This window comes from Mesorhizobium sp. BH1-1-4 (genome assembly GCF_020165665.1).
Lineage (GTDB): Bacteria > Pseudomonadota > Alphaproteobacteria > Rhizobiales > Rhizobiaceae > Mesorhizobium.
On record NZ_JAIUIN010000022.1, the window covers coordinates 1 to 95,823 of the forward strand.

Annotated in this window: 74 protein-coding genes and 1 tRNA gene; 22 read left to right on the forward strand and 53 right to left on the reverse strand. The window is 60.7% G+C overall.

Annotation, left to right across the window (positions count from 1 at the left end):
• Positions 1-38: 38 nt before the first annotated feature.
• Positions 39-1,631 carry a peptide ABC transporter substrate-binding protein gene (locus LB569_RS26090; RefSeq protein ID WP_140709747.1) on the reverse strand — a complete coding sequence of 531 codons (1,593 nt, stop codon included), beginning with the start codon at positions 1,629-1,631 and terminating at the stop codon, positions 39-41.
• Positions 1,632-1,914: 283 nt separating this feature from the next.
• On the opposite strand from LB569_RS26090, the gene LB569_RS26095 reads away from it, so the two are divergent.
• The gene (locus tag LB569_RS26095; protein ID WP_224694637.1) at positions 1,915-2,361 is read left to right on the forward strand and encodes a TadE/TadG family type IV pilus assembly protein; all 447 of its coding nucleotides are present in this window, start codon (positions 1,915-1,917) and stop codon (positions 2,359-2,361) included.
• Positions 2,361-4,130, forward strand: a complete 1,770-nt coding sequence (locus LB569_RS26100; RefSeq protein ID WP_224694638.1) for a pilus assembly protein TadG-related protein — start codon at positions 2,361-2,363, stop codon at positions 4,128-4,130. The genes LB569_RS26095 and LB569_RS26100 overlap by 1 nt, the downstream gene beginning before the upstream one ends.
• A 15-nt stretch (positions 4,131-4,145) precedes the next feature.
• On the opposite strand, the gene LB569_RS26105 is transcribed toward LB569_RS26100, so the two are convergent.
• The 10 genes from LB569_RS26105 to LB569_RS26150 form a co-directional block, all read right to left on the reverse strand.
• A complete protein-coding gene (locus LB569_RS26105; RefSeq protein ID WP_224694639.1) occupies positions 4,146-5,777 on the reverse strand; it encodes an alpha-glucosidase family protein in 1,632 nt (543 codons plus the stop codon).
• Positions 5,777-7,774, reverse strand: coding sequence for a glycogen debranching protein GlgX (gene glgX / locus LB569_RS26110; RefSeq protein ID WP_224540861.1), 1,998 nt, complete (start codon positions 7,772-7,774; stop codon positions 5,777-5,779). The genes LB569_RS26105 and glgX overlap by 1 nt, the downstream gene beginning before the upstream one ends.
• 259 nt (positions 7,775-8,033) lie before the next feature.
• Positions 8,034-9,662: an alpha-D-glucose phosphate-specific phosphoglucomutase gene (locus LB569_RS26115; RefSeq protein ID WP_224694640.1), complete on the reverse strand. Its 1,629-nt coding sequence runs from the start codon at positions 9,660-9,662 to the stop codon at positions 8,034-8,036.
• A gap of 3 nt (positions 9,663-9,665) precedes the next feature.
• The gene (gene glgA / locus LB569_RS26120; protein ID WP_224694641.1) at positions 9,666-11,129 is read right to left on the reverse strand and encodes a glycogen synthase GlgA; all 1,464 of its coding nucleotides are present in this window, start codon (positions 11,127-11,129) and stop codon (positions 9,666-9,668) included.
• A 19-nt stretch (positions 11,130-11,148) separates the two neighbouring features.
• Positions 11,149-12,414 carry a glucose-1-phosphate adenylyltransferase gene (glgC, locus tag LB569_RS26125; RefSeq protein ID WP_140710797.1) on the reverse strand — a complete coding sequence of 422 codons (1,266 nt, stop codon included), beginning with the start codon at positions 12,412-12,414 and terminating at the stop codon, positions 11,149-11,151.
• A gap of 47 nt (positions 12,415-12,461) precedes the next feature.
• Positions 12,462-14,675: a 1,4-alpha-glucan branching protein GlgB gene (glgB, locus tag LB569_RS26130; protein ID WP_224694642.1), complete on the reverse strand. Its 2,214-nt coding sequence runs from the start codon at positions 14,673-14,675 to the stop codon at positions 12,462-12,464.
• Between the two features lie 174 nt (positions 14,676-14,849).
• Positions 14,850-17,312: a glycogen/starch/alpha-glucan phosphorylase gene (locus LB569_RS26135; RefSeq protein WP_224694643.1), complete on the reverse strand. Its 2,463-nt coding sequence runs from the start codon at positions 17,310-17,312 to the stop codon at positions 14,850-14,852.
• 133 nt (positions 17,313-17,445) lie between these two features.
• A complete protein-coding gene (locus LB569_RS26140) occupies positions 17,446-18,228 on the reverse strand; it encodes an ATP-binding cassette domain-containing protein (RefSeq protein WP_224540872.1) in 783 nt (260 codons plus the stop codon).
• Positions 18,229-18,230: 2 nt separating this feature from the next.
• Complete coding sequence (locus tag LB569_RS26145; protein WP_140710792.1) at positions 18,231-19,292, reverse strand: ABC transporter permease; 1,062 nt, start codon at positions 19,290-19,292, stop codon at positions 18,231-18,233.
• Positions 19,293-19,453: 161 nt separating this feature from the next.
• On the reverse strand, positions 19,454-20,431 hold the full coding sequence (locus LB569_RS26150; protein WP_224540954.1) for a sugar ABC transporter substrate-binding protein: 978 nt from the start codon (positions 20,429-20,431) through the stop codon (positions 19,454-19,456).
• 267 nt (positions 20,432-20,698) lie between these two features.
• Between LB569_RS26150 and LB569_RS26155 the strand changes: the two genes are divergently transcribed.
• The 4 genes from LB569_RS26155 to LB569_RS26170 all read left to right on the forward strand — a co-directional run bounded on the left by LB569_RS26155 (position 20,699) and on the right by LB569_RS26170 (position 24,664).
• On the forward strand, positions 20,699-21,925 hold the full coding sequence (locus tag LB569_RS26155; RefSeq protein WP_224694644.1) for an ROK family protein: 1,227 nt from the start codon (positions 20,699-20,701) through the stop codon (positions 21,923-21,925).
• The gene (locus tag LB569_RS26160) at positions 21,926-22,372 is read left to right on the forward strand and encodes an RbsD/FucU family protein (protein ID WP_140710786.1); all 447 of its coding nucleotides are present in this window, start codon (positions 21,926-21,928) and stop codon (positions 22,370-22,372) included.
• On the forward strand, positions 22,369-23,292 hold the full coding sequence (locus tag LB569_RS26165) for a carbohydrate kinase family protein (protein WP_224694645.1): 924 nt from the start codon (positions 22,369-22,371) through the stop codon (positions 23,290-23,292). The genes LB569_RS26160 and LB569_RS26165 overlap by 4 nt, the downstream gene beginning before the upstream one ends.
• A gap of 229 nt (positions 23,293-23,521) precedes the next feature.
• Positions 23,522-24,664, forward strand: coding sequence for a DegT/DnrJ/EryC1/StrS family aminotransferase (locus LB569_RS26170; protein ID WP_224694646.1), 1,143 nt, complete (start codon positions 23,522-23,524; stop codon positions 24,662-24,664).
• A 56-nt stretch (positions 24,665-24,720) separates the two neighbouring features.
• Here the strand turns inward: LB569_RS26170 and LB569_RS26175 are convergent, their stop codons facing one another.
• The 4 genes from LB569_RS26175 to cysD are packed head-to-tail and all read right to left on the reverse strand — an operon-like array spanning position 24,721 to position 29,699.
• Positions 24,721-25,983, reverse strand: coding sequence for an O-antigen ligase family protein (locus tag LB569_RS26175; RefSeq protein WP_224694647.1), 1,263 nt, complete (start codon positions 25,981-25,983; stop codon positions 24,721-24,723).
• Positions 25,984-26,042: 59 nt separating this feature from the next.
• On the reverse strand, positions 26,043-26,843 hold the full coding sequence (gene cysQ / locus LB569_RS26180) for a 3'(2'),5'-bisphosphate nucleotidase CysQ (RefSeq protein ID WP_224694694.1): 801 nt from the start codon (positions 26,841-26,843) through the stop codon (positions 26,043-26,045).
• Between the two features lie 10 nt (positions 26,844-26,853).
• Complete coding sequence (gene cysN / locus LB569_RS26185) at positions 26,854-28,791, reverse strand: sulfate adenylyltransferase subunit CysN (protein ID WP_224694648.1); 1,938 nt, start codon at positions 28,789-28,791, stop codon at positions 26,854-26,856.
• A gap of 2 nt (positions 28,792-28,793) precedes the next feature.
• Positions 28,794-29,699, reverse strand: coding sequence for a sulfate adenylyltransferase subunit CysD (gene cysD / locus LB569_RS26190; protein ID WP_224694649.1), 906 nt, complete (start codon positions 29,697-29,699; stop codon positions 28,794-28,796).
• 478 nt (positions 29,700-30,177) lie between these two features.
• On the opposite strand from cysD, the gene LB569_RS26195 reads away from it, so the two are divergent.
• Entirely contained in the window at positions 30,178-31,530 is a 1,353-nt protein-coding gene (locus tag LB569_RS26195) for an O-antigen ligase family protein (RefSeq protein WP_224694650.1), read from the forward strand.
• Between the two features lie 17 nt (positions 31,531-31,547).
• Positions 31,548-32,495, forward strand: a complete 948-nt coding sequence (locus LB569_RS26200) for an NAD-dependent epimerase/dehydratase family protein (RefSeq protein ID WP_224694651.1) — start codon at positions 31,548-31,550, stop codon at positions 32,493-32,495.
• Between the two features lie 40 nt (positions 32,496-32,535).
• On the opposite strand, the gene LB569_RS26205 is transcribed toward LB569_RS26200, so the two are convergent.
• The 3 genes from LB569_RS26205 to LB569_RS26215 form a co-directional block, all read right to left on the reverse strand.
• Positions 32,536-33,075 carry a sugar transferase gene (locus LB569_RS26205; RefSeq protein WP_224694652.1) on the reverse strand — a complete coding sequence of 180 codons (540 nt, stop codon included), beginning with the start codon at positions 33,073-33,075 and terminating at the stop codon, positions 32,536-32,538.
• Positions 33,076-33,192: 117 nt separating this feature from the next.
• The gene (locus LB569_RS26210) at positions 33,193-34,125 is read right to left on the reverse strand and encodes a glycosyltransferase family 2 protein (protein ID WP_224694653.1); all 933 of its coding nucleotides are present in this window, start codon (positions 34,123-34,125) and stop codon (positions 33,193-33,195) included.
• A 128-nt stretch (positions 34,126-34,253) separates the two neighbouring features.
• A complete protein-coding gene (locus tag LB569_RS26215; RefSeq protein WP_224694654.1) occupies positions 34,254-36,242 on the reverse strand; it encodes a UDP-N-acetylglucosamine 4,6-dehydratase in 1,989 nt (662 codons plus the stop codon).
• Between the two features lie 307 nt (positions 36,243-36,549).
• Here LB569_RS26215 and LB569_RS26220 point away from each other — a divergent pair, with 307 nt between their 5' ends.
• Together LB569_RS26220 and LB569_RS26225 are read left to right on the forward strand one after the other, a co-directional pair.
• On the forward strand, positions 36,550-37,437 hold the full coding sequence (locus tag LB569_RS26220; protein WP_224694655.1) for an ABC transporter permease: 888 nt from the start codon (positions 36,550-36,552) through the stop codon (positions 37,435-37,437).
• A 6-nt stretch (positions 37,438-37,443) separates the two neighbouring features.
• Positions 37,444-38,160 carry an ABC transporter ATP-binding protein gene (locus tag LB569_RS26225; protein WP_224694656.1) on the forward strand — a complete coding sequence of 239 codons (717 nt, stop codon included), beginning with the start codon at positions 37,444-37,446 and terminating at the stop codon, positions 38,158-38,160.
• Positions 38,161-38,189: 29 nt separating this feature from the next.
• On the opposite strand, the gene LB569_RS26230 is transcribed toward LB569_RS26225, so the two are convergent.
• The 30 genes from LB569_RS26230 to LB569_RS26375 all read right to left on the reverse strand — a co-directional run bounded on the left by LB569_RS26230 (position 38,190) and on the right by LB569_RS26375 (position 72,627).
• Positions 38,190-39,917, reverse strand: a complete 1,728-nt coding sequence (locus LB569_RS26230; protein ID WP_224694657.1) for a hypothetical protein — start codon at positions 39,915-39,917, stop codon at positions 38,190-38,192.
• Between the two features lie 362 nt (positions 39,918-40,279).
• Positions 40,280-42,091 carry a hypothetical protein gene (locus LB569_RS26235; RefSeq protein ID WP_224694658.1) on the reverse strand — a complete coding sequence of 604 codons (1,812 nt, stop codon included), beginning with the start codon at positions 42,089-42,091 and terminating at the stop codon, positions 40,280-40,282.
• A 79-nt stretch (positions 42,092-42,170) separates the two neighbouring features.
• Positions 42,171-42,869 carry a class I SAM-dependent methyltransferase gene (locus LB569_RS26240; RefSeq protein WP_224694659.1) on the reverse strand — a complete coding sequence of 233 codons (699 nt, stop codon included), beginning with the start codon at positions 42,867-42,869 and terminating at the stop codon, positions 42,171-42,173.
• A 30-nt stretch (positions 42,870-42,899) separates the two neighbouring features.
• Positions 42,900-43,316 carry a GtrA family protein gene (locus LB569_RS26245; protein WP_224694660.1) on the reverse strand — a complete coding sequence of 139 codons (417 nt, stop codon included), beginning with the start codon at positions 43,314-43,316 and terminating at the stop codon, positions 42,900-42,902.
• A gap of 14 nt (positions 43,317-43,330) precedes the next feature.
• Positions 43,331-44,263, reverse strand: coding sequence for a glycosyltransferase (locus LB569_RS26250; protein ID WP_224694661.1), 933 nt, complete (start codon positions 44,261-44,263; stop codon positions 43,331-43,333).
• A gap of 130 nt (positions 44,264-44,393) precedes the next feature.
• Entirely contained in the window at positions 44,394-48,086 is a 3,693-nt protein-coding gene (locus LB569_RS26255; RefSeq protein WP_224694662.1) for a glycosyltransferase, read from the reverse strand.
• Positions 48,083-48,985: a dTDP-4-dehydrorhamnose reductase gene (rfbD, locus tag LB569_RS26260; protein ID WP_224694663.1), complete on the reverse strand. Its 903-nt coding sequence runs from the start codon at positions 48,983-48,985 to the stop codon at positions 48,083-48,085. The genes LB569_RS26255 and rfbD overlap by 4 nt, the downstream gene beginning before the upstream one ends.
• Entirely contained in the window at positions 48,982-50,052 is a 1,071-nt protein-coding gene (gene rfbB, locus LB569_RS26265) for a dTDP-glucose 4,6-dehydratase (protein ID WP_224694695.1), read from the reverse strand. Before rfbB ends, rfbD begins: the two co-directional genes overlap by 4 nt.
• A 29-nt stretch (positions 50,053-50,081) precedes the next feature.
• Positions 50,082-50,636: a dTDP-4-dehydrorhamnose 3,5-epimerase gene (gene rfbC, locus LB569_RS26270; protein ID WP_224694664.1), complete on the reverse strand. Its 555-nt coding sequence runs from the start codon at positions 50,634-50,636 to the stop codon at positions 50,082-50,084.
• Positions 50,637-51,518 (reverse strand): glucose-1-phosphate thymidylyltransferase RfbA, encoded by an 882-nt coding sequence (gene rfbA, locus LB569_RS26275; RefSeq protein WP_224694665.1) that lies wholly within the window; start codon positions 51,516-51,518, stop codon positions 50,637-50,639.
• 150 nt (positions 51,519-51,668) lie between these two features.
• Positions 51,669-53,120 (reverse strand): O-antigen ligase family protein, encoded by a 1,452-nt coding sequence (locus LB569_RS26280; protein ID WP_224694666.1) that lies wholly within the window; start codon positions 53,118-53,120, stop codon positions 51,669-51,671.
• Positions 53,006-54,265 carry a hypothetical protein gene (locus LB569_RS26285; protein ID WP_224694667.1) on the reverse strand — a complete coding sequence of 420 codons (1,260 nt, stop codon included), beginning with the start codon at positions 54,263-54,265 and terminating at the stop codon, positions 53,006-53,008. Before LB569_RS26285 ends, LB569_RS26280 begins: the two co-directional genes overlap by 115 nt.
• Complete coding sequence (locus LB569_RS26290; RefSeq protein ID WP_224694668.1) at positions 54,153-56,525, reverse strand: GumC family protein; 2,373 nt, start codon at positions 56,523-56,525, stop codon at positions 54,153-54,155. The genes LB569_RS26285 and LB569_RS26290 overlap by 113 nt, the downstream gene beginning before the upstream one ends.
• 45 nt (positions 56,526-56,570) lie before the next feature.
• Complete coding sequence (locus LB569_RS26295; RefSeq protein WP_224694669.1) at positions 56,571-57,344, reverse strand: polysaccharide biosynthesis/export family protein; 774 nt, start codon at positions 57,342-57,344, stop codon at positions 56,571-56,573.
• A complete protein-coding gene (locus LB569_RS26300; RefSeq protein ID WP_224694670.1) occupies positions 57,344-58,153 on the reverse strand; it encodes a tyrosine-protein phosphatase in 810 nt (269 codons plus the stop codon). Before LB569_RS26300 ends, LB569_RS26295 begins: the two co-directional genes overlap by 1 nt.
• A gap of 124 nt (positions 58,154-58,277) precedes the next feature.
• Positions 58,278-58,775 (reverse strand): hypothetical protein, encoded by a 498-nt coding sequence (locus LB569_RS26305; RefSeq protein WP_224694671.1) that lies wholly within the window; start codon positions 58,773-58,775, stop codon positions 58,278-58,280.
• A gap of 146 nt (positions 58,776-58,921) precedes the next feature.
• Complete coding sequence (locus LB569_RS26310) at positions 58,922-59,410, reverse strand: hypothetical protein (protein ID WP_224694672.1); 489 nt, start codon at positions 59,408-59,410, stop codon at positions 58,922-58,924.
• A gap of 353 nt (positions 59,411-59,763) precedes the next feature.
• Positions 59,764-60,168 carry a type II toxin-antitoxin system VapC family toxin gene (locus LB569_RS26315; RefSeq protein ID WP_224694673.1) on the reverse strand — a complete coding sequence of 135 codons (405 nt, stop codon included), beginning with the start codon at positions 60,166-60,168 and terminating at the stop codon, positions 59,764-59,766.
• Positions 60,165-60,398, reverse strand: coding sequence for an AbrB/MazE/SpoVT family DNA-binding domain-containing protein (locus tag LB569_RS26320; protein WP_224694696.1), 234 nt, complete (start codon positions 60,396-60,398; stop codon positions 60,165-60,167). The genes LB569_RS26315 and LB569_RS26320 overlap by 4 nt, the downstream gene beginning before the upstream one ends.
• Before the next feature lie 92 nt (positions 60,399-60,490).
• The gene (locus tag LB569_RS26325; RefSeq protein WP_224694674.1) at positions 60,491-61,630 is read right to left on the reverse strand and encodes a glycosyltransferase family 4 protein; all 1,140 of its coding nucleotides are present in this window, start codon (positions 61,628-61,630) and stop codon (positions 60,491-60,493) included.
• Positions 61,631-61,653: 23 nt separating this feature from the next.
• Positions 61,654-62,733, reverse strand: coding sequence for a glycosyltransferase family 4 protein (locus LB569_RS31970; protein ID WP_224694675.1), 1,080 nt, complete (start codon positions 62,731-62,733; stop codon positions 61,654-61,656).
• Between the two features lie 55 nt (positions 62,734-62,788).
• Entirely contained in the window at positions 62,789-64,126 is a 1,338-nt protein-coding gene (locus tag LB569_RS26335) for a lipopolysaccharide biosynthesis protein (protein WP_318013142.1), read from the reverse strand.
• Positions 64,119-65,363 carry a hypothetical protein gene (locus LB569_RS26340; protein WP_224694676.1) on the reverse strand — a complete coding sequence of 415 codons (1,245 nt, stop codon included), beginning with the start codon at positions 65,361-65,363 and terminating at the stop codon, positions 64,119-64,121. The genes LB569_RS26335 and LB569_RS26340 overlap by 8 nt, the downstream gene beginning before the upstream one ends.
• Before the next feature lie 164 nt (positions 65,364-65,527).
• Positions 65,528-66,340, reverse strand: a complete 813-nt coding sequence (locus LB569_RS26345) for a class I SAM-dependent methyltransferase (protein WP_224694677.1) — start codon at positions 66,338-66,340, stop codon at positions 65,528-65,530.
• Positions 66,341-66,515: 175 nt separating this feature from the next.
• Complete coding sequence (locus LB569_RS26350) at positions 66,516-67,724, reverse strand: glycosyltransferase family 4 protein (RefSeq protein WP_224694678.1); 1,209 nt, start codon at positions 67,722-67,724, stop codon at positions 66,516-66,518.
• Positions 67,648-68,811, reverse strand: a complete 1,164-nt coding sequence (locus LB569_RS26355; RefSeq protein WP_224694679.1) for a glycosyltransferase — start codon at positions 68,809-68,811, stop codon at positions 67,648-67,650. Before LB569_RS26355 ends, LB569_RS26350 begins: the two co-directional genes overlap by 77 nt.
• 115 nt (positions 68,812-68,926) lie before the next feature.
• A complete protein-coding gene (locus tag LB569_RS26360; RefSeq protein ID WP_224694680.1) occupies positions 68,927-69,679 on the reverse strand; it encodes a class I SAM-dependent methyltransferase in 753 nt (250 codons plus the stop codon).
• A gap of 26 nt (positions 69,680-69,705) precedes the next feature.
• Entirely contained in the window at positions 69,706-70,731 is a 1,026-nt protein-coding gene (locus LB569_RS26365; protein WP_224694681.1) for an NAD-dependent epimerase, read from the reverse strand.
• On the reverse strand, positions 70,731-72,005 hold the full coding sequence (locus tag LB569_RS26370; protein WP_224694682.1) for a nucleotide sugar dehydrogenase: 1,275 nt from the start codon (positions 72,003-72,005) through the stop codon (positions 70,731-70,733). The genes LB569_RS26365 and LB569_RS26370 overlap by 1 nt, the downstream gene beginning before the upstream one ends.
• A 40-nt stretch (positions 72,006-72,045) precedes the next feature.
• Entirely contained in the window at positions 72,046-72,627 is a 582-nt protein-coding gene (locus LB569_RS26375; protein ID WP_224694698.1) for a sugar transferase, read from the reverse strand.
• 668 nt (positions 72,628-73,295) lie between these two features.
• Between LB569_RS26375 and LB569_RS26380 the strand changes: the two genes are divergently transcribed.
• Together LB569_RS26380 and LB569_RS26385 are read left to right on the forward strand one after the other, a co-directional pair.
• Positions 73,296-74,924 carry a fatty-acid--CoA ligase gene (locus tag LB569_RS26380; RefSeq protein ID WP_224694683.1) on the forward strand — a complete coding sequence of 543 codons (1,629 nt, stop codon included), beginning with the start codon at positions 73,296-73,298 and terminating at the stop codon, positions 74,922-74,924.
• Between the two features lie 78 nt (positions 74,925-75,002).
• Positions 75,003-75,788, forward strand: coding sequence for a DUF1499 domain-containing protein (locus LB569_RS26385; protein ID WP_224694684.1), 786 nt, complete (start codon positions 75,003-75,005; stop codon positions 75,786-75,788).
• 59 nt (positions 75,789-75,847) lie between these two features.
• Here LB569_RS26385 and LB569_RS26390 read toward each other — a convergent pair whose 3' ends face one another.
• On the reverse strand, positions 75,848-76,756 hold the full coding sequence (locus LB569_RS26390; protein WP_224694685.1) for an MBL fold metallo-hydrolase: 909 nt from the start codon (positions 76,754-76,756) through the stop codon (positions 75,848-75,850).
• 115 nt (positions 76,757-76,871) lie between these two features.
• On the opposite strand from LB569_RS26390, the gene LB569_RS26395 reads away from it, so the two are divergent.
• The 3 genes from LB569_RS26395 to LB569_RS26405 all read left to right on the forward strand — a co-directional run bounded on the left by LB569_RS26395 (position 76,872) and on the right by LB569_RS26405 (position 78,517).
• Entirely contained in the window at positions 76,872-77,462 is a 591-nt protein-coding gene (locus LB569_RS26395; RefSeq protein ID WP_224694686.1) for a biotin transporter BioY, read from the forward strand.
• Positions 77,463-77,630: 168 nt separating this feature from the next.
• Complete coding sequence (locus LB569_RS26400) at positions 77,631-77,984, forward strand: hypothetical protein (RefSeq protein ID WP_140710420.1); 354 nt, start codon at positions 77,631-77,633, stop codon at positions 77,982-77,984.
• Positions 77,985-78,127: 143 nt separating this feature from the next.
• Positions 78,128-78,517 carry a DUF427 domain-containing protein gene (locus LB569_RS26405; protein WP_224694687.1) on the forward strand — a complete coding sequence of 130 codons (390 nt, stop codon included), beginning with the start codon at positions 78,128-78,130 and terminating at the stop codon, positions 78,515-78,517.
• A 24-nt stretch (positions 78,518-78,541) separates the two neighbouring features.
• Here the strand turns inward: LB569_RS26405 and LB569_RS26410 are convergent, their stop codons facing one another.
• The 3 genes from LB569_RS26410 to ppdK form a co-directional block, all read right to left on the reverse strand.
• On the reverse strand, positions 78,542-79,297 hold the full coding sequence (locus tag LB569_RS26410; protein ID WP_224694688.1) for a polysaccharide deacetylase family protein: 756 nt from the start codon (positions 79,295-79,297) through the stop codon (positions 78,542-78,544).
• A 159-nt stretch (positions 79,298-79,456) separates the two neighbouring features.
• Positions 79,457-80,560 carry a glycosyltransferase family 9 protein gene (locus tag LB569_RS26415; RefSeq protein WP_224694689.1) on the reverse strand — a complete coding sequence of 368 codons (1,104 nt, stop codon included), beginning with the start codon at positions 80,558-80,560 and terminating at the stop codon, positions 79,457-79,459.
• A gap of 222 nt (positions 80,561-80,782) precedes the next feature.
• Positions 80,783-83,461 carry a pyruvate, phosphate dikinase gene (gene ppdK / locus LB569_RS26420; protein ID WP_224694690.1) on the reverse strand — a complete coding sequence of 893 codons (2,679 nt, stop codon included), beginning with the start codon at positions 83,459-83,461 and terminating at the stop codon, positions 80,783-80,785.
• A 225-nt stretch (positions 83,462-83,686) separates the two neighbouring features.
• Between ppdK and LB569_RS26425 the strand changes: the two genes are divergently transcribed.
• The 6 genes from LB569_RS26425 to LB569_RS26450 all read left to right on the forward strand — a co-directional run bounded on the left by LB569_RS26425 (position 83,687) and on the right by LB569_RS26450 (position 90,347).
• The gene (locus LB569_RS26425) at positions 83,687-84,031 is read left to right on the forward strand and encodes a VOC family protein (RefSeq protein WP_140710410.1); all 345 of its coding nucleotides are present in this window, start codon (positions 83,687-83,689) and stop codon (positions 84,029-84,031) included.
• Between the two features lie 117 nt (positions 84,032-84,148).
• A tRNA-Gln gene (locus LB569_RS26430) sits at positions 84,149-84,223 on the forward strand.
• Between the two features lie 539 nt (positions 84,224-84,762).
• Positions 84,763-86,211 carry a TolC family protein gene (locus tag LB569_RS26435; RefSeq protein WP_140710408.1) on the forward strand — a complete coding sequence of 483 codons (1,449 nt, stop codon included), beginning with the start codon at positions 84,763-84,765 and terminating at the stop codon, positions 86,209-86,211.
• 39 nt (positions 86,212-86,250) lie between these two features.
• Positions 86,251-88,383, forward strand: coding sequence for a type I secretion system permease/ATPase (locus tag LB569_RS26440; protein WP_224694691.1), 2,133 nt, complete (start codon positions 86,251-86,253; stop codon positions 88,381-88,383).
• A 49-nt stretch (positions 88,384-88,432) separates the two neighbouring features.
• Entirely contained in the window at positions 88,433-89,722 is a 1,290-nt protein-coding gene (locus tag LB569_RS26445) for an HlyD family type I secretion periplasmic adaptor subunit (RefSeq protein ID WP_140710404.1), read from the forward strand.
• Complete coding sequence (locus LB569_RS26450; RefSeq protein WP_140710402.1) at positions 89,712-90,347, forward strand: ribbon-helix-helix domain-containing protein; 636 nt, start codon at positions 89,712-89,714, stop codon at positions 90,345-90,347. The genes LB569_RS26445 and LB569_RS26450 overlap by 11 nt, the downstream gene beginning before the upstream one ends.
• Positions 90,348-90,380: 33 nt before the next feature.
• Here the strand turns inward: LB569_RS26450 and LB569_RS26455 are convergent, their stop codons facing one another.
• Positions 90,381-91,334 (reverse strand): transglutaminase-like cysteine peptidase, encoded by a 954-nt coding sequence (locus LB569_RS26455; RefSeq protein WP_224694692.1) that lies wholly within the window; start codon positions 91,332-91,334, stop codon positions 90,381-90,383.
• Positions 91,335-91,657: 323 nt separating this feature from the next.
• On the opposite strand from LB569_RS26455, the gene LB569_RS26460 reads away from it, so the two are divergent.
• The coding region (locus tag LB569_RS26460) for a beta strand repeat-containing protein (RefSeq protein ID WP_224694693.1) at positions 91,658-95,823 on the forward strand (4,166 nt) is incomplete at its 3' end.

Here is a 95,823-nt window from a genome sequence, read left to right on the forward strand (position 1 = left end):
CGGCCGCGCCGGGGGGGGCGCGGCGGCTTGGCCAGGGATCAGTCCTTGCTGACGAAGCGCGACGGATGCACGTCCATCACATTGTCGACGAAGCCATGCAGCTTCGAGGAAACGATGTCGTGATAGCTGTAGTAGAGAAGCGGAATCTGGCCTACGTCGTCGATGAGGATGCGCTCGGCCTCGGAGAGGTCCTTCATGCGCTCTTCAGGCTTGCCGCCGGCGGCAGCGGCCTTGTCCATTGCCGCTTCGTAGGCCGGGCTGTTGTAGTTCGAATAATTGTTGCCGCTGGCCTTGCGCGTGATGCCGAGGAAGGTTTCCGGATCCTTGTAGTCGGCGATCCAGGCGGCACGCGCCACGTCATAGTCGCCCTTCTGCTCGAGGAAGGAGTAGTGGGTCTTGGTGTCGGTGTTGAGCAGCGTGACGTCGACGCCGAGCGGCTTCAACTGTTCCTGGATGGCCACGGCGGTGTTCTTGTGGTTTTCCGAGGTGTTGTAGCGGATTTCCATCTTCAGCGGGTGCTCGGGCGTGTAGCCGAGCTTCTCGAGGATCTTCTTGGCCGCGTCCTCACGGTCGATTTGCGGCATGTCGGCGTATTTGGCCATTGCGGGCGTGTAGCCCTCGATGCCGGGAGGCACCATCGAATAGCCGGGCAGCATCGAATTCTGCCAGACCTTCTCGGCGATGAAGTCCCGGTCGATCGCCATCGAGATGGCGTTGCGCAGCTCGGGATTGTTCCACGGCGCCTTGTCCGTCTTGATCGCATAATAGTAGGTGCCGAGATAGGGACCGACATGGATCTGATCGCCGAACTTGGTCTTGAGGTCGGCCAGCTGTTCGGTCGGCAGATCGTCATAGCTGTCGAGTTCGCCGGCCTCGAAGCGCTTCATTGCCGACGAGCGGTCCTCGGTCGGGATGTAGTTGACGACGTCGAACTTGACGGTCGCGGCGTCCCAGAACTTCGGATTCTTGACCAGTTTCATGTGGTCGTTGGGAACCCATTCGGCCAGCGTATAGGCGCCGTTCGAAACCAGATTGCCGGGCTTGATCCAATCGGCGCCGAGCTTCTCGATCGAGGCCTTGCTGACCGGATAGGTCGCCTGGTGGGTCAGCATCTCCAGGAAGTAAGGCGTCGGCGCCTTCAGGGTCACTTCCAGGGTGTTGGCGTCGATCGCCTTGACTCCCATGTCCTCGGGCTTGCCCTTCTTGGTGTTGACGTCCTCCGCACCCTTCACCGGATACAGCATCGAGGCGTATTCGGCGCCGGTCGCCGGATCCTCCAGCCGGTGGAAGGCGTAGACGAAGTCGTCCGCCGTCACCGGGCTGCCATCCGACCACATGCCGTCCTTGCGCAGCTTGAAGGTATAGACCGTACCGTCATCCGATACCGTCCAGCTTTCAGCTGCACCCGGGATGAGGTTGGCCTTCTCGTCCTGCATGACCAGTCCCTGGAACAGGTCACGCAGCACGTTGGCTTCATAGACCGTCGAGGTCTTGTGCGGGTCGACCGACTCCGATTCAGCGGCGGTGCCCCTGTTATAGACCGTCTCGGCAAAGGCCGGCGTCAAGAATGTGCCGGCAGCCAAGGTCATGGTCGTGGCGAATACCGTCGCCCTCAACATGTTTTTCAGCATGAAGTTCTCCCTGTCGGCGCTGCCATCGGCGCGCCTTTGCGTGTTGACGCCCCGGAACCGATGTCTGGCTCCTTTGGGCGTGCCGTCGGTTCCCTCCGGCGGCTGGTGGCAGGAGACTAGACAGGAGGTAAGCTCTTTTCAACCGAGTACTGATTGACCCTAAGTCAATCCCTCTTGCCGAGATAGCAACCGCTAAATTAGGGACTCATTTTCAATCGACCACACCTTTTGGTTGTGCCTAGGGTTTTCGCTTTCTGCATGCGAACTTGGGCATGTTGGGGCCATGGTTCACAACCTCACTTCCAAGGCTCGTAGGCGCCAGTTCCGATCAGACAATTCGGGAACTTCAGCGATCGAATTCGCTCTCCTGTCGCCGATCTTCATGCTTCTTTTGCTCGGCATGGTTGCATATGGCATCTATTTTGGGGCCGCCAACTCGATCCAGCAAATTGCAGCCGACGCCGCCCGGACGGCTATTGCGGGGGTGAACCAGACCGAGCGACAGACGCTCGTGGCCAGCTATCTCACCAACAACGCCGGCGGCTATCCGTTCGTGGACGCCAGCAAACTGACCTATCAGGCCAACGACAGCGTGGCCGACGGAAGCCAGTTCGTGGTGTCGGTCTCATACGACGCCCGCAACTTGCCCATCTGGAATCTGTTCCCGGGCGTAGCCATGCCAGGGACGACCATCAGGCGTCAGTCAACGATCAGGGTCGGGGGTATCTGATGCGACAGCGGGCGGGCAGGGACATCGGCCGGCTTGCACGGACGATGATGGGAGACAGGAAGGCTAACTTCGCCGTCATGACCGCCTTGAGCGCTCCGGTTGCATTGGCCCTGGCCGCGGTGGCCATTGACGAAGGCTCCATCTACACCGAGCGCCGGGAAGCCCAGGCGATGGTGGACCTGGCCGCGATCACCGCCGCCTCGAACATCAACAACGTCAACACGGCCGTGGTCACCACCCTTACCGACAACGGCATGCCGGGCGTCGTCGTTCAAGCTTCGGGCCAGACCATTACCCCGGCCGTCGGCAAAACGGTGGTGACGGTCACGCAGGGCCGGTATGCATCATCGACCGCCAATGTCAGCCAGCGCTTCCAGGCGGGCGTGACGCCCTACAATGCCGTCCGGGTCACTTTGGCGAAGATCCCCAACCGCTATTTCGCCAGCTCGCTGATCCCCACGCCGGTCATCGGCACCCAAGCCATCGCCAGCAATACGCCGCAGGCGACATTCTCGGTCGGGTCAAGACTGCTCAGCGTCAATGGCGGCATTATCAACGCACTTTTGAGCGGACTTCTCGGCGGCAACATCTCCCTCAGCGTCATGGATTACAACGGGCTGGTCTCGGCGGATGTCAGCGTGCTTTCCTTCATCAGTGCGCTGGGCACGCAATTGAACATCACGGCCGGCACCTATTCGGACGTTTTGGCCTCGAAGGCGACCGTCGGCCAGATCGCCACTGCCATGGCCAATGTTCCCGGCCTCGGCAATACGGCAAAGGTCGCCCTGCAGACGATCGCCTCCAAGTCTACCAGCACCGTCAAGATCCCGCTCAGCAGTCTTGTCGACCTTGGATCCGTCGGCAGCCTGGGCCTCGGACAACAGCCGACCGGCCTTGGCGTCGATGCAAGCGCCATGGGAATGCTGACCGCGGCGGCCGTGCTCGCCAACGGCACCAACCAGGCCGCGGTCGATCTCGGCGCCACCGTCCCGGGATTGCTCTCCACCAAACTCGACATCGCCATCGGCGAACCGATGCAATCCTCGCCCTGGCTGGCGATCGACGGTATCGGCTCCGTGGTTCGGACCGCCCAGACGCGCATCAAACTCACGGCCTCCGTCGGTATCGGCACGCCCGGCCTCGGCGGCGGCATCAGTCTGCTGGCCGTCAATCTGCCGCTCAATGTGGAAGTCGCCTATGCCGAGGCCAAGCTGACCGACATAAGTTGCCCGACAGGGCCATCCAGCATCAACGTCTCCATCGCCGCGCACCCCGGCATTGCCCAGTTGAACCTGGCCAACAGCAACAACCCCTCCGGCTTCGCCGATTTTAGCCACCCCCAGACTTTCACTGATGCGAACATCGCCGATGTGAGCCTGAAGCTGTTGTTGATCAACATCCCGCTGATCCAGGTGACGGGTTCGGCCGCCACCGCGATCACCAACAACAGCCCGCAGACCCTGACATTCAACGCGACCGACATCGCCAACAAGACGATCAAGACCGTTTCGACGCGAAACATCTCGCAGTCGCTCACCACGTCGCTGATCAGCAACCTGTCGCTTTCGGTCAATGCGCTTGGTTTGGGCATCGATCTGACCGCCCTGCTCGGAGCTGTCAAACCGGCGGTGGTGGCTCTGCTCAACACTGTAACAGCGCCCGTTGACGACTTGCTCTACAATGTGTTGTCGGCACTTGGCGTCGGTGTCGGCCAGGCCGACGTGCGCGTCACCGGGGCGACCTGCGGGCGGGCGGTGCTCGTCCAGTAGAACCTGAGAGACCGGTCAGCCGACCTGACCGAGGAAACAGCCCAGCGTTGGCAGTGAGACCTCGCTGTCCCCGACAGCGGCGCCGGCTATGGTTGCGGCGACACTTCCGACATCCGCGGGTACTCGCCAAGTCACCGGTTCCCCCGCGAAATTGAAGACACACAGCAGCCTCTCCCCGCCATTTTCGCGGATGAAGGCGAGCACGTCGCCTTCAGCGTCGAGAAAGCGGATCGAACCGCTGATCAGCGCCGGATGCCGCCTGCGCAAGGCGAGCGCCGAGCGGTAGGCCGACAGCACGGATTGCTCCTCGCCGTTCTGCACATCGACTGCCCGGGCGCGATGGCTTGCCGGCACAGGCAGCCATGGTTTTGCGGTGGAAAAGCCCGCATTGTCGGCGCCGGCCTCCCAGACCATCGGCGTGCGGCAACCATCCCTGCCCTTCACGCCCGGCCAGAAACGGATGCCGACAGGATCGCGCAGATCCTCATAGGCAAGCTCCGCCTCCTCAAGGCCGAGCTCCTCGCCCTGGTAGAGGCAGATCGAACCCCGCAGGCAAGACAGCAACAGGATCGAGAATCTGGCCACGGCGTCGGGATCGCCATCCGGCCGCGTCCAGCGGCTGACATGGCGCACCACGTCATGGTTGGAAAACGCCCAGCAGACCCAGCCATCGACAACCGCGCTTTCGAAGGCCTCGACGCAGCCGCGCACATGCGCGGCCGAAAATTGCGAGCCGAGCAGGTCGAACGTGTAGCTCATCTGAAGCTTGTCGCCGCCGGAGGTGTAGGCGGCGAGCGTCTGCAGCGAGCGGCCTTCATCGCCGATCTCGCCGACAGCGGCGCGGTCGTCATATTCGTCGAGCAACGCACGAAAGCGCCGCAGGAAGGCCAGGTTCTCCGGCTGCGTCTTGTCGAACAGATGCTCTTGATAGAGGTAGGTGTTGGTTTCCGTGTTGGTGCCGGCGACGCTCGAGGCCAAGGGCGGATTGCCGCGCAGCCAACGATCGTGGACATAGTAGTTGACCGTATCCAGCCGAAAACCGTCGACACCGCGATCGAGCCAGAACCGCACCGTGTCCAGCAACGCGTCCTGGACCTCCAGATTGTGGAAGTTCAGGTCCGGTTGAGCGGCGAGGAAATTGTGCATGTAATATTGCCGGCGGGTCGCGTCCCACTCCCAGGATGGCCCCCCGAAGACCGACAGCCAATTGTTGGGCGCGCAGCCGTCAGGCCTGGCGTCGGCCCAGACGTACCAGTCGGCCTTGGCGTTGTCGCGGCTGGTGCGGCTTTCGATGAACCATTCATGCTTGTCGGATGAATGCGACAGCACCTGGTCGATGATGATTTTCAGGCCGAGCCGGTGCGCCTCGGCGATCAGCGCATCAAAATCCGCCAATGTGCCGAACATCGGGTCGACATCGCGATAATCCGACACGTCGTAGCCCATGTCGGCCATCGGCGACTTGAAGAAGGGCGACAGCCAGACAGCATCGACGCCGAGCGAGGCGATATGGGCGAGCCTTGACGTGATGCCGCCGAGATCGCCGCTGCCGTCGCCGGTCGTGTCCTGGAACGAGCGTGGATAGACCTGATAGATGACGCAGCCTCGCCACCACTCGGCCCCCTGCCTGGCATTGTCGTCAGCCATTATGAACCCTTCCCGGCGCCACCGTTTCCGGTCCGGCCGTCGATCATGAAATTGACGCTACGGCCCGGCAACGGACGCAGAAGGTCGATCGCCTGTGTCTCGATTGCCGGGCGCCACTGGAAGCCATCTCGCGCCGGCAAGGTGAAGACGCATTGGCGGCGGTCACCATTGATGATGATGGCAAGCCTGCCGTCCTCGCCGCCAAGCAGCATGACGAGGCGATGCCGGCCGGGGTCGTTCCAATCGGTCTCGCCGAGCGGAGCGCCCGTCTCGCTCAGCCACGAGACATCGGGGATGTCGGACGCGCTTGACGGTTGCCCGGTCAGGAAACGCGTATCCGACAGCATGGGCACCGCGCGCCGAAGCGCGGCAAGCGCCGACACATATTGCTCCAGTTCGAGGCTCCGCCTCGCCCAGTCGAGCCAGGTGATGGCGTTGTCCTGCGCATAGGCATTGTTGTTGCCTTGCTGCGTTCTGCCGAACTCGTCGCCTGCCGTCAGCATGATGGTGCCGCGCGAGGCGAACAGAGTGGCGAGCAGCGCGCGCTGGTCGTCGAAGCGCGCCTTGCTGATCGCTGCTTCGTTCGTGTCCCCCTCGACGCCATTGTTCCAGGACAGGTTTTCGTTGTGGCCGTCACGGTTCTGCTCGCCATTGGCCGCGTTGTGCTTGCGCTCATAGGCGACGATGTCGGCCAGCGTCATGCCGTCATGGGCGGCGATGAAGTTCACACTACGGCTTGCCGGCTCCCCTGCCCTGTCGAACACGTCGGACGAACCGGCAAGGCGCGTGGCGAGAGCACCGATCATGCCGGCATCGCCGCGCCAGAAGCGTCTGACATCGTCGCGGTAGCGGTCGTTCCATTCCAGGTATGGCGCCCGGAAATTGCCCAGTTGATAGCCGTTTGCCCCGATGTCCCAAGGCTCGGCGATCAGCACGCGGTCGGCAAGCACCGGATCATGGGTGACGGCCTGGAGCAGAGGTGCTTGCGGATCGAAGGCGCCATCGACGCGGCCCAGCACCGGCGCCAGGTCGAAGCGGAAACCGTCGACGCCGGCCTTGCGCACGAAATGACGCAGCGTGTCGAGCACCATTTCGCGCACCACCGGATGATCGCAGGCGATCGTGTTGCCGGTGCCGGTGTCATTGACCAGCCCGCCATCTTGCCGGTGCCTGTAGTAGGCCTGGTTGTCGAGGCCACGCAGCGAAAGCGTTGGTCCCAGCCGGTCGCTTTCGCCCGTATGGTTGAAGACGAGGTCGAGAATGGTGCCGATACCAGCCTGACGTAACGCCGCAACGGTGTCGCGCAATTCAGCCAGGCCGCCGGATGCGAGGCGCGGGTCGAGCGCCATGAAGGTAACGGGATTGTAGCCCCAGGCGTTCCTCAGGCCGAGCGGCGGCAGATGCCGCTCGTCGATCGAAGCCGTCACCGGCATCAGTTCGACGGCGGAAACACCGAGCTTTTGCAGATGCTCGATGATGGCCGGATGGGCAAGCGCGGCGATCGTACCGCGCATTTCTTGCGGCACATCCGGATGCAGCCTGGTGAAGGCGCGCACGTTCAGTTCGTAGATCAGGCCGCCCGGACGAAACAGTGGCGGCAGGGTCGTCGGAACCGTCGGCAAGGCTTTGGCCACGGTCTTGGGCATCAGCGACGCGGTATCGGCGCCCTCATTGCGCCGCGCGGCGAGCCGCCAGTGATAGGCGTAAGGCCGGTCGATTTCGACTGCATAGGGATCAACGAGCAGCTTGTCGGGGTCGAACCACAGCCCACGCTCGGGTGCATAGTCGCCGTCGGCACGCAGGCCGTAGCGCGTGCCCTCGGCCAGGCCGGCGACGAAGAGCGCGTGCACGCCGTCGCCTTCCGGCTTCAGCTCAAGGCGATCGCGTTCGCGGTTGCCCTGCTCGTCGAAGATCGAGACCCAGAGGCGGCGGGCCGACGAGGTCCATGCGGCAAAGCGGATGCCTTCGGGAGTGATGGTGGCGCCGAGGTGGGTCAAAGGTGTCGGCCTTGTCGGGTCTTGCAAACGTTGGAGATTAGCCGAGCCCTCCCCGACTTCGTCATCCCTGGGCGAAGCAGGTGCGAAGCTCCGTCGCGGAGACCCTGGGATCCATGCCGTGACCTTAAACCAAGGGCCAGGCCGAGCAGGGCGTCGCACCGTGACAACGCCTTGATGTCACGGCATGGATCCTCCGGTCTACGCCGCGTCGCTATGCTCCTTGCTCCGCCCGTGGATGACGAAGCCATGGCGGCCACCCTCAAGTAATCACGCTTGGTTTGTTGCGACCGGTATGGCTCTTGATGCCGGCGATGTCATCGGCCGCTGAAATCAGGTCGGCGAGCGCCACCTGCGTGTCGAGGTCGTGCCTCGCTTTGTCCGGTTCGTAGCGCTCGATATAGACGCGCAGGGTCGCGCCAGAAGTGCCGGTGCCGGAGAGGCGGAAAACGACGCGCGAGCCACCTTCGAACAGCACCCTTATGCCCTGGTGCTCGCTGGTCGAGCCGTCGACCGGATCGTGATAGGCAAAATCGTCGGCATTGGCGATCTTCAGGCCGCGCACGCTGGTGCCGGGCAGCGAGCCGAGCTTGGCCCTGAGTTCGTCGACCAGCGCATTGGCGCGGTCGCTCTCGACCTCCTCGTAGTCGTGCCGCGAATAATAATTGCGCCCATAAGTCGCCCAGTGTTCGGTGACGATCTGCTTGCAGCTTTCGCCGCGCGCCGCCAGGATGTTGAGCCACAGGAGCACCGCCCATAGTCCGTCCTTTTCGCGGACGTGGTTGGAACCGGTGCCAGCGCTTTCCTCGCCACAGATCGTCGCCATGCCGGCGTCGAGCAGATTGCCGAAGAACTTCCAGCCGGTCGGCGTCTCGTAGATGCCGATGCCGAGCGCGTGGGCGACGCGGTCGGCCGCGCCGCTGGTCGGCATCGAGCGGGCAATGCCCTTCAACCCGTCCTTGTAGCCCGGCGCCAGGCGGGCATTGGCGGCGAGCATGGCCACCGAATCCGACGGGGTGACGAAAATACCCTTGCCGATGATCAGATTGCGGTCGCCGTCGCCGTCGGAAGCAGCGCCGAAATCCGGTGCATCCGGTCCCATCATCTCGTCATAGAGGTGCTTGGCATGGACCAGGTTGGGATCGGGGTGATGGCCGCCGAAATCGGGCAGCGGTTTGAAATTGCGGCAAGTTCCGTTCAGGGCGCCGAGGCGGTTTTCCAGTATTTCCTTGGCATAGGGTCCGGTCACCGCATGCATGGCGTCGAAGCGCATGCGGAAACCCGACTTGAACAGTTTGCGCAGCGCGTCGAAATCGAACAGGCTTTCCATCAGTTCGGCATAATCGGTGACCGGATCGATGATCTCGACGGTCATGCCGCCGGCCTTGACGGTGCCGACCGTATCGATGTCGATCGGATCGATGTCGGCGATCTTGAAGCTCGAAATCACCTTGGTCTTCTCGAAGATCGCGTCGGTCAGCTTTTCCGGCGCCGGGCCGCCATTGCCGGCATTGTACTTGATGCCGAAATCCTCATGCGGCCCGCCGGGATTGTGGCTGGCCGACAGGATGATGCCGCCGAAGGTCTTGTATTTGCGGATGACGTGCGAGGCAGCCGGCGTCGACAGGATGCCGCCCTGCCCGACCATCACCTTGCCGAAACCGTTGGCAGCGGCCATGGCGATGGCCTTCTGGATGACCTCGCGGTTGTAGAAGCGGCCGTCGCCGCCGATCACCAGGGTCTTGCCGGCAAATCCGTCGAGCGCGTCGAAGATCGACTGGATGAAGTTCTCGGCATAGTGCTCCTGCTGGAACACTGGCACCTTCTTGCGCAGCCCCGACGTGCCGGGCTTCTGGTCGAGATAGGGCTTGGTGGGGACGGTGCGTATCATGCTTCAGGCAACCCTTTTCGAAAGCAGCAGGCGATAGAGTTCGACGTATTTTTCGGCGCTTCGATCCCACGACACATCGGTCTTTATCCCCTGGCGCTGGATGGTCTCGAAGGTTGCGGGACTGGCATGGGCGTCGGCCAGGCGGCGGATGGCGTGCAGCAGCGCGCCGCCATTGTTGGGAGTAAACTGGAAGCCGGTCGCCACGCCGGCGGCAATCGCTGCCTCATTGGCGTCGATGATGGTATCGGCGAGGCCACCGGTGCGGGCGACGACCGGCACGCAGCCATAGCGCAGGCCGTAAAGCTGCGTCAGCCCGCAGGGCTCGAAGCGCGAGGGGATGACGATGGCGTCGCAGCCGCCCTGCATGACGTGCGACAGCCCCTCATCATAGCCGACGACGACGCCGATGCGGCCACGGTGGCGCGCGGCCGCAGCCAGAAGCGCGCCTTCGAGGCCGGCGTCACCCGAGCCCAGTATGGCCAGCCTGGCGCCTGTCGCGACGATGCCGTCGACCACTGTCGCCAATATGTCCATGCCCTTCTGCCAGGTCAGCCGGCTGATGACACAGACGATCGGGCTGTCGTCACGGTCGAGGCCGAAACGGTCCTCGACGGCGGCCCTGTTGGGCGCGCGGCCCTTCAACGTTTCGGCCGTATAGGTCGATACAAGATGCTTGTCGGTCGCCGGATCCCAGATGGCGGTGTCGATGCCGTTGACGATGCCATGGAGATCGCTCGAGCGCATGTTGATGAGGCCGTCGAGGCCCATGCCGAATTCTGGCGAGCGGATCTCCTGCGCATAGGTCGGGCTCACCGTGGTGATCGCCCAGGCGGCCTGCAGGCCGGCCTTGAGGAAGCCGACACCGCCATAATATTCGACGCCGTCAAGCGCCATCGCCGCCGCCGGCAGGCCGAGCTCGCCGAAGATGCCGGCGCCGAACTGGCCCTGGAAGGCGAGATTGTGGACGGTCATCATCGACGGCGTGCCGACCGCCTTGCCATAGCGCATATAGGCCAGCGTCATCGCCGACTGCCAATCATGGGCGTGGACGACATCAGGCAGGTAGCCCGAAATGGCGCCGCCGGCGATATCGGCGCCGGCCTGGCTTAGGGCCGCGAAGCGCCGCCAATTGTCCGGCCAGTCCGCGCCCGAGGCATTGCCATAGGGCCCGCCGGGACGATCGAACAGATGCGGCGCGTCGAGCACGAACAGATCGAGCCCGGCGATCTGGACAGCATGCACCGAGGCCTTGCCACCTTGCAGCGAGGGGTACTGATAGACAGCCTTCTTTTTCTTGAAGGCGCCCATGTTCTTGAAGGCGCCCATGACGGTCGGAAAGCCAGGGATGAGCGTGCGCATGGTGACGCCCTTGGCGGCCAGCGCGATCGGCAGCGCCCCCGTCACGTCGGCGAGCCCACCGGTCTTGATCAGCGGGAAAATCTCTGGCGTGACCGACAGAACCTGCATCCGCTACACCCCCACTCCGCTACAATTTCAGCTTGTCGATCATGTCCTGGGTGACCAGACAGATGCCTTTTTCCGAAACGCGGAAGCGTTTGGCGTCGAGCGCGGGATCCTCTCCGACCACCAACCCTTCGGGTATCCTAACACCATGGTCGATAACGACGCGCTTCAACTTTGCGTTCCGGCCGACATGAACGTCGGGCAGCATGACGACTTCTTCCAGCGTCGAATAGGAATTGATGCGCGCGCCGGTGAAGATCAGGCTTTTCTTCAGCGAGGCGCCGGAGACGATGCAGTCGCCCGAGACGAGCGACGAGATGGCGGAACCGCGCCTGCCATCCTCGTCATGGACGAACTTCGCCGGCGGCTTCAATTCCGCATAAGTCCAGATCGGCCAGTCGCGATCGTAGAGATCGAGCTCCGGCGTCACATCGGTCAGGTCGATATTGGCCTCCCAATAGGCATCGACCGTTCCCACATCGCGCCAATAGGCCTCGTTCTCGGCGGTCGAGCGCACGCAGGACTTGGTGAAGCGGTGCGCGATCGCCTTACCGTGCGTGACGATATAGGGGATGATGTCCTTGCCGAAGTCGCGGCTGGAGCCCGGTTCGGCGGCGTCGCGGCGCAGCTGCTCCATCAGGAACTTGGTCTTGAAGACGTAGATTCCCATTGAGGCCAAGGCGAATTCCGGATTGCCCGGAATGCCGGGCGGATCGGCGGGTTTTTCGACGAAGGCGATGATGTTGTCCTTGGCATCGACATGCATGACGCCGAAGCCGACAGCCTCCATGCGCGGCACTTCGAGACAGCCGACCGTGACGTCGGCGCCGGCGTCGACATGCTGGCGCAGCATCAGCTCGTAATCCATCTTGTAGATGTGATCGCCGGCCAGGATCACCATGTATTCCGGGCCATAGGCCTCGATGATGTCGATGTTCTGGTAGACGGCGTCGGCCGTGCCTTCATACCATTGCGTTTCCGAGACGCGCTGGCTGGCCGGCAGGATGTCGAAACTCTCGTTTCGTTCGGGCCGCAGGAAGTTCCAGCCGCGCTGCAGGTGGCGGATCAGCGAATGCGCCTTGTACTGCGTGGCGACGCCGAGGCGGCGGATGCCGGAATTCAAGGCATTGGAGAGCGCGAAATCGATGATGCGCGTCTTGCCGCCGAAATAGACCGCCGGCTTGGCGCGCCGGTCGGTCAATTCCTTGAGGCGGCTGCCGCGCCCGCCGGCCAGCACATAGGCCATGGCGTCGCGGGCCAGCGGCTGGGTTCTTTTCAAGTCTGCCATGTATACCCTCCCAAGTTACTCAGTCTCGCCACATCCCGGCCGACGGCTCAATCGGCAACGAACTCGAGCATGATCGTCGACAGCGGCGGCAGAAGCATCGTTGCCGAGATGCTCTTGCCCTCCGCCCTTGCCTCGACCGTGCCGCCATTGCCCATGCCGGAGCCGCCATATTCGGAAGCGTCGGTGTTGATGATCTCGCGCCACTTGCCGGCCTTCGGCAGCGGCACGCGATAATTGTCGCGCGGCACCGGCGTGAAATTGGAGATGACGGCGACCGGATTGCCGCCGGGAGCGTTGCGCACCCAAGCGAACACCGAATTCTGGCTGTCGTCGACGATCAGCCAGGAGAACCCTTCCGGCTCGCAGTCGCGGCCATGCAGGGCCGGGCGCGAGCGGTAGAGATAGTTGAGATCACGCACCGTCTGCCAGACGCCGCGATGCGGCCGGAAATCGAGCAGGTTCCAATCAAGCGCGCGCGCCTCGCTCCATTCGCGGCGCTGCGCGAATTCCTGGCCCATGAACAAAAGCTTCTTGCCGGGATAACCCCACATGAAGCCGTAATAGGCACGCAAGGTCGCGAATTTCTGCCAATCGTCGCCGGCCATCTTGCCCAGCAGCGTGCCTTTGCCGTGCACGACCTCGTCATGCGAGAGCGGCAGCACGAAATTTTCCGAGAAGGCGTAGGTCAGGCCGAAGGTCAGCTCGTTGTGGTGGTGCTTGCGGAAAATCGGCTCCTTGGAAAAGTACTCCAGCGTGTCGTGCATGAAGCCCATGTTCCATTTGAAGCCGAAGCCCAGCCCGCCCTCATGGACCGGCGCCGAAACCTTCGGCCATGAGGTCGATTCCTCGGCGATGGTCATGACACCGGGATGGTGGCCGTAGACCTCCTTGTTCATCTTCTGCAGGAAGCCGACCGCTTCGAGGTTCTCGCGGCCACCTTTCTCGTTGGGGATCCATTCGCCCTGCTTGCGCGAATAATCGAGGTAGAGCATCGAGGCGACTGCGTCGACGCGAAGACCGTCGACATGGTATTTTTCGGCCCAGAACAGCGCGTTGTTGACGAGGAACGACACCACCTCGCGGCGGCCGAAATTGTAGATCGCGGTGTTCCAGTCGGGATGGAAGCCCTTGCGCGGATCGGCATGCTCATAGAGCGCGGTGCCGTCGAAATGGACCAGGCCGTGCTCGTCGACCGGAAAATGCGCCGGCACCCAGTCGAGGATGACGCCGATGCCGGCGCGGTGGGCGCCGTCGACGAAACGGGCAAATCCGTCCGGATCGCCGAAGCGGGCCGAAGGCGCGTAGAGGCCGGTGGTCTGGTATCCCCAGGACGGATCGTAGGGATGTTCGGAGATCGGCAGGAATTCGATGTGGGTGAAACCGGTCTCGACCACATAGGGGATCAGCCGCTCGGCCAGTTCATCCCATGACAGGAAGGTGCCGTCGTCACGAAGCTGCCAGGAACCGGCATGGACCTCGTAAATCGAGATGGCTTCGCGCCGGGGGTCGGCGTTGCGCCAGAAATTGCGATGCGCCTCATCGCCCCACTCGTGCGCCGGCGGCACGGCAACGACCGAGGCCGTGGCCGGGCGCAGTTCCGATTTGAACGCGAACGGATCGGCCTTCAGCGGCAATCTTACCCCATCGGGACCGATGATCTCGTATTTGTAGGGCCGGCCGGCGCCGATGTCGGGAATGAACAGCTCCCAGATGCCGGTATCGCGACGCTCGCGCATCGAATGCCGGCGGCCGTCCCAGTCGTTGAAATCGCCGACCACCGAGACGCGCCTGGCATTGGGAGCCCAGACGGCGAAATGCACGCCCGTGGCACCCTCATGCTCGATGACATGCGCGCCGAGCTTGTCGAACAGCCTGAGATGCGAACCCTCGGCGATGTAGTAATCGTCCATCGGCCCGAGCACCGGGCCGAATGAATAGGGATCGGTCAGCCACCAGTCGCCGCCTTCATTGCGCGCGTGGTAACGTAGCGGCTGGCGCTTCTTGATCGACAGCTTGCCCTCGAAAAACCCGGCATCGTCGCGCCGCGACAACGCACCGGCCTCAATGCCCGTCAGCGTATAGGCGGTGACGGATTCGGCGTGCGGAACGAAGCACCGGGCAAAGAGGCTCTTGCCAATCTCGTGGACACCAAGGATCGCGAACGAATCTCCGTGCGTACCGGCGACAATCGCCTCGACATCGCTGGCTGGCGCCAGTCCGTCCGGCCCGCTTGTCGCAGCGGTCGCGCGCGGCTTCCTCATCAGGCGGTCGCCCTCCCCGGGCACCTAGAGCCGGTTCCATCCCGACGGGATCGGGATGGGGCTCTATCTCCTTGTTTGAGCATAATCTTTTCCGAAAACCGAAGTCCAGTTTTCGGAATCATGCTTTCAGTCTTTTGTTTCAAGCCACATTGCTCGTGGTCTCATGCAATCATATCAGACGGGCACGTTCCAGATTTCTTTCGCGTATTGGCGGATCGTGCGATCGGAGGAGAACCAGCCGACGCGCGCGACGTTGCGGATGGCGCGCGCGTACCAGTCCGGGCTGTTGCGCCAGACCGCATCGACTTCGCGCTGGCAGGTGGCATAGGCGTCGAAATCCGCCGCGACCATGAACCAGTCGCTGTCGTAGAGGCCGTTGATCAGGTCGCGATAGCGATTGGGATCATCGGGCGAGAAGACGCCTGATGAAACGGCCGCGACCGCCTGCGCCAGTTCGGGGGATGCCTCGATGACGCCGCGCGGATTGTAGCCATTGTTGCGTCGATCGGCGACTTCTTCGGTGGTGAGGCCGAAGATGAAGATGTTGTCGTCGCCGACATGCTCCTTGATCTCGACATTGGCGCCGTCGAGCGTGCCGATGGTCAGCGCGCCGTTCAGCGCGAACTTCATGTTGCCGGTGCCGGAGGCTTCCATGCCGGCGGTCGAGATCTGCTCCGAGAGATCGGCGGCCGGCATCAGCACCTCGGCCAGGCTGACATTGTAGTTCGGTACGAACACGACCTTCAGCAGGCCGCGCACCGAAGGGTCACTGTTGATCACCCTGGCGACGTCGTTGGCCAGTTTGATGATCAGCTTGGCGTTGTGGTAGCTGGGCGCTGCCTTGCCGCCGAAGAATTTCACACGCGGCATCCAGTCGCGCTCGGGATGCGAACGGATCTGGTCATAGAGCGCGATCGCCTCGAGGATGTTGAGGAGCTGGCGCTTGTATTCATGGATACGCTTGACTTGGATGTCGAAGAGCGCCGAAGGATCGAGCTTGAGGCCGAGGCGGTCGGCGACCAGGTTGGCAAGCCTCACCTTGTTCTGGCGCTTCACGGCGGCGAATTTTTCGCGGAAGGCCGCGTCGTCGGCCAAGGGATCGAGCCCCTTGATCGCCTCGATGTTATCCATGAAGCGATCGCCGATCGCCTCGCGTGCAAGCCCGGTGAGGCCGGGATTGCACTGGATAAGCCAGCGCCGCGGCGTGATGCCGTTGGTCTTGTTGTTGATGCGGTCGGGGTAGAGCCGGTGCAGATCGGCGAAGACCGTCTCCTTCATCAACTCGGTATGCAGCGCCGACACGCCGTTGATCGAATGCGAACCGACAAAGGCCAGATTGCCCATGCGCACCCGGCGGTCGCCATTCTCCTGGATCAGCGAGATACGGCTGATCTGCTCGTCCGAGAACTGATCGGTGGCGCGGGCTTCGAGCAGCACCTGCGCGTTGATGGCGTAGACGATCTGCATATGACGCGGCAAAAGCCGCTCGAACAGCGGCACCGGCCAGCTTTCCAGTGCTTCGGGCAGCAACGTGTGGTTGGTGTAGCCGAAGGTGCGCTTGGTGATATCCCAGGCGAGATCGAAATCCATGCCGTGGACGTCCATCAGAAGCCGCATCAGTTCGGGCACGGCGATCGCCGGATGGGTGTCGTTGAGATGGATCGCCGCCTTGTCGGGCAGCGACTTGAGATCACCATATTGGCTCAGATGCCGCTGGACGATGTCCTGCAGCGAGGCGGTGGAGAAGAAATATTCTTGCCTGAGCCTGAGTTCCTGTCCGGCCATGTGGGAATCGGCTGGATAGAGCACCCGCGACAGCGCATCGGCCTTGTTGCTTTCGGCCAGCGCACCGATGTGGTCGCCGGCGTTGAACTTGTCGAGCCGGATCGGGTCGATCGGCATGCCGGACCACAGGCGCAGCGTGTTGACGCGCTTGGCGCGCCAGCCGGCCACGGGCGTGTCATAGGCGACCGCCAGAACATGCTCCCTCGGCTTCCAGACATGGCGTTCGAGGCGGCCATCCCTGGAGGTGATCGATTCGACCGAACCTCCGAAGCCGACCTCGAAGGAGCGCTCACGCCGCTCGAACTCCCAGGGATTGCCGTGGTCGAGCCAGGTCTCGGGCAGCTCGACCTGCCAGCCATCGTGGATTTCCTGCCGGAACATGCCGTTGGCGTAGCGGATGCCGTAGCCGTGGGCGGGGATGTCGACCGTCGCCATGCTTTCCATGAAGCAGGCGGCGAGCCGGCCGAGGCCGCCATTGCCGAGCGCGGCATCGGGCTCCAGCGCCGCCATCAGGTCGAGATCGACACCGAGCGAGGACAGCGCCTCACGCATGTTCTCCATCAGGCCGAGATTGGAAAAGGCATCGCGCATCAGACGCCCGATCAGGAATTCGAGCGAGAGGTAATAGACGCGCTTTTCCTGCTGGTCGTAGGCTTCCTTGGTCGCCTGCATCCAATGGTCGACCACGCGGTCGCGCACGACCTTGATCGAGGCGGTCAGCCAGTCGTATTGGGTCGCGACGGTGGTGTCCTTGCCGACCCTGTATTTGAGCGACATCAAGACTTCTTCGGCGAGCGTCTTGGGGTCGGGGTTGTCGAGAGTGGGGGCTTCGATCGTCATGGCGGATGTCATATCGCCTCTCGTTCGTTTGACCTGATCATACCGGCTTTCACCGTTTCGCCCAGCCCATCCTAGTGCATTGCAGCATGTTTTCAATCGATTTAGAGGAGACCCCTGTCTGCTTACCCTGCGGCACGTCGGCGTTTCAGGCCGCCAACGCGGCTTCCGGGGGCGCTTTTGCCCCTGTCATGAAGGCAACGGCATCGGACATCGTATATTGCTTGGGGTCGATGACGGCGAGGCGACGGCCGAGGCGATGGATGTGGATGCGGTCGGCCACCTCGAAGACATGCGGCATGTTGTGCGAGATGAGCACGATCGGCAGGCCGCGTTTCTTCACGTCGAGGATCAATTCGAGCACGCGGCGGCTCTCCTTGACGCCAAGTGCGGCCGTCGGCTCGTCCATGATCACCATTTTCGAGCCGAAAGCGGCCGCGCGCGCCACCGCCACGCCCTGGCGCTGGCCACCCGAGAGCGTCTCCACCGCCTGGCCGATGTTCTGGATGGTCATCAAGCCAAGTTCGGTGAGCTTGTCACGAGCCCGCTTTTCCATTGCCGGGCGGTCGAGCATGCGCAACCACTGGCCAAGGAAACCCGGTTTGCGGATCTCGCGGCCGAGGAACATGTTGTCGGCGATCGACAGTGCCGGTGACAGCGCCAGGTTCTGGTAGACGGTTTCGATGCCGGCTTCGCGGGCTTCCATCGGCGACTTGAAGGCAACGGTTTTGCCCTCAAGCCGGATTTCGCCTTCGTCGGGCACGACAGCGCCGGAAATCGCCTTGATGAGCGATGACTTGCCGGCGCCATTGTCGCCGATGACGGCAAGGATCTCGCCGGGGTAGAGGTCGAAGTCGGCATTATCGAGGGCGGTGACACGACCATAGCGCTTGACCAAGCCGCGCGCGGTGAGGATGGGTTCCTGGGTCATGACTATGCCGAAACCTTTCTGATCCATTGATCGACCGCCACGGCGCCGATGATCAACACACCGGTGAGCAGCACTTTCCATTGCGGATCGGCGCCCAGCATGTTGAGGCCCATGGAGACGACGCCGACGATCATGGCGCCAAACAGCGTGCCCAGGATCGAGCCTCGCCCGCCGAAGAGAGAAATACCGCCGATCACCGTGGCGGTAATCGCCTGCAGATTGTAGTCGGTGACGGCGGCCGACGGAGAGATCGAACCGTTGCGGCCGATGGAGACCCAGGCCGCGAAAGCGGCGATCAGCCCGGCGAGGGTGTAGACCGTCATCAGCACCTTCTTGGTCTGGATGCCGGACAGCTTGGCGGCCTCCTGGTCGTCGCCGACGGCGTAGACATGGCGGCCCCATGCCGTGTGATTGAGCACATACCAGAGGAGCAGAACCAGGGCGACCATGGCGATCACGCCAGCCGTCAGCACCGCGGTGCCGACCTTGAAGCTCAGGGCGAACAGATGCAGCAATGGCGCCTGGATGTCGACGTCCGTGTCGCGGATCGTCTCATTGGCCGAATAGATGAAGTTCGTAGCCATGACGATGTTCCAGGTGCCAAGCGTCACGATGAAGGGCGGCAGCTTCATGTAGGCGACCAGCACCCCGTTGAGCAGTCCGCAGGCGGCACCGGCCGCAAGACCGATAGCCACGGCGAGCACGCTCGGCAGGCCATAGCTGACGGCGCAATTGCCCATGATCACTGCTGAAATCACCATGATGACGCCGATCGACAGATCGATGCCGGCGGTCAGGATGACCAGCGTCTGCGCGGCCCCCAGAATACCGACAATGGCGATCTGCTGCAGGATCAGCGTCAGCGTGTAGGACGAGAAGAAACGTCCGCCGATGGTGACGCCGAAAATGATGATCGACAAAACCAGCACGATCAGCGGCACCGCCGCCGGCGTCGAATGCAGGAAGTGCTGGATGCGCCTGACTGCCGATTTGTGCTCGTCGAAAGCGGCAACGCTTGTGTCGCTGCTCGAGAGAACCTTCTCGAATTCCTGAGCTTGAGACATGTTTCCTCCCCGTAGGGTGTCAGCCAGTCGCCGACGCCCGTCCACGCCTTTCCGGTCTGTCGCCGGGATTGTTCGCGGTCACGCGACCCTATCGTCCACCCGAAGCGGTCGGGGATCAAGCCCCGACCGTCCAGGTTTCGTCGTTGCCGGTCAGACCAGCATCAGCCCCAGCACTTGGCGAGGCCTTCCTTGGTGTCGATGGACTTGACGCCCGTGGCCGGCTTGTCGGTGACGAGGTTGACGCCGGTGTCGAAGAAGTTCTTGCCCTCGGTCGGCTTCGGCTTGGTGCCGTCCTTGGCGAAAGCGGCGATCGCCTCGATGCCAAGCGCGGCCATCTGCAGCGGATATTGCTGCGAGGTGGCGCCGATGACGCCTTCGGCGACCGATTTCACGCCGGGGCAACCGCCGTCGACCGAGACGATCAGCACCTGCTTTTCAAGGCCGACGGCCTTGAGCGCCTGATAGGCGCCGACCGCGGCCGGCTCGTTGATGGTGTGGATGACGTTGATGGTGTTGTCCTTCTGCAGAAGGTTTTCCATCGCCTTGCGGCCGCCTTCTTCATTGCCGTTCGTCACGTCGTGGCCGACGATGCGCGGATCGGTCTCATCGCCGATCTTGTTGGGGTCCTTCACGTCGATGCCGTAGCCCATCATGAAGCCCTGGTCGCGCAACACGTCGACCGTCGGCTGCGAGGGGGTGAGGTCGAGGAAGCCGATCTTGGCGTCCTTGGCCTTGTCGCCCAGCGTGGCGGCGGCCCAGGCGCCGATCAGCTTGCCGGCCTCCAGATTGTCGGTGGCGAAGGTCGCGTCGGCGGCATCGATCGGATCGAGCGGCGTGTCGAGCGCAATCACCAGCAGGCCAGCGTCGCGCGCCTTCTTCACCGTCGGCACGATGCCCTTGGTGTCGGACGCGGTGATCAGAATGCCCTTCGCACCGTCGGCGATGCAGCTTTCGATCGCGGCTACCTGGCTCTCGCTGTCACCGTCGATCTTGCCAGCATAGGTCTTGAGATCGACGCCAAGTTCCTTGGCCTTGGCGGTCGCACCCTCCTTCATCTTGACGAAGAAAGGATTGGTGTCGGTCTTGGTGATCAGGCAGGCGCCGACGCCGGCGGCGGACGCGGACGAAGCGAACGCCATCAGACCCAGCGCGGCCGCCGCGAAAACGGTGGACTTCAACAGTTTTGTATTGGTCACGATTTCCTCCCAGTGGAACACTCTCGAATGCCGGCCAACCGGCACCCGCACGGCATCCAGGCGACTTCTCCCAGCGCGGATGCCCGATCAAAAAACACCAGACAAAGCCTCCTGTCAATAATTAAATCACTCTTATTTATTATTGACAGCCTTGCGCCCTTCACTCATTCTGGCCCAAAAGCATTGAGGGGAAACGACGGGAGGAACAGGGTGGAGACCGCCACTGCGAGGCAAGGTTCGCCCGAAGCGAATGAGAGCCTTATTCACCGCGGCACCAACCAGAGCGGCATGCGCGACCACAATGAGCGCCTGGTGCTTTCGCTGGTGCGCCAGCATGGCAGTCTGGCAAAGTCCGACATCGCCCGCATGACCGGACTTTCGGCGCAGACGGTGTCCGTCATCATGCGCGAGCTGGAGGAAGAAAGCCTGCTCGTGCGCCAGGCGCCGTTGCGCGGCAAGATCGGCCAGCCCTCGATCCCCATGGCGCTCAATCCCGAAGGCGCCTTCTTCATCGGCCTCAAGATCGGCCGCCGCAGCGCCGAACTCGTGCTGATCGACTTTCTCGGCAATGTGCGCTCGATGCTGCAGCACTCCTACCGCTACCCTGCCCCGCGCGAGACGGTCGACTTCGTCACGGCAGGCATGAAGACGATGCGCGGCGCGCTGACTCCGGCGCAGGACAAGCGCATTGCCGGACTTGGCATCGCCATGCCGTTCGAACTCTGGAACTGGGCCGACACCGCCGGCGCGCCGCGCGAGGTCATGGACGAATGGCGCCATCGCGACATCAGGGCCGATATCCAGGCGCAGTGCGATTTTCCGGTCTATCTGCAGAACGATGCCACCTCCGCCTGCGGCGCCGAACTGGTCTTCGGCCAGACGGGCGCGGCGCGTGACTTCGTCTATTTCTACATCGGCGCCTTTGCCGGCGGCGGCATCGTGCTCAATGGCCGGCTCTTCGGCGGCCCGACCGGCAATGCCGGCGCGCTCGGCTCCATGCCCGTGCCCGGGCCGGATGGAAAACCGACCCAGCTGATCGACGTGGCCTCGATCGCCATGCTGGAAAAAGCGCTCAATGCGCGTGGCGTCGAGGCTTCCTATCTGTGGACCTCACCCGAGGATTGGGGAGAGATCGGCGCCGAACTCGACGCGTGGATCGCCAGCGCCTCGCAGGCGCTCGCCTACGCCATCGTCGCGGCGTCCTCGGTCATCGATTTCGAGGCCGCGGTCATCGACGGCTGGATGCCGAAGGCCGTACGCCAAAGGCTGGTCGAGGCGGTCGTGACGGCAATCGACGCGATCGACGGCGAAGGCTTGAAACTTCCGGCCGTTCGCGAGGGGAGCGTGGGCATCCATGCGCGGGCACTCGGCGGCGCAAGCCTGCCGCTTTCCGAACGCTTCCTCATCGGTTCGACGACGATCGCCAGGAGCGCCTGAATGCTGATCGGCATCCCGGCGCTGCTTGGTCCGGAGCTTCTGGCGACTTTGCGGGCCATGGGCCATGGCGACGAGATTGCCCTGGTCGACGGGAACTACCCGGCGCAGGAGCAGGCAAGACGCCTCATCCGGACCGACGGCCATGCCCTCATTCCCGTACTCGACGCGATACTGACGCTGCTTCCGGTCGACGATGTCGTGCCGGAGGCGCTGTTTCGCGCCTCGGTGAAAGGCGATCCGTCGCTTGCCGACCCTGTCCATCGTGAAATGGAGGCGATCTGCGCCAAACGCGCGCCGGGACGCAAGGTGGTTGCACTGGCCGGCGCCGACTTCTATGCACGGGTCAAATCGGCGCATGCCATCGTCGCGACAAGCGAGCCGCGGCTTTACGCCAACATCATCATCCGCAAGGGCGTGATCTATCCGCCGGAGACCAGGAAGCCATGATCCTCTGCTGCGGCGAAGCCCTGATCGACATGCTGCCGCGCACCACCACGCAGGATGAGCCGGCCTTCGCTCCTTATGTCGGCGGCGCTGTCTTCAACAGCGCGATCGCGCTCGGCCGCCTCGGCGCGCCGGCCGGCTTCTTCTCGGGCCTGTCGTCGGACCTGTTCGGCGGCCAGTTCCGCGATGCGCTGGGGGCGAGCAAGGTCAGCTCGACCTACGCGCACACCTCGCCCCGGCCGACGACGCTGGCCTTCGTGCGGCTGAACAACGGCCAGGCCACCTACACCTTCTATGACGAGAACACGGCCGGTCGCATGCTGACCATCGAGGACCTGCCGCAACTGGGCGGCGAGATCGAGGCGATGCTGTTCGGCGCCATCAGCCTGATCTCGGAGCCGGCGGGATCGGCCTATGAGGAATTCATGCGGCGTGAGCACGAGGCTCGCGTGATGATGCTCGATCCCAACATCCGGCCGAACTTCATCCCCGACAAGGCCAAGCACCTCAGGCGCATCAGGGAGATGATGGCCATGGCCGACATCGTCAAATTGTCGGACGAAGACCTCAACTGGTTCGACGAGGCCGGATCGCACGAGGATGTCGTGCGCAATTGGCTCGACCGTGGCCCGAAACTGATCGTCGTCACGCATGGCAGCGAGGGTGCCGTTGGCTACAGCAAGCAGCACCGGGTCACCGTCATGCCGGAGACAGTGAAGGTGGTCGACACCGTCGGCGCCGGAGACACGTTCAACGCCGGCATCCTTGCCTCCCTGCATGAGCAAGGCCTGCTGACGAAGACGGCTATTTCCACCCTGTCCGAAGACGCTATCCGCAAAGCATTGGCGCTCGGCGCCAAGGCGGCGGCGGTGACGGTGTCACGAGCCGGCGCCAATCCCCCCTGGCGGCACGAGATCGGCTGATCGGCCCTCCGGCGCGATCACTTTATGTTTCCATGCGCTGGAAAACCGCGATAAAAGAGGCTTGTATTGTACCGCCAAGCCCGGTTTCCCGGCTTTTTGGGGCAATACGCCGGCAAAGCACGGTAACGGGCTGCGACACTTGCACTATGCGCCCGGTCCGCGGCCGGCTTTTTCAGCCGCGCCAAGTCTGATACCAGCGGGCCGGTTATTGGCAGGCATTGAGGCCGACATGCAGTTCATCGATCTTGGCGCGCAGCGCGAACGTATCCGCGACCGGCTGAAAGCCGCGATCGACCATGTCGTCGAGGACGGCCGCTACATCCTTGGCCCCCAGGTCGGCGAGTTCGAGAAAAAGCTCGCCGCCTATATCGGCGTCAAGCATGTGGTTGCCTGCGCCAACGGCACGGATGCGCTGCTTTTGCCGCTGTTTGCGGCCGGTATTGGCCCGGGCGACGCGGTGTTCGTGCCGAGCTTCACCTTCGCCGCCACGGCGGAGGTGGTGGCGCTGGCCAAGGCCGAACCAGTCTTCGTCGATGTCGATCCGAATACCTACAATGTGGATATCGCCAGCCTCGAGGCGGCGATCGCGATGATCAAGAAAGAAGGCCGGCTGAAGCCGAAGGCGATCATTCCCGTCGACCTGTTCGGCCTCGCCGCCGACTATGAGGCGATCATGGCGATTGCCAATCGCGAAGGCCTGTTGGTGATCGAGGATGCCGCGCAGTCGATGGGTGGGTCGCTCGAAGGCAGGATGTGCGGCGCGTTCGGCCATGTCGGCTCGACCAGCTTCTATCCGGCCAAGCCGCTCGGCTGCTATGGCGACGGCGGCGCGATGTTCACCAATGATGACGCTCTGGCCGACCAGTTGAGATCCTTTGCCTTCCACGGCAAGGGCGAAACGCAATACGACAACGTCCGTGTCGGCATCAACTCACGGCTCGACACGCTGCAGGCGGCAATCCTGATCGAGAAACTCGCCATCCTCGAGGAAGAGATGGTGGCGCGGCAAGTGGTAGCCCAGCGCTATGCTGAAGGCCTCGGCGACATCGTGACCGCGGCCCGCAACCTGGATGGCAGCCGCTCGGCCTGGGCGCAATACGCGATCGAGACGCCGAAACGCGACGGGCTCAAAGCGTATTTGAGCGAAAAGGGCATTCCGTCCGTCATCTACTACGTCAAGCCGCTGCATGAGCAGATCGCCTATCGCGACTACCCGCGCACGCCGACCGGTCTTGCCGTCTCGGAAGACCTGCCGAAGCGGATCCTGTGCCTGCCGATGCATCCCTATCTCAGCGAAGCCGACCAAGACCGGATCATCGAGACAATCCGCAACTACATCGGCTCCAACTCGGCGCAGGCCGCGGCCGAATAATCGCCGACAGCCGGGGTTTCCCGAACCGGCATAGGGCGGCGGCCGCGCGCGCGCCGTTATTCCGCGAGGGTCGCAGTGCGTCTCGTGGTCCGGTGACCGGTCCCCGGTCCGGTAACGGAGCGGCACTGCACCATGCAGATGCTCGCTGTGAATACCAAGGTGCCGAGCACCCATGACAACCAGATCCGATGGTCGACCGAGAGTTCGACGACGGCTATGATCAGGCAATTGCTGGCGATGAAATGGCAGGATCCGCTCAGAGGGCGGATCACTCTTATGATCGCTGCCAGCAGCACCCCATACACGATGATGCCCAGCGCTCCCAGTTCGTACCACAGATCGAATACGATGTTATGGGCGCTTGGGAGGTCCACCTGCGCATAATATGTGGGGTTCACGACAACCCCCACCGCGTTTCTCATCGTATTGGCGCCATGGCCGAGAAGCGGCTGGTCCGCAATGGAGGGCGAGATCATCTGCCAAAGATCAAGGCGCGCGGCGAACGTGCCTGGATAGAAAGCCAGCCATCCCGTTGTTTTGAGGTAGGCGAACAGCGGCGAGATGACGAAGGGGGCGATCAGGGCAAGAGACAAATAGACGGCGAAGAATCCGACCAGTGCGTGGTGGCGGTATTTGGCGGGCATGACAAACATGACCGCGACGACAACAATCGCCAGATTGACGCCGGTCGATTGGCCGTAGAGCAATGTCAGGACGGCAAAGAGAGCCGCAAGCCCTTTCCAGACCAGCCTCGGCTGCGCAAGAAATATGACGGCAAAAAAGGCTCCGTAGACCGTGATCTTGTGGAGGGTGAAAACATTTTCCACAAATCGGGGATCCGCGGTGAAGAACGCAAAATACAGTTCCCAGCCCATCACCGACACCAGGCCGATGAATACGCCGAACAGCGAGGCCCCCGCGAGCCGATCGCGTTGAGCGCTTGAAAGCGTGAGGATGCCATGAACCAGCAGTATGGCGGCGACCGCGTAGCCAAACACATCCTTCGCCGCCGAGAGAGAGCGGCTCGCGTCGACGGACCACAAGGCGCTCGACAGAACAAAGCCGGACAGGAGAGCGAGAGCGAAGACGAGGCCTATCGTTGCCCTGCCAAAGCGTACTCCCTTGGTCAAAAGGGTAAGAGCGCCCATCAGTCCCCCGACCAGCGCCAGGACCGTCGGAGACATTTCGACGAAGACGAAAAGGGCGGGAGCGAGGGCGTAGAGGCCCAGCAACATCCTGAGGATTATTTCATCACGATTGCTGGTCCAAACCGGAAAGCCGCCCAAAATGACGGCATGGCATTTCTGAAAAAAGGACATTCAATTACCGACTCAGGGAACGTCGATACAGGATAGGCCATAGACCAGAGGTTTTCACCTCAACTTTCGATACGCTCCCCGGTTGCAATCCTGCCGCTGGCAATGAAATGCGGGTTGGCGAAATCCGCGTCATCGGCCTGATTGCGTTTGCCATAGGCCAAGGGCTTGCCGTCCAGCGTGCGCGTCGTGCCCCCGGCGGCACGCAGCACCGCGTCACCCGCCGCGGTATCCCATTCCATGGTGCGACCGAAGCGTGGATAGAGATCGGCCTCGGCATTGGCGAGAAGGCAGAATTTCAGCGACGAACCGACCGAGACGATCTCGGCGGCACCGAGGTCGCGAATATAGGCTTCGGTTTCGGGCGTATTGTGTGAGCGGCTGGCAACCACGGCCAGCGGCGTCACGGCGTTTCTCGCCGAAATCGGCCGGCGAGAAACGATCCTGTACTCACCATCGATTTCAAGCGATTCCGCCCTGCCCGGCAAACCGGAAAAGAAGCGGCCGCGGCATGGCGCGAAGACGACGCCGATTTCCGGTACGCCATGACGGACAAGGGCGATGTTGACGGTGAAATCGGTGCGTCGGTTGACGAATTCCTTGGTACCGTCGAGTGGATCAACAAGGAAGAAGGCCTCGCCAAGTTCGCCCGGCATGACACCGGCGGCCGCTTCCTCCTCGGCCACGCAGGGAATGTCGGGGAACGCGGCACGCAGGCCCGCGAGAATGATCTTCTCGCTCTCGCGATCAGCCTCGGTCACTGGCGAGGAGTCCGATTTGCGGTGGACGGCGCAGCCGGCGTGGAACACGCGCATGACTTCGCGCCCGGCCGCTAGCGCCAGCCGCTCGAAGACTTCAAGCATCGAGACGTCGTCAGATGCCGCCGCCATTGTCATATTGGTCTTCGGCAATGTCACGCTCGTTCAGCCAGTGTTCCAGGGCATTTACCATCTCTTCGGCCGATCTGCCGAGCGTCTTCAGATGGATTTCCGGTTTCTCCGGCGCCTCGTAAGGCGAATCGACACCGGTGAAATTCTTGATCTCGCCATTCAGCGCGCGAGCATAGAGGCCCTTTGGATCACGCCTGGCGCATTCCTCGAAAGGCGTGTCGACAAACACCTCGATGAACTCGCCATCGGCCATCAATTCCCTGGCCATGCGCCGCTCGGCGCTGAACGGCGAAATGAAGGAGACGATGACCACCAGCCCGGCGTCTGCCATCAGCTTGGCCACTTCGGCGACGCGGCGAATGTTCTCGACGCGGTCGGCGTCCGTAAATCCAAGATCGCGATTGAGACCGTGACGAACATTGTCACCATCGAGAATATAGGTATGGCGGCCGGTGGCGAACAGCTTCTTCTCGAACAGGTTGGCGATCGTTGACTTGCCGGAACCCGAAAGCCCCGTGAACCAGAACACGGCGGGACGCTGGTTCTTCATGTCGGCGCGCAAACGCTTGCCGACATCGAGCGATTGCCAATGGATGTTTTCGGCGCGGCGCAGCGAATGTACGATCATGCCGGCGCCAACGGTGGCGTTGCTGATGCGATCGATCAGGATAAAGGCGCCAGTGGCACGGTTTTCGCCAAACGGATCGAAGGCGATCGGCGCCCGCGTCGAGATGTTGCAGATGCCGACTTCATTCATTTCAAGCGACTTGGCCGCCTCATGGGCAAAGTCGTTGACATTGATGCGGTATTTCAAGTCGGTGACGGTGGCGCTGGTCTGATCGGTCTCGGTGCGCAGGATATAGGAGCGGCCCGGCAGAAGCGCATGCTCGTCGAACCAGACGACGTTGGCGGCGAACTGGTCCGCGACCTGAGGTCGGGCGGCCGGCGAAACCAGCATGTTGCCCCTGGAAACCTCGACCTCGTCGTCAAGGACCAGCGTTACAGCCTGGCCGGCCACCGCCTGTTTGAGGTCGCCGCCATAGGCGACGATGCGTTTGACGTGCGAGGACTTGCCCGATTTGGCGACGACGACCTCGTCACCTTGCGCGATCGTTCCGGACGCGATGGTGCCGGCAAAACCGCGAAAATCGAGATTGGGGCGATTGACGTACTGAACCGGAAAGCGGAACGGCAGTTCGGCTGTGGCCTGGTCTACCGAGACGGTTTCGAGATGCTCGATCAGCGTCGGGCCGGAATACCATTGCGTGTTTTCGGAGCGGCCGCTGACGTTGTCGCCGTAGCGGGCCGACATCGGGATCGGCGCGACGGTCTGGAAACCGAGGTCGCGTGAAAACTGCCGGTAGTCCTCGACGATCCTGTCGAAGACCGCCTGGTCAAAATCAACAAGATCGATCTTGTTGACCGCCAGCACGATGTGACGGATGCCGAGCAGCGACGCGATGATCGAGTGGCGCCTTGTCTGGCGCAGCACGCCCTGCCTGGCATCGATCAGCACGATCGCCAGATCGGCGGTCGATGCGCCTGTCGCCATGTTGCGGGTATATTGCTCGTGGCCGGGCGTGTCGGCGACGATGAACTTGCGCTTCGGCGTGGCGAAGAAGCGGTAGGCGACGTCGATGGTGATGCCTTGCTCGCGCTCGGCCTCCAGGCCGTCGACCAGCAGCGCGAAGTCGATGTCGTCGCCCGTTGTGCCGTGCTTGCGCGAATCGCGCTCGAGCGCGGCGAGCTGGTCCTCGAAAATCTGCTTGGTGTCGGATAAAAGGCGACCGATCAACGTCGACTTGCCGTCATCCACCGAACCGCAAGTCAGGAAGCGCAGCAGCGACTTCTTCTCCTGCGCGGCCAGATAATCGCGGACGCCGTCCGTAGGGGCGAGGCTCTTTGCCATGATGTGGCGCATGGTCAGAAATACCCCTCGCGCTTCTTCTTTTCCATCGAGCCGGCTTCATCGCGGTCGATCAGGCGACCCTGCCGTTCGGAGGTGCGGGCCGTCAGCATCTCGCCGACGATGGCCTCGAGCGTGTCGGCGTCGGATTCGATGGCCCCGGTCAGCGGATAGCAGCCAAGTGTGCGGAAGCGCACCAGCCGGTTCTCCACGACTTCGCCGGGGCGCAGCTTCATGCGCTCGTCGTCCTTGAGGATCAACATGCCATCGCGCTCGACGACCGGCCGCTGTTTGGCGAAATAGAGCGGCACGATCGGGATGTTTTCCTGCAGAATGTACTGCCAGATGTCGAGCTCGGTCCAGTTCGACAAGGGGAAGACGCGGATCGATTCCCCTTGCGCGATACGCGTGTTGAAAATCTTCCACATCTCAGGCCGCTGGTTCTTCGGGTCCCACACATGCTGGGCATTGCGGAACGAGAAGATGCGCTCCTTCGCGCGCGACTTTTCCTCGTCGCGGCGGGGGCCGCCAACGGCGGCGTCGAAGCCGTATTTGTCGAGCGCCTGGCGCAACGCGACGGTCTTCATCACATGGGTGTGGGTGTTCGAACCATGATCGAACGGATTGATGTTGTCGCGCACACCGTCTTCGTTGACATGAACCAGAAGGTCGAAACCCAGCTTCTGCGCCATCTGATCGCGAAATGCGATCATCTCGCGAAATTTCCAGGTGGTGTCGACGTGAAGAAAGGGAAAGGGCGGCTTGGCCGGATAGAACGCCTTCATCGCCAGATGCATCAGCACCGACGAATCCTTGCCGACGGAGTAAAGCATGACCGGCTTGGTGAAGGCCGCCGCAACCTCGCGGAATATGTGAATGGACTCGGCTTCAAGCCGCTGCAAATGCGTCAGCGCAATGGTCATGGACTGTAAGCGTTCTCTCGTGCCTCGCGACAGAGACCCTGGTTTAAATCATCGGGCCTTTTACGCCCGATTCAAGCTTCGCCTCTGAGCAAAGTGTTTCGTGCGGGCGTTCTAGCAGATCGTCGCTGTCCAGAACAATGCAAGACCAGTCCGGCAGCGGTCGGTTCGAGAATAAATTTTCCACACCTGTCCCAAAACCCGGAAATTTCTGCTTGCAAGCCGTCCAGCCGAGAAAAGGCAGGAAAAATATTGCCTATGAGCGCACGCCCGCGCCGCAGCCGGGTCGACCGATCGCGACCGCCGGCTTCAGCGGCAATCGATGCGCACGCACTATCGAAACAGCGGCCCAGCCGCTATACGCTCTTTTAGGACCGGGTCAGATGCGCCATCAAGGGTGGGCAATTTCGAGGCGCGCACATTCGATTTCACCAACAGGTATGTGGCGCATAAAACTTCTCCGGAGTAGCGGGGCCGAAAATTGAACCGGCTTTCATCCATAAGGCAGCAATTCACGCCTTCGCGGATCAATATCTACTTCTCCATTCTTTGCTTTTTTTTCCCGCCGATCCTGGGATCCGCGGTCAGCTTCGTGTTCAATGGCGGCGGACTGTGGTCCGTCCTGTTGATCGCCTTGAAGAGAAGGCGCTTCAATGTCGACCGGGCGATGATGGCGCTGACGATCGCGATCTATGCCTATTGCGCAAGCAATGTCCTGGCGTCCATCGTCAACCACGCGATCGTCGGGGACGCACGGCATCTTGTGCCGCTGATCACCTTTCTGCTTTTCCCCATCTCCTATTCAACCTGGAGCATTTCGCAAAAGACAATGCTCGTCCGCATCATTGTGCTGGCCAGCATGGCGGCCTGTTTTGGCGCGCTGCTGCTTGCGGTCTACCAGCAGTATCAGCTTGGTATACGCGCAGAGGGCGGGGCCGGGAATGCGATCGTTTTCGCCGAGGTCCTGTGCCTTGCAGTGGTGACCTGCGTGGCTGCTGCCCTGTCCGGCATAGAGAGATACAGGATCGCCCTCATCTGCGCCGCGCTCGGCGGAACGATCGCCATCGTCTATTCCGGTACACGCATTGTCTGGCTGGCGCTGCTGATCGCCGGCGTCGCCGTTCTGCTGATCAACCAGCGAGGGCTGAGAGGGAAAAGTGCCGTTCGCCTGCTTTTGCTGCTGGCCGCGATTGCGGTTCCGATCGCGGCTTTCGGCTTCCAGACGATAGCAGGACGTATCGCATTTCTGCACTCCGACTGGGTTGCGATGGCCCACGGTGACCATACGACAGCCTTGGGAGCGCGCGTTGCCCTTTGGGACATTGGCCTCAAGGCATTTCGTGAGATGCCGTTGTTCGGACACGGGGTGGGTGCCACCCATCTCTTGATCAAGCAGGGCTTTCAGGATCAGTTCGGGTTGGACGCAGGGTTCAATCATTTCCACAACGGCTTCCTGACCGCCTTGGTGCAAGCGGGGCTCCTGGGCGCGCTGACGCTGGCGGCGATCTTCGTGATCGCCGCCAGGAACGCCGCTTTGGTGCTGCGCAACAGCGCCGATCCGATCGAGCGGTTCGGCGCCACCATGATTGTCGCCCTCGTCATCACCTACCTGACCGCCGGAATGACTGGAATCCTGCTCGGTCATGACATTCTGGATTCAGTCTTCATGGTCTTCCTGGTGTCGGGAACGTATCTTGCCTGCGGGCGCCAGGCTGCGTTGATGGAGAGCCAAACCGTTCCATCAGGGGTGGAGGCCGACGCGGTACCACCCGCGAAAGGCCAAACCGCTCCATCAGGGGTGGAAGGCCTGGCACCTCCGCCAGCCGCCCGATAGACGGTGTGGGAAAGACAATGAAAGTCCTGGTTACGGGCGCGACGGGCTTCATCGGCCGCCAGGTGGTCCATCGACTTCGTGAGGCCGGTGTCGAGCTTCGCGTCGCTTCGCGCCAACCGGAGCGACTTGATCCGGGTTCCGACGCAATACCGATGCCCGGCTTCGATGCGTCGGCCGCCGCCTTCCTGGCGCTGACCAGGGATGTTACGGATGTCATCCATTGCGCGGGTCTGAACAATGACCGGGGCAATGCTACCGAAGCCGACTTTCGAGCAGCCAATGCGCAATTGAGCGCACGGCTGGCGCATGCCGCCGCCGCTCAGGCAAGCGGACGGTTTATCCATCTATCCTCGATCCGGGCCGTGATCGGCGCGGGTGCCAGCGCAATGATCGACGAAGAAACGGTCCCCGAGCCGCAAGACGCCTACGGACGCTCCAAACGCGAAGCGGAAATTGCCGTGCTGGGCGCCTATGCTTCGCATGGCCGGTCCGATGCCGTCATATTGCGCCTGCCTCCGGTCTACGGGATCGGCATGAAAGGAAACCTGGCGACGCTGATGCGGCTCGCCGACACGGCTCTGCCGATGCCGACGGGTGCACTGACGGCAAACCGCTCACTGCTGTCATCGCAATCGGCGGCACGGGCCGTGTGGCATCTGCTTTGCCATCAGCAGCCACTTCGTCCGGTCTACACCGCCAGCGACGTGCCGCCGGTTTCCGTCGCCACCATCATCGGTGCCTTTCGCCTTGGGTTCGACAGGCCGGCGCGACTGGTGACAATGCCGGCCGGACCGATGCGGGCAGCCGCCATTCTGCTTGGCAAGCGAAGGTTCTGGGACAGCCTGACCGCGACACAGATTTGCGACCCTTCCCTGCTTGCCTCGGAAGGCTGGGCGCCAGAAACCGAGACGCTGGAGCGGCTGACCGAAATAGCGCGGCTCCGGGAGCCCGGACTTCCTGTTTGACCTGATCCAAGACCGGTTTCCGCCTTTAATTCGGGGCTGCTCAGCCGCGATAAAGTGTTCCAAACAGAATCCGAAGGTCGAGCCAGAAGGACGCGGTCCTGAGATAGGTGGCATCGGTTTCGGCCAGTAGTTGCGGGTTCGACATGTCGATGCCCCTGATCTGGGCCAAGCCTGTCATCCCCGGCAGAGCCTGCAAAACACCCAACCGCCCGCGGCACTCAATCAATTCCGTCTGGGTCGGCAGGCAGGGTCGCGGCCCGACCAGGCTCATTTCGCCGCGCAGGACATTCCAGAGTTGCGGCAACTCGTCGAGCTTGAATTTCCGCAAGCCCTTTCCAACCGAAGTCACGGCGCTCACGGGTGTTTCATGCGAGGGCAAGGATGGCGTTCCCTGGTACATCGTCCTTAGTTTGTGGCAGCGAAAGAGCGCCCCTTCCCGGCCAACCCGCGTTTGCGAAAAAATCACCGGGCCAGGCGACGATATCCGGACGGCAAGAATGGCGAGCAATAGAATGGGAGAGGTTGCCACCAGCAGCACGGCCGCACCGGCGAGATCGAAGATTTTCTTGGCTGTCTTCATGAGTGGCCGATGGGCTCCCTGCCAGGGCTTACGCGGCAACCGCGACACAGCCCATCCATCCGGGCGGCGTAGCATGAGGTCGCGTCCTGACCAAGCACGCCACGCGGTCGCCGATATTCAGATACGCCCCAGGGCAAAGGCGAGATAAAGCCCAAGGGTCCCCGCAAAAGTCTGTCGATAGACGCCGCTCTTGCGCAGGGCGCCCAGGCGTTGGAAAAGGCCGCCGCGCCTGCCGTTTGCGAACAGGTCGAGGCACGCCAGCGCATCCTGGGTCAGGAGATCGCGATTGACAGCAAGCCCGGCAAGATTGACATCGGTCCAGTCCGCGAACTGGCCCTTGAACAGGCGACCGAGCCGCGAAATCCGAGCCTGCCACGATGCGTTGGCGCCCACCAGATTTGCCGCATGCTGGCGGTAGCGTACCAAGGGCCGCGGATCGTAGCGGACGACGCCGCCCGCACCGGTGACGATCAGGTAAGCCCACCAATCGTGGCTGACGAAGCCGGTGTGCGCGGAGGCCCTGGCCAACAGGTCGCGCGCCGCGCGGTTGAGCAGCATGGTGTTGCCGCCGGCGATGCTCTGCACCAGCGCGTTGCGGAACGACGGCGGACGGCTAAACAGCGGCGAATGGCCAACCAGCCTGCCGGTTTCGGTCATGGTCGCGGTTCGCGAGCAGCTCATCAGCGCAATGTCAGTGTCGAATGCCTGCATCCAGCCAAGGGCGCTTTCAAGCCTGTCGGGCTCCCAGACATCATCCTGATCGCTGAAGGCGTAGCAATCGGCGTCAATGCGGGGATCGAGGATCATCGACCGGAAGTTGGCGGCAAAGCCTTTTCGTGGCCCATCGACCAATGTGACCCGGCCCTTTGTCCAGCGGGGCTTCCAGGCTTCGATGATGGCAAGCGTGCCATCGGCGGAGCCGTCGTCGGATATCCAGAGATCGATCAGCGGATGCGACTGCGCGTGCAGCGATCGGATCTGCTCGTCGATGAAGGCGGCGCCGTCCATCGTGCCCATCAGCACCGCAATGCGCGGATCTGTCTTACCCACGGATGTCAAACGCCTTGCCGCGCGAGGTTTTCCAAGCCACGAAACACGCACTTTTCCTGGAATTGCTCATCTCATACCTCCACGCAATTCCGGACGGAAAACCGCTGCGCACTTTTCCTGGAATTGCTTCAGCTCGCCTGCCCGGCCGTCTTCGGGACCGCGTCATGGCGCGCGTTCGCCCTTGTCTTCGTCGCGCGGTCGAGATCGGCCAGGATGGTGAGCGAAGCCGCCTTGTCCTGGGTCTTCATGGATTGCTGCAGCGCGGCAAGTGCCGCCTGGACGTCCGACCATTGCGCGACATCGGTGCTCAGGCCAAAAATCTTGGCAATGCTGAGCTCGACCAGTTCCTCGTCTTCGCCGTGCAGGGTCTCGTGCAGCTTTTCACCCGGACGGATGCCCGTGAAGCGGATTGGAATGTCGGTATAGGGGCTTTTTCCCGCCATGCGGATCATGGTTTCGGCCACTTCGAGGATCGGCACGGGCTTGCCCATGTCGAGCATGTAGACGGCGTAGTCCTGGTCGGCCGGCCGCGACGCGGCATCGGCCGCCGACATGATGACGAGATCGACGGCTTCGGCGACAGTCATGAAATAGCGCGTCATGCGCCGGTCGGTTATGGTGACCGGACCACCTGCCTCGATCTGCGCCTGGAATATGGTCGCCACCGAGCCGTTGCTGCCAAACACATTGCCGAAGCGGACAGCGATGAACTTGGTGGCGGGGCAGCGCCCACCCGGTTCGCCGGCTGGCGTGCCATGCAAGGCGCTGACGATCTGTTCGGCGGCCCGCTTGGTCATGCCAAGCACGGAGGTCGGATCGACGGCCTTGTCGCTCGAGACCATGACAAATTGCCCCACGCCGCATTTGGCGGCAACCTCGGCGCAGACCAGCGTGCCGAAGACATTGGTCTGAATGGCCGATTCCCAGTTCTCCTCCAGCAGCGGCACGTGCTTCAACGCCGCGGCATGGAAGACGATGTCTGGTTTGAACTCGGTGACGACCCGCGTCATCTGGCGCCGGTCCGCGACGTCGACGATGCGGACCTTGAGGCGGTCATGGTGCTTCTCGTCGACATACTGGCTCAACTGGAAGATGCCGAATTCGGAATTGTCGGCGACCAGCACCGCCTCGGCTCCCAACTCCAGCGATCGCTTGACCAGCGTCCGCCCGATGGACCCGGCGCCTCCGGTGACAAGGACGCGCTTGCCGCCGACGAAGGCGCCGATGCGCTCGATGTCCGACGGCACCGTGGGGCGGCGCAGGATCGTTTCCATCTCGACGGCATCGAGAACGAGCTTTCCCTCCTGGCCGAGCTGCGAAAGCCCCGAGAATTGCACGACCGCTATGTCGCCTTGACGCGCGACGCGGACCAGTTCGGAATATTCCTCGATCTCGTGCTCGGCGCCGCTGCCGAAGATCAGCAGGTCGAGGCTCTTGGTGCCGTTCGCATAGTCCTCCAGGACCTCCACCAGGCGCGGCCGGGTCGCCACCACCGGAACCCCTTGAATGCGCGTGCCCAGCGGAGCGCCGCGCTCGGTCGCCATGATGCCGGCGATGGTATGGTCGGCAGGGTCCGCCGTACGCGAGAAACGAATGATCAGGTCGGCCTCGCCCAGCCGCCCGACGAACAGTGCCTGCTTGGCCCGTGCCCTTTCGTCCCTGCCGTTCAGGACACCCCAGCTCGCGCCGTCACGCAGGAAGCGGTAGAACAGCCGGGGCGCCGAGATGATGGTGAAGGAGACAAGGAAGAAGACGATGAACTGGCGCTCGTTGAGGCCCGCGACAGGCTGGAAGAAGCGCACGAGCAACGAAACGGCGTAGAGCACGAACGTCAGGATCGTGCAGCTCTTCAGGATGTTGAAGAAATCGGGTGTCGAGGCGAAGCGCCAGACCGTGGTGTAGAGGCCGCAATAGCGGAACAGCAGATGGCTGATGACCACGATGCTGGCCCAGGTGACGAGCCCCTGTCTGGAGAGCGCCTCGAACGACAGATCGGACCGCGACAGGAGAAGGCTGAGCGCCACCGCCACCAGGACCATGACCACGTCCTGGACCATGATGAAGGCGCGCCGCACTTGCGGCCTCAATCCGAAGACAGCTTCCAGATAGGAATTCATTGGGCGGGACTAGACTCCGGGCTTTCGGCACGACCACCAGGAAAGCGAGCGACCACGAACATCATCCGTGGCCGGCACAATTCCAAGTAGCATTACCGGCCCCCACCGTGCTGTATCGCATACTGCGAGGTGCGAGGCATAGCCAGATGTTTTTTTGGGGGAACGAGCGGTCAACAGGAGCATGAAGCCCGGTTCGCGGAAAATTGTTGCGAAGTTGCTCATAAGTGACCTTAGGTCACCAGCATGTGCCCAATTTTGCCGCAGTTGACTCTGCTCCGGCCCTCGTTACGACGCAATGCGTTGCCATGTGCCCATCGAAATGGCTATTAGAGACGTGCTTGGTGGTTCGCCGTGGCGAGCGATAGATAATGCGCCGAAACAACAGATTGCGATACTCCCAGCTATGATTGCGGCACTAAACGGCGCTTTTGACGACATCTCAAGAGCCATGAAATTGCACCGGGTCTGGGTGGCGCTTGCCCATGAAGACATCGGCGACCAGCACAGACGCACGACGCTTGGCCCGCTTTGGATGCTGGTCAACTATTTCGCTTTCGTCGGCACATTCGTCTTCGTTTTCGTGACCGACAGCACCAACAATCCAGGCTACATAGCTTACGTTTCGATCGGAATGCTGGTCTGGTTCTACCTTAACGAAATCATCAGTATGAGCGTGTCGCTCTTCCAGCGCGAAGCTAGTTTCATTCAAGGAACCACGCTACCATTATTCGTCTATGTGATGCGACTGACGATGCAATGCGTCATCCGAGCAGCCTATTCGATGGCAGGTTGCATTCTTATTTTGGTTTTAGCAGGCTATGGCCTGAGCTTGAACTGGCTTCAGTCGTTTCCGGGGCTATTGGTTATCCTGTTATCAACTCCCGCATTTATAACAGTCTTTGCGTTCCTTGGCGCATTCTTTCCTGATAGCGAATTCATCGTCGGCAACCTGATGCGGGTTGGAATGTTCTTCACCCCGGTGTTTTGGGTCTACAGTGGGCAAGGTGGGATACAAAAATATGCCTATCACTGGAATCCCTTCACCTATCTCCTTGAGGCAGTGCGTGATCCGATCACTACAGGCATATTTCCAACGCACGCCTTCGCGGTGACAGGCCTCGTCTGCCTCATTGTCTGGCTGCTTGCGCTGATATTGCTGGGTCGATATCACAAGCGCGTCGTTTTCCTGACCTGAATTGCCATGACCTACATCAAACTGAGCAATGTCAATCTCGCCTATCGCTTGTTCGAAAAGCTGACGCTTTCGGCAACTGAAAGGCGCCGCAGCGTCCTTGGCGGCAACATAGGACGTTCGGGCAACAGGCAAGTCGTGCAAGCGCTCGATGACGTTAGCTTTGAACTACGGGCTGGTGACCGATTGGGGCTTGTTGGTCCAAATGGAGCCGGCAAGACAACCCTTCTGAAAGTGCTGTACGGGATTTACCAACCGTCAGGAGGCACAATATCGATTCAAGGCAAGGTGGATGCCTTGTTCAACATCAACATAGGCTTTCGCCCCGAGGCAACCGGACGACGAAACATCGTTCTGAGGGGATTGATCAATGGCTGGACGAGAGCCGAGATCGAAAAGAAGATGGAAGAGATCATCGAGTTCAGCGAATTGGGCGACTTCATCGACGTGCCCTTTAAGGCCTACAGCCAAGGCATGGCCGCGCGCCTGGCCTTTTCCGTTGCTACCGCGCTCGACCCGGAAATTCTGTTGATGGACGAGTGGATTGGCGCTGGCGATGCGTCTTTTCAGGAAAAGGCCAAGCGGCGCATGAGCGAACTGGCGGACAAGGCAGGTATCATCGTACTGGCGAGCCACGACGAAAGCCTTATTAAGCGGGTTTGTACGAAAAGGCTTACCCTCGTAGGCGGAAAAGTGAAGGCGCTTGCTGAGGTGAGGGATTTTTAGCCAGAACTTCGCATAGCCACGTCAGATAGCTATGGACTCTTATGAAGTGAAAACTCTGGTGGAACGTGTTCTCCTTGAGCCCACCGATTGCCTGTCTTATGAGCAAATATCTGTGGACGCGTCGTTCGACCATCCCAAGCGTCAAGGAGGGCGCCGAGATCGAGAGCGATCCCGCCGTTATCCCTAATAATTTTCAGATATTCCTTGCCAGCAAGTCCCGCTCCAACCAAGAATACCTTGCCCTCGGCAGGCGTATTGATCTTGTCGCATACTTGCTTGAAAACGTCTGGGTAGTGCGGTTTCATACCGAATGGGGCAATCCTCCATCGGGCCTGCTGGACAGCTTTCTCTGGGACCAAAATGCTTTCGACATGCGTGCCGACCGCATCGCGAATCTTCGCCGGCAAGTACGGCGAGCAATGGATAAGAGTGATCGACTTCCGGGATCGTAGAAAATCCGCCCAAAAACCACTGATCGCCAAGTCGTAAGCTACCCATTGCGAGCACGCCTCGACCCCGACCGGATAGGACGCCCGCGCCCACTGGAACAGGCGGAATATTCGCCTTGCTCCATGATCATCGATGTATTCTCTCTCCCGCGAACGCAATGGAAAATCAGAGCGGAATCTCACGTAAAACTCCGGATCGTCTTCGTCTAAGAAATCTACACTATTCGTGGTCAACCAGACGTCGTCGCGCAAGCCGATTAGGTCAGCCGCATCAATTGTCCGGCGTAGGCCTGCCTGGACGGAAAGTATAGTTTCTGGCGAAATTCCGTTGCCGAAATGGTCCCGGAAGTAAGCGAAATCTGTCTCCTTCGCGATCGAGGGCTCAAACTGAAGAAGGCTACCCTCTCCATCACCTAAACGCACAAAGCAGAACGGTGCGGATTGATCTGCCGCCTCACGGATGCGGCTCGCGACTTCTTTGGGGGCAAGGATTTTCGGACCAGATGAGATTGAATGCAATCCCATGTAGCTATCGTCTTGCTCAGCCCGCGCTACTGGCCAAGCCGGAGCGCGTGTCAGTATGCGCCTCTGACTATCGCTCGCGACATAACGTTCTGGTTGGAAATAGTAGAAGCGATACCGTTTGTCAGTTTTTGGCAACAAGTCTATATCCGGGCGCTGATTACTATTGAATAACCCGGCTACCGGAAGGTGGATTTCACTAGTCTCGGTCGACAGGAATGATGCCAGCCAAGAGAATGAACTGACTGCCACGACGGCATTCTTGGCGCGTCGCAGCGTCTGGAAATCGGACAATGGCTCGCTTTCGACGAACCGCGCGGCACCAAATTGGCGCCGAAGCGCGTCGGCATACCAATTCCCGGTTGTCTGCCCGACAAAGACGGGCTTTAACCCAGTCTCAAAGACAATACGATGATAGAACGCAAGGGGAATCGGTGTGTAGTCGGGATGAAGACCATCAACAATGTCTCCAGACCGAATGCTGATTGCGATCTCATCTTCATTAACACGTTGTCCCAAGGAAGACGAGAAAACTTTCGCGAAACGCAATCGATCCTCGGCAAAATACTCTAGCCGCATCGCGTAGGCATCGACATCGATCCATTCGACGCCACCAGCCAGAACCCGCGAAGCGAGTGTGTCCACGTCCACCCTGTGGACACGGCCCGTTGTTATACTTTCCCCTTCTGGTATCTCCTGCTTCGACGAAACTAGCCCCCACTCCGGTATATTGAAGCCGACGACTTCCAATCCACCCGCTTTCCGGCTGAGTAGATCGGCAAACATATATCGGAACATTCTGTTAGCCAGTCCGCCAAAATTGCGAACATATATCACTGGCTTTGCATTTGGAAAAACCACCATCCCTCCTGTCAAGCTCGAAGCGATCTACCCTTGATCGCCATGAACGAACATAACCACCGGTGTCTACTGGTGAGTAGATTCAGCTGTTCGGGCATTGTCCAGCGCGACTTCAACACTCGGCCAAAAACGAAGGCGTAGACAGCCAGCACGAACAGCGGGTTGAGCGGCGCCCACAACAGGCCCAGCACGGCGCTCCGATGGCAACCCGCGACCTCGCGGAAGGCATCTTGAACCTTCACCAGATTGGCTCGCCCTGGGGAGTCGCAGGAGGCCACACAGCTTCGCTAGTCCGGTATCTTGTTTTTAAACGGCGTTATCGGAACCTGAGCTACGTCCGGATAGGGCGAATTTGCTTCCAAGACATCGGCTGGAACGATATGCGCGTACCGATTGAACGCATCATTGAAAGCTGGCTCCGGCATCAAGGGAAACACTCGCCGGAAGAATTGGAGTTTCGGTGCAGTGAGCGTGTGATTGATCGCCCGTACCCCCGCACCGGAAAACAGGGCGCCGTACATGCCAGGGACTACTGCCCACCCGTTAGGATTAGTCTTTTCCTGCTCGCGAAGCGAGGTCAGAAAAGGCGTTTCCGGGATGTTGAAAATCGGAAATGCTTGCTGAAATGGATTGAAAGCGCCAAACGTGATCGCGCCAGATATAAACGCAGCGCAAAACAACATTCTGGCATTGTGTTGTGCCGATGCGTGAGTATACAGAAAATATACCGAGCCAACTATGAACGGAATCATAGCGATAAATTCAAAATAACCACGCTTTAGCGCTTCAACGGTCTTGATGTCTGAATGAGGCCACGCCTGAGTAATACCAACTTTCGACAAAACCCACACGGCGATCATTGCCAACGAAAATAAAATAACGCGCTGCTTCGTAACCACAAAAGTGAATTTTGAGGCGAAAATTACCATGGAGATCGTAAGCAATAATCCAAAGCCCCAGACCATGCGACCGGGTTGAACATTATTCCATAATAGAACCTTGCCGATACCGGAAGGGATAGGCAGCGTCATCCAGGCCATCATCATGATCAACCCGACACCCACTATGCAGAAAGGGGCGAGGTTGCTTCTGACGGTTTCAGCAAATGACCGATAACTGCCAAAAAAGAGGATCGTCATGGGCAGGAGGGTTGAAACGACAGCGACCTCACACTCGTTGCTGGCTGCAAGAAGTGGGGAGAAGCGCGCTGTCGTGAAGAATGGGAAGAGATAGGCAAGTAACCTCATCTCGTCGACGCCACCGCCGGACGTGCTCCGCCCTCCCGGATAGACAGTAGCCCGCATAGTCTGGATGAGATCCCCGAAATACGAAACAAAACTGATCCCGAGGCAGACGGCCGCCAGAACCGCGACGAGCACATGCACTGGTGTGAGCATATCCCGCCGGAAGGCAAGCAGCAGTATTCCAAGCGAGAACGCCGCAGGGACCATGAAAGGAGGGTAGACAAAACCGAACACCCAGACAGCGCACGCCCAAAAGAGAACCGGCAACTTCAGCCACGGGCGGATCGGAAGCAAAAAAACTATTAGCGGCCACGGAGCGAAAGCAAATGTCGCGCCGTGCGACGTCCACCACACCTGCACCATATGGGAGCAGAAGAGACACCCGGCACCGAACGCCGCAAGCCATAAATCCGCACCCAACTGGCGTAGAAGGATCGTGTACCCGGCCAGGAACGCCGTCCAAAGCACAGCGAAATACAGCGAGTACGCATAGGCCGGCGGCAAAATCCAAAAGCCCCAAAGCTGCGGCTTGAAGACTAGAGACCAATCCAGAATGGGCAGGGCCCAAAACCCTTTTAGAGATTCATGATAGGGAGAGATCTGGTTGAAGGTTGAAAAGCCGCCGCGGACCGCGGTTTGGAATAGCGGCGTCAGGACGATCCATTCATCCGATCGGATGGGGCGAGCCGAGAGGAATAACGGGCTTGCATCCGAGCCAAGATACCGCAGCCCCATCGCATAGTGCGACGGCGTGAGCGCCAGTCCGACATAAGCGGCAGCAACTGCCAGAAGCCCGATCAGGAGTATCCACCCGGTTTGCTCGTCAGTCCAACTGGTGGCCCACCAGTCCCGCATCCACAGCCTCACAGCATCTCTATTCACTATATTTCGCCCATTCGACATAGGTGACCTGCAATTCGGCGGCACGATCAGGTCATTTTACTACAATAGCACAATTCGAACTAAAAGGTCCCAAATTAATTCCAGTATTAAATATCCTTGACGTCACCATTTTATCACGAGGCCAGTCCATCATAACAGTTCTTTTATCCAGAAAATCCATATTTTCGGGATTAACCCAATAGTCATACTTCGTTCCTTTCAGGAGCCACCTGAACGATCCAGGACTATAGTGTATAAACGGTAGTCCAGTATGATGCTCGACGGGAAACCATCGATTGGGAAAGCTGATGAAGACCTTTTTTGCAACCCTTAGGTGCTCGGAAATAAATGCAGTCCGCTGCGCAGGCCCCCCTACGTGCTCTATTACCGCATTAGAGCAGGCGATATCGAAGCTTTTATCTTCAAAAGGCAGCCGTTCTCCGGCACGTATCTGCTTAAACCGGACCTTCGGATAATTGGAGAGGACTTCCTTCCCATCGCCAAGACCTACACAGGTGATGTTGTGTTGCCACGGATAGTGCTTCTCAAGGAAATTTGCTCCATCATTCTCGTCGTCAGAAACGCCTATATCCAAGATCCGTGAATATTCATCCGGGTCCAACTCTCTCATGAACAAATTCATGATTGACATACGCGCCGTTTTCAGCAGCCGCATTGATATCGAGTTTTTTACGCCGTCTCGATAATAAATCGAGTCGATATTCTCAACCTTTTCGCCGTGTTTATTCATAATTTTTTCCGCAAATCATGGCGTCTGCCACTAAGCCTTTCTACTACCAGGAAAAACAAGCGTGTTATAAAGAACAAAATTGATCACCAACCCAACAGCCGCACCTGCGCAATAAGCGGGAACGTGCCTAAGAGCTGCGTCATAGGGAACAATTGCGGACATCAGCGCAAGATTGGCTCCCGCTCCGATGCAACTCACCGATAGATATCGCAAAAACTCGAAAAACGGGGGATATACACGCCACATCGAGAAGGTGGCGACCCGATTGATTGCCCAAGTTGTGGCGATTGCAACAGCGGAGGCAATGATCCGCGCGCCCCAATATTGAGTGGAGAAGACGAGAGTCGCACCAAAGAACACCATGGCGTCGACCATAAATCCAAGGGCCCCGACGCCAAGGAAATCAGGGAGCTTCCTAACGCGTTGTCCCAGATGATTAGCACGCATGAGTATCCTGTGCATCACGGCGCCGGATATCGAAGATAGGCTAGGCGTTTGGCCTCACGCCGGCCACGAGTAACGGTATCAAGAATGAAACCACTCGAAAGCGAGAGCAAAGCAGCGCCCATGATGCCCGTGGCAAGAACCGCCCTCGGCAAGCGTGGTACGAGGCCGGTATTCATGAATTCGACAACGACGGGTCCGCCGATAAGCAGGGAGAGCAGCCCTAAGATGCCCGCGACAATTGAGAAGAATGCAAGCGGCCGCTCTTCCTTCACCAGGAAACCGATCAAGCGGAGTATCCGCAAACCGTCACTGTAGGTCCGCAGCTTGCTTGCAGAACCGACCGGCCTTTCGCGGTAGGGTGCTATGATTTCTGATTGAGGCAACCGCAGATCGAGCGCATGAACCACGAGTTCGGTTTCAATCTCGAATCCGCTCGACAGCGCCGGAAACGATTTGACATAGCGCCGCGAAAACGCCTTGTATCCTGATAACATATCGGTAGTTGCCTCGCCGAAGATCCGCTGAACGAGGCCCGTTAAGAGCTTGTTCCCCCATTTATGGCCACTTCTATATGCGCCGGAATTCTCCGGCACTCGCGCAACATTCACCATGTCATAGGGGCCAGCACAGAGTTCATCAATCAGGCGCCGAGCCACCGACGAGTCATAGGTGCCGTCGCCATCGACCATAATATAAATATCAGCGTCAATGTCGCTGAACATTCGCCTTACTACATTCCCCTTACCTTGGCTCTTTTCCTTACGCGCTATCGCTCCAACTCGAACGGCTATATCATATGTCCCGTCGCTTGAGTTATTGTCATATATGTATATTTCCGCGCCCGGCAGATTTGATCGAAAACCCTCGAATACATCGGATATAGTCAAAGCCTCATTATAGCATGGCACAAGGACTGCTACTTTGTATTCGCGATCTCTAATATTCATTCCGCGCACCACAAATCAATTGCTGTAAGTTTCTCGCCAATGCAACCCGCTGTGCTCCTTCTTAATATCGTATCTGCTTAATTCAACTGTTTCATTTTCCATGATGAAATAACTCTTCTTCATATTCTTCTCATCCCAGTGAGAAATCGTCGCGCGCCCTTGTTAGATTTGGCGAATAAAATGGGTCACGCTCTATGACCTTTTTCCATTTCTCTTGCATATATTCGATTTCAGCACTGAAACGCGCTACTTTGTCAGGAGCATCCTCAAGGCCGCGAGAGACACTTTCGAGATGGTAAAGTTCCGCATAGGGTGTCCAGACGTTTGAGTAGCCAGCCTCCCGTACTCTCAGACAAAGGTCGACGTCGTTGAAGGCAACAGTCAGGTCGACCTCATTGAGACCTCCGACTTCGTCGAACACATTTTTTCGGACTAGAAGGCAAGCCGCAGTGACGGCCGAGAGATTCTGCACCACCTTTAACCTGGCAAAGTATCCAGGATGATGGCGAGAGAAATTTTTGTGCGCATGTCCCGCCACACCGCCCAATCCAACGATTACGCCGCCATGCTGAATGGTGTCGTTGGCATAATAGAGCTTCGCGCCAACACACCCGATATCTGGCTGTACAGACCAGGAGACCATTTCTGCGAGCCAGTCGGGCGCGATCACTTCAATGTCATTGTTTATCAAACCAATGATGGACCCCTTCGCCTCTTGAACAGCGAAGTTGTTAATCGCTGAATAATTGAATGGCTTGTCATAGCGAAGCACGCGGATATTGGTCGTTTTTTTCAGCTCATTGAAATATGTAAGCGTCTCCTGTTCGACAGAGCCATTGTCGACCACGAGAATCTCGTAATTCTTGTAAGTGGTCTTTTCATGAATGGACGTAACGCAGCCGCGCAAGAGGTCCACCCTGTCCCGTGTTGGAATGACGAGGCTCACAAGTGGCTGCGGCTCGGGCACCGAGAACCGAAGACGATAGCAGGGGGTGTCCGGCGCTTGCTCAACCTTTGCCGGCAGCCTCATGCGTTCGACATGTTCTTCCAGCGCACGCAATCCAGCGATGTAGGCGTAACTCTTCTGCGAACCATCAAGCGCGGTCGAGCCCTCCACCGCGCGCCAATGATAGAGCACCTTCGGAATGTGCCGAATTCTCTCACGGGCAACACGCTCGAAAATACGCAAATTAAGGTCGTAATCCTGGCTGCCCTCGAAGCCGGGGCGCCAGCCGCCGATCGCACGGATATTTTCCGTCCGATGCACAGTGAGATGATTTAGATAGTTCTGTGAGCGGAAAAGCTCCCGCGAGAAGTCCGGCTTGAAACAGGGATCATAGCGCCTGCCCTCGGAATCGATCTTATCCTCGTCACTATAGATTAGTTCGGCGTCGGGATGGCGATCTAGCTCCAGCGCTACCTCTGCCAGCGCGTGCGGTCGCAGAACATCATCATGGTCAAGTAAAGCAACCCATTCGCCGGAGACAATTTCCAGGGCGGAATTGGATGCCCGCGATATGTGACCATTCTCCGCCCGGAAGACGACCTTGACGCGCGCATCAAGTTTTACATATTCCTTCAAAACGCTCCGCACATGCGGCTGCGTTGAGCAATCGTCCGCAATGCATAACTCCCAGTTCTCATAAATCTGGGCGCGGACACTTTCGATCGCTTCTCGCAGGAGCTGCTCGGGCGTATTGTATACGGGGATAAGCACCGAAATGAGGGGCTTGTTTTCGAGCTGAGCCAATTGCAGACGCAGATCTGCGATGTCATGTGACGTTGGCGTATCGTGAACCGCAATCCAACCTTCATAAGTGACACTGCCGAACGCACCTCGTGCCTCCGCAGACCGAAGGGCAGCGGCAAATTCCCGGGGGCCTCCTTCTCTCAAGATCTTCGCGGCACGCATAGCCGATTGCCCGAGAGATCGCGGAGCCCTGACGTGGCGAACAGCAATCATTCCGATGAGCCCACCATAATATTCGATCCCCCCAAGTAGGCGCAACCGTACGCGGCCGATCGTGATCTGGCCGCGACGGGCGCTTGGGTCGAAACGCAACTTGGAGGTTGGAACGCTTATCGGAAAAGTCGCCGTAGCCAATCCCTTGCCGTTTGAACAAAACCGCAGGTTGATTCGTTCAATTTCGTTGTATCCCCTGCCGCTGTCGACATAAAGGTGCATGTCAGTCAACGCATCCCATTCGGCTGGCACACGCGCACTGAGCCGATAGTGACCAGGAGGCAATGGCTCGGAGCCTGGCCAGAGGAGTTCGAATTGCGGATCGTCACCAGTAATTATCCACTCATCGGCTAGTGATGACACTTCTTCCAAATGATGGAGCGCGCGCAACTTAACGGTTCGTCCGGCATAGAAAGTCGCCTTTGTCGGAAATGACCCGAGCCCCCGCATGGTAGATCCCCAACGCCAGATCCGGCTGCTGTGGATCGCCTCAATCTCGCGATCCAACCTGGCTATCGTCTGATCGCGCTCTCGCACTTCATGCTCCAGAGCCATGATGCTGCGGTCCCGCGCGGCGAGATTCGTGCTGGCAACCTCCGGTTCCACGCAGACATCTGCCATAGCCGGCAAATTTCTAACTGCATCTCGTGTACGGAGCCGTTCATCCACCATCCTTGCCACTTGAACTCGAAGTTTTTCGAGTTCGCTCGCATATTTATATTGATTCGATTCACGATCTTCTTTTAATTTATGAATATCTTTCTCTTGTTGTAATATCTGTTCGTCTTTTAATATAGCTTCGTCGAGAAGTCCCTCCACCCTAGTTGCCAGTTGGCCAACCTTGACACCCCGCTCATCCGCAAGGTTCTGTGCTTGCGAGCCAACCCGAGCAGATTCTCGACAGCGAGCGTCAATCTCTCCGTAGAAGGCATCGCCAAATACAGGGCTGACACGATCGAAAGCATCTCTTATAGCATCAAGCTGTGCCGTGGCGCCGGCGTGATGGGGGCTGCCTTCAAGCGTCATCAGCGCGCCATACGTGTCTTTCACCCATCTTGTAGTGCGTGGGTCAGCCTCGAGTCGCTCTCTACTCGCGGCGTGATGCTGATGCGCCGCCGAAAAATGCGTTGAAAGACCCGACTCTGCACTGCTGATTGATTGGGGCCATTCCATCTGAAGAGCGCTAGTCATTCTCTCCATTCCAGAGCGCCAGTTTTCGATCATACTCTCGTACGACAAAAAGACCCGTGACTCCCCGCGTGTCGCGTACTCTGCCTCCAATTCGTGACGTAACCACAACAGGGCGCTGAAGCCATGAGTGAACCTGCCCCGCTTTTCCAGCGAAGCGATCACGGCTAGTGGATTTCGCTCGGTCAGCACGTAATGGACGTCGATATGCATGCGTTTCAAAATTTCCGCATACAGCGGCACAAAACGTGAGATACGCGGCTCTTTCAGGACAAATAGCGGCGCAGTGCCGTATTCTTCATCGATCAGTCGCGCGATTTCGGCCTTGTAAAAGCGCAGGCGTGGCGCGCCGAGATCGTTTAAGTTAAACGCCCGCCAATCATCCCAGCTACTTCCCGCCTCGGCCAACATTCGATCATGGAGTTCTATCAACCGCAGCGGCTCCCAATGGCCTGCGGGATTCGTCGGATTGGCGCCAAGCATGTTTTTCGGAAGTTCGGCGCCGAGCAGGCTGATTGCCCTCGTCAGCGCGCTGGTGCCCGAGCGATGCATGCCGAGCACCATGATGCAGGTGCGCTTGGCAGCCTGTGGCCCTGCTTTGCGTGTTTTCGGCGCCACCTGATCGCCAGGTGTCGCGTCCTGCAGATTTTCCGCCGAAGGGTGCTTGTTCATACGGTCAGCGCCTGTTTGGTCTCGCCTACCACCAGCCGCACCACCTCCCCCGTCGACTCCCGCCAGTCGGGCGCCGTCCATGCGAACACATCAGCGAATTTCGCGCTTGAAAGCCGGGAATTGGCGGGGCGGCGCGCCTTGGTTGGGTAGTCCATCGTCGTGATATCCCGTACCCGCGCCCAAGGACCACCAAACTTCACGCTTGTGTCCATGATATGACGGGCAAAGCCGCTCCAGTTGGTCTCGCCGGTGCCGGCCAGATGATAGGTGCCGAAGGCGGCGGCGTCGTTGCGGTGCAGCATGGTCGCCGCATGCAGGATCGCGTCGGCGATATCAAGGGCGGACGTGGGATTTCCCCATTGATCGGCCACTACCGAAATCTCGTCGCGGTCGGCCGCGAGCCTGAGCATTGTCTTCACGAAATTCTTGCCAAACGGGCTGTAGACCCAGGCGGTGCGCAGGATCAGGTGGCGTGGATTGGCGGCGGCCACAGCCTGTTCGCCGGCAAGCTTGGAGGCGCCGTAGACACCGAGCGGCGCCGTCGGGTCGGTCTCGACATAGGCGTCGGCCCTGGTTCCGTCGAAGACATAGTCGGTCGACAGATGAATGACCGGCACGCCCAGTCGCGCCGCTGCCTCGGCCACCTTGCCGGCGCCGGTCGCGTTGACCGCAAAGGCCAGATCGGGCTCGTCCTCGGCCTGGTCGACGGCGGTATAGGCGGCGGCCGACACGACGATGTCGGGCTTGGCGGCGGTGATGGCATCGACGACCGTCTCGGGTTTCGCGAGGTCGAGTTGCGGACGGCCGATGGCGACGACCTCCACGCCGGCGCGCGCCTGGCCGGCCTCCAGCAGGCTCGCCGCGACCTGGCCGTCCCGCCCGGTGACGAGGAGCCTCATGCGCCCACCTTGCGGGCTTCACCCAGCCTTTCGCCGGCATAGCGCTGTTCGCGGATCGGCCCCCACCACCATTCGTTGTCGAGGAACCAGTCGACGGTCCTGGCAAGGCCGCTGTCGAAATCCTCCCGGGGCGTCCAGCCGAGTTCGCGGCTTATCTTGGAAGCATCGATGGCGTAGCGGCGGTCGTGGCCGGGACGATCGGTGACGAAGGAGATCAGCTCGCGATAGCGCCTGCCGCCGGCGCGCGGACGCCTGGCGTCGAGCAGGTCGCAGATCGTCTCGACGACGGCAAGGTTGGTGCGTTCCGAATTGCCGCCGACATTATAGCTCTCGCCCTGAAGCCCCTTGGTGGCGACCAGTTCCAGGGCGCGCGCGTGATCCTCGACGAACAGCCAGTCGCGCACGTTGGCGCCGGCGCCATAGACCGGCAGCGGCTTTTCGTCGAGCGCGTTGAGGATGACGAGCGGGATCAGCTTTTCGGGGAAATGATAGGGACCGTAATTGTTCGAACAGTTGGACAGCACCACCGGCAGGCCGTAGGTTTCGTGCCAGGCGCGCACCAGATGGTCCGAGGCCGCCTTCGAGGCGGAATAGGGCGAGGACGGCGCGTAGGGTGTCTCCTCGACGAACATGCCGCCGTCGAAAGGCAGGTCGCCGAACACCTCGTCGGTGGAGACGTGATGGAAGCGGAAGCGGCTCTTCCTGTCATCGGACAGGCCGCGCCAGTATTCCAGCGCGGCATTGAGCATCTTGTAGGTGCCGACGATGTTGGTCTCGATGAAGGCGCCCGGTCCATCGATCGAACGGTCGACATGGCTCTCGGCGGCAAGGTTCATGACGATGTCGATGTCGTGGCGGCGCAGGATATCGAGCACCGCCCTGTCGTCGCAGATATCGGCCTGGGCGAAGCTGTAATTATGGGCATTCTCGATCGGCCTCAGCGAGGCCAGGTTGCCCGCATAGGTCAGCTTGTCCAGATTGGTCACCCGGTAGGCCGGATTGGCGCACAGATGCCGGCATACCGCCGAACCGATGAAGCCGGCACCGCCCGTCACCAGAAAATTCAAGCCGCCGTCCTTATTCACCACACGCTCCATCAGGCGAACACCTCGGCTGCGGCCAGCGCCGGCGCCTTGAGGTCCTTGTCGGAAAGCTGGAACCCGCCGGCCAGCGACGGCCATTCGATGCCGATGGCGGGATCGTCGAAACGGATCGACCGGTCATGCTCGGGCGAATAGGTGTCGGTCACCTTGTACAGCACCTCGGTGTCGGGCACGAGCGTGACGAAGCCATGCGCGAAGCCCTTCGGCACCAGGATCTGGTTGCCCTTGTCGGCCGACACTTCGAGGGCGACCCATTTTCCGAAGGTTTTCGAGGCGCGGCGGATATCGACCGCGACATCGAGAACGCTGCCTCTGACGACCCGCAGCAGCTTGTCCTGGGCGCGCGGCGCGAGCTGGTAGTGTAGCCCCCGCAAAACGCCGGCGGCGGCGGAATAGGAATGATTGTCCTGCACGAAAACCAGGTCGATGCCGGCCTGCGAAAAGCGCTCGGCATTGTAGGTTTCCATGAAGAAACCGCGGGCGTCGCCGTGACGTTTGGGAACGATTTCCAGCACCCCGTCGATGCCGAGGGACCTTATCTCCAGCATCTAGCCCTCCGACAGATCGGCAACGCGCCGGCGCAGATAGGCGGCGTACTCGTTCTTGCCCAGGCGGGTCGCGCGCTCCAGCACCATCTCCGCCGTCAGCCAGCCCTGTTCGAAGGCGATCTCTTCCGGGCAGGCGACCTTGATGCCCTGGCGATGCTCGATCGTGCGCACGAAGGAGGAGGCCTCGTGCAGGCTGTCATGTGTGCCGGTATCGAGCCAGGCATAGCCGCGACCCAGCCGGTGGACATGGAGCTGGCCGCGTTCGAGATAGACGTTGTTGACCGCCGTGATCTCGATCTCGCCACGCGCCGATGGGCGGATGGTCGGGGCGATGTCGACGACGGCATTGTCGTAGAAATAAAGCCCGGTGACGGCCCAGTTGGACTTCGGCTTTTGCGGCTTCTCCTCGATCGTCAGCGCGGTTCCGGTTGCCTTGTCGAAGGACACCACGCCATAACGTTCGGGATCCTCGACATGGTAGGCGAACACTGAAGCGCCCGTCTGGCGCGCTGCCGCGGCGCGGCAAAGCTGCGACAGCCCGTCGCCGAAATAAATGTTGTCGCCCAGGATCATCGACACGCTGTCCTTGCCGATGAAATCGCGGCCGATGATGAAAGCTTCCGCGAGACCATTGGGCCGCGGCTGCTCGGCGTAGGACAGCGCCAGTCCGAAATCCGACCCGTCGCCCAGCAACCCCTGGAAAGCCGGCAGGTCACGCGGCGTCGAAATGATCAGAATCTCTCGGATGCCCGCGAGCATCAGCACGCTCAGCGGATAATAGATCATCGGCTTGTCGTAGATGGGGAGAATTTGCTTAGAGACTGCTAATGTTAGTGGATAAAGACGCGTTCCACTGCCTCCAGCAAGGATAATTCCTTTCAAGAAGCTCTCCTCGACATGCCAAAGCCCCCCGGCCCTGAATGCCCGTGCTTAGGTTTCATGCATTGGCTTGTCAATGCGGCACGGGACAAACGCGTTGGCCATGTCGGATAGCGGCCATCGAGCGGCCCTTCCGTCCCAATCCGCCCTATCCTACCTCGGCGAGGCCGAGGCCCTGACCGGGACAAGCAGATTGTCATCGTCATGGCGGGAGGCCCTGGCCATTTCGTTCCTCTGGTTGAGCCGATTGGCAAAACCGCTGTGAAACACAATAGCATTCAAATAGGCGAACGTCATTGCCAGGGCGGCGGTACGCAAGGGATAGTCGACGAGAGAGTGAACGAGCAGAAATGATATCGACAGGAAAGCGGCCTTCTGCAACGGTTCTCCACGAATTCTGAAGGACGATGCCGATAGAAGCACCGCGTAGGCAACCATCAGCAAGGCAACTGGCGCGCCACCCTCCAGCACCAGTTCCAGATAGTCGTTGTGCGCATGATTTACATAGGATTTGAAGATCATGCTGCCTTTTTCATAGATCTGATAAACCTTCTGGAAGGATCCAAATCCGACGCCGGTGGCCCAGTTCTGTTCAATTCCCTCAATCGTGGTCCGAGCGAATTCGGCCCTTCCGAATTCCGGGTCGACGACTTTCACATCGATCTTTGCCCAGGCGCCGATCGTGTAGATCGAAAGACCGATGAAAACAGCCAGGATGCCATAGCCACCAACCTTGGAGCGGGCCGACAGGAAGACGACGGATATGGCGGTGATCGCCAGCCCGATCAGAATGCCGGCCCGCGAGCCGGCGGCCAGAAGAAGCAGCAGGAGTGTTACCAATCCGAGCGCTCCTGACAGGAGGTGACCGCGGAACAGGCCGTAATAAACGACGAAGGGGATGGAGACGAAAAGCAGGGCCGAGAAATGGTTCTGATTGGCAAAGAGACCCGCATTGATCGTAAACGGCAGCAGTCCCTCGATGGCAACGGTATCGGAGAGCGAGTACTGGATCGCCGCCGCTAGGCCATTGCAGATCACTCCCATGAAAAAGAACGGCAGCAGACCATGGACCTGCTCGGCACGCAGGCGCAGGACGCCGAGGAAGAACGCGGCGGCGGCAATGAAATAGAGCATGCACTCGATGGTGCGCCCTACCCCGACGCTGACGAAGCGCCACGGTGTCGCGCCATCCAGCCATGGATCCGCAAGCAGCACGCCGGGCCGCAAACCCTCGAGCAGGGTCGCTGGCAGCGGCATCAGTTGAAAACAAAACACCGCCACCACAAGAGCAAGCAACCACAAGATAGCGCGAGGAATGGCCTGTTGAGCCGGTCGCGAGAGAATGACCGCCGCGGCGACGATCGCCGCGATCTCGATCAGCGTCTCGGTGTAGAGGCCGCTCGCGGTGCCGCCGCCGATCAGCAGGCACAGAAAGAGGACAGATCCAAGCAGATATTTGTCCCACTCCGCGGGTCGTCGCGACCGTTCTCTCACGACGATATTCTCTCGATGCTCAATTTGTGCATGACCAACGTCCCGACATATCGAAACCGCCAACTCTCGGCGATCGCCGCCGTTTCCAGTCTCAGCAACTGCATCGGGCACGCCGCCGGTTCAATCGTGAAGTCGAGGCTCAGGCTTCGCCTGCTGAAGGTGCCATCCGGGATGTTGAAGCGCGCCATTTCGCGTGATGGGTCGATGCATCTGAGCGACCAGAACAAATCCTTTGGCAGTTTAAGGTTCGTGGCCGAAGCGTTCAGGGAAATCCTGTAGGAGCCCGGAGGCAGTTCGATGAATTGCTGAAGCGCCGCGTTCTTGACGGGCGTGTTCAGAAATCGAAGCGTCGCTCCGCGGTCGCTTTCACCCGCGTCCTGCAATCCGGCGAAAGTGATCTCCAGACCCGAGCGGTCATGTACCACCCAGTCGAATGGCTTGCCGCTGTGGACCGGTTCGAAGCCGCCATTGAAAATGTACCCACCCAGTTTCCGCTCCTCATCCGACAGGCTGAAAAGAAAGAGCCGATAGGCCGAGCCATATTGCTTCTGCTTGATATAGCCATCGATCACGGCCGACAATTCGTTGGAGGTTGGAGGAGCCGACGACCCCGCGAGATCCAGCAGCAACTGGTTCGCGGCCGCCAAGCCCTGAGGGTTCTGGCCAAGGGTCGAGAACAGCTTGCCTCGCCACGGAGCTTCCGCCCGGATGGCGGCGAGCACGGCCCTGTATCCCCGGGAATTGGAGAGAATAGCCGGCCAGCCGGCAGCCAAGGCCGAAAACTGATCAGGCCACCGGCGCAGCAAGATATCGATCTCGGCCACGGCCCTTACCAGGTCGCCCGCCTCGACGGACCGGTCGATGGATCTCCGCAACGCGTGTATTTCGGTCTTGGACAGCATTCGCGCCCGATCAAAGAACTCGAACGCCTGATCCGTTTCGCCCTGGCGGTACTTGATCTCACCGATCAGGCTATAGAGGCGCGCATCCGCGACATCGAACCGAAGCGCATTTCGTGCCTTTGCGTCCAACCCTTGGAGATCGGCATGGTCGTTCGTTTGATTCAGTTGGCCCGTGATTTCGCCTATCAAGGCATCCACGTTCAACGGATCCAGCGCGAGAGAGACGCTGGGCGCCGCGGTTTCAAGAAGACGACTTAGCCCGATCGACGAAGCCATCAACACCAGAACGGAGGCGACGAACCAAACGCCTGAACGCAGGAGACTTTGCATGCGCGGGCTGGTCTGCTCCACCATCGACTTTGCCCTCAATTTTCGGGGTACCGTATTGGTAATATTGGTAGTTCATATATTTGTAGGCGTAGTTGTAATCGAACTTGTTCACCTGGAATTTCGACATCGCGGCCCCGATGACATTCGCCCCGGCCGCCCGCAGTCGTTTCAGAGCCGTTTTGGCTGATTTGCGGGTTACCTGGTTGGTGGAAATGACCATCAACGTGCCTTCGGCAAGTCGGCTGAGGATCGGCGCATCCGAAAGGCCGACGACCGGCGGCGCATCGATGATGACCAGATCGAAGCGCTTGCCGAGATTGGTGATGATCAGCGCCATTTTCGGCGAAGAGAGCAGGTCCGCCGGGTTCGGCGGTATCGTCCCCGACGTCAGGACAGTCACGTTGGGATATTTCGTCGCTCTGAAGATGCCGGCCAGATCTTCCTTGCGAACGGTGTTCGTCAGGAGATTGCTCAAGCCGATCGCGTTGTCGAGGCCGAACAGCCGATGCAAATTCGGTTTGCGCAGATCACCGTCGACCAGCAGAACCCTTGCACCGAGCGCGGCAAAGTCCTGGCCGAGCTTGAGCGAGGTGGTCGATTTGCCTTCCGACGGTTCGGAGCTGGTCACCAGCAGCGAACGCGGCGCCCCTTCCGCTCCGGAGAATTGCAGCGATGTCCGCAGCGAACGACAAGCCTCCGAAAGCCCCGATTTCTGATCGGCTATGCTGGCTACGAGTTCCCGGTCGTCGACAAGCGGCAGGATGCCGAGCATGGCCAGTCCAAGCTCTTTTTCGACCTGCTCCGGATTTGTGAAGGTGTTGTTCAGCAATTCTACGATGTAGATGATCGACGCACTCAAGGCCATGAAGAGCGCCAAGGCGATGGCAAGGTTGATGCTGAGGCGAGGGGAATAAGGGCTCAGCGGCCGGGTCGCGAAATCGACGACGGCAGCGGTTTGCGTCTTGAGCTCCGAACTTACCCCGACTTCGTTCAGTTTGGCGATGAGGCCGTCATATTGCGAGCGGTTGGAATCGACCTCGCGCTTGAGGATCGTGTATTTGATGTTCTTGTCGTTGAAGACGATCTGCTGCTTTTCCAGCTCCGCGAGCTTGGCCTTGAGGTCGGCTTCCTTGTCCTGAGCTTCCTGATATTTCAACCGCAGCGAATCGGTAATCGCCAGCACGCCATTGTTGTAGACCCGCTGCAATTCCTTGATCTGCGACTGCAGTTGCTGCATTTCCGGAAAGCCAGGCTTCAGTATGCCCAATTTCTGCTGGTATTGGCTTGTGAGGTCCGCCAGCTTTTCACTGAGCTTCTGCAGGCCTTCGCTCTCCAGAACCGGACCGAGACTGGCGCCGCGCCCCTTGTCCACCTGGTCTACCATGCGCCCGGCATCCAGACGCTCCTGGATCGCAGTCGCGAGTGCTGTGTTGAGGGCCTCGATGTTCGACCCGATGAGCGATTTGTCGCCGCCGGTGACGGTGATGCCCGCATCCTTGGCATAGGCGACCAGTTCCTCCTCGGATTTCTGCAGCTTCTGCTTGACCTGCAGGACCTGCTCCTGAATGAACTGCCTTGCCATATCCGACGTCTCGCTGGTCTGGTCGAGACGTTGATCGATGAAGCTCTGCGCGACCTGATTGGCGACATCGCTCGCATATTTGGGCTTCTGGTCGACGAAGGTGATCGACAACAGGCTGGTGTTCGTCACCAGATTGACCGTCAGGTCGTCGAGGACACGCTTGATCGCCGCCGCCTCCCGCTCTTCAGGGGTCTTTTCCTGGATCGAGGGCGATTTGGAAATTCCGAAGGCGCGATAGAAGATATTGCTGATCGAAAAACTCGGGGTCGGAAACAGGAAGTCCGGTTTCTCGGCAAGGCCAAGCTGAAACACCACACGCTGGGCCAAGGCCCTGCTCTTCAGCTTCTCCCGGGCAGTCAGGAAGGCCCGCACGTCACTGTTTTCGGAAACCACCTCGATGTCCTGGAAGACCTTTGCCGAAGGGACCAGGACTTCCAGCTGCGTCGTGGCTTGATATTTCGGTGTCTGCATCATCGTCACGATGACGCCGGCGACGAGGCCCGCCACCGCCATCATGACGATCAGCCAGCGATACTGGACGACATAGAAGAGAAGACGCAGCGGATTGAAGCCCTCGTCCTGGGCGGCATAGTCACGACCATACGGACTATAGTTCTGAGCCCCATCGTAATAGAGATCCGCGGACAGGGCTTGGCCGTGTCCGGGGCCGGCAATTTGGGGCTGCCTGTTGCGATCGAGCATGGCGCAAGGTGATCCTGGGTTTGTCCGTGGCCGGCCGTGCCTGTCTTACGGAATGACCGCAATGCGGGCCGCGCTCGAGGCGAGGCCCAGGGCTTCCTTCAGATTGTTCATCGCGATTTTCGACTTCGAGGCGAAAACGACAATCACGTCGCCGCCATAGATGCGCGGGTTGCGATTCTTGCCTGCGCGGATTTCCTCGACATTGTAGTTGGCGACCAGTTTGCTCTGGCCAAAATTGCGATAGACAAAGACCTTGCCGGCATCGCCGACGGCGTTGAAGCCGCCGGCGAGCGCGATCGCATCCAGCAAGGAAGCGCTGCTTGACACCGGATAGATGCCAGCCCTGTTGACTTCGCCGTCGACGGTAATGCGCTGGCCGATCGATTCCTTCACGAAAATCGTTACGTCAGGCGATTGCAGGTATTTTGCGCCATACGCGGTCTCGATTTCCTTCTCGAGCTGGCGAACGGTCTTGCCTGCCGCGGTCATCGTGCCGATAAGCGGAAGGGAAATCTGCCCGCCGGCGTCGACCTGGACGGTCCTGTTCAGATTGTCGACCTGGAAAACGCTGACTTCCAGCACGTCGTTGGCGGACAGCGGCTGCTCGCTGCCATTTTGCGTGTTTTGCGGTGCCGGCAGGTCCTTCACCACCTGCAAGGCGCCACCGCTGGCAAGGGCTGTCGGAGACGATGCCGGCTGCAATGCTTCGACGGAACTCGTCGATGATGTCGAAGAAGAGCTGGCGCAAGCAGAGAGCGCAAGCAATGCGACCATCACCGGCATGACTGCATTGTTTCTGGCAAGATCGAAAATGCCCATCACAGAGACCCGCTCTTGAACAGCCGACCCAATCCGCCGAAACGGCCCGCACCGCCGACACCCAATTTCTTGGTGCTCACTTTTCCAATGGGCGCCAGCAACTGATTCTGCAATATCGCGCCCGGGCGTTTCACCGCCATATTGTAAGCTTCATCTTCGCCACACCGACTTGCGATGGCGACAACAGCCTGGGAAAGGCCCGGCCGGCGCCTGGACAGGCCGTGGGCGTCGGATGCGATGATGTCCACCCTGCCCTCGTCGAGCAGCCTTTCCGAATAGTAGAGGGCGGTCCGGCCAAAGGCTCCTATGACAGAATCCGCCGTGAGCTGGATAAGGCAGCCCAATGCGTTCAACCGCTCGATCATGTCATAGTTCGATTTGATCCAGGTCAGCCGTTCAGGATGGGTAAGGATCGGAACATAGCCGGCGCCGATGAGGCGGGAAGCGAGATCCTCGAGGCGCGGCGGCAAGATGTGGTGCGGCGGTTCGAAGAGGAAATACCGTGACCGGTTCAACGTCGGCACCTTGCCGAGCTTCAGCCGGTCAGGCAGATCGGGCGAAACATGAACGTCGGCGCCGACATACAGGGCAAGCGGGATGCCGGCGCGAGCCAGTTCGCGGGCCAACAGCTCTACTGCCTGGACAATGTTTGTCGTGCCGTTCTCGTACACACCGGGCATGACGTGTGGCGTGCACACCATGTGCGTTGTTCCATCGGCCACCGCCAATCGCGCCATCTCGAGCGATTCAGCCAGACTGGAAGAGCCATCGTCGAGACCAGGCAGGATATGGGAATGCAGGTCGATCATTGATGTTTCTGTCTGCATGGAGGCACAGCCGCGCCGTTGCCTCGACAAAGTACAAATGCATCACCCGCGTGACGGCGAATAACGCATTTCACAAGCTTACGCAGTACAGGAACGCTGGGGCCGACTAACGGCTGACGGCGTCATCGTCATCCTGCAAGCCGAGAATAAGTGCCGCGCCGCCGCCAATCGCACCGGCGCCAAGGAGAACAGGCAGAACGCCAGGCTCGGAACTGGCCGGCTCGACTGCGGCCTGTGGCGCTTCGAACGATACGCACATCCCACCTTCGACGGGATCCACCTTGACAGTCACGTTCGCCGGAACGTCGAACGCGCAATTGGTGCCCACGACCAGCGAAGCCGAAGCCCGCGCCCCTGTCATGATGCGTGCGCCCGAATAGACGGGCGCTTCTGTCTCCACGCCGGCATAACCACCAGCCTGTGACATCTGCACGTCACCCTGAACGTGGGTCAACTGGCCGACCACGCTTCCCGAGACCGGCGTGGCGGCAAGGCAGGAACACTGCGTCGCCTGTGCAAAAGCCGCGGAACCGGCGAACAGGACGCTTCCCGTAGCGAGCGTTACAAAAGCAAAAACAGCTGCAACCCGACGCGACATTTCCACCCCTTCGAAACCAGCTATTCCCCCGCCAGGAATCGCCCACGCACTATTTCAACCAGCACTAATGTAATATGGTTAACGAACTCGTCTAAACACAATTGCGTCGTATCCAACGCCCCGCTTCCGACCACGGCAATGGTCTACCGTGTTTAGCGGCTGACAGCGTTGTCGTCGTTCTGCGTTGCTGCAAGCACACCGGTCGTAAGAAGCGCGCCGGCAAAAATCCCCTCGGGCGGACCGAAACCGCCGGCCGCACCGTCAGATCGCTGGACGGCCGCGGTCTGTTCCGAGCCCACCAGCTTGAGGCAGATGTTACCCTCGACACGAGAGACATCCAGGCTCGAATTCGCCGGCACATCCAGATTGCAACCGCCAAAGGCCACGGATGCCGTCCCCTTGGCGCCGACCACCACACGGCTGCCGAAATCAAGCGCGTTTCCCGCCTTGGCCGGGCCGTATCCGGCGGCCTGCGACACCATCACATCGCCGCTGGTGTAAACAATGGAGCCAACCGGATTTTGCGGACCGCGGTAGGCGGTGGCGCAACTGCACGATGCATCCTGAGCATACGCGGACACCGAACCAAAACCGACTGAAACGACAAACCCAACCACTACGGTTCTAACGATGAGATTCATTCGTTTTGCCCTTCCCTCGAACGCCGCTCCTTCGAGTCCGCCAAATCAAAAGACGGTGATATCAGCGCGTAACAGTTTTTTGCCATAATTCCAACCAGTTTCGCGCGGGCGCGAGATTTTTGACTTGTGGCGTGACCTCGGCAGCACATCATTTTAGCAATTGCGCATTAACAATTCTGATTATCATCGACGAATGTATGATTATCCGGAAAGAAATTGATATTTCCTTTGAGCCGTGACTGAGCCCGAGCGCGACTGATCACGGCTGGATAGATTTGGGGGGTGAATTCACGATCGGTGATGCAGCCAGGAGCAGCTTCGGGGCTGATGAATTGCCCTGACTTGGCGGTTGGTCATGACCCAGGAGCGATCAGCCTTAAAGAGGGGAAATAGGTTCGGTATCGGCCGACATCACGGGTGAGGAGCGGAAGGCGACTGGCTGCGGCATGGGCGCCAATGAAGAAGTCCGGCAACACGCCTGTCTTGGCGCGCCCTGATCGACGGTATTGTGTAAACACCTTTCCAGCCAGGAAAAGCGCAGCTCTCGGCATCGCGACCATTTCAAGATCGGCAGCATCAAGAAACATCTCAAGATCCTCGACGCGGTCATAGCGCACAGCAAGCTCGGCGTAGACCGCATCGTTGATCAACAACGGCCCGTTGAGCCTCGCCATCTCAAGCTGTGCTATCAACCAATCCGCCCAGTGCGGATCGTCCGTCACAAGGTCGAGCAGAACATTGGTGTCGACGAGCGTCACGTCTCGCCACGCGTCAGCGCCATGATCGCATCGGTTGTAAGGCCCACGCCGGCATGGCCGCGCAACTTGGCAAAGCGGCTTGCGGGCGATTTTTCGTCGGCGCGGGCTAGCACGATGCTTCCATCAGCAGCCCGGCGGAAATCGACCCTGCTGCCAGGAACGATCCCCAACAGATCGCGAACCGGTTTGGGAATGGTCACTTGTCCCTTGGCGGTAACGGTGGTGCTTATGTTCGTTTCCAGTAATACTCGCTCTTGGCAAGGTATTACCGCGCGGACGAATTACAATCCTGAACCGTCGAAAAGGCAGGCTTGCCCACCCATCACGTTGCAATAGCCGTGAGCTTCTCGATCTGGTGCAGGTACCTGTCGACGACGATCGTTTCCGAAAACTGGCGTTCAACCTTTTTCCTGCTCTCCGTTCCCATCGCGTCCCTGACGGCTCCGGCCAAGACGGTGAATTCGATCATCTTTTTTGCCAGGTCATCGGCATCCCTGACCCGGCAAAGAAAACCGTTGACGGCGTGGTCCACCACCTCCTTGCAGCCAGGCACGTCGGTGGCGATCAAGGGCTTGCCCATCGCGGCCGCCTCGAGCAGCGAGCGTGGCGTGCCCTCCCTGTAGGAAGGCAGAACGACGCAATCGGCTGCGCTGAGGAAGGGGCGAACATCATCGGTGGCACCGAGATACTCGACCAACCCCTCTTCGACCCATTGCTCGACCTCGGCGTGAGTGACCGCCGTGCGGTTCTCGACATCGAGAAAGCCGAGGAGTTGGAAGCGCGCGTCCGGCACCTGCCGACGAACGAGGCGGGCAGCTTCGATGAACTCCCCGACACCCTTGTCCCAGAGCAGCCGCGCCACCAGCAGAAAGACGATGGCGCTCGACGGTGCGCGCTGGCAAGGCGATGGCGAGAAGCGCACGAGATCGACGCCGGAGCCAGGCAGCAACGCGGTCCGCTCCTTGCGCACAATGCGTGCGTTGACAAACAGCATGCGGTCGTCGTCGTTTTGAAAGAAGACCACCTTCGATCGCGACAGCCCCAGGCGATACAAGACTTTGGCAATTCGCTGGAGAAAGCCGCCACGGACGAAGACCGTGCCCAACCCCGAAACATTGTTTATGACCGGAATGCCATTCAGGTTCGCGGCCATCGAGCCGAACACGTTGGGCTTGATGGTGAAGCCAACGAACGCCAGCGGCTTCTCGCGACGCAGGATACGCCAGTAGCGCCACAAAAGCGCAAGGTCGCGAAACGGTGACGTGCCGGAATTGTCGATTTCGATTTCGACATGGCGGCACCCCATCGGCGGGATCAGGGACGAATACTCGTCCCTGGGCGCGACGACGACGACATCATAGCCGCGCCCCCGCAATGCCTCGATCAAACCCTTGCGGAAATTGACGACGTTCCAGGATGTGTTGATCGAGATGACAATCTTCTTTCCGACTTCAGACCCCACTCCCCGCCCCCTCCGGATGACCGTCAGTTCATCGTCATGCGCGGCCGCACGGCGCCATGCCCAAACGTCTCGAACAGCCGCAAGATCACATCGTCATTGGCTATGGAAGAAATGCGCGTGAAACATGCGTCTCTTGCTAGCCTTAGGTTCTCGGGCCCGGCGATAAGACCGGCAATCGCGCGTGCTATGTCCTGCGGGTCGTCGGGATCGAAGTCGAACGTGGGACCCGCAGGAAGGTAATGCCTCGTGCCGCTGTCGCGCGACAACAAGACGGCACATCCCGCCCACGCCGCCTCGATGGGAGATATCGCAGCGGGTTCCGCAAGCGAGGGCAGTATCACGAGATCATGGCTGGCATAGACCGAGATCATCCGGTCGTGGGCTATGTTGTTTTGAAACTGGAGCCTGTCCGCCAATCCGAGCGCCTGGGCCTCTTGCAGCAGCGTCTGACAAAAAGCCGTGTCGGAATGGGTTGCCTCTTCGCCGCAGAACGTCACGGAAAACGGCCCGGACGTCGAGATCGCCGACAGCGCTTTCAGAAGCAAACCGTGCCCCTTTCGCTCCCGGTATTTTGCCACCATCAGGATGCGAGGCGGCCAGTGCAAGGGCCTGCCTTGCAGCTTTCCGCTCTGGATTGGCTCGAAGGGACTTCCGAATGGCAGGGGCACGGCGCCGCCGGCCCCGACGGCACCAGGATAGGACGGGAGCCGTGACGTGAAGTGCGATATCCCGAACTGCCGAAAGACAGATCTTCGGATCCACGTGCCGCTCCATGCCTGAGGGCTGGCATCCTCCTGGTCGTAGATAACCAGCTTGCGCCTCTGCAAAATCGCACACAACGCGGCGATCCTGCAGAACCACCGCGTCACGCCGCGCACGATCACCACATCGGGATTCTCGGCCTGAAGATGTCTCCAGTAGGAAGCAAGGCCGGGAAAGGAAAAGGGCGAATTCGGGATGCCGCCCGGGCGTCTGAGCATCACTCGCCGCGACAGCGCCGACGGTGTCACCACGTTGGGAGAAAGCAGTATGTGGTTCTCGGTGGCCCCTGTTTCGACGACATCGACCGAGACATGGTGCCCGGCCGAGGTTAGTATGCGCACCCAAGGCACGGCATTGGTATGGTATCTTGGCAGGCAGAAGAGGTATCTCAAAATGTCAGCCCTGGATATGTTCCGCGGCGCGGATCCGCCTTTTCAGCAATAATTGGGAAACCACCAGCATTGCCGCGTAGACCAGCGCCGATACGAACAGACCAGACCAGGCAATGCCGGGAATCCCGATCCAGCCCGAAAGAGCGAACGAAAGCGGCAGGTAGACGATGATGGCGGACGCCATGATCTTGAGAAGCGGTTTTGTTCCGGCCAGAACCTGGATCAACGGGTTGAAATGCATTCCGGCCAGGCCGAAGCACTCGGCCGTGAACAAGACGGCGAAAAGCAGCGAGGCTTCGGCATAGGCCGAACCGGCGGCCAGCACGACGATGAATTTTTGCAGCACGATGCCGCCAGCCGCCATGCCGGCGGCGGCACATGCCGAAACCGTCGTGATGCGGGCATTCAACCTGTTTAGGCGGGAAGGAGATTCTTCGTTGGAAAGCTTGGCGATTTCGGGAAAGAGCACCTGGTTCAAAGGACCGGTCAGCCGGGACATCATCGTTGCCAGACGCGATGCCACGGAATAGGTGCCCGCGGCCACCTCTCCCAAAAGGCCGGCGACAAGGAACAGGGCGATATGCCGCCTCGCGCTTACCAGGGTCGAGAGCAGACTGGTTCCGGTGGCCATGACAAGGAATGTCCAAAGGAAACGCCGCCCGGAACGGGAGCGAAGCGGATTGAACAGTTTGATGTTCTCGCGTCGGGCATGGATGAGCAGCCGGACGAACAGCGTCAGATTGTAGAGCGCACCGATCGCCGCCAATACGACCACGTAAGCGATCAAAGGCGCCTCGGTCGCCCAAAGAACCAGCGAAGCAACGACCACGGCGGCGCCCTGGGCGAGTTGATTGCCGGCAATCACGTCGTACCGCCCGTTCAGCCGCAGCACCCCCTTGGAAGTGCCGGCAAGACCGGCCAGCAAGGTAAGACTGTAAATCAACGCCAGAAGCCGATTCTGGTGTGATACGCCGATCGCCTCTCCAAACAGCAGTATCCCACCAACCGCCACGGCGGTGGCGGCAAAGGCGGCCGAAACATCGAGGACGATGCCACAAGATGCCGCTGGACCAAGACGCGAGCGCGACCTGGCGGACAGCCTGATGACGGGCTGCCAACTCTCGAACGTGGCGAGGCCGGAGATGAACGTGACATAGGCCTGGATTACGGCGAGCGTGCCAAAATCCGCCGGGCCGAGCGAGCGAGCGTTGAGCGCCAGCGCAACGATGGAGCACAACGCCGCGACGCCACTCGAGGATGTGGTCACGGTGACGTCCCGGGCGACCCGCCGTGCACGCATCCATCCGGAAGGTTTGGCTATCGCCGTCATGTCCTCAGCCATGGCCCCGACGCGGACCCCGCACGCCCACCACCACCGCCGATGCCCGCGGGAAGCACTTTCGATGGACGTACACCAGGCCGAATATGAACAGCGACACGAGGATGACCCGCTTGGCGGAGATGAATGCGCCAAGCAGTTCCTTGCGCTGGATGTAGAATGTGAGATGGATGATCGCCACGATCAGACCGGCCTTGAGCGCCGCGCTACGGACATTGCGGATTATCGCTTCGATGGCGACACAGGCCAGGGAAAGGATGATGACGAGCAGCGGAAATCCGGCGTATCCGAAATTTGCATAGAATTCAGCCCAGATATTTGCCGCGACACCGCCACTGTAGCCGGGGAAGAGGAGCGGCTGGACCTGCTCGTTGTAAGTACAGCCATCCTTGCCGAAAACCGCATCCGAAAATGGAATAAAAGAAAGCGGCACCAGCCAGAGATTGGAACAAGGCAAGGTGTAGCTGTATTTCACGATAAGATCCAAATGCGCCAGTGTCACAAACTGCTCCAACCCGACAAGGGTGGAATCCGACAATTGGTCGAATTTTATTTTCTGGCCGACGAGTTCGAAATTCCCCGCCTTCACCGCCGAATAAACTGATTTGTACACTGCCAGAAAAAAGAAGCCGGAAAATCCACCAACGACATATCTCTTGTTTATCATCGTCAACGGCACATTTCTGTACCGAACGTATAGTAAAGCTAAAATGGTTATTGCAACTGAAGACCTATGTCCGATGTACAGCGTCAAAACCAGGCCCAGACAGCTCAGAGTCATAACAAGCTTGGACTTCCTCCAACCAGCCAGCGTACCGAAGACCACACCGATGATACAAGTATTGTAGAATATGTATTGGAAGCGTCCGGTTGATGATAAAACATCCGCTTTCGACGCGGAAAAAAGCGCCGGGTTCGCAATCGAAATTCCACCGAAAATAATAATCATCGCAATAATTATTAACGACTCTGCCTGATTATCGTCGTTTATTTCGAAACTCTGGCGTCTCGGAACGAAGACAGCCATCGCCGCGGCAACACAGGCTATGGCAACGGCAATGGCATACCCCGTACCTACATCATATATGAAATCATACTTCCTTCCACCAACATCGACATATTGAAAGCCGCCGGCAACAAACGGGACAAAATATACCAAACTCGATATAAGCAAAAGCATTTGCGGGGTTAGTGCAAATGGAGATACTAGGTAATCTCTTCTTGATTCCTGCACGCTCAACCCATTGCCTTGCTCAAAATATCGCATCTGACACCCAACGCCGGCGCATCCAGCGCGTGGACGGCCTCACAGGCCCACGCCCAGTTGATGTCCACGCCACTCCGAATGCTATGCAACTGAAATCCAGCAGGCGATACGTCTTGCCGGAACGAGGCGGTCGACACCTAGGCCACAGCCACGATTACATGTGCCTGGATTTTGGCGGAAACTTCGCCATTGCCATGTCTGTCGGCGATGGCGGATGCGGCGTGATCGGTAGCAGCGTCCAGTTCTCCAGCGTCCCTGGCCTCGATTTCGTTGCGAAGCGGAGTGCCCTGACAGTAGGCGACGGCAGGAACGCGCGGTGAAGATGCACGGCTTTGTTCTGCTCTCGTCTCGATGACAATTTGGGAGAAACCCGCCGCCTCCACGTCGCGACGGATCACCGCCTTGTCGTGGTAGCCGTGCGGCGTGCGCGCCAGGAAGCGCGGCGGATCGTCGGGAAAAATCCGCGCGAGGGCATTCGTGACATCATCGGCGAATACATTCTCTTCGATACGATCCCACACGTTGAACAAAAACCGGCCTCCCGGCTTCAGGACCCGCCTGGCTTCGCGGTAGGCAGAACTGCGGTTCGGAAAGAACATGGCACCGAACTGACAACAGACGAGATCGAAGGTCGCATTTTCAAACGGCAGAGCCATCGCATCCGCCTGGCGCCATTTGATGCGGCTGTCGAGTGTCTGTCGCGAAGCGGCGTAGTCGAGCATCGACTGGTTAAGGTCGGTCACGACATAGCTTGCATCCGGGGGCAATCCTGGCGTCAATGCGCGGGTGACGACCCCGGTGCCCGCGGCGATTTCCAGAACAGCGCCGGGAGACAAGGCCACGGCACGTTGCGCGATATCCGCGGCGAACGGTTCGAAAATCAAAGGCACCATGTAACGGTCGTAGTTTTCCGGAACCGAGCCCGCGAACAGCTTGTCAGTTTCCAACATGGCAATCCCCACCGTCTGCCTGATGACTCACGAGACTAGCATATAATTGTTGGTCCCGGTCGTTTTCCGCTCACTGCAACATGTCGCGGCGAACAGGATCGCTCGACCTGCCGTAAGCTTATGATTTCATGCATGTCATTGTCCCGGAACCGAGGACACTGCCGGGCGACATGCATTAGCCGTTGAAGGACAATCTCTCCCATAGGGTGCTGTACGACCTTGCCATCCGCTCCAGTGAAAAATCGGACGCCACGCGGTCGCGGCATGCCTGCTGCATGGCCGCCCAGGATCGCCCGTCACGCATTTCCAGGGCCATGCTTGCAATGGAACGGGAAAGCGCGTCCGGATTCTGGCTCGGAACAACAAATCCAGTGTTGCCGACAAGCATGCCGATATCCCCGACATCCGTTGCCACGCAGGGCGTACCGCACGCCATGGCTTCGGCGACGACGTTCGGGAATGCTTCACTCCTGGAGGCAAGCACATGGATGTCGAACGCATTCATGAGCGCGGCGACGTCGTCCCTCGGACCCAGCAGCTCCACCTTGTCGCGAACCCCGTAGCGATCCAGCAGTCCGGCAAGCTCGGCATTTTCAACCGTGATTCCGGGGCCGACAAGAATACATCTGAAAGGGAACTCGGCGCGAACCGACAGGTCGGCCAGGGCAGCAACAAGATTCCGGTGATCCTTGTCGGGATGCCAACGGGCGACGCTTCCAATGACGAACTGGCCTTCCTCTATCGACCAGGCCCGCCGCAGCCGCGTGCGCGCGGTCTCGTCCGGCTCGAAGACAGCCAGATCATAACCGTTCGGTATGATTGTCCAATTCGACGCCGAATAGCCTGCACCGATATGGCGCAATGAGGCCTGTTGCGAACAGCTCACAATCTGGGCCGGTACCACTCCGGATATCAGCGCGCAGACCCTGTCCACCATTCTTGTGGCCAAGGGGGCGGCATGGGGATCCAGTCCCGAATTATGCATCCCCCAAACAACCGGCCTGACACCCGAAAGCCGTGCCAGCACACCTCCAACCAGATTTGCGTGATACATCCAGCACTGAACGACATCAGGCCGATAGGTCGAGAGAACACGCCGAAATGCCGCGAGCCCACCGAGGCTCAGTCTTCCCTTCGGCATCGACAGACACGTCAGTGGCACACCCGCCTCCCGAAGTAGCGGTCCGTATTTTCCCTCGTCGGAAAGCGAGACCACGGCATGCGAATGGTTGTGCTCGGCCGTGCACAGACGGAACAGAGCCGCCTCGGCGCCGCCGTTCCGCAACCCGGTGATGACATGCAGGACTTTAATCCGGGCGCTCCTTTCCGGTTGTGCTCGCCAGACCCATCGCGAGCAGATACGCGTCGGCCACTTTCTCGACACTGAAATCCCGCGCCCGACGCCTGACGTCGGGCGGGCTGATGTCATCGAGGCCGGCCATTATCGCGGCCGCGAAGGCCTGCGCGTCGCCCACCGCGACAAGGCGCCCCCACTTGCCGTCCTCCAGGATTTCGGCTGGTCCGCTTTCGCAGTTCGTGCTCACCACTCTCGCCCCACAGGCCATTGCTTCGATAATCGTATTGGGAAACCCCTCCCTTCGCGACGAATGGAGAAACAGCGCGGCGCGGCGCATCCACGGATACGGATTTTTCGAAAAGCCGACGAGGGCGACCGAGGAACGCAAGTCGAGCTCATCGATCATCGCCTGCAGCGATTTGCGCAGCGGCCCTTCCCCGACAATCGCCAGCTTGACGGATCGCGTCCTTACGACCCGCGAAAAGCTGCTTATCAGAGTGGCGTGGTCCTTCGCGAAATCGAGGCGACCGACCGCTACCAGCAGAAGCCTGCCATCCTCGTCCGCGAACGGATGATCGATGGGCGCGCTGGCCTGTGCCTGGATGGATTCGATATCCAACGGGTTGTGGATCGCGTCGACGGAATTCGGATCGAGCCCAATGCTCCTGATCAGGTCGTCGGCGACGCCGTGCGAGACCGCTATTATCCTGTCAGCGTGACCGTATGTCCTCCGCATGAGGAGGGGCAAAAATCTCTCGCGGATCAATTTCGTGTCGGCAAGGGTCCTGGACAGGTTGCTTCTCTCGGATATCACCGTACGCACCCCTTGCCGCGACAGGAAGGACGCCACTATTCCCAAGATATTCGCGTGAGGCAGGGCCGAGAGCATCACCCGCGGCCGCTCCGCCCTGAGATAGCGGATCAGGCCAGGCAGCGAAAACAGCATGCGAGACGCCCGCAAGTCCACTATCCGGATGCTACCGGGGACCAGGGAAAGATATTCACCGACCGCACGCCCAAGCACGAGATCGGTCACCAGGCCGCGCCGGTCGAATTCCCGCGCCAGGGTAAGCATTGCCCGCTCGGTGCCCCCTGCTCGAAGCGAAGGGATGAAAACGGCAATGCGGGCTTTCGGATCGCCTGACGCATCCGTATCTTGCCGCATGTGCTTCATCGGGTTCGCGGTCCGGTCGGCGCGCTGTCGCCTAGTCCAGCACCACGCGTCGCGCTCCCATTGGAGAGCAAACGCCGAGCGCCAACCACGACCGATGGAGAATCTCCTAGATGGATCACGGTCTGCGCCGAAAGACATAGGCATAGGTTTCGGCAGCGTCCTTGCCGAGCACGAGAGCGGTGATGCCCAGCCAGAGACGCCAGGCAAGGAAAGCCGGCACGAAGGAATAAAAGTACGAACTCCTCCAGAACAGGCGTCGCTGGACAAGCTCCAACCCGTTTTGCGCCGCGATCCTTTCCACCTCGCTTGGCAGGCATTTGTCATAGAAGGCCTGGAAGCCGTCATGGCCCTTGCCTTTGTCGGGATAGATGGCAAACAACAGGCGCCGCTTGATGCGCTCCGGCAATATCCGGTTCAACCTGGCGAAAACGGCATTGCGTGAGGGCGAGAAAATGGCCACCAGACCGCCAGGCCTGACGCAACTGGCGATGCCGCGAAGCGCACCTTCCCCATCGCGGACATGCTCCAGGGTCGCCTGGCATATCACCAGATCGGCATCCTGCCTTCCCCTGAACACAGTAAGGTCCGCCTCGATCTCCTCGTCATAGATGCCATCGGGAGCCTTCGACAGTTCTTCCGCGGCAAGGTCAAGCCCGACCACGACGAGGCCCAGGCGACGCTTCTGCGGTAGGCTGACGAGCGGCCTTGCCCCTCCGCCGAGGTCGTAGACCAATGCGTCCGGAGTCAGCAGCGCCGGCGCGATCTCGGTTGCGAATGTGCGATTGCCGTCCGCGCGCAGGCGGGGCGGCAAGGCCCTGTCGAGATATTCACAGACCGCCACGTTTGCGCGTACAAACCCCCTCAGCAACGACGCTGTCTCCCTTGTCGTTCGCGCTATCCCCGTCCAAAATAATCCTGGTACCAATCGACGAACCGCCCGACCCCGTCCGTGACGGAGGTGCGGGGCTGGTAGCCGACCGCCGCTTGCAGCGCCGAGGTGTCGGCGAAAGTGTCGGGCACGTCGCCGGCCTGCAGCGGCAGAAGCTCGATCACGGCTTTGCGGCCAAGTGCGGCTTCCAGCGCCTCGACATAGGCCGTCAGCTTCACCGGATTGCTGTTGCCGATGTTGAAGATGCGCCAGGGCGCGCTGCTGGTCGCCGGATCCGGATGGCTGGAATCCCAGGCCGGGTTGGCCGCGGCGGGGCTGTCGCTGGCGCGGATCACGCCCTCGGCGATGTCCTCGACATAGGTGAAGTCGCGCGTGTGGTTGCCGTTGTTGAACAGCTTGATCGGCTCGCCAGCCAGGATGCTCCTGGTGAACAGGAACAGCGCCATGTCCGGGCGCCCCCAGGGGCCGTAGACGGTGAAGAAACGCAAGCCTGTGGTGGGCAGGCCGAACAGATGGCTGTAGCTGTGCGCCATCAGTTCGTTGGCGCGCTTGGTGGCGGCGTAGAACTGCAAGGGATGGTCGGCCGGGCGATGCTCGGAGAACGGCATGTCGGTGTTGGCGCCGTAGACGCTGGAAGTGCTGGCATAGGTCAGGTGCCCGACACCGCTGCCCCGGCAGGCTTCGAGCATGTTGGTGTAGGCGACAATGTTGCTTTCGACATAGGCGCGCGGGTTTTCCAGGCTGTAGCGGACGCCGGCCTGGGCGGCGAGATGGATGACCCTGTCGAAGGCATGGTCGGCGAAGCAACCGTCGACGACGCTCCTGTCGGCGAGATTGCCGTGGATGAACTGATAGCCGGCATTGGTGCCGCGGCTCGTCTCGGCCAAGAGCCGCAGCCGCGCCTGCTTGATCCCGGGATCGTAATAGTCGTTGATGCTGTCGATGCCGACAACCTCGTCGCCGCGCTCCAGGAGCCGCCTGGCGACGTGATAGCCTATGAAGCCGGCGATGCCGGTGACCAGAACCTTCATCAGAAGCGCCCGTCCGTGACGTCCCTCGGGAACAGACCCTTGATGTCGTAGATGACGCTGGGGTCCTTGCAAAGCGTCTTCAGGCCAGCAACGCCCAGGCTGCGGAACTGCTGGTGTCCGACGGCGACGATGACGCCGTCATAGCGCCGCGCGGGCATTTCCTTCACACTCGCCACGCCAAAGGCGCGCGCGCACTCCTGCGCGTCGACCCAGGGATCCCAGATATCGATGCCGGCATTGTACTGCCCGAGCTGCGCGACGATATCGGCCACTTTGGAATTCCTCAGATCCGGACAGTTTTCCTTGAAGGCGGCGCCCATGACCAGGATCCGGCTGCCGACCACAGGTATCCCCTTGCGCATCATCAGGCGGGCCGTCTGGTCCGCCGCGTGCTGGCCCATTCCGTCATTGATGCGGCGGCCAGCGAGAATCACCTCGGGATGATAACCGAGTTCCTGGGCCTTGTGCGTGAGATAGTACGGGTCGACCCCGATGCAGTGCCCGCCGACGAGACCGGGCGTGAAGCGCAGAAAATTCCACTTCGTGCCGGCCGCCTCCAGCACTTCGGATGTGTCGATGCCCAGCTTGCCGAAGATCAGCGACAGTTCGTTCATCAGGGCTATGTTCAAGTCGCGCTGGGTGTTCTCGATGACCTTGGCGGCCTCGGCCACCGCAATGCTGGAGGCACGATGCGTGCCCGCCGGCACGATCGAGGCATAGAGCGCGTCGATGGCTTCCGCGGCCTCCGGAGTGGAACCGCTTGTGACCTTCACGATCGTCTGCAGCCGATGCTCGCGATCGCCGGGATTGATGCGCTCGGGACTGTAGCCGAGGAAGAAATCGCTGTTGTAGCGCAGGCCCGAATGTTTCTCGATCAGCGGCGCGCAGACTTCTTGCGTGCAGCCGGGATAGACGGTGGATTCGAAGATCACCACCGCGCCGGGCGATATGACCTCGCCGACCGTCGTCGACGCCATGACGAGAGGCTTCAGGTCCGGCCTGTTGGCCCTGTCGATCGGCGTCGGCACGGTGACGATGAAAATCCCGCAGTCGCGCAAATCGGCCTTCTCGCTGGTGAACTTCAGCCCCGTGGCGGCGGCGATTTCTTCCTTGCTGGCTTCGAGCGTATGGTCCTCGCCGCGTCTCAGCGCCTCCACCCGCGACGGGTTGATGTCGAAGCCGACCACGTCCCTTGTCGCTCCGAAGGCCACCGCCAGAGGCAGGCCGACATAGCCAAGTCCAATGATAGCTATTTTCCTCGAGGCGAGATCCATTGCTTCCTGCACGCGCGATCGGTTTGCGTCCCTGATTTGGCTACCGCGCGCCAAAACCGGTAAACATCGTCTTTATGGTTCTGAGAACGATCAGCACGTCCAGCCAGGGTGAGAAGTTCTTTATGTAGTAAAAATCGTAGTGTAATTTTTCCATGACGTCGCCGACCGCGGCGACGTGACCCTGATTCACTTGTGCCCACCCGCTCACGCCAGGCCTGACGATGTGGCGGTATCGGTAAAACGGCAGTTCAGCTTCATACCACTGCGACAGCACGACGGCCTCCGGCCGTGGCCCGATCCAGCTCATCTCGCCGCGCAGAATGTTGATCGCCTGCGGCAGTTCGTCGATCCTGAATTTACGCAGAAAATGCCCCACCCGCGTGATGCGATCGTCGTCACGCTTGGTGATGGCGTTGTCCTTGTCGCTGCCGAAGCCAGCATGCTGCCGCATCGAACGGAATTTGTAGACGGTGCAGATCCTGCCCCTGTAGCCAACGCGCGGCTGGCAAAAAAGCACGGGCCCTTCCGAGTCCAGCCGGATCAGCAACGCTATCAGCAGCAGGACGGGAGAAAGAACGACAACCAGGACAAGCGCGGAGATCCAGTCGATCGCCTGCTTGATCTTGAGATATCGCGAATGTCAGTCCGCCGATGAGCTGGAAACGAATTCTGAAGAGAAAGTGCCGGCTTCCGACAATCGTTGATGTAGCGACATTCAACTTCGTCCCCTTCCCTTCCCCCGAAGGTGCCCTGTGTCGGCAATCGCCACTACACTTGGCAGGCCGCTTCTTCGCAAAGCGAATCGGACCTCTCGCCATTGGCGATTCGACTCAGTCGAAGATCAAGAGCTACGCCAGCGCGGCCGCGCCAGCAAGCATCTATTTAACGGCAACAATTGGCGGGAAATTTTGATCAGCTGCATTGCTGCATGCAGATCCAAAAGTCGCAGCTAATGTGCCGACTTATTCTCAAATCATAAAAAATTGCGCAGATCCTCCGGCCGATATAAACGCAATGTCTTTGGTGCCTGGAGGCGCGCGCCCGCGCCCAATCCGGCCAACCGCCTGCCAAGCCGCCATCGGCAGTCTGTCCCAGCCCGGAGTAGTCTGGACCCGATGCAGCCAAACGAAATCGAAAAGCGGCCGAATTCAATCGTTTGCCAATACAGGTCGAACTCCGACCTTCGTCCGCTGCGCTCCTGGGTGGCTGGACAATTCGCCGGTTCGCTTCACAATGCGACCAAAAGCGTGAAGCGAAAAGCTCGGGCGAACAGCGTGAGGGAGGATCGGCATGCTGGGACTGATGCAGGAATGGCCGCTGCTGTGCCACAAGCTGATCGACAACGCCGAGCGGCAGCATGGTGCGCGCGAGATCGTTTCGCGTTCGATCGAGGGGCCGATCGTGCGCACCACCTACGCCGACATCCATCGTCGTTCCCTCAAGGTCGCCCAGCGCCTTGAGCGCGACGGTTTTGCCCTGGGCGACCGCATCGCGACGCTGGCTTGGAACACCGCCCGCCACATCGAGGCCTGGTACGGCGTCATGGGCATCGGCGCTATCTACCACACCCTCAATCCGCGCCTGTTTCCCGAACAAATCGTCTGGATCATGAACCACGCCGAGGACAAGGCGGTCTTTGTCGACCTCACCTTCATCCCGTTGCTCGAGAAGATCGCTGGTGCCGTCAAATCGCTGAAAAAGGTGATCGTGCTCACCGACAAGGCGCACATGCCGCAAACGACCCTGCCCAGCGCCGTTGCCTATGAGGAGTGGCTTGAAGAGGTTGATGGCGATTTCGCCTGGAAGAGCTTCGATGAAGGCACCGCCGCCGGCATGTGCTACACGTCGGGCACGACGGGCGATCCCAAGGGCGTCGTCTACAGCCATCGCTCGAACGTGCTGCACGCCATGATCGCGGCCATGCCCGACGCCATGGGCCTGTCGTCGCGCGACACGATCCTGCCGGTGGTGCCGATGTTCCACGCCAACGCCTGGGGTCTTGGCCAGAGCGGCCCGATGATCGGCGCCAAGCTGGTCATGCCCGGCTGCAAGATGGACGGCGCCTCGATCTATGAGTTGCTCGACCAGGAGAAGGTGACCTTCAGCGCCGCCGTGCCGACCGTATGGATGATGCTGCTGCAATATCTGGAGGAGACCGGCAAGACGCTTCCCCATCTGGGCAAGGTCGTGATCGGCGGCTCGTCCTGCCCGCGCGCGATCATGACGAAATTCCAGGACAATTACGGTGTCCAGGTCATCCACGCCTGGGGCATGACCGAAATGTCACCGCTCGGCACGCTGTGCACCTTGAAGCCGGACTATGCCGGCCTGGACGGCGAGGCTCGGCTCGACGTCCAGAGCAAGCAGGGTTACCCGCCCTTCGGCGTCGAAATGAAGGTGACCGATGATGAGAACAATCCGCAACCATGGGACGGCAAGACATTCGGCCGGCTCAAGGTGCGCGGCCCGGCGGTCGCCCGCGCCTATTATGGTGGCGCCGGCGCCGAGCAGTTCGATGAGGACGGCTGGTTCGACACCGGAGACGTCGCTCATATCGATGCCGGGGGCTACATGCAGATCACCGACCGCGCCAAGGACGTCATCAAGTCCGGCGGCGAATGGATTTCGACCATCGACCTGGAGAATCTGGCCGTCGGCCACCCCGATGTAGCGGAAGCGGCGGCCATCGGCGTCCAGCATTCGAAATGGGGCGAGCGGCCCTTGCTGGTCGTCGTTGCCAAGCCGGGCAAGGAACCGACCAAGGCCGAGATTCTGGGTTTCATGGATGGCAAGGTGGCCAAATGGTGGATGCCGGACGACGTCGCCTTCGTCGGCGAGATACCGCACACCGCCACCGGCAAGATCCAGAAGATCACCTTGCGTCAGCAGTTCAGGGACTATCGCTTGCCGACGGATTGAGGGGATGTTGCGTGTTTCGGCTTCAAGCGGCCGCAAAAAGGCACTAAACCTCCGTCCGGGTTGGGGCAGCAGAGAATAATGGTTAGCATTCCCGAACGGCAAACGTCGAAGGCCGCCGGCTGGTCGCGGCGCACGGCCGCCTTTTCCGCGGTGCTTTTGCTGACGAACTTTGTCGGCCATCGCTTCGGCCTCGTTGAAACGCCGGTGTTCCTGTGGGTGCTGGGCATTGTCGCCCTGCTGGCGGCACTGGCGCTGCTGTTTGCCGGCCTGGCCTTTGCGAGGCTGTGGAATTTTGGCGACCGTGGTGGCCGCGATCTCACCGTCGGCGCCTTGCTGGCGCTGCTGGTGCTCGCCCCTTACGGCGTCGCCGCCTACTGGGCGACGATCTATCCGCCGCTGCGGGACATCTCGACGGATTTCGATGAACCGCCCGCGCTCGATGTCGGTGACCGGACCCAGGACATGAACGTGCTGTCCCCGTCGACGCCGGGTGAGCAGACGTTGCAGACCGACAGCTATCCATTGGTCACCGCCCGAAGCTATGACCTGCCGTTCGAGACCATCGTCAACGCCGTCGAAACCGTGCTCGACCGGCGCGGCTGGGACCTTTCGGAGCCTTATCCCGACCTCACCGGACAGACGGAAGTGACAATCACCGCCATCGCCCCGAGCTTCGTTCTGGGCCTTCCCGCCGACGTCGCCATTCGCGTTACGGATGACGGCGACACTGTCATTGTCGACATGCGGTCCGCCTCGCGTTACGGGCGCCACGACCTTGGCGACAACGCCGCGCGCATCACCGATTTCCTGGCGGAACTGGATCAGGAAGTCGCCGGCCAGGTCGGCGCGGCCCCGGCCCAGTAGCCATTTTTCAGCAGATTGCGCGCCACGAAGGTAAGGCTGACGCGTCGTGGCACACTCGCCTATCGGCCCGGCGTGAAAATGCCGTCCATGGCGGGAGATGCCTCCGTCGCCACTACGCCGCGCGCCACCAGATCCTCCAGATGGGCAAGTACCGACAGCCCAGCGGCGCCGTGCAGGTGGGGATCGGTATCCCTGTAGATCGCCTTGACCATGTCGGGGATCGTCCTGTCGCCGGCTCTGATCCGTTCCAGTATGGCTCGTTCGCGCATCTTGCGATGGGTCTTCAGTCCGCGCATGAAAGCGCGCGGCGCCGTCACCGGTCCGCCATGGCCAGGCAGCAGCAGGCGATCGCCGCGCTCGATCAGTTTGTCGAGGGATGCCATGTAGTCCGCCATTGCCCCGTCTGGCGGCGCGACGATGGAAGTAGCCCAGCCCATTACATGATCGGCTGAAAACAGGATGCCGGTGCCTTCCAGCGCGAAGGCTGCGTGATTGGCGGTGTGGCCGGGCGTCAGCACCGTCCGGATCGCCCAGCCGTCACCGCTGACCAGTTCGCCGTCCGGCGATGCGATGTCGGGAACGAAAGCGGTGTCGGCGCTGGCGTCGAGGGCATTGGTTTCCCCTAGATGCAAGGGCCTTGCCGGCCGGTGCGGTCCCTCCGCCAGCACCTTAGCGCCGGTGCGCTCCTTCAGCCGGGCCGCCAGCGGGGAATGGTCGCGATGCGTGTGGCTGACGAAAATGTGGCTGACCGGCCGGCCCGCGATCACGTCGAGCAAGGTCTCGAGATGCGCCTCGTCATCGGGGCCGGGATCGATCACCGCCAGCGTGTCGCGTCCCACGACATAGCTGTTGGTGCCATGAAAGGTGAAGGGGCTGGGGTTGCGGGCCGTTACGCGTTGCACGCCGTGAGCTACATCTACGCCTTGGCCATAGGCGGGGTCGAAACTGGTATCGAATCTGAGAGCCATGTCGGCACATTGTCCCCGGAACGGCAAAACCGATTGCCGCATAGCACGCAAGCCAATATAGGAAAACGCAAGACCGCGTTTGTTGGATCGCGGCCAGATTGGATTGGGGAAGAACATGACTACCGCAACGACGACGCGCCCGCTTGTTTTTCTGGCCCTGCCGCAAGACGGCGCGGCGCGGCTGGCAACGCAGTTTTTCCTGGCGATCGCCGGGACGCTGCTCTTGACCCTTGCGGCCAAGACCAGGGTCGTGCTGGGGCCCGTCGATATCTCGATGCAAACGCTAGCCGTCTTCCTGATCGCCGCCGCCTTCGGCATGCGGCTCGGCGTCGCCACCTTGCTGCTCTACATGGCGGAAGGCGCGATGGGCTTCCCGGTCTTCCAGGGCACGCCCGAAAAGGGCATCGGCATTGCCTACATGCTCGGCTCGACCGGCGGCTATCTCGCCGGCTTCGTGGTCATGGCCGCGATTGTCGGCTGGGCCGCCGACCGCGGCTGGGATCGTCATCCGATCAAGCTTTTCAACGCCATGCTGGTTGGCGAAGTCATCATGATGGCGATGGGCTTTGCCTGGCTGGCGCTGCTGATTGGCCCGGAAAAGTCATGGCAGTTCGGCGTCGTGCCCTTCATCGTCGGCGACCTGATCAAGGTTGCGCTCGCGGCCAGCCTCGTGCCGGCCGTCTGGTCGCTGCTGAAGCGCGCCTGAGATCTGAGGCCTCTGCCGCCATTCTAATGGCAGGGGCTTCAAATACATTACACCGGCTTAAACTCTCGTGATCGGATCGACCGCGGAAAGCGCCACAATCCGGCCATCGTCGGCGTTAAGTTTCGTTAACGGGCAAAGGGGTGCGATTGGCGACTGAAAGAGGTTCGCATGGACGCGCTCGACGATAAGGTTCTCGAGAGTACGCTTGCCGAAAGCCTGGCCGATCTGGTGCCGGACGAGAAGACCGTTTCCGAAGACGAGTTCGTCGAAGTTGTCGGCGGCGCGCTCGAAGCGGTCGGCGGTACCTTGCTGTTCAAGATGTGCGTCCAGAACGAAGGGGAAGGCCAGCACGTCGCGGCGGCATCCGTCGGCGATGGCGGCAATCGACAGTTTCTGCTGCTCACCTTGCCGACCGGCGGCGGGGCACTGAAAGTCGAGACCGTTTCGAGAAGCAACAACCCGGTGGCTGGCATCGCGGCCGCCTATGCCGGGCTGATGGACGCCTTCAAAACCGCCGCCTGAATTTCCGCGGCGCCGCCAAGCCAATGCCGCGCCATCCGGGCGCACGGTTTTTGTTTTGCTTGTGACTGCCGGCCTTGCGCAACCCGACCGTCCACCACACTTAAGGTTGGGCATATTTAAGGTCGGGGCAAGAAGGAACCAGCATGGACAAGATCGCCAACCCCGCACCGGGTTTCCAGCGCAATCCCGACAAGATCATCACGATAGAACCCTATTCCGGTACCGTCACGGTCCGCGCCGGCGATACCGTCATCGCTTCGTCCGCGAAGGCGAAGGTGCTGACGGAGGCCCCCTACCCCGCCGCCTTCTACATACCGTTCGACGACATCGATTTCGACAAGCTCAGCCGGACAGACCACGCGACCCACTGCCCCTACAAGGGTGACGCCAGCTATTGGAGCGTGCTGCCGGCGGGCGAAGCGGGCAAGGACGCGATGTGGGCCTATCGCCAGCCTTTCGATGAGATGACCGACATCCGAGACCACGGCGCATTCTACGCCAGCAAGGTCAGCATCGAAGCCAAGCCGGACTGAGCCAGACCGGTCCAGCATCGCCGGTCAGTCGGTGGTGCCGTGATTGCCCGTCCCGTCGGCGTCGTCGAGCCGCACGAAGGTCATGCCCTTGTCCTTGAGCGCCAGCAGGCCCTGCACCACGCCTTCGCCGGCGGCATGGGTCGGCTGGTTGACGTGAGAGATGATGACGTCGCCATCCTTGGCAGCGGCGATACGCCTGGCGGTTTCCTTGGCGCCGAGCAGCGAGCCGCCATCGCCATTGATCGAGAAGCCTGCAATCTTGAAGCCGAGCTTGCGGATCATCGCGATGGCCGAGGGACTGTATTCGGCGGTTGCGCCGCGGAACCATTTCGGTGCCGGCTCGCCTGTCTTGGCGAGCGCGGCGGCACCCGATTCGACCTCGGCGAGGACCGCTTCCGGGCTACCGGCGCTGCGTATGCCGTAGATCTTCTGTGGCGTATCGACCGCCGGGATATGGCGACCGCCATGATTTTCCAGTTCGAACAGCTCGGGATGCGCCCGCATGATCGCGACGGCCTCGGCGTTACGCTTCAGCCAGATGCCGGTGACGAAAATGGTGGCCGGTATCTTGTTGTCCACCAGCGCCGAGAGAATCCGCGTGTCGGTTTTGCCGCCACAGGCATCGAGCGTGAGCGCGACGCGGCCGGCTCCGCTTGCAGCCGGCTTGATGTGCAGCGTGGGTTCGACCAGCGGCGCGGCCTGGGCGGAGGATAGCTGGGCGCTAGATATCAGCGCTACCGACACGGCGATCATGCAGAGTTGTTTTGGCAGCAGACGCATCAAACCAATTTCCCGACCGGCGATTTCAAGCCGCTATCCCAAAACCCGTATGAAGGCGGAAATCGGACGATGGATAGCAGAAAAACGTCTGGCGCGGCAATTTGACCTCCCCGCTTGGGTGACGCGCCATCTTGCGACAGTCTCGCCGACCCATCCCGCTCAGACAGCGCGTTCCTTTTTCAGCTCGGTGCGTGCCAGGATCTCGCGCGCCGCGTCGACGACAGGGTTCACTTCCAGGCGCCAGACACAGCATGCCTTGCTGGGGTCGGTCCGGCGACACAGGTCCTTGGCCACGCACTCGCACGGCATTGACGGCCGAAGCGCGATGCTGGGCACGCCGACAGGTCCCCAGCGCGACGGATGCGTCAGGCCAAAAAGGCCGACAACAGGGGTACCCGCGGCAGCGGCCATGTGCATCGGGCCGCTTTCGTTGCCGAGAAACAGCCGAGCCTGCGCCAAGACCGCCAGCAGGCTCTCGAGCGACAGCGCTCCGACGAGGTCGACCACCGGCGTCGCCGTCCCGGCCAGGATTTGGGCGGCGGTTTCGCGTTCGCCTGGCCCTCCCACCAGAACGACGCCCAATCCGGTTTCAGCCGCAATCTGGTCGATCGCCTCGGCAAAGCGTGCTGGCTGCCATTGCCGGCCCTCGAAACTCGCGCCTGCATGGACGGCGACGAATGCTTTCGGACGGATACGGTGCCTGCCCAGAAGCGCCAGGGCTTTCGCGGCCTCGAATGGCGGCGGCTGGATGCTCGGCACCGTCACGCGCAGCTCGATGCCGAGCGCTTCAAGGGGAGAGAGATAACGATAGACAAAATGCTGGCCGCCGAACCCGTATGGTTTGGCGAACAGATTGGCGGGCTGCCTCTCCAGCAGCCTCAGCGGCCTCTCGGGAGGATTGTAGCCGACACGCGTCCTGGCGTTGACGAGCCCGCTGACAATTCGAGAGGTCTTGGAATCGGTCAGATCGATCGTCAGGTCGAAGCGGTGGCGGCGCAGCGCCCGCACCATGGCATAGAGCTCCTTTCCACGCTCCAGCGGGGTGCCACGCATGCGAGTGCGCCTGAACGGAACCACCTCGGAAGCGATACCATGCGCAACCACGAAGCTCTCGAACTGCGCTTCGCAGAGAAACACGATCCTGGCGCCGGGAAATTCGAGCCGCAGGTTCCTGGAGAGTGTCGATGCGAGAACGATATCGCCTATGAACTTCGTTTGAATGATCAGGATCGAGCTGAACGGAGCGGGTGATATCTGTAACATCTGTTTCCGGAGACAATTGGCGGGCCGTCCGCAAACTGGTCGGAAACAATGTCGGGATTACGCGATGGCGCCAGCACGTTCGCGTGAGTTTTCATACAAAAATGTAAGCTTCGTTCCAGGACATCCCGACCGGTTCAGCGTCGTTGGATCGCCGAACCGATCCAACGATTTGTCTTGCCCAATCGCTGACGAAAAAGCGCTGCGCGGTTTTCCTGGAATTGCCTATCCGCGCCCCGTCTTCGCCACCTGGACCGCGGCCTGCGCCGCCGCCAGCCTGGCAATCGGCACGCGGTAGGGCGAGCAGGAGACGTAGTCGAGCCCGACCTCCTCGCAGAAGCGAATCGACGAGGGATCGCCGCCATGCTCGCCGCAGATGCCAAGCTTGATGTCGGGCCGGGTCTCCCTGCCCTTTTGCGCGGCCATGCGCACGAGTTCGCCGACGCCCTCAATGTCGAGCGAGACGAATGGATCCTGCTCGATGATGCCCTTCTGGCGATAGGTCTCCAGGAACGAGGCCGCATCATCGCGCGAGATGCCGAAGGTGGTCTGGGTAAGATCGTTGGTGCCGAAGGAGAAGAACTCGGCCGACTCGGCGATGACATGGGCGCGGATCGCCGCGCGGGGGAGCTCAATCATGGTTCCAGTCAGGTAATCTATCTTGACGCCGCTCTCGTCCATGACGCTTTTGGCGACGGCATCGATGCGCGCCTTCACATAATCGAGTTCCTTCACCAGACCGACCAGCGGCACCATGATCTCGGGAACCACCAGCGCGCCGGCTTTCTTGCCCGCCTCGACGGCGGCCTCGAAAATGGCACGCGCCTGCATCTCGGCAATCTCGGGATAGGAGACGGCAAGACGGCAGCCGCGATGGCCGAGCATCGGGTTGAATTCGTGCAACGCCTCGGTACGCTGCCTGAGCTTGTCCGGCGACACATTCATGGCGGCCGCGACCTCGGCGATTTCGGCCTCGGTCTTAGGCAGGAATTCGTGCAGCGGCGGATCGAGCAGGCGGATCGTCACCGGAAGCCCGGCCATGATCTCGAACAGTTCCAGGAAATCGGAACGCTGCATGGGCAGAAGCTTGGCCAGCGCCGCGCGACGGTCCTTCTCGGTGTCGGCCAGGATCATTTCGCGCATGGCGACGATGCGGGCGCCGTCGAAGAACATGTGTTCGGTGCGGCAAAGCCCTATGCCTTCGGCGCCGAAGGAGCGCGCCATGCGGGCATCGAGCGGCGTTTCGGCGTTAGTGCGCACCTTCATGCGGCGCACCGCGTCCGCCCACTCCATGATGGCGGCGAAATCGCCCGACAATTCCGGCTGCAACATCGCCACGGCGCCCTTGAGCACCTGGCCATTGCCGCCATCGATGGTGATGATGTCGCCCTTGCGGAAGGTCTGGCCCATCGAAAGCAGCGTGCCGGCCTTGTAGTCGACGCGCAGCGAGCCGGCGCCGGACACACAGGGCTTGCCCATGCCGCGCGCCACCACCGCCGCGTGGCTGGTCATGCCGCCGCGCGTGGTCAGGATGCCTTCGGCCGCATGCATGCCGTGGATATCTTCCGGACTGGTCTCTATGCGCACCAGGATTGCCTTGCGCCCTTGCGTCTTCAGGTCTTCGGCATCGCCCGAGGAAAAGACGATCTCGCCGGTGGCGGCCCCGGGAGACGCCGGCAGGCCGACGCCGATGACGTCGCGCGCGGCTTTCGGGTCGATGGTCGGGTGCAGCAACTGGTCGAGCGAAGCCGGATCGATGCGCGCGACGGCCTCTTCCTTGGTGATCAATTTGTCCCTGGCCATCTCGACGGCGATCCTGAGCGCCGCCTTGGCGGTGCGCTTGCCGGACCTTGTCTGCAGCATCCACAACTTGCCGCGCTCGATGGTGAATTCCAGGTCCTGCATGTCGCGGTAGTGCTTTTCCAAGCTGTCGGAGATTGCGACGAAGGACTGGAAGGCATCCGGCATCAGCTTCTGCAGGGAAGGCTTGTCGGAACCGGCGGCGATGCGGGCGGCCTCGGTGATGTTCTGCGGCGTGCGGATGCCGGCGACCACGTCCTCGCCCTGCGCGTTGACCAGGAACTCGCCATAGAGCTGCTTTTCGCCGGTCGACGGGTTGCGGGTGAAGGCAACGCCAGTGGCCGAAGTCTCGCCCATATTGCCGAACACCATCGCCTGGACATTGACCGCCGTGCCCCAGCTTTCAGGGATGTCGTGCAGGCGCCGGTAGGTGATGGCGCGGTTGTTCATCCAGCTCGAAAACACCGCTCCGATCGCGCCCCAGAGCTGCTCGTGCGGATCTTGCGGAAACGGTTTGCCCAGCTCTTCCTCGACCTTGGCCTTGTAGAGCGCGATGACGCCTTGCCATTCGATGGCCGTCAACTCGGTGTCGAGTTCATGGCCGAGGCTGGCCTTCTGGTCTTCCAGGATTTCCTCGAACACCTCGTGATCGAGGCCCATGACGACATCGGAATACATCTGGATGAAACGGCGGTAGCTGTCATAGGCAAAGCGCGCATCGCCGGAATCGGAGGCCAGCGCCTCGACCGTCTCGTCGTTCAGGCCGAGATTGAGCACGGTGTCCATCATGCCGGGCATCGACGCCCGGGCGCCGGAACGCACCGAAACCAGGAGCAGCTTCGAAGGGTCGCCGAACCGCCGGCCGGTCAGCCGGCCGATATGGTCGAGCGCGATAGCGACGTCGGCTTCCAATCCTGCCGGGTAGGCACGGCCATTGGCATAGTAGGCATTGCAGACCTCGGTGGTGATCGTAAAGCCCGGCGGCACCGGCAGGCCAAGGCTGCACATCTCGGCCAGATTGGCGCCCTTGCCGCCCAGCAGATTCTTGTCGCCGGCACGGCCTTCCGCCGCGCCATCGCCAAAGGTGAAAACCCATTTGGTCATACTTTGCTCTCCGGTTGCAGGAGATTGGAAAGATTGGCGAAACGGAAAGCTCCGCCCATGTCCGACTGTGGAGCGATATGATGCTGCAGTGCGAAAGGCAAGCGCCGGCAAAGCTGCCGGGCCGCTACAATCGATTAAGAAAAAGCCATGCTCCCGGATGCGTCGAAAAGACTTGCCACCTCACCGTTCGACGCTTAGAACATAAAGGGAACAACGAGGTGCCCCATGAAACAGCCCGGAAAACTGGACTATCTGGAAATGCCGGCGACCGGCGGCACGCTGGACCGGCTGAAAGGCTTCTACAGCGCTGCCTTTGGCTGGTCGTTCACCGACTATGGACCGACCTATTCGGCCTTCAGCGAGGGCCTGGACGGAGGTTTTCAAGCCGAGGCCGCGGAAGCGCCGGCCAAACCCCTGCCCGTGCTCTACAGCGGAAATCTCGAGGAAACTCTCGGAGCCGTGGAAAGCGCGGGCGGCGTGGTCGTCAAGCCGATCTTCGCGTTTCCAGGCGGCAGGCGCTTCCACTTCGTCGATCCGGCCGGCAATGAGTTGGCGGTCTGGAGCGAATAGTCGTTCCGGCATGATCCAGCAGCGCAGAGTTGGCTGACAGTTTGGCCTCACTCATAAGGATTGTGCTTTTCGGCTGCTCTGCTAATAACGCGCCGCACGAGCGACTCTGACGGCTATTGGGGCGTCGCCAAGTGGTAAGGCATCGGTTTTTGGTACCGACATTCCCAGGTTCGAATCCTGGCGCCCCAGCCAAGCACAAATTTCGCTCTAGTCCGAAGCACGCGCCGAACCGGCCCTACCGCGCCAAGCGTGAGCGTGTTCTCTGACGGTGCCAGGGATGCGACCGGTCAACCGGAAGATCCAGGCCACCAAACGAACTATAGCGTAGGCCTGAACAAGTAGCGTGACCAGAACGTTCTGGCCCCGCGGTGGACCGCGCCAGCCCTCCGGAGCCCTGAGGTCTGTCAGGGGCAACTCCCATTGCATTCATGGGAGCAACCTCGTTCGCGGCCATGCTTGTTCTTTGGCGCACTATCGGGACGAACATGCCGTTTTCCCTCCGCATATACTTGCGCGTTTCTCAGGGTTTTCTTGCCAGCACTTGACCCGACCTGGCGCCACTCAAAGGAGTGCTATTTTTGCCACATTTTTTGGCCTTCTGCCTAGAATCTGTGATTTAGTCACAGCTTAATAATGAAACGCTTACGTTAACTTGTAAGATGGAGGACAAGGCCAGGCGGCAAGCCCGGCCGGGGCGCTCTTAAAGAGCGCGGGGAAACGCGGGTGGGAAAATGAAGACGACAGGTCTGTCGACCAAGGTCATGGGCGTTGGTCTCTTGATGACGGCTACCATGCTGAGTGGCTGGAGCGCGCATGCACTGACGCTCAAGGAGGCCATGGCGGTTGCGGTGGAATCCAACCCGGAAATCGGCCAAGCCATCGAAAACCGCGAGGCCATCGAGTTCGAACTGCGGCAGGCAAAAGGACTTTATCTGCCAAGTGTCGATGTCGAGGCATCAGCCGGTGTTCGCCGCCTCGACAACCCGTCACGACGGGCGCTTTCCATCCAGGATGATTCTCTTTACCCGGCCGAGGCCGATCTCGTGGTCACCCAGAAACTCTGGGACAGTGGCGCACGTCGCGCCGAGATGAGCCGCCAGGCCTCGCGCGTCGACGGCGCATCGTTCCGCGTCCTCGAGCGGTCCGAGTTCATCGGGCTTTCGGTTGTCCAGGACTACCTCGAATACATGCTGCAGACATCGATCGTGGCGGAGGCAAAAAAGAACCTCGGGTTCCATCAAGCCATCCTGAGCGACATCCGGGCCGGTATCGAAGGCGGCGGTTTGAACGAAGCCGATCGCCAACAGGCCGAGGAGCGCCTCTTTGCCGCCAAGGCGCGCATGCAGGAAGCTTCCGAAGAGCTGGAAGCGTCGAAGATACGGTTCTTCAAGACCGTGGGAAAGCCGCTGACCAACGCATCGCGTCCGGGTTCGGTGGCCAGCGCACTGCCGAGATCGCTTGACGAAGCGATTGGCCTGGCACGCGCGAACAATCCTCGCGTGCACATGGCCAACAGCGATCTGAACGCCTCCGCCGCCCAAGTGGACGCCGCCCGCGCCAAATATGGCCCCGAAATCATCGCCGAGGGTCGCGCCAGGGGCGGATCCGACATCGACGGCGACGACGGCGATACGTCCGACCTGCAGGCGCGGCTGGTGTTGCGCTGGAACCTATATCGAGGCGGCATCGACAAGGCCAATGAGCAGGAGCAGATCCGCCGCAACAGCGAGCAGCGGCTTGCGATGCATCAGGTTCTGCGTGAGATCGAGGAGGCCGTGCGCACCTCGTGGGACCGTCGTTTCCGGCAGGCCGACCTGGCAAAGACGCTGAAGCTGCAGGCGGCCGCGAATGAAAAACTAGTGGCGTCCTATCGCGAGCAGTTCAAAGTCGGGCAGCGATCCCTGCTCGACGTCCTTGATGCGCAGAACACGCGCTTCAACACGGCGACCCTGGCCGACACCGCGTCCTACGCATCGCTCTTTGCGGAATACCGCCTGCTGGCTGCGACGGGACAATTGCTGAGGACCATGGACCTTCAGCCCGCCAAGCAGGCCGTGGCCTATGCCGAGGGCGAGTTCGCGGTTCCGCCGACGCCTGATACCGAAACCTATGCGCGGACCCCGTCGGAACAGAAGAACGACCTGCCCTTCGACATCCTTGCCCCGGTCAGGAAAAAGTGAGCCGGTGTAACGGGTGTTGAAGGTCCTGGCAGGCGGGTCGTGAATCAGCAGCCAAATATCCTGTCGCCGAAGGAGGCGTTCAAGGCCTGTTTTTCAGCGGTTGCCGCCTATCTCGGCAGGCCGAGCGCGGAGACCGTGCTGTTTGCCGGCGTGCCGATCTCGGACACGCGCATCGACGTCACCGAGATCAGGCATCTTGCCGAACGCATCGGTCTGGAGACGCGCGAATTCAGCCATCGCGACTTCCTGCGCGGGCGTGTCGATCTGCCGGCAATTCTCTTCCGTGTCAGTCAGTTGCCGATCGCCCTGCTGGCGGAAACCGACGGCGAAGGGTATCTCACGGCCCCGCAGGAAGACGGACGCACGACTGTCGGTAAATCCGAACTGGCCGCGAGTTACATCAGCGGCGGCGTGTCCTTCTCGATCACCTATGCCAACGCCACCGAGGGCATGAGGGTCGGATCGGCGCAGCAGATCGAGCGGCGTCATTGGCTGACGGGAACGATGGGCGCTTTCTGGCGCACCTATTCGAAGGTCGTGCTGTCGGCGATTTTCATCAATCTTTTGGCCATCGCCTCACCGATCTTCACCATGAACGTCTATGATCGCATATTGCCGAACAAGGCGATATCGACGCTCTGGGTGTTGGCGCTGGGAATCGGCGCCGTCATTCTTTTCGACCTGCTTCTGAAGACGGCCCGGGCCTCGCTCATCGACTATGCCGGGCGCAAGGCGGACCTGCGCATATCGTACCTGCTGTTCGAGAAGGTGCTGAATTCCTCCCTATCCGCGCGCCCGGGCTCGACCGGCGAATATGCCAACCGCGTCACGCAATATGAGTTCGTCAGGGAGTTTTTCACCTCCAACACCATCAGCGTCTTCATCGATACGGCTTTCGTCTTCATCTTCCTGCTCGTCATCTACGCGATCGGCGGCTGGTTGGTGATCATACCGGCCTTGGCATTCGTGGCGTCTGTAATCGTCGGCCTGGTCACGCAGCGCCGCATCGGCAAACGCGTGGCCGCATCGATGAACGAAGCATCCCAGCGCCAGGCGTTGCTGGTCGAGTCCATCTCCACGCTGGAAACAATCAAGTCGCTACGCGCAGAAGCCTATTTGCTGAGGAAATGGAGCGAGCATTCGAAGAACGCGGCCAACACCTCCGAGAAGATCAAGCAGCTCTCGGCGGCGGCCGGCAACATCACCCAGGCCATCCAGCAGCTTGTGACGGTCGCCCTGGTCGTGGCTGGAGCCTACGCCTTTTCGGAAGGCCATGTTTCGACGGGAGCCATTATCGGCACGGTGATGCTGGCGAGCCGGGCCGTGGCTCCGCTCGGTCAGATCGCGATCACCTTGTCGAGATTTCGCCAGGCCATGCTCTCGCTGAGGATGGTGAACTCCATCATGAGCCAACCGGAAGACCGGCCGGACACGGTGGGCTTTGTCAATCGTCCTATCCGCAATGGCGCGATGACGTTCAAGAATGTCGGCTTCGTCTATCCCGGATCGGAAAACGAGGTCCTGTCCGGCCTGAATTTTTCGGTGAAGCCGGGGGAGCGGATCGGCATCATTGGCCGCATCGGGTCAGGCAAGACGACGATGGGACGCCTGATCGGCAGGCTTTTCCTGCCAAGTTCCGGAGAGCTGCTGCTGGATGGCATCGACATTCGCCAGTATCACCCGTCGGAGGTGCGCGCCGCTGTCGGCATCGTGGCGCAAGCCGGCGACCTGTTTTCGGGCACCGTGAAGGAGAACCTGCTCATGGCGTCCCCGGAGGCGACCGACGAGCAGATCATCGAAGCCGCGAAGGCCGCCGGCGTGGATGAATTCGTCTCCCGCCATCCACGCGGCTACGACATGAATGTCGGCGAGCGCGGGACCAATCTTTCCGGCGGGCAGAGACAGACGGTGGCGATCGCCCGGCTGCTTTTGACCAAGCCGAAGATCGTCTTTCTGGATGAACCGTCCGGCTCGATGGACCTGGCTTCGGAAAGGCAGCTGATCAGGCAACTCAAGACAGCTTTTGATCGCAACACGACGCTGATCGTCTCGACGCATCGCTTCAGCATGCTCGAATTGGCCGATCGCCTTATTGTTGTCGAACAAGGAAGAATAGTTGCTGACGGGCCAAAAGAACAAGTCATTCAGGCACTGCAGAAAACGAATTCCTGAATGAAGAAATTATACCGGCCGAGGCCGGTATAATGATGGGGCGTGGGAAATGCTTGCCAGGGAAGACCGACCGCCGTTCTTTGCGACGGCGTCGATATTTATCATAGCGGCGCTCTTCGTCGCCTTTGTCGCTTGGGCATCGTTCGCCGAAGTCGACGAGATCGCGCGCGGCGACGGCAAGGTCATACCAGCCTCCAAGACCCAGGTCATTCAGGCCAGCGAACCGGGCGTCGTTCAGGAAATCGCGGTGAAGGTGGGACAGGTCGTCCGGAAGAACGACCTCATCATTCGTCTCGACAACACATTGAACACCTCCAGCCTGGGCGAACAGCAGGCCAAGGCTCGGGCGCTGCAAGCACGTATCGCCAGGCTCAAATACGAACAGAGCGGTAACATCACGGGATCATTTCCGTGTCCGGAAAACATTCAGTCCGTGGCGCCGGAAATCTGCGACAACGAGCAGAATCTCCTCGTTGCCCGGCGCGAAAACTTCGACAACAAGCTGTCGGTGCTCAAGTCGCGCCTCGACCAGCGCGAAAAGGAACTCGACGAGGCGAACGCCAATTTCGACCGCCTGACAAAAAACCTGGCCGTGAGCGACCAGCAGGCGAAACTCGTCGATTCGATGGTCAAGAAAGGTCTGATGGCAAGGACCGAGCAGCTCAAGGTCGAGCAGGAGCAAACCGAACTCAACGGCCAATTGAACCTGGCCGGCGAGACGATAAAGAAGGCCAAGTCGGCGATCACCGAGGCGCAGCTGCAGGTCGAGGAACTCGGGCTGCAGCTGAAGCAGGAAGCGCTCGACGACCTGACGCAAGCCTTGGCCGATCTTTCGGTCGTGGACGAAACCATTCGCGGCGCGACTGACAAGGTCGCGCGGACCGATATCCGCTCTCCAGTCGACGGTATCGTCAACACGATGGAATTGAACACCGTCGGCGCCTTCGTCCAGCCAGGTTCGGTCGTTGCCGGCATCGTGCCCACTTCCGAGACGCTGCTGGTCGAAGCGCGTGTTTCGCCCCGCGACGTCGCCTTCATTCGCCCCGACCAGGATGCCTTGATAAAAGTCACGGCCTACGATTTCTCGATCTTTGGCGGCATCGAAGGCAAGGTTTCCAACATAACCGCGGACAGCCTGGTCGATCAGAAGACGGGCGAGCCCTATTATCAGGTGCGTGTCGCAACCGAGAAATCGACACTGGAGCGGGACGGAAAGGCATATTCGATCATCCCCGGCATGATCTGTTCGGTGGATATCAAGACCGGGCGCAAGACGATCCTGAGTTACCTGCTGAAGCCGATCAACAAGGCACGCCAGGAGGCAATGAGTGAGCGGTAGCGCCATCTCTCCCTCGACCCCGAGCCTGCTTCTGCCACTCCCGACAGAAGATTTCGAGCTCGAGTTCCGCGTCGTGGCGCGCGGCGGCGTAAGGCGCGGCATCCGCCTGGAACGGGCTTTCTGGCTTTCGCTGAAGCAGATGGCGGAGAGCCGGAAATGCACGATCGGCATGCTGGTCGACGAAATCGCTGACAGTCACGCTGAGAAAGGAAATCTGACCTCGGCAATCCGGGTGGCCTGCATACGCGAGTTGGGGCACGCGAACCTGAACTTGCGCAGGCTTGCGTCGATCAGGACGGTAAACGCCATTCTGCTTGCCTGTCCGTCGCCGGCTTTCGCCTTGGCCTCGAGCAAGAAGATCGTGACGTTCAATGCTCCGTTCCAGCAACTTGTCAAACGGCAGTTGCCGACGGCGTTCGCCGAAGACGCGCGGCAGGACCTGAAGCTGGCGCTGGATCTCAACGTGGCGGATATATTCGCCCGCCTCGAGACCAATGGCGATGTTGCCGTTGCGAGCGGATTTGTGATTGGCGCCGGCGAGCGCCGTTATCGGGGCCAATTGAACGCCGTGCGGGCGCCGGTCCTGGAGCTGGAATTGCTGATGGCTTTTGTCTTCAACAGCTAGCCATTCAGCAGGGACAACGCCGCCCGCCCCGCTTTACTTGACGTCCATCTGCACACCTTCGCCGGGCGCCACGCTTTCGAAACCACCCTTGACGTCGGCCACCCGCGCGCCCCCCGTTCTGGACCCGTGGATCCATGCCCGGTCGGTGCTGAACGAATAGAGCGGCTGATAGTCCGGAAGCGCGCTGTCCTTGAGCACCGTATTGTTGAGACTGTCGAGAATGTAAGCGCCGCTTGCGGTGCTCACCGAAAGCACGGCGTGGAAGAACCCGCGCTTGCGGTCCTGGAGCACGACGAGCGACATGCTGCGTGCAGGGATGCCTGCCCTCAGCAACGCCGTCATCTTGAGGATGGCGAAGTCCTCGCAGTCGCCAGCGCGATGGGCGAGGATCTCCGACGGCTTCGCCCAGTAGTCGAGCTTGCCGTAAACGACACTGTCTTTCCTGTAGGCGATCAGGCGGTTGATGCCGCTGTTGATGAACGACAGTTTTTCGACGAACCCCTTGGCTTGGGCAGCCGCGACCATGGCGGCGAAGGGCTGGCTCTCGTGGTCGCAGGGACTGCCCGCCGTGCAACTGGCTATGGCCTGATAGACCGGCGCCCAGCGCGCTGAAACGGGAAAATTGCGCATGGACAGCGCAACCGACCCGAACACGCCCGGGATGATCGCCGCTGTCTGGATGGGGTCGATACCCTGGCTTTCCGCAGCCGTCGAGGCGCTGGATCCGTCTTGTGCGGAAACGGGACCGTAGCCGTTCGAGACGAGGCTGGCTTGGTAGGAGACGGCCGGCTGCCATGGCTGGTACCTGCGCAGCGAAATACCGCCGAGACTGGGCGGTGCCTCGACGGTGCCAAGCAATGCTGTTTCGGACAGGACATCCCTGATGATGGGCCCGGCAAGGGCTGGCTGCGCCAAGCCGGCGATTCCCACCGCCAGCAGAAGCAGCTTGAGCTTGTTCTTTTCCCGAGCATTCTTTTGTTTTTTCATGACGCCCACCTTTGACCGTGGACGCTACCAATCTTGTCTCAAATTACTGGAAAGGAAGGTGGATAACTTTCCTGCAAAGCAACTTTGCTACTTTGCGTAAAATTTTACATAGTTTTATACTTATATTTACCAAGTTTTCCGGGCCGCCCGCGGCAAAATCTCGTGCATTCCGGATATCATATAACCAATTATATATTCACAGTTTACCAAGCGTAAAAAAAGCCATCGCAGGCATATCCAAATATATAGAATGGGTTGACGGACCGTTGCAAAGTCAAGGCGTCGCCTGTCTCTTTCCGGGAAATGCCGGAGGGGTTTAAGCTATGGCGACCAGTATTGAATTGGACAACGTTTCGAACTCGTGGGACGAACATTCCGTTTCCAACGATCATCACGACCTGACAGCGCCGATCCAGATGGTGGCGCAAGCCGCGCTGGCGGAGCAGGCGACGGCGCCAGCTCAAGCCGCGCCGGCCGCGGCCGAACCCGTACCGGTCGATGTCGGCGGCGGCGCGCCAGCGGTTGCCCCGCCGGCGGCAAATGCCCCGCACGAATATGTCGCGGACGCCAGCAACGTCGTCAGGCTCCCCGCCAACGTCTCGATCGACAATATCAAAGTCGACGGTCACAACCTCGTGCTCGAACAGGCGGACGGCTCGGTCATCGTCATCAAGGACGGCGCCCTGAACGTGCCGACCTTCATCATCGGCGAAGTCGAAGTGCCCCGCGTGGCGCTGATCGCGGCGCTGGAAGCGAGCCATGTCGATGTCGCCTTTGGCGCGGACGGTTCGATGTCGGCGGGCCCAGGAGGGTCGACCTCCAGCGCCGGCGGAAATTTCGAGCAGCCCTCCGGCGGGATCGGCGACGGCTTCGGCCTGTCGGCATTGCTGCCGCCCACCGATCTGCATTTTGGACAATTGGAGCGGCGCGAGCTGTTCCCTTCCCTGGTCGACAGGGGCGTCTCCGTGGTGGCCATGTCGCTGACCGACCCTGGCCAGGCGGCCAGTGAAACCGGCCTCGATGGCGGCCCGCAACAATCGCCGGGCAGCGAGGCAGCGAGCAACTCCGAAACCTCCGGCGTCGGGGCGATCACCATCGACGCACCCGACGGCATCGGCTCGATCGTCATCAACGGCACTACCGTGACCGGCGTCGGCCAGCAGATCTCAGGACAGTTCGGCTACATCACGATCCTGTCGTACGATCCTGGCACCGGTGCCATCCAGTATGACTACACCGTCACTCAGTCGGTCACGCATCCCGTCAGCACGACCGGATACGACGCCAACGATACGGTTCCGGATAATTTCAGCATCACCGTCACGGATGTCGACGGCGATACGGCGAGCACGACCTTCACCATTGCCATCATCGACGACGTGCCGACGGCGGTTGCCGACACGGACAGCATCGCGGCCGGCCAGTTCGGCCCCGCGACGGGCAATGTGCTGATTGGCGGCACGGATGCGGGCGACGCCAACACGACGGACGGCGTTGCCGACACCCAGGGCGCCGACGGCGCGACGGTGGTGGGCGTTGCCAAGGGGACGACGAATGTCGATCTGAACAATACGACCACACTCAACAGCCCGATCCAGGGCGAATATGGCAAGCTGACGCTACACAGCGACGGCAGCTATACCTATGTGCGCGATGCCGGCACACCCGGAGGCGTCAACGACGTCTTCACCTACACGATCAAGGATGGCGACGGCGACACCTCGCACACCACGCTGACGATCTCGATCGGCAACTCGACACCTGAGGTCTCCAACCTGACGCCGGAAGCCAATGGCGGCGACGTCATCGTCAACGAAGCGGCATTGAATGTCGGCACGCCGGGTGGCCCGGGGTCCGATCCGGCAAGCACGGCCGAGACCGGCGCCGGCGCCTTCACCATCTCCTCGCCCGACGGCATCCACGATCTGTCGATCGATGGCCACGCTTTCATCACCGACGGTGTGTTCACCGCCAACTCGTTCACGACGGCGCTGGGCAACACGCTGACGGTGACGGCCTACAATGCCGGCACCGGCGAGGTGAGCTACACCTACACGCTCAACGACAACGAGACACATACCCCTGTCCAGGGCACCAACAGCCTGTTCGAGAACTTCACCGTCACGCTGACCGACCAGGATCTGCAGAGCACCAACGGCACGCTCACCGTCAACATCGTCGACGACGTGCCGACGGCCCATGACGAAGCCTCGCAAGCGGTTGTGGAAGGTGCCCCGGCGGTGACGGGGACACTGGACTTCGTCGCAGGCGCCGACGGCGCGACAGTGACGCATGTCAACGGCACGCCGCTGACCTTCGATCCCGGCACCGGCTATTCGCAGTCGATCGACATCGGCGCGGGCACCATCCAGGTGAAGGCGGACGGGTCCTACTCGTTCACGGCCGATGCCTCGGTCGACAACAGCGGCGGTCCCGTGGCGGTCAACGCGACCTACACGGTGACGGACGGCGACCACGACACTTCGACGGCCAACATCGCCTTCACGGTCACGGATGGTGCGGGCCCGACCGCGGGCGCTCCAATCACACTGGCGCTCGACGACCAGAACCTGAGTGACGGCTCGACGCCGCTCGGTCCGGACTCTGCCTCTAACTCGATCACCTTCACGCCGGGCTCGGACGCGATCACCTCGATCGTCTTCAGCACCGACCTGGGCGGGTTGAACACGGCAAACCTGACCTGGACCCGGGTGTCGGACACCCAGGTCGTGGGCAAGGACGGCGCCGTGACCGTGGTGACGCTGGATCTATCGGTCGCCAGCAATGTGGCGACGGTGACGGCGACGCTGAACAACAATTACGACGCGCATCCCGGCATCAATCTCGACGACCTGGTCGATCTGGGCCATGTCGGCGTGGTCGCCACCGATACCGACGGCACCCAGGCGACCGGCACGGTCAACCTGACAGTGTCCGACGACGTGCCGACGGCCCATGACGAAGCCTCGCAAGCGGTTGTGGAAGGTGCCCCGGCGGTGACGGGGACACTGGACTTCGTCGCAGGCGCCGACGGCGCGACAGTGACGCATGTCAACGGCACGCCGCTGACCTTCGATCCCGGCACCGGCTATTCGCAGTCGATCGACATCGGCGCGGGCACCATCCAGGTGAAGGCGGACGGATCCTATTCGTTCACGGCCGATGCCTCGGTCGACAACAGCGGCGGTCCCGTGGCGGTCAACGCGACCTACACGGTGACGGACGGCGACCACGACACTTCGATGGCCAACATCGCCTTCACGGTCACGGATGGCGCGGGTCCGACCGCGGGCGCTCCAATCACGCTGGCGCTCGACGACCAGAACCTGAGTGACGGCTCGACGCCGCTCGGTCCGGACTCTGCCTCTAACTCGATCACCTTCACGCCGGGCTCGGACGCGATCACCTCGATCGTCTTCGGCACCGACCTGGGCGGGCTAAACACGGCAAACCTGACCTGGACCCGGGTGTCGGACACCCAGGTCGTCGGCAAGGACGGCGCCGTGACCGTGGTGACGCTCGATCTATCGGTCGCCAGCAATGTGGCGACGGTGACGGCGACGCTGAACAACAATTACGACGCACATCCCGGCATCAATCTCGACGACCTGGTCGATCTGGGCCATGTCGGCGTGGTCGCCACCGATACCGACGGCACCCAGGCGACCGGCACGGTCAACGTGACGGTGTCCGACGACGTGCCGACGGCCCATGACGATACCGACGTGGCTCAGTCAGGCCAGACGGTTGTGGGCAATGTCGAGACCAACGACACAGCCGGCGCCGACGGCATCGCTTCCATCGCCTGGACGAATGTTGCGGGCAGCACGGTGACGGGCACCTATGGCGTGCTTACGGTCGATGCCAATGGCGGCTACAGCTATCACGCCAACCCGAACGCGTCGGGCATCGACGTCTTCAACTACACTATTACGGACGGCGACGGCGACACGTCACCCTCGACGCTGACAATCACCCTGTCGAGCGGCACGCCGCAGCCGGTTGCGGCAACACTGACGGTCGACGAGGCCGCGCTGGACACCAGCACGACAGGCGACGACATCGACCATGGCACGGTGACGGGTTCGAACCCGTTGAGCACGGCCGAGACTGTTAAGGGGACGCTGACGCTCGGCGATCCGGACAGCCCGCATGTAACCAACATCGCCGGGGCCACGTCATCGGCGGTCGGCGGCAGCCCGGTGACCGTGCAAGGCATCTATGGTGTGCTGCAGATCGACCAGGACGGCCACTATACCTACACGCTGACGACGCCCTTCACGACGTCGCCTGCCATCAACAACGGCGCTGCGACGGAGCCCGGCAGGGACGTGTTCACCTATACGGTGACCGACAGCTTCGGCAACAGCTCGACCTCGACCATCTCTGTTAACATCATTGACGATGTGCCCTCGGTGACGGCGAGTGCGACCCAGCCTCCGCTGACGGTCGACGAGAGCAATCTCGGGCAGAATGCGACGGCGAGCTT

Coding starts and splice junctions, on each gene's coding strand:
- LB569_RS26090 (WP_140709747.1), bottom strand. CDS start 1,631: ATGCTGAAAAACATGTTGAGGGCGACGGTATTCGCCACGACCATGACC.
- LB569_RS26095 (WP_224694637.1), top strand. CDS start 1,915: ATGGTTCACAACCTCACTTCCAAGGCTCGTAGGCGCCAGTTCCGATCA.
- LB569_RS26100 (WP_224694638.1), top strand. CDS start 2,361: ATGCGACAGCGGGCGGGCAGGGACATCGGCCGGCTTGCACGGACGATG.
- LB569_RS26105 (WP_224694639.1), bottom strand. CDS start 5,777: ATGGCTGACGACAATGCCAGGCAGGGGGCCGAGTGGTGGCGAGGCTGC.
- LB569_RS26115 (WP_224694640.1), bottom strand. CDS start 9,662: ATGATACGCACCGTCCCCACCAAGCCCTATCTCGACCAGAAGCCCGGC.
- glgA (WP_224694641.1), bottom strand. CDS start 11,129: ATGCAGGTTCTGTCGGTCACGCCAGAGATTTTCCCGCTGATCAAGACC.
- glgC (WP_140710797.1), bottom strand. CDS start 12,414: ATGGCAGACTTGAAAAGAACCCAGCCGCTGGCCCGCGACGCCATGGCC.
- glgB (WP_224694642.1), bottom strand. CDS start 14,675: ATGAGGAAGCCGCGCGCGACCGCTGCGACAAGCGGGCCGGACGGACTG.
- LB569_RS26135 (WP_224694643.1), bottom strand. CDS start 17,312: ATGACATCCGCCATGACGATCGAAGCCCCCACTCTCGACAACCCCGAC.
- LB569_RS26140 (WP_224540872.1), bottom strand. CDS start 18,228: ATGACCCAGGAACCCATCCTCACCGCGCGCGGCTTGGTCAAGCGCTAT.
- LB569_RS26145 (WP_140710792.1), bottom strand. CDS start 19,292: ATGTCTCAAGCTCAGGAATTCGAGAAGGTTCTCTCGAGCAGCGACACA.
- LB569_RS26150 (WP_224540954.1), bottom strand. CDS start 20,431: ATGGCGTTCGCTTCGTCCGCGTCCGCCGCCGGCGTCGGCGCCTGCCTG.
- LB569_RS26160 (WP_140710786.1), top strand. CDS start 21,926: ATGCTGATCGGCATCCCGGCGCTGCTTGGTCCGGAGCTTCTGGCGACT.
- LB569_RS26165 (WP_224694645.1), top strand. CDS start 22,369: ATGATCCTCTGCTGCGGCGAAGCCCTGATCGACATGCTGCCGCGCACC.
- LB569_RS26170 (WP_224694646.1), top strand. CDS start 23,522: ATGCAGTTCATCGATCTTGGCGCGCAGCGCGAACGTATCCGCGACCGG.
- LB569_RS26175 (WP_224694647.1), bottom strand. CDS start 25,983: ATGTCCTTTTTTCAGAAATGCCATGCCGTCATTTTGGGCGGCTTTCCG.
- cysQ (WP_224694694.1), bottom strand. CDS start 26,843: ATGCTTGAAGTCTTCGAGCGGCTGGCGCTAGCGGCCGGGCGCGAAGTC.
- cysN (WP_224694648.1), bottom strand. CDS start 28,791: ATGCGCCACATCATGGCAAAGAGCCTCGCCCCTACGGACGGCGTCCGC.
- cysD (WP_224694649.1), bottom strand. CDS start 29,699: ATGACCATTGCGCTGACGCATTTGCAGCGGCTTGAAGCCGAGTCCATT.
- LB569_RS26200 (WP_224694651.1), top strand. CDS start 31,548: ATGAAAGTCCTGGTTACGGGCGCGACGGGCTTCATCGGCCGCCAGGTG.
- LB569_RS26205 (WP_224694652.1), bottom strand. CDS start 33,075: ATGAAGACAGCCAAGAAAATCTTCGATCTCGCCGGTGCGGCCGTGCTG.
- LB569_RS26215 (WP_224694654.1), bottom strand. CDS start 36,242: ATGAATTCCTATCTGGAAGCTGTCTTCGGATTGAGGCCGCAAGTGCGG.
- LB569_RS26225 (WP_224694656.1), top strand. CDS start 37,444: ATGACCTACATCAAACTGAGCAATGTCAATCTCGCCTATCGCTTGTTC.
- LB569_RS26230 (WP_224694657.1), bottom strand. CDS start 39,917: ATGTTTGCCGATCTACTCAGCCGGAAAGCGGGTGGATTGGAAGTCGTC.
- LB569_RS26235 (WP_224694658.1), bottom strand. CDS start 42,091: ATGCGGGACTGGTGGGCCACCAGTTGGACTGACGAGCAAACCGGGTGG.
- LB569_RS26240 (WP_224694659.1), bottom strand. CDS start 42,869: ATGAATAAACACGGCGAAAAGGTTGAGAATATCGACTCGATTTATTAT.
- LB569_RS26245 (WP_224694660.1), bottom strand. CDS start 43,316: ATGCGTGCTAATCATCTGGGACAACGCGTTAGGAAGCTCCCTGATTTC.
- LB569_RS26250 (WP_224694661.1), bottom strand. CDS start 44,263: ATGAATATTAGAGATCGCGAATACAAAGTAGCAGTCCTTGTGCCATGC.
- LB569_RS26255 (WP_224694662.1), bottom strand. CDS start 48,086: ATGAACAAGCACCCTTCGGCGGAAAATCTGCAGGACGCGACACCTGGC.
- rfbD (WP_224694663.1), bottom strand. CDS start 48,985: ATGAGGCTCCTCGTCACCGGGCGGGACGGCCAGGTCGCGGCGAGCCTG.
- rfbC (WP_224694664.1), bottom strand. CDS start 50,636: ATGCTGGAGATAAGGTCCCTCGGCATCGACGGGGTGCTGGAAATCGTT.
- LB569_RS26285 (WP_224694667.1), bottom strand. CDS start 54,265: ATGGTGGAGCAGACCAGCCCGCGCATGCAAAGTCTCCTGCGTTCAGGC.
- LB569_RS26290 (WP_224694668.1), bottom strand. CDS start 56,525: ATGCTCGATCGCAACAGGCAGCCCCAAATTGCCGGCCCCGGACACGGC.
- LB569_RS26295 (WP_224694669.1), bottom strand. CDS start 57,344: ATGGGCATTTTCGATCTTGCCAGAAACAATGCAGTCATGCCGGTGATG.
- LB569_RS26300 (WP_224694670.1), bottom strand. CDS start 58,153: ATGATCGACCTGCATTCCCATATCCTGCCTGGTCTCGACGATGGCTCT.
- LB569_RS26310 (WP_224694672.1), bottom strand. CDS start 59,410: ATGAATCTCATCGTTAGAACCGTAGTGGTTGGGTTTGTCGTTTCAGTC.
- LB569_RS26335 (WP_318013142.1), bottom strand. CDS start 64,126: ATGGCTGAGGACATGACGGCGATAGCCAAACCTTCCGGATGGATGCGT.
- LB569_RS26345 (WP_224694677.1), bottom strand. CDS start 66,340: ATGTTGGAAACTGACAAGCTGTTCGCGGGCTCGGTTCCGGAAAACTAC.
- LB569_RS26355 (WP_224694679.1), bottom strand. CDS start 68,811: ATGAAGCACATGCGGCAAGATACGGATGCGTCAGGCGATCCGAAAGCC.
- LB569_RS26365 (WP_224694681.1), bottom strand. CDS start 70,731: ATGAAGGTTCTGGTCACCGGCATCGCCGGCTTCATAGGCTATCACGTC.
- LB569_RS26370 (WP_224694682.1), bottom strand. CDS start 72,005: ATGGATCTCGCCTCGAGGAAAATAGCTATCATTGGACTTGGCTATGTC.
- LB569_RS26380 (WP_224694683.1), top strand. CDS start 73,296: ATGCTGGGACTGATGCAGGAATGGCCGCTGCTGTGCCACAAGCTGATC.
- LB569_RS26385 (WP_224694684.1), top strand. CDS start 75,003: ATGGTTAGCATTCCCGAACGGCAAACGTCGAAGGCCGCCGGCTGGTCG.
- LB569_RS26390 (WP_224694685.1), bottom strand. CDS start 76,756: ATGGCTCTCAGATTCGATACCAGTTTCGACCCCGCCTATGGCCAAGGC.
- LB569_RS26395 (WP_224694686.1), top strand. CDS start 76,872: ATGACTACCGCAACGACGACGCGCCCGCTTGTTTTTCTGGCCCTGCCG.
- LB569_RS26400 (WP_140710420.1), top strand. CDS start 77,631: ATGGACGCGCTCGACGATAAGGTTCTCGAGAGTACGCTTGCCGAAAGC.
- LB569_RS26405 (WP_224694687.1), top strand. CDS start 78,128: ATGGACAAGATCGCCAACCCCGCACCGGGTTTCCAGCGCAATCCCGAC.
- LB569_RS26410 (WP_224694688.1), bottom strand. CDS start 79,297: ATGCGTCTGCTGCCAAAACAACTCTGCATGATCGCCGTGTCGGTAGCG.
- LB569_RS26415 (WP_224694689.1), bottom strand. CDS start 80,560: ATGTTACAGATATCACCCGCTCCGTTCAGCTCGATCCTGATCATTCAA.
- ppdK (WP_224694690.1), bottom strand. CDS start 83,461: ATGACCAAATGGGTTTTCACCTTTGGCGATGGCGCGGCGGAAGGCCGT.
- LB569_RS26425 (WP_140710410.1), top strand. CDS start 83,687: ATGAAACAGCCCGGAAAACTGGACTATCTGGAAATGCCGGCGACCGGC.
- LB569_RS26435 (WP_140710408.1), top strand. CDS start 84,763: ATGAAGACGACAGGTCTGTCGACCAAGGTCATGGGCGTTGGTCTCTTG.
- LB569_RS26445 (WP_140710404.1), top strand. CDS start 88,433: ATGCTTGCCAGGGAAGACCGACCGCCGTTCTTTGCGACGGCGTCGATA.
- LB569_RS26455 (WP_224694692.1), bottom strand. CDS start 91,334: ATGAAAAAACAAAAGAATGCTCGGGAAAAGAACAAGCTCAAGCTGCTT.